110 protein-coding genes, 1 tRNA gene and 1 riboswitch (2 of these 112 only partly in view) are annotated in these 110,187 nt (G+C 67.4%); of the genes, 63 read left to right on the forward strand and 48 right to left on the reverse strand.

Annotation, left to right across the window (positions count from 1 at the left end):
- The 5 genes from H7A85_RS07825 to H7A85_RS07845 form a co-directional block, all read right to left on the reverse strand.
- Nucleotides 1–47: the beginning of a hypothetical protein gene (locus tag H7A85_RS07825; protein ID WP_182085356.1), read on the reverse strand. The gene continues 580 nt to the left of window position 1, outside the view; only the first 47 of its 627 coding nucleotides appear in the window; its start codon is at nt 45–47; the stop codon falls past the left edge of the window.
- A 76-nt stretch (nt 48–123) separates the two neighbouring features.
- On the reverse strand, nt 124–249 hold the full coding sequence (gene ykgO, locus H7A85_RS07830; protein WP_019998227.1) for a type B 50S ribosomal protein L36: 126 nt from the start codon (nt 247–249) through the stop codon (nt 124–126).
- 152 nt (nt 250–401) lie between these two features.
- Nucleotides 402–1,484 (reverse strand): 5-(carboxyamino)imidazole ribonucleotide synthase, encoded by a 1,083-nt coding sequence (locus H7A85_RS07835; RefSeq protein ID WP_182085357.1) that lies wholly within the window; start codon nt 1,482–1,484, stop codon nt 402–404.
- Nucleotides 1,485–1,495: 11 nt separating this feature from the next.
- Nucleotides 1,496–1,996 carry a 5-(carboxyamino)imidazole ribonucleotide mutase gene (gene purE / locus H7A85_RS07840; RefSeq protein ID WP_182085358.1) on the reverse strand — a complete coding sequence of 167 codons (501 nt, stop codon included), beginning with the start codon at nt 1,994–1,996 and terminating at the stop codon, nt 1,496–1,498.
- Nucleotides 1,993–2,196, reverse strand: a complete 204-nt coding sequence (locus tag H7A85_RS07845; RefSeq protein ID WP_182085359.1) for a YdcH family protein — start codon at nt 2,194–2,196, stop codon at nt 1,993–1,995. Before H7A85_RS07845 ends, purE begins: the two co-directional genes overlap by 4 nt.
- A gap of 288 nt (nt 2,197–2,484) precedes the next feature.
- On the opposite strand from H7A85_RS07845, the gene H7A85_RS07850 reads away from it, so the two are divergent.
- From H7A85_RS07850 to H7A85_RS07875, 6 genes are all read left to right on the forward strand, one after another.
- Nucleotides 2,485–2,658 carry a DUF465 domain-containing protein gene (locus H7A85_RS07850; protein ID WP_182085360.1) on the forward strand — a complete coding sequence of 58 codons (174 nt, stop codon included), beginning with the start codon at nt 2,485–2,487 and terminating at the stop codon, nt 2,656–2,658.
- A 147-nt stretch (nt 2,659–2,805) separates the two neighbouring features.
- Entirely contained in the window at nt 2,806–3,465 is a 660-nt protein-coding gene (locus tag H7A85_RS07855; protein WP_182085361.1) for a thiamine phosphate synthase, read from the forward strand.
- Nucleotides 3,462–4,502 carry a tetratricopeptide repeat protein gene (locus H7A85_RS07860; protein WP_182085362.1) on the forward strand — a complete coding sequence of 347 codons (1,041 nt, stop codon included), beginning with the start codon at nt 3,462–3,464 and terminating at the stop codon, nt 4,500–4,502. The genes H7A85_RS07855 and H7A85_RS07860 overlap by 4 nt, the downstream gene beginning before the upstream one ends.
- A gap of 167 nt (nt 4,503–4,669) precedes the next feature.
- Nucleotides 4,670–5,515 carry an inositol monophosphatase family protein gene (locus H7A85_RS07865; protein WP_182085363.1) on the forward strand — a complete coding sequence of 282 codons (846 nt, stop codon included), beginning with the start codon at nt 4,670–4,672 and terminating at the stop codon, nt 5,513–5,515.
- 118 nt (nt 5,516–5,633) lie between these two features.
- Nucleotides 5,634–6,674, forward strand: coding sequence for a flagellar motor protein MotA (locus H7A85_RS07870; RefSeq protein WP_182085364.1), 1,041 nt, complete (start codon nt 5,634–5,636; stop codon nt 6,672–6,674).
- Between the two features lie 5 nt (nt 6,675–6,679).
- The gene (locus tag H7A85_RS07875) at nt 6,680–7,714 is read left to right on the forward strand and encodes a peptidoglycan -binding protein (protein ID WP_182085365.1); all 1,035 of its coding nucleotides are present in this window, start codon (nt 6,680–6,682) and stop codon (nt 7,712–7,714) included.
- Nucleotides 7,715–7,718: 4 nt separating this feature from the next.
- On the opposite strand, the gene H7A85_RS07880 is transcribed toward H7A85_RS07875, so the two are convergent.
- Nucleotides 7,719–9,530, reverse strand: a complete 1,812-nt coding sequence (locus H7A85_RS07880; protein ID WP_244631032.1) for an ABC transporter transmembrane domain-containing protein — start codon at nt 9,528–9,530, stop codon at nt 7,719–7,721.
- A gap of 194 nt (nt 9,531–9,724) precedes the next feature.
- Here H7A85_RS07880 and rpmE point away from each other — a divergent pair, with 194 nt between their 5' ends.
- The gene (gene rpmE / locus H7A85_RS07885; protein ID WP_182085366.1) at nt 9,725–9,946 is read left to right on the forward strand and encodes a 50S ribosomal protein L31; all 222 of its coding nucleotides are present in this window, start codon (nt 9,725–9,727) and stop codon (nt 9,944–9,946) included.
- 138 nt (nt 9,947–10,084) lie between these two features.
- On the opposite strand, the gene H7A85_RS07890 is transcribed toward rpmE, so the two are convergent.
- On the reverse strand, nt 10,085–10,606 hold the full coding sequence (locus tag H7A85_RS07890) for a DUF1465 family protein (protein ID WP_182085367.1): 522 nt from the start codon (nt 10,604–10,606) through the stop codon (nt 10,085–10,087).
- 356 nt (nt 10,607–10,962) lie between these two features.
- Between H7A85_RS07890 and H7A85_RS07895 the strand changes: the two genes are divergently transcribed.
- From H7A85_RS07895 to H7A85_RS07905, 3 genes are all read left to right on the forward strand, one after another.
- The gene (locus H7A85_RS07895) at nt 10,963–11,970 is read left to right on the forward strand and encodes an NAD(P)H-quinone oxidoreductase (RefSeq protein WP_182085368.1); all 1,008 of its coding nucleotides are present in this window, start codon (nt 10,963–10,965) and stop codon (nt 11,968–11,970) included.
- Between the two features lie 157 nt (nt 11,971–12,127).
- Nucleotides 12,128–12,826 carry a cell cycle transcriptional regulator TrcR gene (locus H7A85_RS07900; RefSeq protein ID WP_182085369.1) on the forward strand — a complete coding sequence of 233 codons (699 nt, stop codon included), beginning with the start codon at nt 12,128–12,130 and terminating at the stop codon, nt 12,824–12,826.
- Nucleotides 12,827–12,935: 109 nt separating this feature from the next.
- On the forward strand, nt 12,936–13,469 hold the full coding sequence (locus H7A85_RS07905; protein WP_182085370.1) for a hypothetical protein: 534 nt from the start codon (nt 12,936–12,938) through the stop codon (nt 13,467–13,469).
- A gap of 61 nt (nt 13,470–13,530) precedes the next feature.
- Here H7A85_RS07905 and H7A85_RS07910 read toward each other — a convergent pair whose 3' ends face one another.
- Nucleotides 13,531–14,346, reverse strand: coding sequence for an SDR family oxidoreductase (locus tag H7A85_RS07910; RefSeq protein ID WP_182085371.1), 816 nt, complete (start codon nt 14,344–14,346; stop codon nt 13,531–13,533).
- Complete coding sequence (locus tag H7A85_RS07915; RefSeq protein ID WP_182085372.1) at nt 14,333–16,201, reverse strand: glycoside hydrolase family 15 protein; 1,869 nt, start codon at nt 16,199–16,201, stop codon at nt 14,333–14,335. The genes H7A85_RS07910 and H7A85_RS07915 overlap by 14 nt, the downstream gene beginning before the upstream one ends.
- A gap of 219 nt (nt 16,202–16,420) precedes the next feature.
- Between H7A85_RS07915 and H7A85_RS07920 the strand changes: the two genes are divergently transcribed.
- The 8 genes from H7A85_RS07920 to phoB all read left to right on the forward strand — a co-directional run bounded on the left by H7A85_RS07920 (nt 16,421) and on the right by phoB (nt 25,101).
- Nucleotides 16,421–17,401 (forward strand): hypothetical protein, encoded by a 981-nt coding sequence (locus tag H7A85_RS07920; protein WP_182085373.1) that lies wholly within the window; start codon nt 16,421–16,423, stop codon nt 17,399–17,401.
- A 22-nt stretch (nt 17,402–17,423) separates the two neighbouring features.
- Nucleotides 17,424–18,692 (forward strand): ATP-binding protein, encoded by a 1,269-nt coding sequence (locus H7A85_RS07925; protein WP_182085374.1) that lies wholly within the window; start codon nt 17,424–17,426, stop codon nt 18,690–18,692.
- 143 nt (nt 18,693–18,835) lie between these two features.
- Nucleotides 18,836–19,900: a substrate-binding domain-containing protein gene (locus H7A85_RS07930; protein WP_182085375.1), complete on the forward strand. Its 1,065-nt coding sequence runs from the start codon at nt 18,836–18,838 to the stop codon at nt 19,898–19,900.
- Nucleotides 19,901–20,003: 103 nt separating this feature from the next.
- Nucleotides 20,004–21,464: a phosphate ABC transporter permease subunit PstC gene (gene pstC, locus H7A85_RS07935; RefSeq protein WP_182085376.1), complete on the forward strand. Its 1,461-nt coding sequence runs from the start codon at nt 20,004–20,006 to the stop codon at nt 21,462–21,464.
- Nucleotides 21,464–22,789: a phosphate ABC transporter permease PstA gene (gene pstA / locus H7A85_RS07940; RefSeq protein WP_182085377.1), complete on the forward strand. Its 1,326-nt coding sequence runs from the start codon at nt 21,464–21,466 to the stop codon at nt 22,787–22,789. Before pstC ends, pstA begins: the two co-directional genes overlap by 1 nt.
- Nucleotides 22,790–22,797: 8 nt before the next feature.
- Nucleotides 22,798–23,619 carry a phosphate ABC transporter ATP-binding protein PstB gene (gene pstB / locus H7A85_RS07945; RefSeq protein ID WP_182085378.1) on the forward strand — a complete coding sequence of 274 codons (822 nt, stop codon included), beginning with the start codon at nt 22,798–22,800 and terminating at the stop codon, nt 23,617–23,619.
- A gap of 31 nt (nt 23,620–23,650) precedes the next feature.
- Nucleotides 23,651–24,373 (forward strand): phosphate signaling complex protein PhoU, encoded by a 723-nt coding sequence (gene phoU, locus H7A85_RS07950; RefSeq protein WP_182085379.1) that lies wholly within the window; start codon nt 23,651–23,653, stop codon nt 24,371–24,373.
- Between the two features lie 2 nt (nt 24,374–24,375).
- Complete coding sequence (phoB, locus tag H7A85_RS07955; protein WP_182085380.1) at nt 24,376–25,101, forward strand: phosphate regulon transcriptional regulator PhoB; 726 nt, start codon at nt 24,376–24,378, stop codon at nt 25,099–25,101.
- On the opposite strand, the gene H7A85_RS07960 is transcribed toward phoB, so the two are convergent.
- The 3 genes from H7A85_RS07960 to H7A85_RS07970 all read right to left on the reverse strand — a co-directional run bounded on the left by H7A85_RS07960 (nt 25,041) and on the right by H7A85_RS07970 (nt 26,501).
- Nucleotides 25,041–25,493, reverse strand: a complete 453-nt coding sequence (locus H7A85_RS07960) for an NUDIX domain-containing protein (protein ID WP_182085381.1) — start codon at nt 25,491–25,493, stop codon at nt 25,041–25,043. The genes phoB and H7A85_RS07960 overlap by 61 nt on opposite strands.
- A gap of 66 nt (nt 25,494–25,559) precedes the next feature.
- Nucleotides 25,560–25,808 (reverse strand): DUF3297 family protein, encoded by a 249-nt coding sequence (locus tag H7A85_RS07965; RefSeq protein WP_182085382.1) that lies wholly within the window; start codon nt 25,806–25,808, stop codon nt 25,560–25,562.
- 117 nt (nt 25,809–25,925) lie between these two features.
- Nucleotides 25,926–26,501 (reverse strand): GcrA family cell cycle regulator, encoded by a 576-nt coding sequence (locus tag H7A85_RS07970; protein WP_182085383.1) that lies wholly within the window; start codon nt 26,499–26,501, stop codon nt 25,926–25,928.
- A gap of 392 nt (nt 26,502–26,893) precedes the next feature.
- Here H7A85_RS07970 and H7A85_RS07975 point away from each other — a divergent pair, with 392 nt between their 5' ends.
- From H7A85_RS07975 to H7A85_RS07995, 5 genes are all read left to right on the forward strand, one after another.
- Nucleotides 26,894–28,099: an aspartate aminotransferase family protein gene (locus tag H7A85_RS07975; RefSeq protein ID WP_182085384.1), complete on the forward strand. Its 1,206-nt coding sequence runs from the start codon at nt 26,894–26,896 to the stop codon at nt 28,097–28,099.
- Nucleotides 28,096–29,043, forward strand: coding sequence for an ornithine carbamoyltransferase (gene argF, locus H7A85_RS07980; RefSeq protein ID WP_182085385.1), 948 nt, complete (start codon nt 28,096–28,098; stop codon nt 29,041–29,043). Before H7A85_RS07975 ends, argF begins: the two co-directional genes overlap by 4 nt.
- Nucleotides 29,036–30,034, forward strand: a complete 999-nt coding sequence (locus tag H7A85_RS07985; RefSeq protein WP_182085386.1) for an Hsp33 family molecular chaperone — start codon at nt 29,036–29,038, stop codon at nt 30,032–30,034. Before argF ends, H7A85_RS07985 begins: the two co-directional genes overlap by 8 nt.
- Before the next feature lie 148 nt (nt 30,035–30,182).
- Entirely contained in the window at nt 30,183–31,790 is a 1,608-nt protein-coding gene (locus tag H7A85_RS07990; RefSeq protein ID WP_182085387.1) for a GGDEF domain-containing protein, read from the forward strand.
- A gap of 8 nt (nt 31,791–31,798) precedes the next feature.
- On the forward strand, nt 31,799–32,245 hold the full coding sequence (locus H7A85_RS07995; RefSeq protein WP_182085388.1) for a BLUF domain-containing protein: 447 nt from the start codon (nt 31,799–31,801) through the stop codon (nt 32,243–32,245).
- Between the two features lie 18 nt (nt 32,246–32,263).
- Here H7A85_RS07995 and H7A85_RS08000 read toward each other — a convergent pair whose 3' ends face one another.
- Entirely contained in the window at nt 32,264–33,355 is a 1,092-nt protein-coding gene (locus H7A85_RS08000; protein WP_182085389.1) for a spore photoproduct lyase family protein, read from the reverse strand.
- A 331-nt stretch (nt 33,356–33,686) separates the two neighbouring features.
- Here H7A85_RS08000 and H7A85_RS08005 point away from each other — a divergent pair, with 331 nt between their 5' ends.
- From H7A85_RS08005 to H7A85_RS08015, 3 genes are all read left to right on the forward strand, one after another.
- Nucleotides 33,687–34,490, forward strand: coding sequence for a flagellin (locus H7A85_RS08005; RefSeq protein WP_182085390.1), 804 nt, complete (start codon nt 33,687–33,689; stop codon nt 34,488–34,490).
- Nucleotides 34,491–35,048: 558 nt separating this feature from the next.
- On the forward strand, nt 35,049–35,192 hold the full coding sequence (locus H7A85_RS08010; protein ID WP_182085391.1) for a DUF1127 domain-containing protein: 144 nt from the start codon (nt 35,049–35,051) through the stop codon (nt 35,190–35,192).
- Between the two features lie 204 nt (nt 35,193–35,396).
- Nucleotides 35,397–37,091: an EAL domain-containing protein gene (locus H7A85_RS08015; protein ID WP_182085392.1), complete on the forward strand. Its 1,695-nt coding sequence runs from the start codon at nt 35,397–35,399 to the stop codon at nt 37,089–37,091.
- 132 nt (nt 37,092–37,223) lie between these two features.
- Here the strand turns inward: H7A85_RS08015 and H7A85_RS08020 are convergent, their stop codons facing one another.
- Nucleotides 37,224–37,436 (reverse strand): hypothetical protein, encoded by a 213-nt coding sequence (locus tag H7A85_RS08020; RefSeq protein ID WP_182085393.1) that lies wholly within the window; start codon nt 37,434–37,436, stop codon nt 37,224–37,226.
- Nucleotides 37,437–37,694: 258 nt separating this feature from the next.
- Between H7A85_RS08020 and H7A85_RS08025 the strand changes: the two genes are divergently transcribed.
- Genes H7A85_RS08025 through H7A85_RS08045 form a run of 5 tightly spaced genes read left to right on the forward strand, consistent with a single transcriptional unit; the run spans nt 37,695 to nt 42,947 of the window.
- On the forward strand, nt 37,695–38,741 hold the full coding sequence (locus H7A85_RS08025) for an ABC transporter substrate-binding protein (protein ID WP_210270230.1): 1,047 nt from the start codon (nt 37,695–37,697) through the stop codon (nt 38,739–38,741).
- Nucleotides 38,738–39,724, forward strand: coding sequence for an iron ABC transporter permease (locus H7A85_RS08030; RefSeq protein ID WP_182085394.1), 987 nt, complete (start codon nt 38,738–38,740; stop codon nt 39,722–39,724). The genes H7A85_RS08025 and H7A85_RS08030 overlap by 4 nt, the downstream gene beginning before the upstream one ends.
- Nucleotides 39,721–40,698: an iron chelate uptake ABC transporter family permease subunit gene (locus tag H7A85_RS08035; RefSeq protein ID WP_182085395.1), complete on the forward strand. Its 978-nt coding sequence runs from the start codon at nt 39,721–39,723 to the stop codon at nt 40,696–40,698. The genes H7A85_RS08030 and H7A85_RS08035 overlap by 4 nt, the downstream gene beginning before the upstream one ends.
- Entirely contained in the window at nt 40,695–41,474 is a 780-nt protein-coding gene (locus H7A85_RS08040) for an ABC transporter ATP-binding protein (RefSeq protein WP_210270231.1), read from the forward strand. The genes H7A85_RS08035 and H7A85_RS08040 overlap by 4 nt, the downstream gene beginning before the upstream one ends.
- 54 nt (nt 41,475–41,528) lie before the next feature.
- Nucleotides 41,529–42,947, forward strand: a complete 1,419-nt coding sequence (locus tag H7A85_RS08045) for an FAD-binding oxidoreductase (RefSeq protein ID WP_182085396.1) — start codon at nt 41,529–41,531, stop codon at nt 42,945–42,947.
- Between the two features lie 49 nt (nt 42,948–42,996).
- On the opposite strand, the gene H7A85_RS08050 is transcribed toward H7A85_RS08045, so the two are convergent.
- The 3 genes from H7A85_RS08050 to H7A85_RS08060 all read right to left on the reverse strand — a co-directional run bounded on the left by H7A85_RS08050 (nt 42,997) and on the right by H7A85_RS08060 (nt 46,037).
- Nucleotides 42,997–44,250 carry a serine hydrolase gene (locus H7A85_RS08050; RefSeq protein ID WP_182085397.1) on the reverse strand — a complete coding sequence of 418 codons (1,254 nt, stop codon included), beginning with the start codon at nt 44,248–44,250 and terminating at the stop codon, nt 42,997–42,999.
- Nucleotides 44,251–44,345: 95 nt separating this feature from the next.
- Complete coding sequence (apaG, locus tag H7A85_RS08055) at nt 44,346–44,738, reverse strand: Co2+/Mg2+ efflux protein ApaG (protein ID WP_182085398.1); 393 nt, start codon at nt 44,736–44,738, stop codon at nt 44,346–44,348.
- Nucleotides 44,739–44,840: 102 nt separating this feature from the next.
- A complete protein-coding gene (locus tag H7A85_RS08060) occupies nt 44,841–46,037 on the reverse strand; it encodes an O-succinylhomoserine sulfhydrylase (RefSeq protein WP_182085399.1) in 1,197 nt (398 codons plus the stop codon).
- 55 nt (nt 46,038–46,092) lie between these two features.
- Nucleotides 46,093–46,169, reverse strand: a riboswitch (SAM riboswitch).
- An 88-nt stretch (nt 46,170–46,257) separates the two neighbouring features.
- On the opposite strand from H7A85_RS08060, the gene H7A85_RS08065 reads away from it, so the two are divergent.
- The 3 genes from H7A85_RS08065 to H7A85_RS08075 all read left to right on the forward strand — a co-directional run bounded on the left by H7A85_RS08065 (nt 46,258) and on the right by H7A85_RS08075 (nt 48,529).
- Nucleotides 46,258–47,340, forward strand: a complete 1,083-nt coding sequence (locus H7A85_RS08065; protein ID WP_182085400.1) for a 2'-deoxycytidine 5'-triphosphate deaminase — start codon at nt 46,258–46,260, stop codon at nt 47,338–47,340.
- 58 nt (nt 47,341–47,398) lie between these two features.
- Nucleotides 47,399–47,473, forward strand: a tRNA-Gly gene (locus H7A85_RS08070).
- 210 nt (nt 47,474–47,683) lie between these two features.
- Nucleotides 47,684–48,529, forward strand: coding sequence for a prohibitin family protein (locus H7A85_RS08075; protein ID WP_182085401.1), 846 nt, complete (start codon nt 47,684–47,686; stop codon nt 48,527–48,529).
- A gap of 48 nt (nt 48,530–48,577) precedes the next feature.
- On the opposite strand, the gene H7A85_RS08080 is transcribed toward H7A85_RS08075, so the two are convergent.
- Nucleotides 48,578–48,784 carry a hypothetical protein gene (locus tag H7A85_RS08080; protein WP_182085402.1) on the reverse strand — a complete coding sequence of 69 codons (207 nt, stop codon included), beginning with the start codon at nt 48,782–48,784 and terminating at the stop codon, nt 48,578–48,580.
- A gap of 327 nt (nt 48,785–49,111) precedes the next feature.
- On the opposite strand from H7A85_RS08080, the gene H7A85_RS08085 reads away from it, so the two are divergent.
- On the forward strand, nt 49,112–49,384 hold the full coding sequence (locus H7A85_RS08085; RefSeq protein ID WP_182085403.1) for a hypothetical protein: 273 nt from the start codon (nt 49,112–49,114) through the stop codon (nt 49,382–49,384).
- 72 nt (nt 49,385–49,456) lie between these two features.
- Nucleotides 49,457–49,939 (forward strand): hypothetical protein, encoded by a 483-nt coding sequence (locus H7A85_RS08090; RefSeq protein WP_182085404.1) that lies wholly within the window; start codon nt 49,457–49,459, stop codon nt 49,937–49,939.
- A 25-nt stretch (nt 49,940–49,964) separates the two neighbouring features.
- Here the strand turns inward: H7A85_RS08090 and H7A85_RS08095 are convergent, their stop codons facing one another.
- From H7A85_RS08095 to H7A85_RS08105, 3 genes are read right to left on the reverse strand one after another with little or no spacing between them, the layout of a single operon-like run.
- Nucleotides 49,965–51,110 carry an osmoprotectant NAGGN system M42 family peptidase gene (locus tag H7A85_RS08095; protein WP_182085405.1) on the reverse strand — a complete coding sequence of 382 codons (1,146 nt, stop codon included), beginning with the start codon at nt 51,108–51,110 and terminating at the stop codon, nt 49,965–49,967.
- A 13-nt stretch (nt 51,111–51,123) separates the two neighbouring features.
- Nucleotides 51,124–52,821, reverse strand: coding sequence for an N-acetylglutaminylglutamine synthetase (ngg, locus tag H7A85_RS08100; protein WP_182085406.1), 1,698 nt, complete (start codon nt 52,819–52,821; stop codon nt 51,124–51,126).
- Nucleotides 52,818–54,593: an N-acetylglutaminylglutamine amidotransferase gene (locus H7A85_RS08105; RefSeq protein WP_182085407.1), complete on the reverse strand. Its 1,776-nt coding sequence runs from the start codon at nt 54,591–54,593 to the stop codon at nt 52,818–52,820. Before H7A85_RS08105 ends, ngg begins: the two co-directional genes overlap by 4 nt.
- Nucleotides 54,594–54,764: 171 nt before the next feature.
- On the opposite strand from H7A85_RS08105, the gene H7A85_RS08110 reads away from it, so the two are divergent.
- Nucleotides 54,765–55,250, forward strand: a complete 486-nt coding sequence (locus H7A85_RS08110; RefSeq protein ID WP_244631049.1) for a MaoC family dehydratase — start codon at nt 54,765–54,767, stop codon at nt 55,248–55,250.
- Complete coding sequence (gene gph / locus H7A85_RS08115; protein ID WP_182085409.1) at nt 55,247–55,939, forward strand: phosphoglycolate phosphatase; 693 nt, start codon at nt 55,247–55,249, stop codon at nt 55,937–55,939. Before H7A85_RS08110 ends, gph begins: the two co-directional genes overlap by 4 nt.
- 5 nt (nt 55,940–55,944) lie before the next feature.
- Here gph and H7A85_RS08120 read toward each other — a convergent pair whose 3' ends face one another.
- Complete coding sequence (locus H7A85_RS08120; RefSeq protein WP_182085410.1) at nt 55,945–56,202, reverse strand: hypothetical protein; 258 nt, start codon at nt 56,200–56,202, stop codon at nt 55,945–55,947.
- A gap of 164 nt (nt 56,203–56,366) precedes the next feature.
- Between H7A85_RS08120 and H7A85_RS08125 the strand changes: the two genes are divergently transcribed.
- A complete protein-coding gene (locus H7A85_RS08125; RefSeq protein WP_182085411.1) occupies nt 56,367–56,618 on the forward strand; it encodes a hypothetical protein in 252 nt (83 codons plus the stop codon).
- Between the two features lie 11 nt (nt 56,619–56,629).
- On the opposite strand, the gene H7A85_RS08130 is transcribed toward H7A85_RS08125, so the two are convergent.
- Nucleotides 56,630–57,982 (reverse strand): sigma-54 dependent transcriptional regulator, encoded by a 1,353-nt coding sequence (locus H7A85_RS08130; protein WP_182085412.1) that lies wholly within the window; start codon nt 57,980–57,982, stop codon nt 56,630–56,632.
- A complete protein-coding gene (locus tag H7A85_RS08135; RefSeq protein ID WP_182085413.1) occupies nt 57,979–59,799 on the reverse strand; it encodes an ATP-binding protein in 1,821 nt (606 codons plus the stop codon). The genes H7A85_RS08130 and H7A85_RS08135 overlap by 4 nt, the downstream gene beginning before the upstream one ends.
- 217 nt (nt 59,800–60,016) lie before the next feature.
- Here H7A85_RS08135 and H7A85_RS08140 point away from each other — a divergent pair, with 217 nt between their 5' ends.
- Nucleotides 60,017–61,366 (forward strand): dicarboxylate/amino acid:cation symporter, encoded by a 1,350-nt coding sequence (locus H7A85_RS08140; RefSeq protein WP_182085414.1) that lies wholly within the window; start codon nt 60,017–60,019, stop codon nt 61,364–61,366.
- Between the two features lie 78 nt (nt 61,367–61,444).
- On the opposite strand, the gene H7A85_RS08145 is transcribed toward H7A85_RS08140, so the two are convergent.
- Nucleotides 61,445–61,777 (reverse strand): hypothetical protein, encoded by a 333-nt coding sequence (locus H7A85_RS08145; RefSeq protein ID WP_182085415.1) that lies wholly within the window; start codon nt 61,775–61,777, stop codon nt 61,445–61,447.
- A 125-nt stretch (nt 61,778–61,902) separates the two neighbouring features.
- Between H7A85_RS08145 and H7A85_RS08150 the strand changes: the two genes are divergently transcribed.
- Nucleotides 61,903–62,403 carry a hypothetical protein gene (locus H7A85_RS08150; RefSeq protein ID WP_182085416.1) on the forward strand — a complete coding sequence of 167 codons (501 nt, stop codon included), beginning with the start codon at nt 61,903–61,905 and terminating at the stop codon, nt 62,401–62,403.
- Nucleotides 62,404–62,410: 7 nt separating this feature from the next.
- On the opposite strand, the gene H7A85_RS08155 is transcribed toward H7A85_RS08150, so the two are convergent.
- Nucleotides 62,411–62,728 (reverse strand): polyhydroxyalkanoic acid system family protein, encoded by a 318-nt coding sequence (locus H7A85_RS08155; protein ID WP_182085417.1) that lies wholly within the window; start codon nt 62,726–62,728, stop codon nt 62,411–62,413.
- Between the two features lie 112 nt (nt 62,729–62,840).
- The gene (locus tag H7A85_RS08160) at nt 62,841–64,226 is read right to left on the reverse strand and encodes a DEAD/DEAH box helicase (RefSeq protein WP_182085418.1); all 1,386 of its coding nucleotides are present in this window, start codon (nt 64,224–64,226) and stop codon (nt 62,841–62,843) included.
- Nucleotides 64,227–64,549: 323 nt separating this feature from the next.
- Between H7A85_RS08160 and H7A85_RS08165 the strand changes: the two genes are divergently transcribed.
- Nucleotides 64,550–65,476, forward strand: coding sequence for a manganese catalase family protein (locus H7A85_RS08165; RefSeq protein WP_182085419.1), 927 nt, complete (start codon nt 64,550–64,552; stop codon nt 65,474–65,476).
- 76 nt (nt 65,477–65,552) lie between these two features.
- A complete protein-coding gene (locus H7A85_RS08170) occupies nt 65,553–65,999 on the forward strand; it encodes a DUF2383 domain-containing protein (protein ID WP_182085420.1) in 447 nt (148 codons plus the stop codon).
- Nucleotides 66,000–66,016: 17 nt separating this feature from the next.
- Here H7A85_RS08170 and H7A85_RS08175 read toward each other — a convergent pair whose 3' ends face one another.
- The 7 genes from H7A85_RS08175 to H7A85_RS08205 form a co-directional block, all read right to left on the reverse strand.
- Nucleotides 66,017–67,183 carry a D-alanyl-D-alanine carboxypeptidase family protein gene (locus tag H7A85_RS08175; RefSeq protein ID WP_182085421.1) on the reverse strand — a complete coding sequence of 389 codons (1,167 nt, stop codon included), beginning with the start codon at nt 67,181–67,183 and terminating at the stop codon, nt 66,017–66,019.
- A gap of 91 nt (nt 67,184–67,274) precedes the next feature.
- On the reverse strand, nt 67,275–69,092 hold the full coding sequence (locus H7A85_RS08180; RefSeq protein ID WP_182085422.1) for an ATP-binding cassette domain-containing protein: 1,818 nt from the start codon (nt 69,090–69,092) through the stop codon (nt 67,275–67,277).
- Nucleotides 69,093–69,110: 18 nt separating this feature from the next.
- The gene (locus tag H7A85_RS08185; RefSeq protein WP_182085423.1) at nt 69,111–70,016 is read right to left on the reverse strand and encodes a LysR substrate-binding domain-containing protein; all 906 of its coding nucleotides are present in this window, start codon (nt 70,014–70,016) and stop codon (nt 69,111–69,113) included.
- Between the two features lie 365 nt (nt 70,017–70,381).
- Nucleotides 70,382–73,534 (reverse strand): efflux RND transporter permease subunit, encoded by a 3,153-nt coding sequence (locus H7A85_RS08190; protein WP_182085424.1) that lies wholly within the window; start codon nt 73,532–73,534, stop codon nt 70,382–70,384.
- Complete coding sequence (locus tag H7A85_RS08195; protein WP_182085425.1) at nt 73,531–74,802, reverse strand: efflux RND transporter periplasmic adaptor subunit; 1,272 nt, start codon at nt 74,800–74,802, stop codon at nt 73,531–73,533. The genes H7A85_RS08190 and H7A85_RS08195 overlap by 4 nt, the downstream gene beginning before the upstream one ends.
- Nucleotides 74,803–75,131: 329 nt before the next feature.
- The gene (locus H7A85_RS08200) at nt 75,132–76,685 is read right to left on the reverse strand and encodes a PRC-barrel domain-containing protein (protein WP_182085426.1); all 1,554 of its coding nucleotides are present in this window, start codon (nt 76,683–76,685) and stop codon (nt 75,132–75,134) included.
- A 126-nt stretch (nt 76,686–76,811) separates the two neighbouring features.
- Nucleotides 76,812–76,976, reverse strand: coding sequence for a DUF1328 domain-containing protein (locus H7A85_RS08205; protein WP_182085427.1), 165 nt, complete (start codon nt 76,974–76,976; stop codon nt 76,812–76,814).
- Between the two features lie 155 nt (nt 76,977–77,131).
- On the opposite strand from H7A85_RS08205, the gene H7A85_RS08210 reads away from it, so the two are divergent.
- Complete coding sequence (locus tag H7A85_RS08210) at nt 77,132–78,040, forward strand: diacylglycerol kinase family protein (protein ID WP_182085428.1); 909 nt, start codon at nt 77,132–77,134, stop codon at nt 78,038–78,040.
- On the opposite strand, the gene H7A85_RS08215 is transcribed toward H7A85_RS08210, so the two are convergent.
- The 6 genes from H7A85_RS08215 to H7A85_RS08240 all read right to left on the reverse strand — a co-directional run bounded on the left by H7A85_RS08215 (nt 78,037) and on the right by H7A85_RS08240 (nt 80,480).
- The gene (locus tag H7A85_RS08215) at nt 78,037–78,363 is read right to left on the reverse strand and encodes a hypothetical protein (protein WP_182085429.1); all 327 of its coding nucleotides are present in this window, start codon (nt 78,361–78,363) and stop codon (nt 78,037–78,039) included. The two genes, H7A85_RS08210 and H7A85_RS08215, sit on opposite strands and share 4 nt — an antisense overlap.
- A 22-nt stretch (nt 78,364–78,385) precedes the next feature.
- Nucleotides 78,386–78,640, reverse strand: a complete 255-nt coding sequence (locus H7A85_RS08220) for a hypothetical protein (RefSeq protein ID WP_182085430.1) — start codon at nt 78,638–78,640, stop codon at nt 78,386–78,388.
- A gap of 173 nt (nt 78,641–78,813) precedes the next feature.
- Nucleotides 78,814–79,263, reverse strand: a complete 450-nt coding sequence (locus tag H7A85_RS08225; protein WP_182085431.1) for a hypothetical protein — start codon at nt 79,261–79,263, stop codon at nt 78,814–78,816.
- Between the two features lie 11 nt (nt 79,264–79,274).
- Entirely contained in the window at nt 79,275–79,619 is a 345-nt protein-coding gene (locus H7A85_RS08230; RefSeq protein ID WP_182085432.1) for a DUF883 family protein, read from the reverse strand.
- A gap of 102 nt (nt 79,620–79,721) precedes the next feature.
- The gene (locus H7A85_RS08235) at nt 79,722–80,273 is read right to left on the reverse strand and encodes a sigma-70 family RNA polymerase sigma factor (protein ID WP_182085433.1); all 552 of its coding nucleotides are present in this window, start codon (nt 80,271–80,273) and stop codon (nt 79,722–79,724) included.
- A 6-nt stretch (nt 80,274–80,279) separates the two neighbouring features.
- Nucleotides 80,280–80,480: a NepR family anti-sigma factor gene (locus tag H7A85_RS08240; RefSeq protein ID WP_182085434.1), complete on the reverse strand. Its 201-nt coding sequence runs from the start codon at nt 80,478–80,480 to the stop codon at nt 80,280–80,282.
- 293 nt (nt 80,481–80,773) lie between these two features.
- Between H7A85_RS08240 and H7A85_RS08245 the strand changes: the two genes are divergently transcribed.
- From H7A85_RS08245 to H7A85_RS08265, 5 genes are all read left to right on the forward strand, one after another.
- Nucleotides 80,774–81,565, forward strand: a complete 792-nt coding sequence (locus H7A85_RS08245; protein ID WP_182085435.1) for a response regulator — start codon at nt 80,774–80,776, stop codon at nt 81,563–81,565.
- A 265-nt stretch (nt 81,566–81,830) separates the two neighbouring features.
- Nucleotides 81,831–82,796 (forward strand): PAS domain-containing sensor histidine kinase, encoded by a 966-nt coding sequence (locus H7A85_RS08250; protein WP_182085436.1) that lies wholly within the window; start codon nt 81,831–81,833, stop codon nt 82,794–82,796.
- A gap of 163 nt (nt 82,797–82,959) precedes the next feature.
- The gene (locus H7A85_RS08255) at nt 82,960–83,250 is read left to right on the forward strand and encodes a hypothetical protein (protein ID WP_182085437.1); all 291 of its coding nucleotides are present in this window, start codon (nt 82,960–82,962) and stop codon (nt 83,248–83,250) included.
- An 84-nt stretch (nt 83,251–83,334) separates the two neighbouring features.
- Complete coding sequence (locus H7A85_RS08260) at nt 83,335–83,616, forward strand: glycine zipper domain-containing protein (protein WP_182085438.1); 282 nt, start codon at nt 83,335–83,337, stop codon at nt 83,614–83,616.
- An 85-nt stretch (nt 83,617–83,701) separates the two neighbouring features.
- On the forward strand, nt 83,702–83,992 hold the full coding sequence (locus H7A85_RS08265) for a hypothetical protein (RefSeq protein WP_182085439.1): 291 nt from the start codon (nt 83,702–83,704) through the stop codon (nt 83,990–83,992).
- 73 nt (nt 83,993–84,065) lie between these two features.
- On the opposite strand, the gene H7A85_RS08270 is transcribed toward H7A85_RS08265, so the two are convergent.
- Nucleotides 84,066–84,797 carry a HugZ family protein gene (locus tag H7A85_RS08270; RefSeq protein ID WP_182085440.1) on the reverse strand — a complete coding sequence of 244 codons (732 nt, stop codon included), beginning with the start codon at nt 84,795–84,797 and terminating at the stop codon, nt 84,066–84,068.
- A gap of 106 nt (nt 84,798–84,903) precedes the next feature.
- On the opposite strand from H7A85_RS08270, the gene H7A85_RS08275 reads away from it, so the two are divergent.
- From H7A85_RS08275 to H7A85_RS08300, 6 genes are all read left to right on the forward strand, one after another.
- The gene (locus H7A85_RS08275; RefSeq protein WP_182085441.1) at nt 84,904–86,073 is read left to right on the forward strand and encodes an Mrp/NBP35 family ATP-binding protein; all 1,170 of its coding nucleotides are present in this window, start codon (nt 84,904–84,906) and stop codon (nt 86,071–86,073) included.
- A gap of 103 nt (nt 86,074–86,176) precedes the next feature.
- On the forward strand, nt 86,177–87,772 hold the full coding sequence (locus H7A85_RS08280) for an ABC transporter substrate-binding protein (protein WP_182085442.1): 1,596 nt from the start codon (nt 86,177–86,179) through the stop codon (nt 87,770–87,772).
- Nucleotides 87,773–87,910: 138 nt separating this feature from the next.
- Nucleotides 87,911–88,918 (forward strand): ABC transporter permease subunit, encoded by a 1,008-nt coding sequence (locus H7A85_RS08285; RefSeq protein ID WP_182085443.1) that lies wholly within the window; start codon nt 87,911–87,913, stop codon nt 88,916–88,918.
- 97 nt (nt 88,919–89,015) lie between these two features.
- Nucleotides 89,016–89,870 carry an ABC transporter permease subunit gene (locus H7A85_RS08290; protein WP_244631050.1) on the forward strand — a complete coding sequence of 285 codons (855 nt, stop codon included), beginning with the start codon at nt 89,016–89,018 and terminating at the stop codon, nt 89,868–89,870.
- 8 nt (nt 89,871–89,878) lie between these two features.
- Nucleotides 89,879–90,718 carry an ABC transporter ATP-binding protein gene (locus H7A85_RS08295; RefSeq protein ID WP_182085445.1) on the forward strand — a complete coding sequence of 280 codons (840 nt, stop codon included), beginning with the start codon at nt 89,879–89,881 and terminating at the stop codon, nt 90,716–90,718.
- Nucleotides 90,715–91,533: a dipeptide ABC transporter ATP-binding protein gene (locus H7A85_RS08300; protein ID WP_182085446.1), complete on the forward strand. Its 819-nt coding sequence runs from the start codon at nt 90,715–90,717 to the stop codon at nt 91,531–91,533. The genes H7A85_RS08295 and H7A85_RS08300 overlap by 4 nt, the downstream gene beginning before the upstream one ends.
- Nucleotides 91,534–91,537: 4 nt before the next feature.
- Here H7A85_RS08300 and H7A85_RS08305 read toward each other — a convergent pair whose 3' ends face one another.
- Complete coding sequence (locus H7A85_RS08305; protein ID WP_182085447.1) at nt 91,538–92,560, reverse strand: ATP-binding cassette domain-containing protein; 1,023 nt, start codon at nt 92,558–92,560, stop codon at nt 91,538–91,540.
- Nucleotides 92,561–92,688: 128 nt separating this feature from the next.
- Here H7A85_RS08305 and H7A85_RS08310 point away from each other — a divergent pair, with 128 nt between their 5' ends.
- From H7A85_RS08310 to H7A85_RS08335, 6 genes are all read left to right on the forward strand, one after another.
- The gene (locus tag H7A85_RS08310; RefSeq protein ID WP_182085448.1) at nt 92,689–94,368 is read left to right on the forward strand and encodes a formate--tetrahydrofolate ligase; all 1,680 of its coding nucleotides are present in this window, start codon (nt 92,689–92,691) and stop codon (nt 94,366–94,368) included.
- Nucleotides 94,369–94,617: 249 nt separating this feature from the next.
- Nucleotides 94,618–96,807 carry an anthranilate synthase gene (locus tag H7A85_RS08315; protein WP_182085449.1) on the forward strand — a complete coding sequence of 730 codons (2,190 nt, stop codon included), beginning with the start codon at nt 94,618–94,620 and terminating at the stop codon, nt 96,805–96,807.
- Nucleotides 96,808–96,827: 20 nt separating this feature from the next.
- On the forward strand, nt 96,828–97,730 hold the full coding sequence (locus tag H7A85_RS08320; RefSeq protein WP_182085550.1) for a cation diffusion facilitator family transporter: 903 nt from the start codon (nt 96,828–96,830) through the stop codon (nt 97,728–97,730).
- Between the two features lie 208 nt (nt 97,731–97,938).
- On the forward strand, nt 97,939–98,304 hold the full coding sequence (locus H7A85_RS08325) for a hypothetical protein (protein WP_182085450.1): 366 nt from the start codon (nt 97,939–97,941) through the stop codon (nt 98,302–98,304).
- Between the two features lie 405 nt (nt 98,305–98,709).
- Nucleotides 98,710–100,401: a 2-isopropylmalate synthase gene (gene leuA / locus H7A85_RS08330; RefSeq protein WP_182085451.1), complete on the forward strand. Its 1,692-nt coding sequence runs from the start codon at nt 98,710–98,712 to the stop codon at nt 100,399–100,401.
- Nucleotides 100,402–100,512: 111 nt separating this feature from the next.
- Complete coding sequence (locus H7A85_RS08335) at nt 100,513–101,142, forward strand: hypothetical protein (RefSeq protein WP_244631036.1); 630 nt, start codon at nt 100,513–100,515, stop codon at nt 101,140–101,142.
- Nucleotides 101,143–101,151: 9 nt separating this feature from the next.
- Here the strand turns inward: H7A85_RS08335 and H7A85_RS08340 are convergent, their stop codons facing one another.
- Nucleotides 101,152–102,303 (reverse strand): benzoate/H(+) symporter BenE family transporter, encoded by a 1,152-nt coding sequence (locus tag H7A85_RS08340; protein WP_182085452.1) that lies wholly within the window; start codon nt 102,301–102,303, stop codon nt 101,152–101,154.
- 138 nt (nt 102,304–102,441) lie between these two features.
- Nucleotides 102,442–103,413, reverse strand: a complete 972-nt coding sequence (locus tag H7A85_RS08345) for a metallophosphoesterase (RefSeq protein WP_182085453.1) — start codon at nt 103,411–103,413, stop codon at nt 102,442–102,444.
- Between the two features lie 54 nt (nt 103,414–103,467).
- Between H7A85_RS08345 and H7A85_RS08350 the strand changes: the two genes are divergently transcribed.
- Complete coding sequence (locus H7A85_RS08350) at nt 103,468–103,917, forward strand: NUDIX domain-containing protein (protein ID WP_244631051.1); 450 nt, start codon at nt 103,468–103,470, stop codon at nt 103,915–103,917.
- A 4-nt stretch (nt 103,918–103,921) separates the two neighbouring features.
- On the opposite strand, the gene H7A85_RS08355 is transcribed toward H7A85_RS08350, so the two are convergent.
- Nucleotides 103,922–104,908 carry a glutathione S-transferase family protein gene (locus tag H7A85_RS08355; protein ID WP_182085454.1) on the reverse strand — a complete coding sequence of 329 codons (987 nt, stop codon included), beginning with the start codon at nt 104,906–104,908 and terminating at the stop codon, nt 103,922–103,924.
- Nucleotides 104,909–105,202: 294 nt separating this feature from the next.
- Here H7A85_RS08355 and H7A85_RS08360 point away from each other — a divergent pair, with 294 nt between their 5' ends.
- Nucleotides 105,203–105,715, forward strand: coding sequence for an N-acetyltransferase (locus H7A85_RS08360; RefSeq protein WP_182085455.1), 513 nt, complete (start codon nt 105,203–105,205; stop codon nt 105,713–105,715).
- On the opposite strand, the gene H7A85_RS08365 is transcribed toward H7A85_RS08360, so the two are convergent.
- The 3 genes in view from H7A85_RS08365 to H7A85_RS08375 are tightly spaced (at most 19 nt apart) and all read right to left on the reverse strand, a layout consistent with a single transcriptional unit that may run on beyond the window.
- Nucleotides 105,712–106,728 carry a patatin-like phospholipase family protein gene (locus H7A85_RS08365; protein ID WP_182085456.1) on the reverse strand — a complete coding sequence of 339 codons (1,017 nt, stop codon included), beginning with the start codon at nt 106,726–106,728 and terminating at the stop codon, nt 105,712–105,714. The genes H7A85_RS08360 and H7A85_RS08365 overlap by 4 nt on opposite strands.
- A gap of 19 nt (nt 106,729–106,747) precedes the next feature.
- Nucleotides 106,748–108,820 (reverse strand): hypothetical protein, encoded by a 2,073-nt coding sequence (locus H7A85_RS08370; RefSeq protein WP_182085457.1) that lies wholly within the window; start codon nt 108,818–108,820, stop codon nt 106,748–106,750.
- Between the two features lie 4 nt (nt 108,821–108,824).
- On the reverse strand, nt 108,825–110,187 hold the 3' portion of the coding sequence (locus H7A85_RS08375; protein WP_182085458.1) for a DUF4159 domain-containing protein. It continues 1,484 nt past the right edge of the window; only the last 1,363 of its 2,847 coding nucleotides appear in the window; its start codon lies beyond the right edge, outside the window; it ends in the stop codon at nt 108,825–108,827.

Consider the following 110,187-nt stretch of genomic DNA (forward strand, 5'->3'; position numbering starts at 1 on the left):
GCGATCACGGCGGCGATCGGGATAAGGAAACGAAGAAAGGCGCGCATGGGACGAAGGTTAGACCTTCCCAGCGCGCCTTCCAATCGAATTTTCGAACGGCCGGAGAACCGGCCGCTGCAAGCCTCAGCCCTGGCGCGCCTTGTAGCGCGGGGCGAGCTTGTTGATGATGTAGATGCGGCCCTTGCGGCGAACCAGGCGGTTGGCGCGGTGGCGGCCCTTGAGGGACTTCAGCGAGTTCTTGATCTTCATGGCTTCGACCGTCGAGTGGAGGCGACGATCGGGCCCAATCCCATTCCGCCGCATAATGAAAAACGCGCCGTTTCGGGCGCGTCGACCTGGGCTTGGCATTAGCCGCAGGGGCGGGGCGATGTCAACCGTATGACGCACCCCGCATATGGATTTCAGACGCCTCGCCCGCGCGAAAGGCGGGTGGCATGGCCCATCTTTCGGCCCGCGCGCGCTTCGCGCTTGCCGTAGAGCGTGAGCAGCGTGTCGGCTTCGCGCAGGAGCGCAGGAACGCGCTCGACGTCGGAGCCGATGAGATTCTCCATGACGCAGTCGGAATGGCGCTCCGCGCTGCCGAGCGGCAGGCCGGCGACCGCGCGGATGTGCTGCTCGAACTGGGAGATCGTGCAGGCGGCCTCCGTCCAGTGGCCGGAATTGTGGACGCGCGGCGCGATCTCGTTGACGAGGAGCGTGCCGTCCGTGCCGACGAAGAACTCGACGCCGATCACGCCGACATAGCCGAGGCGTTCGGTGATCGTGCGCGCGATCGCGACGGCGCGCGCCGCGACATCCTCGCCGACGGCGGCGGGCACGGTGGAGCGGCTGAGGATGCCCATCCGGTGCACGTTCTCGACGGGGTCGAAGGCGGCGAAGTCGCCGCTTTCGGTTCGCGCGGCGATGACGGAGATCTCGCGCTCGAACGGGACCTTCTTTTCCAGGATGGCGGGCACGCCCCCGAGGCTCTCGAAGACGCCCTCGTGCGTGCTGCCGGCGACGATCGTCGCCTGCCCCTTGCCGTCGTAGCCGAGGCGGCGCGTCTTCAGGATGCAGTCGCCGCGAAGGTCGAGAAGCGCGTGGTCGATCTCCTGCGGATCGTCCACGGCGCGCCAGGGTGCGGTCTGGATGCCGATGCCGTTCAGGAACGCCTTTTCCACCACCCGGTCCTGCGCCACCTCCAGCGCCTCGATCGGCGGATGGACGGAACGCCTGGCGGCCACCGCGCGAAGCGGCTCCACGGGAACATTCTCGAACTCGTAGGTGACGACGTCGCTCGCTTCCGCCAGCCGATCGAGCGCTGCCGCGTCGTCGTAGGTGCCCTGGATCAACTCGTTGGCCAGTTGCGCGGCCGGGCAGTCGGCGTCGGGATCGAGGACGAGGGTTCGAAAGCCGAGGCGCGCGGCGGCCGAAGCCAGCATGCGTCCGAGCTGGCCGCCGCCGATGATGCCGATCGTGGAGCCCGGGGGGAGGGAAGAGGTCATGGGGTCTCGCTTCAATGGGCGGGCGCGTCGTCCACCGGATGGTCCGCGACGGCGGCGGTCTGGCGCTCGCGCCAGGCGTCGAGCCGCGCGGCCAGCGCTTCGTCGTTAAGGGCAAGGACGCTGGCGGCGAGCAGCGCCGCGTTGACGGCGCCCGCCCGGCCGATGGCCAGCGTTCCGACCGGCACGCCCGCCGGCATCTGGACGATCGACAGCAAGCTGTCCTGCCCCGAAAGCGCCCGGCTTTCCACCGGCACGCCGAACACGGGCAGCGGCGTCATCGAGGCGGCCATGCCGGGCAGATGGGCGGCCCCGCCCGCGCCCGCGATCACCACCTGGAACCCGGCCGCCTTGGCGCCCTTGGCGAAGCTCACCAGCCGGTCCGGCGTCCGGTGGGCCGAGACGATCCGTGCCTCGAAGCCGATGCCGAGCGCATCCAGCGTATCGGCCGCATGCTTCATCGTGGCCCAGTCGGACTGGCTGCCCATGATGACGGCGACGGGCACCGCGCTCATGCGATGATGTCCGGGATGACCTGGTCCTCGAGGTCCTGGAGCCGATCCTTGATCACGAGCTTCTTCTTCTTCATCCGCTGGACCTGGAGCCGGTCACAGCCGACCGTTTCCATCGCCTCGATCGCCGCGTCGAAATCGGCATGCTCCTGGCGCAGCCTTGCCAGCTGCAGCCTGATTTCGGCCTGTTCCTGATCCGCCACCCCGGTCCCCTCGAACGCATCACCCCTGGCCGGCTTTCCGCTCGAAAAACCGGTCCGGCATCACAAAATTTCGATCCACGGGCCGTTCGTCGCCAAAGCGCCCGAACCGCCGGGATCCCGCGGCTTTTGCAGCAGGTTCTTCGTTACCAGCCCGGCGGGAAATTAAAAACCCGGCTCTTGAAGCTCATTCGACAGGGCAAACCTTATGTGACACTTTCACCGTGTCCACGACGCCTCGGGTCGTCCCGGGCGACGGTGGAAGGGGAAGAGATCAACAGGAGCTCAAGAATGTCCTTGGATGCCCATCTCGCGACTCTGGAACAACGCCATTCGGTGCTGAACGATGAGATCGCTTCGGCCCACACCAAGCCTGCCATGAGCGATGCGGAACTACAGGAACTCAAGCGGCGCAAGCTGCTTCTGAAGGACGAGATCGAGCGTCTGCGTACCGGAACGGACTGATCATCCAATCCCGAGCCCAAGCGGCGTGGCCTTCGGGCCGCGCCGGACACGACCCCCATCCTTTTCCTTGTAGTCTCGCCGCAATCGGTATCTAGAGCGTCTCGCCGGCCTCCAAGCGCCGGAGCTCTCCGCTGCACAGATGGCTCGATGACCGACGAAGACCGTATCCGCCCCCGCCTCGTTCTGGCGACCACGCTTCTGCCCGACGGGGAGCTCGGCGAGGCCCGGCTTCGCGAGGCCCTGTCCGCCGGCGACGTCGCCTCCGTCCTGGTCGATCCCGCCGGGCGCCAGGAAGCCGCCTTCCAGGATTTTGCCGAGCGCCTCGTGCCGATCGTCCAGGAAGCGGGCGCCGCCGCGATCGTCGCCGAGGATACGCGCTGTGCGGGCCGGGTCCGGGCCGACGGTTTCCACGAATCCAAAGGCAGCGTCGGCGCGCTTCGCGAGGCCGTCGCCCGCCTGTCGCCCAAGCTCATCGTCGGCGGATCGGGCTTCACCACGCGCCACGACGCGCTGGAAGCAGGTGAGGCGATGCCGGACTATCTGTTCTTCGGCAAGCTCGGGGCCGATACGGGCGCCGAGCCCCTGAGGCGCAATCTGGAACTCGCCGAATGGTGGGCCGCGATCGTCGAAATCCCCTGCATCGTGCAAGGGGGCGCCGACCTCGCCACGCTTGGGCTTGCGATCGACACGAGAGCCGAGTTCATCGCCCTGTCCGCGGCCGTGTTCGGCGACGAAGCCGGCATCGGTGCTCGCGTCAAGGCCGCCAATCGGATGATCGACGAGGCGATGGAGCGCGGCGCCGCATGAAGCGGCTCGCGCTCCTCGCCGTCGTGGTCGCGACCCCGAGCCTCGCGCAGCAGCAGGCCGCGCCCGCGCCGGGCGATGCCGCCCCGATCGCTTCGCCGGCCGTGTCCGCTCCCGTGCCGCCGGCCGGCGGGACGCCGGCCCTTTCGCCCAATCTCCTGCCGACGCCGGTCGCAAAACCCTCCGACGATGCCGGCGGAACGGACGCCTCGCCGACCGCCGACGCCTATGGCGCGTTTCAGCGCGGCTACTACCTTTCGGCCCTTCGGATCGCCGAGCCGCTCGCCAATCTCGGCGATCCGGCGGCGCAGACGCTGCTCGGCGAAATCTACGGCCGAGGCCTCGGCGTGCCGCGCGACGAGCTGGAATCGGCGCGTTGGTATGGCGTCGCCGCCAAGGCCGGCGTGCCCGAAGCCCAGTTCCGCTATGCCATGCTCCTGATCGAGGGGCGGGCCGTGCCGCGCGACGATGCCACCGCGCGCGACCTGATGAAGGCGGCGGCCGACGCGGGAAACCCGCTCGCCGCCTACAACTACGGCCAGATGCTGATCCGCGCCGCGCCCACCGGCGGCTTTGCGGAAGCGGCCGGCTATTTCCGCAAGGCCGCCGATTCCGGCCTCGCCGACGCACAGTATGCCCTGTCGCAGCTTTATGCCTACGGGCGCGGCTTCGACAAACCCGACGATGGGCAAGCTCGCAAGTGGCTGGACGAGGCGGCCAAGGGCGGCAGCGATACTGCCCAGATCGAGCTCGGCATATGGCTGATCAACGGCCGTGGCGGCGAGAAGGACCCGGTGGAAGGGTTCCGCTGGCTGAAGGGCGCCGCCGAACGCGGCAATCCGATCGCGGTCAACCGCATGGCCCATCTCTACAAGGACGGGGTCGGAACGGCGCGCGACCGGGAAAAGGCGGCGATGTGGGCGGTTCTGGCGCGCCGCGCCTCCAACTCAGACGCCACACTCGACAAGTGGTTCGCCGCGCTGCCCACCGACGAACAGAAGGCGGCGCTGGAAGCGGCCAACCGCTCGCCCACCGGCTGACGCTTCGGGGTTGAACCGGCCCGCAAATTGTGGTTCTCGTCCCGCCGCGGCTCATCTCGCCGCGCCTCATTCCATTTCCCTCCGCGCCCTCGGGTTTTTGCGGAACGCGGCTGCCGGATCGGCAAGACCCGCGCGTTCTTTCGACCGTTGCAAAGGAAGATGAAGCCATGGCCCGTTCGGCGCTGATGAACGTCATGACGCAGACCGCCATGAAGGCGGGCCGCTCGTTGACCCGCGACTTCGGCGAGGTGCAGAACCTTCAGGTCTCGATGAAGGGTCCGGCCGACTTCGTGTCCCAGGCCGATCGCAAGGCCGAGGAGATCGTCTACCAGGAACTCGCCCGCGCCCGGCCCGACTGGGGCTTCCTGATGGAGGAGCGGGGTGCGGTAGAGGGCAAGGATCCCCAGCATCGCTGGATCGTCGATCCGCTCGACGGCACCACCAACTTCCTTCACGGCATCCCGCAGTTCGCCATCTCGATCGCGCTGGAGCGCGACGGCCAGATCGTCGCCGGCGTCGTCTTCAATCCGGCGACGGACGAGCTCTACACGGCTGAACGGGGCGGCGGTGCCTTCCTCAACGATCGGCGCATCCGCGTCGCCGCCCGCTCCAAGCTGCCGGAATGCGTGATCGGCACCGGCATGCCCTTTCTCGGGCACGGCGATCACGCCCGCTTCCTGTTCGAGGCGCGCCAGATGATGGGCGAAACGGCGGGCCTGCGCCGCATGGGCGCGGCCTCGCTCGATCTCGCCTATGTCGCGGCCGGGCGCTTCGACGGGTTCTGGGAGCATGGGCTTCAGCCCTGGGATCTGGCGGCCGGTTCGATCCTGGTGCGCGAGGCCGGCGGCTTCGTCACCCACACCGACGGCTCGAAGTTCGAGTTCGTGCAGGGCGACATCGTCTGCGGCAACGAACTCGTCCATAAGGCGCTCGTCGCCGAGCTGAAGACGGCCAACGCGGCGTTCCGCGGCGGCGCCAAGGTCGCCTCGCCGGCGGCCGCCGCTGTGGAATAAGACCGGAAACGGCCCGAACGGCCCGAACACGGGAGAAAACCGGTTTCCAGCGCGTCCGCCCTCCTTTAGCTTCCACGTCGCCGACACGGGGGAGGCTTTCGAGCGGGTGGATGTGCCGATGCCAGTTTTGAGTTCATCCACGGACGACCGGCCGCAGCCGATCGGCGGCCCCGATCGGTTTTCCAGCCCGCTGATCTTCCTGTGGGCCATGCTGGTGTTTCTGGTGCTGGCCGGCTTCGTGGCGATGATCCTCGGGCGGCAGGTCACGCAGGCCTTTTCTACCAATCCCGGCCTCAACGGGCTGATCCTCGGCGTTCTGGCCGTCGGCATCCTGCTCGCGCTTCTCCAGATCTGGAAGCTCGCGCGCGAGGCGCGCTGGCTGAACGCGGTGCGCGACAACGACCGCGAGCGGCGCGCGCGTTCTCCCGTGCTGCTCGCGCCGATGGAGGCGATGATCGGCGCCGGGCCGATGCCGCGCGCCATGCCCGCGACCGCCGTTCGAACCATTCTCGATTCGGTCGGCGGGCGGCTCGACGAATCGCGCGACATCTCGCGCTATCTCGTCGGCCTTCTCGTCTTCCTCGGCCTTCTCGGCACGTTCTGGGGCCTTCTGACGACGATCGGCTCGATCTCGGCCACGATCCAGTCGCTGGACCCGGCGGCGGGCGATGCCGCGACGGTTCTCGATTCCGTCAAGAACGGCCTTTCCGCGCCCTTGTCGGGGATGGGTACGGCGTTTTCGTCTTCGCTCTTCGGCCTGTCCGGCTCGCTCGTCCTCGGCTTTCTCGATCTCCAGATCGGGCGGGCGCAGAACCGCTTCTACACCGAGCTGGAGGACTGGCTGTCGCTCGTCGCCGTCGAGCCGGCCGCCGCCGTTCTTCCGCCGGTCGGCGAGGTCACCTCGATCGGGGGCGGGGCGGAGGAGTTCCGTCTTCTGTCCGACCGGATCAACCGCCTCGTTCTGGAGCAGAGCACCAGCCCGCGCACCAGCGCGGCCATGGCGAACTTGGCCGAAAGCATCCAGGGGCTCGTGCAGCACATGCGAGGCGAGCAGCAGACGCTGCGCGAATTCGTCGAGGCGCAGGCCGGCGAGCAGCGCGAGATGCGCAAGGTTCTGGAGCGCCTGAACCATTCGCTCACCGAAATCGAGCGGAACTGACGGGGATGGCGCTCGGGCGCGGACGCCGGGCTCGGCGCGAGATCGACTACTGGCCGGGTTTCGTGGACGCCCTGTCCACGCTGCTTCTGGCCATCATGTTCCTCCTGTCGGTGTTCGTGATCGCGCAGTTCCTTCTCAGTCGCGACCTGTCGGGACGCGACACCGTGCTCGACCGCCTCAACTCGCAGATCGCCGAGCTCAACCAGCTTCTGGCGCTGGAGCGCTCCAACTCCACCGACTTCCAGGACCAGATCGCCGCGCTCCAGGCCTCGCTCGCGGGCGCCCAAAGCGACAGGTCGCGGCTTCAGGCGGCTCTTGATGGCGAGCGCACCAGCCGGCCCTCCGCCGGCAGCGGTGCGGATGCGGGCACGCTTCAGGCCGAGGTCGAGAACGAGCGGCAGGTGTCGGCGCAGGCGCGCACCCAGATCGACCTCCTGAACCAGCAGCTTTCGGCGCTCCGCCAGCAGATCGCCGCGCTGGAGGACGCGCTCGGCGCCTCCGAAAGCCGCGACCGCGAAAGCCAGACCCAGATCGCCGATCTCGGCCGCCGGCTCAACGTGGCATTGGCCCAGCGGGTGCAGGAGCTGGCGCGCTATCGCTCCGACTTCTTCGGCCGCCTGCGCGAGATCCTCGCCGACCGCGACAACATCCGCATCGTCGGCGATCGCTTCGTGTTCCAGTCGGAGGTTCTGTTCGCCTCGGGCGCCGACGTTCTCCAGACGGCGGGCGAGGACGAGATGCGCAAGCTCGCCGACGCCATCATCCAGCTGAACCGCGAGATCCCGTCCGACATCAACTGGATCATCCGCGTCGACGGCCACACCGACAACGTGCCGATCTCGGGTGGGCGCTTCACCGACAACTGGCAGCTGTCGACCGCCCGCGCGGCGGCCGTGGTGCGCTTCCTGGTCGGGGCGGGCGTTCCGGCCAATCGGCTGGCGGCGACGGGTTTCGGCGAGTTCCAGCCGCTGGTCGCGGGCGATACGCCCGATGCGCGCGCGCGCAACCGGCGCATCGAACTCAAGCTGACGGAGCGCTAAGGCGCTACTCCGCCGCGCCGCGAAGGGCGGCTTCGGCCGCGCCGAACTGGAGGCGGGCGAGGCGGGCGTAAGCGCCGCCGCGCTCGATCAGGCTGGCATGCGTGCCTTCTTCGACGATGCGGCCGCCGTCCATCACCAGGATGCGGTCCGCCTTCAGGATCGTCGCGAGGCGGTGGGCGATGACCAGTGTGGTGCGCCCACGCATCAGCTTGTCGAGCGCTTCCTGGACGAGGCCTTCGCTTTCGGCGTCGAGCGCCGAGGTCGCCTCGTCCAGAAGCAGGATCGGCGCGTCGCGCAGGATAGCGCGCGCGATCGCCACGCGCTGGCGCTGACCGCCAGACAAGGTGATGCCGCGCTCGCCGACGAGCGTTTCCAAACCCTTCGGCATCGGGCGCACGAAGGGCATGACGAGCGCGGCCTCGGCCGCCGCCTCGATCTCGGCATCCGTCGCCTCGGGCCGCCCGAAGGCGATGTTGGAGCGCAAGGTTCCGGCAAACATCGAAACGTCCTGCGGTACCAGAGCCAGCCGGTTACGCAGCGTGGCGACGTCGGCCGATCGGATATCGATGCCGTCGACGAGGATGCGCCCGCCGGACGGGTCGTAGAAGCGCTCCAGAAGCGCGAAGACAGTGGACTTGCCGGCGCCCGACGCGCCGACGAGGGCGACCGTCTCGCCCGGCTGCACGGTGAAGTCGAGGCCGCGAAGCGTCGGCCGGTCGGGAGCCGCCGGATAATGGAAGGCGACGTTCTCGAAGCGCACGACCCCGAGCGCGCGGACGGGCAAGGCTGCGGGCAGGGCGGGGGAGGCGATATCGGCGCGCTCCTCGAGAAGCTCCGACAGTCGCTCCGTCGCGCCGGCGGCCGCCGTCAGGTCGCCCCAGACCTCGGAAAGCTGCCCGAGGCTCGAGGCCGCGAACACGGCATAGAGCAGGAACTGGCCTAGCGTGCCGGCCGTCATCGTGCCGGCGATCACTTGCTGCGCGCCGACCCAGAGAACCGCGATGATCGAAACGGTCACGAGAAAGATAGCGAAGGCCGTGAGGCCCGCGCGCGCCGAGACCGAGCGTCGGGCGGCCTCGAAGGCGTCGTCCACCGCGCTGTCGAACCGGCCGCGAGCTTGGGCCTCGGCGGTGAAGGCTTGGACGGTGCGAACGGAGGCGATGGCTTCCCCCGCATAGGCGCTGGCAGCGGCCAGAACGTCCTGTGCGGCGCGCGAGCGCTTGCGCACCGTGCGCCCGAAGGCGACAAGCGGCAGGACGATCAGGGGAATGGCACCGAGCACGATCGCCGACAGGCCGGGGCTGGTAACCACCATCATCACCGCCGCCCCGAAGAACAGGATCGTGTTGCGAAGCGCCAAGGAGGCCGTCGCCCCGACGGCGGACTTGATCTGCGTCGTGTCGGCGGTGAGGCGCGAGACGATCTCGCCCGACAGGTTGCGGTCGTAGAAGGCGGGCGAGAGCGTCAGGACATGGGCGAACACGTCGCGCCTGAGCGCCGCGACCACGCGCTCGCCGATGGTGATGACGAAATAGTAGCGCCCGGCGCTCGCCAGCGCGAGCACGACGGCGAGGATCGCCAGCATGCCGAAATAGGTGTCGACGAACCGCGTGTCGGGCGAGTTGAAGCCATGGTCGACGACCCGGCGCACGGCCAGCGGCAGGGACAGCGTGGTGGCGGAGGCGAGCGCCAGGAAGAACAGGGCAGCCGCGACGTGACCGCGATGCTGGAGAGCGTAGGGCCAGAGGCGGGCGAGCGGCTTCAGGTTGCGACGGGAGGAACCGCCGCCGGCTTCGCTGACGGGTCGTTTGGCCAAATCACTTCGCCTTCTGCGGCCGCCCCCGGCGGCACTTGTGCGCGTTCGGGCCCTGATGTATAGGCTCGCCCTTGAATTTGAAAGCGATCGCGCTCCTCATTCCGGTCCATGGTCAAAATGTCCAGGCGGCTCACCCCGTCCGGTTCGACCTTGGGCGAGATGGGTGCGAGCGCGAAGGCTCTGGGAAAACGACGATGAAGCAGAACATCCACCCCGAATACCACACGATCACCGTGGTGATGACCGACGGCACCGAGTACCAGACCCGCTCGACCTGGGGCGCGGCCGGCGACAAGCTGAACCTCGATATCGACCCGATCAGCCACCCGGCCTGGACGGGCGGCAACCAGACGATGCTGGACCGTGGCGGCCGCGTGTCGCGCTTCAAGAAGCGCTACGAAGGCCTCGGCATCTAAGCCGGTCGCTTCCATCGCCTTCGAAGAGCCCGGCTTGCGTCCGGGCTTTTTGTTATCCGCCGCAGACTTTCCGCACATGAAAAAGGGGCGTCCGGCTTGGCCGGGGCGCCCCTTTTTCATGTGTCTGTTCGAGAGGGGTCAGACGGCGAAGGCGGTCCGCAGGAGATGGATCTGCTCGCCTACGGGATTGGTCGAGGGGTCGGGCTCCGCCGCGCCGTAGATCTCGCGGTCCAGCATGGCGATCCGCCGCTCCAGCATCATCGCGCGCTGGACGAGATCGCGGAATGCCAGGGGCAGTTCCTCGTAGAAGGGCGAATCGGCGCCGACGTTCAATCCGTCGAGCCGCACCTTCACCTTCTCCGCCTCGACCTGGGCGCGCGACATGTCGCCCTGGTTCGCCGCGCGCTGGAGAAGGAGCCAGGAGGCCACCTGCATCAGCCGCGTCGTCAGGCGCATCGATTCGGCCGCATAGAGCGTCGCCGCCCCGCGCGAAATCGTTCGAACGTCGGCGCGTCCGTCCCCGTCGAGATAGGCCGCGGTTTCGTCGACCAGCATCATCCCCTCGTCGAAGATCGGCTGAAACGACGACGAGAAGGCAAGACGCTCCGCCAGCCTGATGGTCCGGGACGCGTCGCTCTGATCGATAAGCTTCTTTGTCATGCGCGATAAACCGGCCTTGCGAGGAATCGTTGCAGCGAGCGACGGCGCCGAACGCGGCCTCGCTTGTCTCTTCGACCCTAGAATCCACCCGGCCGCGACAATTCGCAATCCCGTCCGGCCCAATGTGGTTAATGCACGGAAAGCATGCCGAAGCCTTGCGCGCCGGACAAAAAGAGAGCCGCACGGGGCGGCTCTTGAAGTTCAACAGGGAGGTTCGACAACCGGCAAGGTCGTCATCCAAACAGATCTGGACGCCCCGAGTTATGCCTTCGAATGGTGAACGAAGGGTTAAGCCCAACCTGAAAAATTCACCATGCCGCTTTAGATCTGAGCAAAACCTCTCAAGGAGCCTTGCCATGCGCCGAACCGATCCCGCCCGCCTCCCCGACGACATGTGCGTGATCGCGCTGAACGGGCATGGCGGGCCGGACGTGCTGCAGGTCGAGCGCCGTCCGCTGCCCCGGCCCGGCCCTGGCGAGGTGCTGATCGCCGTGCATGCGGCCGGGGTCAACCGGCCCGACGTCCTCCAGCGCATGGGAGCCTATCCGCCGCCGCCGGGCGCTCCGGAATGGCCGGGGCTCGAGGTCGCCGGCACGGTGGCGCTCGCGGGCGAGGGGAGCCGCTGGCAGCCGGGCACGCGCGTCATGTCGCTTCTGGCGGGGGGAGGCTACGCCGAGTACGCGCTGGCTGCGGAAGGGTCGGTGCTTCCCATCCCCGATGGGATGGGTTTCGCGGAGGCTGCGGCGATCCCCGAGACGTTCCTCACCGTCTGGCACAACGTCTTCCAGCGCGGCGCGCTGCGGGCTGGCGAGACCTGTCTGGTGCACGGCGGCACGTCCGGCATCGGAACCGTCGCGATCCAGCTCGCCCATGCGTTCGGCGCCTATGTCGCGACCACGGTCGGCAGCCCCGAAAAGGCCGAGGCCGCGCGCCGGCTCGGCGCGGACCTGGCGATCGACTACCGGAGGGAAGATTTCGTCGAGGTCCTGAAGGGATGGCGAAACGGGCGCGGGGTCGACCTGACACTCGACATGGTGGGCGGCGACTACCTCGCCCGCAACGTCGCCGTGGCCGCCGACGACGGGCGCATCGTCCAGATCGCTCATTTGCGCGGGCGCGAAGCGCCGGTCGATCTCTTCGCCATCATGCGCAAGCGGCTGGTCCTTACGGGCTCGACGCTTCGGGCCCGCGACGCCGCGTTCAAGGCGGAGCTCGCGGCCGATCTTCAGCGCCACGTCTGGCCGCTGCTCGCGGACGGACGCATCAAGCCGCTGATCGAGGAAACCTACCCGCTGACGCAAGCGGGCGAGGCGCACCGGCACATGGACCGGGACCATATCGGCAAGGTGGTCCTGACGCTCTGACGTTCGCGGATGACGGCCGTCCAAAACCATGGCGCGTGCGGTGCATCGTTTTCTTGCGAACCGGGCCCCGCATCCCTATAGTCGTCCCCGAATTCCCGGATCTGTGGCATGACCACAGCCCGCCTGACCGGGGCGGGCCAACAGGAGACCTTTATCCATGGCTCAGCAGCTTCTGATGCCCAAGGCCACGGCCGTCTGGCTCGTCGACAACACGGCGCTGTCCTTCGAACAGATCGCCGAGTTCTGCACGCTGCACCCGCTGGAGGTGAAGGCGATCGCGGACGGCGAGGCGGCGCAGGGCATCAAGGGCATGGACCCGATCATCACGGGCCAGCTGACGCGCGACGAGATCGTGCGCGCCGAAAAGGACGACAAGCTCAAGCTCAAGCTCGCCCCGCCCAAGGTTCGCGTGCCGGAAGCCAAGCGCAAGGGTCCGCGCTACACGCCGGTCTCAAAGCGCCAGGACCGGCCGAACGCCATTCTCTGGCTGGTGCGCAACCATCCCGAGCTGAAGGACCCGGCGATCTCGCGCCTCGTCGGCACCACCAAGCACACGATCGAGCAGATCCGCGAGCGTACCCACTGGAACTCGGCCAATCTCCAGCCGATGGACCCGGTGACGCTCGGCCTGTGCTCGCAGATCGACCTCGACCTCGAGGTCGAGAAGGCCTCGCGCGGCATGCCGCGTCCCGAGGAAGTGGCCGAGGAGGAACGCCTCCTGTCGGCCGCGCAGACCCAGAACTACCGCCCGCGCGGCGACGACGAGGAACTGGACGCCGCCGCCGTCTTCGCCAAGCTCACGGCCATGCGCCGCACCGAGCCGGAAGAAGAAACCGAGGACGAAGACCTGCGCTGAGCGGGGCGGCGTTTCGAAAGGCTGGATCATGAAAGGCGGCTCTCGGGCCGCCTTTTGTTTGCGTAAGGACCGGCTAGCATACCCACGCCCAGAATGGAGATTGGCAAGCATGATGGATCGCGTGGTCGGCAAGCCAATCCAGCGCTCGCGACCGGGTTCGGCACGCATCTTCTGGTATCTTGCAGCCGTCGCAGCGCCATCCGTTCTCGTCCTCACGGCATTGTCCGGCGTGGGCACGTTCCTGATGTTCCTGACGATCTACCTTGCGGTGAAGGGAGCGGTGGCAGGGGAGGCTGTTTCCGAAGGTTTCTTGTTCCTGATGCTGATGACTTCGCCCGGCCCGCTCGGTCTCTTCGCGCTTTTCCAACTGGGTTGCGTTGCCGCTATGGTTTGGGAAGAAGGATTGGCCGGGCTCGACCGCCAGCCGGGGATCGCATGGCGGGGGCTTGCCGTCGGCTCCATACCGCTGCTTCTCGTTCAAGGGTCCGCGGTTTGGTCGCTGGTATCCGGCGGGCGGGACAAGCTGAGCTTGGAACTGGTCGTAGTGTCCGGCGTGTCGATCCTACCGCTTCTCGCCTACATTCTCGCGCGGCTCATCAACGCGCGCCGGCGGGCGAACGGCGCGGAGACGACAGTCTCCTGAACCGTTGCCGATCCTGTGGGCAGGACGAGGGTATCTCGCCGCGACGAGGAACTCGTCGTCTTCAACCGTTGCCGCGAAAGCCGGGATAAAGCGCCATGCCGCCGTCCACGAACAGGGTCTGGCCGACGATGTAGTCGGACGCGTCGGAGGCGAGAAAGGCAATGACTCGGCCGACATCCTCCGGGTCGCCGACGCGCCCGTGCGGGATGAGCTGGAGCATGGCCTCGAGCCCACCGGCCTTTTCGCGCTCCAGCTTGTTGATGTCGGTGGCGATGGCACCGGGCGCGACCGCGTTGACCCGGATGCCCTCGACGGCCACCTCCTGTGCGATCGATTCCATCAGGATCTTCAACCCGCCCTTGGACGCCGCGTAGTTGACGTGGAAGGCCCAGGGAATGCGCTGGTGGACGGAGGAATCGAAGATCAGCTTGCCGAGCGCGCGGCTCGTCTCCGGGCGCCGCCCCTTCTTGCGGAACCGTCGGACCGCCTCTCGCGCCACGAGGAAACCGCCGGTCAGGTTGGTGCGGATCACCGTGTCCCAGTCATCCAGCGTCATCTCCGCGAACTTGGCGTCGCGCTGAAGACCGGCGTTGGAGACGACGATATCAAGGGGGCCAAGCGCGTTCTCGGCTTCGTCGAACATGGCGGCGACGTCGCCTTCCGAGCCGACGTCGCCCTGCACGGCGATCGCGCGCCGTCCGAGTGCGCGGATGGCGGCGGCCGCTTCCTCGGCGGCGTCCTGCGAGCCGTGGTAGTTCACCGCGACGTCCGCTCCTGCCCGCGCGAGCTCCAGGCACGCGGCGCGCCCGATGCCGGACGATCCTCCGGTCACGAGCGCGGTTTGGCCGGAAAGGGAGTGCGGGTCAGAAGACGCCATCGGGATCCTCAATCATCTGGAAGCTGGCATTGCTGGGGTCGCCGAGATCGCTGCCGAGCGCGCGGTCCAGCCAGATCGCCGCCGAGATCAGCGACAGGTGCGTCAAGCCTTGAGGAAAGTTGCCCAGGTGCTCGCCGTCGGTGGAAAGCTCTTCGGCGTAAAGGCCGAGATGGTTGGCGTAGGAATGCAGCTTCTCGAACAGAAGCCGGGCTTCGCCGACGAAGCCGGAGCGCGCGAGCGCCTCGACGTACCAGAAGGAGCAGATGGTGAAGAAACCTTCCTCGCCTTCCAGCCCGTCGTGGTTCGACGGCCCGTTGATGTAGCGGCGTACAAGGCAGTCGTGGACGAGATCGCGCTTCACCGCCTTCAGCGTGGAAAGCCACATCGGATCTCGCGGGTTGATGAAGCGCACGAGCGGCATGAGAAGCACCACGGCGTCCAGCGTATCGCCACCCTTGAACTGGGTGAAGGCGCCGATCTCCGGGTTCCAGAACTCCTCGACGATGGTGCGTTGGATCTTGTCGCGCTCGGCGCGCCAGCGCGCCATGTCGGCGGGCAGCGATTCACGGTCGGCGATGCGCATGCCGCGATCGATCGCCACCCAGCACATGAGGCGCGAGGACAGATATTCCTTATCCTCGCCCCGGCTTTCCCAGATGCCCCGATCGGGCAGATGCCAATTGCCGCAAAGCCAGTCCACGAGGCCGGAAAGCTTGGCCCAGACCGAATAGCTCGGCTTTCCCCGCGCCTTGGTCGCGATGTAGACCGCGTCCATGAACTCGCCGAAAATGTCCATCTGGCGCTGGTCGAAGGCGCCGTTGCCGACGCGCACGGGCTTCGACCCGGCATAGCCGGAAAGATGCGGCAGCTCGACCTCGGTGAGTTCGGAGCGCCCGTCCATCCCGTACATGATCTGGAGACCGGAGCGGTCTGCCTCGCTCCCGGCGATCCGCTCCATCAGGAAATGGATGAAGGCTTCCGTTTCGTCGAAATAGTGGAGCCGCGACAGCGCATAGAGCGTGAAGGCCGAATCGCGCACCCAGCAGAAGCGGTAGTCCCAGTTGCGCTCGCCACCGACGACTTCCGGCAGGCCGAACGTGGCGGCGGCGGCGATCGAGCCGTATTTCGAGGATGTCAGGAGCTTCAGCGTCAGCGCCGAGCGCACCACGAGCTCCCGCCAGTAGGTCGGGTAGCGCCCGCGTGCCACCCAGCCGTGCCAGTAGGCGCGCGTGTCGGCGAAGGCGGAGCGCACGTAGTCGCGTGTCGGCACCGGCCAGTCCGGGCGCCCCGGGCAGAACACGGCATGGGCGCTCTCGCCCTCGGCAAGATCGACCTCGCCGACGATCGCCTCGCCCTCGATGCGCAGCGGGATCGAGGTCCACAGGAACACCCGGTCACGGGTCCCGTCCGAGCCCGTCCACGAGATGCGCGCGCCGCCCTCCACCCGTTCGATCGTGGTGACGGTGCCCGCATAGTCCGGGCGCGGCTCGAACCGGAGGGCGAAGCGCATCGGCCCCATGATGGCTTTGGCCCGGCGCACGATGCGGCCCGATCCGTCGATCGGCATGAAGTCGGACACCTCACCGATCCCGTTCTCACCGAGGAAGCGGGTGATCAGGATGTTGGTGTCGGGCAGGTAGATCTGGCGCCGGCGCATGTCCTCGGCGGTGGCCCAGAGGCGGAACTCGCCGCCCTTTCCGGGATCGAGCAGAGAGGCGAAGAGCGTCGGCGAATCGATATTGGGATGACAGAAGAAGTCGATCCGCCCGTCCGGAGTGACGAGCGCCAGCGTGTTGAGATCGCCGATCACGCCATGTTGCGAGATGGGGTTGGGAAGGGGGCGGCTGGACGACATGGCGCGGACGCAGGGACCTACGGATTGGTTCGTCGGCGAAGAAGTCGGGCGGCGGGCGCGAAAGAAAAGGAGCGCGCCCCCGATTGTGGGCCCGATGTTCTTGGGACGGCGACCGGCCATGCGATTGCCCCATCCCGCTGCATTCGATATCCCAAGAGGAAAGTCGAAGGCTCGGCCGTGCCCATTCGGTGGCGCAAGGCGGGTCGGCCGGGAGATGTCATGAGCGCAATGGAAGAGAGTCTCCGCAAGGCCCTCAAGGGCGGGGACGCCACCGATCCGGCCTTTCGCGAGGGCATCTATCAGGCGTCCGAGCGCGCCCTGGAGCGCATGCTGGAAGGGCGCGGGGCCGACGCCGCCGAAGCCGCCGTGCAGCGCGCCAAGCTCGCCGAAACGATCGGCCGGGTGGAAGCGGACCACGCGCATCTTGCCCCCGCCGCCGGCTCGGGCCCCGCTTTCGACGAGGCGGCCGATGCCACCGCGCCGGGTTCCGAGCCCTACGACGACGAGGATGCGCGGGCCCCGCGTGCCTTTGCACCGCCTGAGACGGACGAGCATGAAGACGAGGGCGCGCAGAACTGGACGCCGGGCGGCGATCGGAGCGCTCCGCCGAGCGCACCGCGCGACAAACGCTCGCCGCTCGCCGTGGTTGCGGCCGCCGTGGTCTTCGCTCTGGTTCTGGCGATCCTCGCCTATTTCGTCGGCGGCATGATTCGCGGCTCGGACGGTACAACGGGTGCGGACGGGGCGCAGACCTCCTCGCTCGACTGGATCACCGTGTTCGACGGCGACGATCTGGAAAACCTCTCGGCGCCGAGCGGCGGCCGGATCGAGGCGGCCGCGCGTGCCGATGGGCGCGAGGCCGTCCGGGTTTCGGGGCCGAGCGGCGGGGAGGGCGAGGTGCTGTTGGCGGTCGGCCCCGGCGTCGTGAGCCGGATCGCGGGCTCCAACGTGCGCGTCGAGATCCGGACCGGCTCGCCGGACGGGGCGGAACGGGAGTTCTCGATCCGCTGCCTCTTCAATGGCGCGAGCCTATGCGAGCGCCAGCGCTTCTCCACCACGATGAGCGAAGACGCCTTCATCTTCGAGTTCCCGCTGCCGGCCGACGCCAAGTCGCCCGCCAGCATCGCCATCGCACCGGGCATCGACGGCACGGCCAACGATGTCGACGTCTTCTCGCTGCGGCTGCGCCGCATCAGCTGAACCCGGATCGGAAGCCGAGGGCGTGGTGGACGAAACACGGTCCGGCGGGGAGACGGCGCGCCGCTTCCTCCGCTTCCTCCCGGCGGTGGTCTGGTTGATCGGGCTCGGCGTCCTTGCCCTGCGCGTGCCCGAAGCGCGAGTGGGCGCGCTGGTCTTCACGCTCGTCGGGCTCGTGGCCCATCTCCTCCTGCGCGGTGCCAGCCGGACCCAGGCGGTCCGCTCGCCGGGCGGGCGCTCCCGCCATGCTCAGCCCTGGCCGGACGGGAGCGTCAAGAGCGTGGTGGAAGCCGTGCGCGAGCCCGCTCTCGTGATCGACCGGGCCCAGGCGCTGCGCTTCGCCAACGCGGCGGCGCACAAGGCCTTCGGCGCGATGACGCTGGGCGACCCCATCGCCATGCGCTTTCGCGCGCCCGAACTTCTCGCGGCTCTGGAGCGCGCGATGGAAAGCGGCGAGGCGGGCGCGGAGGAACTGATCGAGCGCCTGCCCGTCGATCGCTCCTGGGGGATCGACATCCTGCCGCTGCGCATGGCGGGACGCGAGGCGCCGACCTTCTTCCTTCTCCTGTTTCGCGACCACACGCAGGCGCGGCGCCTCGAGCGCATGCGCACCGACTTCGTGGCCAATGCGAGCCACGAGTTGCGCACGCCGCTCGCCTCGCTCACCGGCTTCATCGAGACGCTCAAAGGGCCGGCGCGCGAGGATGCGGCCGCCCGGGCCCGGTTCCTCGACATCATGCAGGACCAGGCCCGGCGCATGTCGCGCCTGATCGACGATCTCCTGTCCCTGTCGCGCATCGAAACGCGGCGGCGCCTTCGATCCGACGAGACGGTGGATCTCGCCGACATCCTGCGCGCCGTCGCGCAGCAACTCGGCCCCCTGGCCGCAGAGGGCGGCATCGCCGTCGAACTGGCGGGACTGGACGGGGAAGCCGTGTTCGTCAACGGCGATCGCGACGAGCTCATCCAGGTCTTCGCCAATCTCCTGGAAAACGCCTGCAAGTACGGCGGCGAGGGCGGCCGCGTCGTCGTCGGCATTCGAACCGAGGGGGATACGGCAGAGGCGTTCGTGCGCGATTTCGGCAAGGGCATCGCGCCTCAACACGTGCCGCGGCTGACGGAGCGCTTCTACCGGGTCGAGGACGGCGCACCGGCGAAGTCGGGAACAGGCCTCGGCCTGTCGATCGTGCGCAACGTCCTGATCCGACATCGCACGCGATTGAGCATCGTTTCCAAGCCCGGCGAGGGGGCGACGTTTTCCGTCGTGTTTCCCGCCCGAAACCCGGAAGCGTGAAAAGTCATAAATCGCAATGGTTTAGGGTGTCATAAAACCTATATCCATCCGTCATATAAGGATCGCCGAGGGTCGCTAGATCAATGGCCGAACCGGTGCCGCAGACCTGAAGAACACAGCCGGCGGTTCGCTTTCGAAACTCCATGACGGAGACAACCTCGGTGTTGACCCAATCGCTTGCCGGCCTCGCGCTCGGCGCCGCCTTCGCGCTTTCGAGCCCCGCCTTCGCCCAGACCGCCGAGCCGATCCAGGCGGCGGGCTCGTCGACCGTTCTGCCCTATGCGCAGATCGTCTCGGAGAACTTCGGTGAAGTGTATCCGGACTTCCCGACCCCGGTCGTCGAATCGGGTGGCACGTCGGGCGGCTTCCGCCAGTTCTGCCAGGGCGTCGGCTCGGCGACGGTGGACATCGCCAACGCCTCGCGTCCGATCTCGGCCTCCGAGAAGAAGGCCTGCATGGACGCCGGCGTGAACGAGATCCAGGAAGTGCGCTTCGGCTACGACGGCATCGTCTTCGCCTCCGCCGCCCAAGGTCCCGATTTCGCCCTGACGCCCGAGTTCGTCTTCAAGGCGATGGCGGCCAAGGTGGTGAAGGACGGCAAGGTCGTCGACAACACGGCGGCCAACTGGAACGAGATCGACGCTTCGCTTCCCTCGCAGCCGATCGCCGCCTTCATCCCTGCCGAGAACCACGGCACGCGCGAGGTCTTCGAGGAGAAGCTGCTCGCCGCCGGCTGCGAGGCCTCCGGCACGCTCGAAGCCTACAAGGCGTCGGGCATGGACGAGAAGGCCGCCAAGGAACAGTGCCATCAGGTGCGCAACGACGGCAAGGCGACCGACATTTCGGGCGACTACACCGAGACGCTGGCCCGCATCGCCGCCAACCCGCAGGGCGTCGGCGTCTTCGGTCTCGCCTTCTACGAGCAGAACCAGGACAAGCTGAAGGTCGCGACCGTGTCGGGCGTCACGCCCTCGGTCGAGACCGTGGCGTCGGGCGAGTATCCGGTGTCGCGCCCGCTGTTCTTCTATGTGAAGAAGGCGCATCTGGGCGTCGTTCCCGGCCTCTCGGAGTTCGTCGACTTCTTCCTGTCCGAGCAGATGGCCGGCCCCGACGGCCCGCTCGCCCAGTACGGCCTCGTTCCCGCGCCCGACGCGCAGCGCGAGGAAGCCCGCCAGAAGTTCACGGCCGGCACCACGATCGAGGGCTGATCCCTCCTGAAAGGAGCGCGGCTCGAAAGGGGCGCGCTCTTCGCATCCCGGCGGCCCGGCGATACGGGCCGCATCGTTCATCCCCTTCCGGAGACGGCGGACGGTGTCAATCCTCGCAATCGTTCTGATCGTCCTGGCGATCGGCGCCATCGGCTTCGTCGTGGCTGGCCGGCGCAGCGCCGCGCTGGCGGCGGCCTCCGCCGACAAGCTGCATTCTCGCTCGGTGTATCACGGCTTCTACGTGGCGCTCGCCGCGACGCTGCCGGCGCTTCTCCTTCTGGCGGCCTGGCTGATCGTGTCGCCCTTTGTCGTGTCCGGCCTGACGACGCCGCTCCCCGGCGAAAACGCCTCGGTGAGTTCCGGTCTCGTGCGCTCCATCGGGCAGGGCATCCGCCTTTTGCCCGATGAGGAGCGCGAAGGACTGTCGCAGACGACGGTCGAACAACTGCGGCCGCTTCTCGCCCGGCGCGGCATTCCCGTGCCGAGCGGGGCGACGGATGCGATGGTGGCGCAGGCGATCGAGCGCAACGCGCTGGAGGACACGAGCCGCCTCGCCATGACGGCAGCAGTGCTTGTGCTTTCGCTGGCCGGCCTCGTCGTGTCGCTGCGCCGCGTTGCGGTTCGCCTTCGCGCCCGCAACAGCGTCGAAGGTGTCGTTCGATCCTTCCTGATTGTCTGCTCCTCCATCGCCATCCTGACGACCATCGGCATCGTAGCCTCGATGCTGTTCGAATCGATCGACTTCTTCAGCCGCGTGTCGCCGGCCAGCTTCTTCTTCGGCACGGTCTGGGAGCCGCGCTTCGCCGCCGCCGGCTCCACCGCGACCGGCCAGTTCGGCCTCATCCCGCTGCTGCTCGGCACGCTCTACATCGCCTTCGTCGCCATGCTCTTCGCCGTGCCGGTGGGCTTGTTCGCCGCGATCTACATGGCGGAATATGCCAGCGACCGCCTTCGCTCGGTGGTGAAGCCGCTGCTGGAAGTGCTGGCCGGCATCCCGACCATCGTCTACGGCTTCTTTGCCCTGATCACGGTCGGCCCGTTCCTGCGTGACCTGTCGGCCGACATCAACGGCCTCCTGACCGGCGACTATTCGAGCTTCATCCAGGCCCAGTCGATCCTGACGGCCGGCCTCGTGATGGGCATCATGCTGATCCCCTTCGTCTCGTCTCTTTCGGACGACATCATCACCGCCGTGCCGCGCTCGCTTCGCGACGGCTCGCTGGGCCTTGGCGCGACGCCGTCCGAAACCGTGAAGAAGGTGGTGCTGCCGGCGGCCCTGCCGGGCATCGTCTCGGCGCTGCTGCTGACCGCCTCGCGCGCCATCGGCGAGACGATGATCGTGGTCCTGGCGGCCGGCATCGCCGCCAACATCACCGCCAATCCGTTCGAGGCGATGACCACGGTGACGATCAAGATCGTCTCGCAGCTGACGGGCGATCTCGACTTCACCTCGCCGCAAAGCCTCGTCGCCTTCGCGCTCGGCATCACGCTGTTTGCGATCACCCTCGTTCTCAACATCGTCGCGCTCGCCATCGTGCGCAAGTATCGGGAGCAGTACGACTGATGAGCGACGCGATCCTTCCCCGACCCGGCGCCGTCGTCGACGCCGCGCCGCCCGCCCGCCGCGACATCGGCCTGAAGCGCCGCTACGCCGCCGAGCGACGGTTCCGCGCCTACGGGCTGACGGCCATCGCCATCGGCCTCGTGTTCCTGGCGACCCTTTTGTGGACCGTGATCGGGCAGGGCTACACCGCCTTCTGGCAGACACAGATCCGCCTGCCGATCACCTTCAGCCAAAGCGTGATTGATCCGAAGAACACGGGCGGCAAGGACCAACAGGCCCTTCGCATCGCCAACTATCCCAAGCTCGTCCAGGACGCGCTCGTCCAGCGCCTCGGGATCGATCCGAAGAACCGTGCCGATGTGACGCTGGCAACCCAGCTCGTGTCGCAAGGGGTGCGTGCGCAGTTGGGCGGCATGGTGATGGAGGATCTGTCCATTATCGGCACCACGCAGGATGTCTGGCTCTACGCCAACTCCACGGTGGACTCGGCCGTGAAGGGGCAGTTCGACACCTCGATCCCCGAAGCGCGCCGCCCGATCAAGGACAAGCAGCTGGCCTGGATGGCGCAGCTTCATGAGGCGGGCGACCTGGAGCAGCGCTTCAACACCGGCCTCTTCACCTTCGGCGCCTCGAGCCGCGCGGAAACGGCTGGTGTCGGCGTCGCCATCATCGGCTCGCTCTACATGATGGGGATCGTGCTGGCGCTGGCGCTGCCGATCGGCGTCGCCGCCTCGATCTATCTCGAGGAGTTCGCGCCCAGGAACCGGCTGACGGACTTCATCGAGGTCAACATCAACAACCTCGCGGCGGTCCCATCCATCGTCTATGGCCTCCTCGGCCTTGCGATCTTCGTGAACTGGATGGGCCTGCCACGCTCGGCCTCGCTGGTCGGCGGCCTCGTTCTGACGCTGATGACGCTGCCGACCATCATCATCGCGACGCGTGCCGCCCTCAAGGCGGTGCCGCCTTCGATCCGCGCGGCGGCGCTTGGCCTTGGCGCCTCGCGCATGCAGATGGTGTTCCACCACGTTCTGCCGCTCGCCATGCCCGGCATCCTCACCGGCACGATCATCGGTCTGGCGCATGCGCTCGGAGAAACCGCGCCGCTTCTTCTCATCGGCATGGTCGCCTTCGTCGCCAACTATCCGGCGACGCCGATGGACCCGTCCACCGCCTTGCCCGTTCAGATCTACATGTGGGCCAACGAGGCCGAGCGCGCCTTCGTGGAGCGCACGTCGGGCGCGATCATCGTGCTTCTTCTTTTCCTGGCCGTGATGAACATCACGGCGATCCTTCTTCGCCGCCGCTTCGAGCGGCGCTGGTAGACAAGCGGATGAACCCCATGATGGAACAGCTTTCGGTCAAGGCCGGTATGCCCTTGAAGCCGGTCGCCGCCGAGACGGCGAAGATGCGGGGCAAGGGCGTTTCGGTCTTCTACGGGCAGAAGCAGGCGCTCTTCGCCGTCGATCTCGACGTTCTCGACCGGCAGGTGACGGCGCTGATCGGCCCGTCGGGCTGCGGCAAGTCCACCTTCCTGCGCACGCTCAACCGGATGAACGACACGGTCGAGGGCGCGCGTATCGAGGGTCTGGTGACGCTCGACGGCGAGGACATCTACAACAAGGAGATCGACGTCGTGGAGCTTCGCGCCCGCGTCGGCATGGTGTTCCAGAAGCCGAACCCGTTTCCCAAGTCGATCTACGACAACATCGCCTACGGCCCGAAGATCCACGGCCTCGCCCGCTCCAAGGCCGATCTCGACGAGATCGTCGTCACCTCGCTGCGCAAGGCCGGCCTTTTCGAGGAGGTCAAGGATCGCCTGCATGACGCCGGCACCGGCCTTTCGGGCGGCCAGCAGCAGCGGCTGTGCATCGCGCGCGCCATCGCCGTGTCGCCCGAAGTGATCCTGATGGACGAGCCCTGCTCGGCGCTCGATCCGATCGCCACGGCTACTGTCGAGGAGCTGATCGACGAGCTGCGCCAGAACTACACCATCGTCATCGTTACCCATTCGATGCAGCAGGCCGCCCGCGTGTCGCAGCGCACGGCCATGTTCCACCTCGGCAAGATCGTCGAGGTCGGACCGACGGCCAAGATGTTCCAGAATCCCGACGACAAGCGCACCCAGGACTACATCACCGGCCGCTTCGGCTGACCTCGATTTCCATTCACGAAGGGGCCCTGTCATGGAGCACCATATCGTCACCTCCTATGACGAGGAGCTGAAGTTCATCCTGCGCCGCATCTCGGAGATGGGCGGTCAGGCGGAGCGCATGGTGGAGCAGGCCGTTTCGGCGCTGATCCGCTCCGACTGGGGCCTAGCCCAGTCGGTGGTCGCCGACGACGTGCTGCTCGACGCCGCCCAACGCGAGATCGACGAGCACGCGATCATGACGATCGGCAAGCGCCAGCCGATGGCGCACGATCTGCGCGAGATCGTCGGCGCGATCCGCATCTCCAACGATCTCGAACGCATCGGCGACCTCGGCAAGAACATCGCCAAGCGGGTGATCGCGGTCCACGACCATGCCCAGCCGGTGAAGCTCGTGCGCGGCATCGAGCACCTGTCGGAACTGGCGCTCGGCCAGCTGAAGGAAGTGCTCGACGCCTATGCCTCGCGCGACCATCTGCGCGCCGAGGCGATCCGCCGGAGCGACCAGGAAATCGACGCGATGTACACGTCGATCTTCCGCGAGCTCCTGACCTACATGATGGAGGACCCGCGCAACATCACCGCCTGCACGCATCTCCTGTTCTCGGCCAAGAACATCGAGCGCATCGGCGACCATGCGACCAACATCGCCGAGACGATCTACTACATCAAGACCGGCAGCCAGATGGAGATCGAGCGGCCGAAGGGCGACTCGACCCCGACGCTGACGGCGCCGGCTCAGGGCGGGAGCGCCTGACGATGGCCGCCCGCGTCGCCGTTGTGGAGGACGAGGAAGCGCTCGGCATCCTCCTGCGCTACAATCTGGAAGCGGAAGGCTACGCCGTCGACGTGATCGCTCGCGGCGACGAGGCGGATCTGCGCCTCAAGGAGCAGGTGCCCGATCTCCTGCTCCTCGACTGGATGCTGCCGGGCCTGTCGGGCGTCGAGCTTTGCCGCCGGCTGCGGGGCCGCCCCGAGACCGAACGCCTGCCGATCATCATGCTGACGGCGCGCGGCGAGGAGTCGGAGCGGGTGCGGGGCCTGTCGACCGGGGCCGACGACTACGTCGTCAAGCCGTTCTCGACGCCTGAGCTGATGGCGCGCGTGCGCGCCATGCTGCGCCGGGTGAAGCCGGAGCGGATCTCGACGCAGCTCGTCGCCGGCGACATCGATCTCGACCGCGAAACGCACCGGGTTCGCCGGGCGGGGCGCGAGCTGAAGCTCGGGCCGACCGAGTTTAAGCTCCTGGAATTCCTGATGCAGTCGCCCGGCCGCGTGTTCTCGCGCGAGCAGCTTCTCGACGGCGTCTGGGGGCGGGACATCTATGTCGACGAGCGGACGGTGGACGTCCATGTCGGGCGTCTGCGCAAGGCGGTGAACCGCGGTCGCCAGCGCGACCCGATCCGAACCGTGCGGGGCGCCGGCTACGCGCTGGACGAGACGTTCACGGCGACGCGCCCCGCTTCGCGGGCGGAGACGGCCTGATCGCCCCGCGCGATCAGGGAAAGGACGACGTCGCGCGTGAGCGGAGCGAGGGGCAGGTCGAGCGCAGCCTCGCCCCGGATCCATCTCGCCTCAGCGATCTCCGAGCGAGCTTCGACCGGAGCGTCGCTCGCGAGGCGAAACAGGTCGGCCGAGACAGTGCAGCCCGCTTCGTAAGCGGCCGGCGCCGAAAAGCAGCCGAGATACTCGGCATCCTCCGGCGCGATCGAAAGCCCGACTTCCTCCAGAAGCTCGCGGCGGAGCGCGTCGATCGGCGCTTCGGCTCCGTCGATCTTGCCGCCGGGCTGCATGAAGGCCGATGTCCCGCGCTTGCGAACGAGAAGCGTCGCGCCGTCGCTGCGCATCACCAGCGCCGCCGCGATCCGGATCTCCATGCCGTGCTTCCTTCGATCACGTCCGGCGCCCGACTTTGGTCTTGTTGCCGGGTGCCGGGTGGCGCCTCAGCCTTCTTCGGTCTTGATATAGGGCTCGACGGTGCCCTTGAGCTTCAGGAGAAGCGGCTTGCCGCGCCGATCGCGCGCGGTGCCGGCCGCGACCTTGATCCAACCTTCGCTGACGCAATACTCCTCGACATTGGTCTTCTCGGCGCCGTTGAAACGGATGCCGATCCCGTTGGCGAGGAGCGCCTCGTCGTGAAACGGGCTTTCGGGGTCGATGGCGAGGCGGTCGGGGAGTGGGGTCTGGCTCATGCCCGCCCCCTTAGCGCAAGACGGGCAGGCGTTCCAGCCTTTCGCGCCCTGCGGGCTCCGCCATGAAAAAAGCCCCGGCAATGCCGGGGCTTGGGCGTCGGACGCTCGTCGGCTTTTCTAGCGGACGCGGCGGCGCTCGGACACCGGCTGGAACGCGATCCGCGCGTGATGCTGGCAATAGGGCGAAGCATCGGGCGCGTGGTTGCCGCAGAAGCGGAACTCGTCCGACAAGGGATCGCCGATCGGCCACTTGCAGGTCCGGTCGGACAGTTGCACCAGCGTCAGGTTGCGCGACATCGGCACCACCTCGGCCGAGGCGCCGGGCATGTCGACATCGCCGATCACCTCGTCCTCGACCTCCGGCTCCATCTTCAGAGCGGTGGCGCCCATCGTGGCGGGGCGCGCAGGGCGTGGCGGGGGCGGGGGCGCGCTTGCAACGGCGGGCGCGACCGAAAGGATACGCGGGCTCGGGGTCTCCGCCACCGCTTCCACCAGCACGGGGCGCGAAGGTCTCGCGACCGCCTGCTCGATCGGAACGGCCGCCTTGATGCGACTGTCCAGCTTCAGCCGGTGCACCTTGCCGATCACCGCATTGCGGGTCACGCCTCCCAGCTGCGAGGCGATCTGACTGGCGCTATGCCCGTCCCCCCACAATTGTCTCAGAAGGTCGATCCGCTCGTCGGTCCAGCTCATGAACAGACTCCTCAACTCTTGAATGCAGCGCGGCACCGATCCGTGCTTGCGTCACCAAGAGGGCATCGAACCACCAGATCTGGTAGACAGCCACGCGCTATACGCAAAATATGGTGTCTGATCAGAATTTAACCTGTCGGACCGCACTGTGGCAAGGCTCGCACAGTGTTGCGCGAATCGCTTTTCGCGTTTTCAACAGCTTGCTGCATCAGCGAGGAGCGGCTTTCGGGCCCCGAAGCCTCCGCGTTCATTTGACAATCCGCGTCCCGCGCATGGTATACGAGCCCCTGAATCGTGGGCTTTCGCAATGCGGCGTTCGGGATTCGTCCCTGCCTGATCGTCCTCGCATTTCCATCCGTTTCGAGATCGTCGTCAACCCGGAAAGACAGGCCATGTCCGACCAAGACAGTCCGCTATTTCACACCTTCGCCCGCGCGCCGCTGCGCGTCAGCCGAGGCGAGGGCGTGTGGCTCGAGACGGAAGACGGTCGGCGATACATGGATTTCGCCAGCGGCATCGCGGTGAACTCCCTCGGCCATGCGCATCCCCATCTCGTCAAGGCGCTGACGGAGCAGGCCGGCATCCTGTGGCATGCCTCGAACCTCTTCGAGATTCCGGGCCAGGAGCAGCTGGCGTCCCGCCTCGTGAGCGCTTCCTTCGCCGACAAGGTGTTCTTTGCCAACTCCGGCGCGGAAGCGCTGGAATGCGCGATCAAGACGGCGCGCCGCTACCAGTTCGTTTCCGGCCACCCCGAGCGCTTCCGCATCGTGACCTTCGAGGGTGCCTTCCACGGGCGCACCCTCGCGACCATCGCGGCGGGCGGACAGAAGAAGTATCTGGAAGGCTTCGGCCCGAAGGTGGAAGGCTTCGATCAGGTGCCCTTCGGCGATCTCGACGCTCTGCGCGCGGCGGTCGGGCCGGAGACGGCGGCGATCCTGATCGAGCCGATCCAGGGCGAGGGCGGCATCCGCGTCGTGCCCGCTGCCTTCCTGGCCGCCATCCGCGAGCTTTGCGGCGAGCACGGCCTCCTCCTGATCTACGACGAGGTGCAGACCGGGATCGGCCGCACCGGCCGCTTCTTCGCCTACGAGAGCTCGGGCGTCGCGCCCGACATCCTGGCGTCGGCCAAGGGGCTCGGCGGCGGCTTCCCGGTCGGCGCGTGCCTCGCGACGGCGGAAGCGGCCAAGGGCATGACGGCGGGAACGCACGGCACCACATTTGGCGGCAATCCGCTGGCCATGGCGGTCGGCAACGCGGTGCTCGACGTGGTGCTGAGCGAAGGGTTCCTGGAGGAGGTGCGTCGCACGGCACTTCTCTTCAAGCAGAGCCTCGCCTCGCTCAAGGACCGTTTTCCCGACGTCGTCGAGGAGATCCGCGGCGAGGGCCTGCTGATCGGCTTGAAGCCGCGCCTGCCCAACACGCAGGTGGTGGAGGCCCTTCGCGCCAGCCTTCTCCTGGCCGTTCCGGCCGGCGACAACGTGATCCGCTTCCTGCCGCCGCTGGTGGTGACGGCCGACGAGGTCCGCGAGGCGATGGAGCGGATCGAGGCGGCGGTCGCCGGCCTTTCCGACGCCGCACAGGAAAGCTCTGCCGCATGAACGTTTCGTCCTCCGCTTCGCCGAGCCGGCCGCGGCACTTTCTCGATCTGTCGGCGGTGGCCGCCCCGGAGCTGCATGCGATCCTGCGCGATGCGCGCGAGCGCAAGGCGCTGGGCCGCGCCGGGCCGCGCCCGCTCGAAGGGCGCACGCTCGCGATGGTGTTCGAGAAGCCCTCGACGCGCACCCGCGTGTCGTTCGATGTCGCCATGCGCCAGCTCGGCGGCGAGACGCTGTTCCTGTCCGGCTCCGAGATGCAGCTCGGGCGCGCCGAGACGATCGCCGACACCGCGCGCGTCATGTCGCGCTACGTCGATGCCATCATGATGCGCACCACAGACCATTCGCGCCTTCTGGAAATGGCGGACGCCGCCACCGTTCCCGTCATCAACGCCCTGACCGATGACACGCACCCCTGCCAGATCATGGCCGACCTCCTCACCTTCGAGGAGCATCGCGGCTCGGTGAAGGGGCGCACCTTCGCCTGGACGGGCGACGGCAACAACGTCCTGAACTCGTTGATCGAGGCGGCCGGCGCGTTCGACTTCTCGCTGCGCGTGGCGACGCCCGAAGGCTCCGACCCCGATCCCGCCTATGTCGACCGCGCCCTCCGGAAGGGAACGCGCCTTCACCTGACGCGCGATGCCAACGAGGCTGTCGAGGGCGCGGACTGCGTCGTGACCGACACCTGGGTGTCCATGGGGCGCGAGGAGGCGGCGCGCGGCCACAACGTGTTCATGCCCTATCAGGTGAACGCGGCCCTGATGAAGCGTGCCAAGCCCGACGCCCTGTTCATGCACTGCCTGCCGGCCCATCGCGGCGAGGAGGTGACGGACGAGGTGATCGACGGGCAGCAGTCCGTGGTGTTCGACGAGGCGGAAAACCGTCTCCACGCCCAAAAGTCGATCCTCGCCTGGACCTTCGGGAACGTTGCCGCGCATGTCTGATCATCATCCCGAACTCGGCGAGTTCGGCTTTGCCGGCGACGACGCCGTGGTCCCCTTCGCCGTGGAGGCGCTAGACGCGCGCGGGCGCGCGGTGCAGCTCGGCGCGATGGTGGACCAGATCCTCTCGCGCCACGACTACCCCGAGCCGGTGGCCCAGCTTCTGGCCGAGATGATCGTTCTCACCGTGCTTCTGGGCACGTCCTTGAAGTTCGACGGCAAGTTCATCGCGCAAACGCAGACCGACGGTCCGGTGGATCTCCTCGTCGTCGATTTCGCCATGCCCTCGAGCGTGCGCGCCTACGCGCGCTTCGACGAGGACAAGGTGACTGAAGCCGTCGCCGCGCGCCGAACCGATCCGGCCGAACTCCTGGGTCACGGCATTCTCGCGCTGACGATCGACCAGGGGGCGCATATGCAGCGCTACCAGGGCATCGTGGAGCTTTCGGGCGCTTCGCTGGAAGCGGTGGCGGAAACCTACTTCCGTCAGTCCGAGCAGATCCCGACCACCGTGCGCCTTGCCGTCGCGCGCATGGCCAAGCGCGCCGAGGGCGGCGGCTTCCAGCAAAGCTGGCGGGCGGGCGGCCTGATCGCGCAGTTCCTGCCCGAAGCGCCCGAGCGCATGCGCATGGCCGACCTGCCGGGGGGCGACGCGCCGGAGGGGGCGGACACCGCCGAGTTCGAAGAGGACGACGCCTGGACCGAAGTGCAGGCGCTGGTCGGCACGATCGAGCCTTCCGAGCTCGCCGATCCGGAAGTCGGCGTCGAGCGTCTCCTGTATCGTTTGTTCCACGAGCGCGGCGTGCGCGTCTTCGCGCCGACCCCGGTGCTCGACGACTGTTCCTGCAACCGCGACAAGATCCGCGGGGTCCTCGCCAACTTCACGGCCGAGGATCTGGCGGAAAGCACGGAAGACGGGCGGATCCACGTGACCTGCGAGTTCTGCGGGGAAGCCTACGACTTCTCGCCGGACGAGTTTGAGCCGAACGCCTGAGCCGGGACGGCCGTGCGCGCTCGGCCGGGAACGGAGCCTTAACCTCGTCCGGTGAAGAAGCGTGATTCCGGCGTGGATTTCGCGCCGTCTTCATCTCTTTGCAGGTGCCCCTGACGATCATGGAGCCAAGTGATCGTCAGGAGGGCCGATGTCCGTCGCCCGAATTCCATCGTCCGGTGCGAGCGTTCTTGCGCCGCCGGACGATATGCTGGACCGTCTGTCCCATCCCGTCGTGGTCTTCGATCGCGACGGCGAGATCGTTCATGCCAATGCTTGCGCAAACGCGATGCTCGGACGCGCCGTCGTCGGACTGGCCTTTGCCGACCTGTTTCCCGAGCATCGCGAACCGTTCGAGCGACTGACCGATTCCGCAAAGCCGCTGGTTCTCGCGACGCGCGGCGGGGTGCGCTACCGCGCCTGGCTCGGCCCATCCGTTCAGGCTGAGCGCGCGCTGAGCCTTTTCCCTGACGATGCGGACGACGTGACGAGCGCGGTCGACGAGGACGAGCTGACGGGGCTTTTGAAGCGCAACGGGTTGAACGATCGCCTGACCCAGGCGCTGGCCCTCGTTGCCGAGGGCGGCGCCGAGGTCGCCGTCCATTGCATCGACCTCGATCGCTTCAAGATCGTCAACGACACGCTCGGCCACGGCGTCGGCGACCTTCTTCTGCGGAAGGTGGCCGACCGCATCCGCGCCGCCTGCCGCAAGGAGGATTGCGTCGCGCGCATTGGCGGCGACGAGTTCGTCGTCGTCCAGACCGGCATCGCGGATGTCGCCGACGCCAAACGGCTGGCGACGCGTTTGGTCGACCTGATCGGGCGAACCTATGTGCTCGGCGGGCACACGGTGAACATCGCCGCCAGTGTCGGCGTCGCCGTCAGCGCGCCCGGCGAAGGCGCGCGCGACGTGCTCCGAAACGGCGATCTGGCGCTCTATGAAGCCAAGCGCGCGGGGCGCGCCCGCTTTCGGGTGTTCGAGGCGGGCATGGACGCGGCGCTGCGCAGCCGGCGCGAGCTCGAGATCGATCTGCGCCGCGCGCTCGCGCTGAAACAGTTCTCGGTCCACTACCAGCCCTTCGTCGATCTCCGGACCGACGAGGTCATCGGGTTCGAGGCGTTGATCCGCTGGGACCACCCCACACGCGGACGCGTCTCGCCAGCGGACTTCATTCCGCTCGCCGAGGAAACAGGCCTGATCACCAAGATCGGCGAATGGGTGCTGCGCACCGCCTGCCAGACGGCGATGAGTTGGCCGAACGCGATGACGGTGGCGGTCAACATCTCGCCCGTCCAGTTCCGAGCCGACACGCTGGTCGAGACTGTGCTCTCCGCGCTGGCGCAAGCCGGACTGCCGGCCGGGCGGCTGGAGATCGAGATCACGGAAGGCGCGCTTCTGGAAAACACCGGCGACGTCCTGAAAACGCTGCATGCCTTACGCGATCTCGGCTTGAAGATCTCGATGGACGATTTCGGCACGGGGTATTCGTCGCTGAGCTATCTCCAGAAGTTTCCCTTCAACAAGATCAAGATCGACCGTTCCTTCGTGCAAGGGGCGGACGAGGGCGGGGAAAGCGAGGCGATCCTGAAGGCGATCGCCGGGCTCGGCCTCAGCCTCGGCATGGCGATCACGGCCGAGGGCGTGGAAACGGCCGAACAGCTCGCGCGCATTCGCGGCGAGCAGTGCACCCACGTGCAGGGCTACTTCACCGGGCGCCCGATGCCCGCCGACGGCATTTCCTCCTTCCTCTCGACCTGAGGCCGATCATGTCCGACGCGCCGCTCTACCAGCTCGTCTACTACAGCCGGAACGAAGTCTCCGGCGACGAGGCGGCCTTCGCCGCTGCGATCCATTCCATTCTGGAAGCCAGCCGGCGCAACAACGAGGCGGCAGGCATCACCGGCACGCTCCTGTTCAATGCCGGCGTCTTCGCGCAGGTTCTGGAAGGCCCGCTCCCCGCCGTCGAGGACACGTTCGAGCGCATCCAGCAGGACGAGCGCCATGGCGACGTCTCGCTCCTCGTTCTGGAGCCGATCGTCGAGCGCTCCTTCGCGGGCTGGGCCATGGGCTTCGTCGGGAACTCCAGCGGCAACGCCGAGCGCTTCGCCGATGTCGGCCTTCTCAGCGGCTTCGATCCGAAGGCGCTCGGCGGGCAGAAGGTGCACGCGATCCTGCGCGAGCTGACGATCGAGGAAGAAACCGGCCGCCCCTGACGCGAGGCCGGTGGCTCGTCAGGTCCAGTAGAGGATGCGGGCCGCGCCCAGACGCGACGCCAGCCGTTCCTCGAAGAAGCGACGCAAGGTGCCCATCGTCTCCGCGTCGTAGACATGCTTCACCGACCCGAACTTCGTGCGCTTCTCGCGCCGGTTCCGGTCGCTCATGTCGAGGCTTGAGCCGGGATACCAGCTTTGAAGCACCTCGCGCGAGCCGGGGGTGAACCGGTGGGTGATCAGTTCCACCGTCAGGTCCGCACGCTCCGCGACATCCCCTAGCATCTCTGCCAAGTCATCGATCAGCTCGCCATAGGCCTCCCGCCACCCCTCGGCGGCGATGATGGGCGCGATCGTCAGGCCGATGGGATAGCCCGCGTCCGCCATGCGCCGGAGTGCGCGGATCCGTTCCGCGACCGGACTGGTGCCGCTCTCGAAACGGGCGAAGGCCGAAGGATTCACGGACGCGCGCATGCGCGTGCGCCCGCCGTGATCGAGGCCGAGAAGCGGTTCGACATGGGCGAACTTCGTCGTGAAACGAAGTTGCACGTCGGCGTTCCAGCGACCGAAATGGGCGATCAACAGGGATAGCGAGCCGGTCAGGTGCTCGATGCCGAGCGGATCGGTGTAGCACGAGGCTTCGAACGTCGTGCCCTCGTGCGCGCGGGCGGTTTGGCGCGAGGTGATGGTGCCGGTGCCGAGGTGCCGGGGCAGCGCTTCGAAGATGTCCTCGAGATTGCCGTAGACGCGCGTGATCGGCGGTCCCTTCAGCGAGCCCGCGAGATAGCAGTAGCTGCAATGGGCGGGGCAGCCTTCCGCCAGATCCACCCGCCAGTCCGCGCTTGGCGCGATCGGCTGGAAGCGCAGCTTGGAGGGCGGGGCCACCACGACGGCGAGCGTCGATTTCGCCGCCCCATATCCGGCGCGCGCATCCGCGCTCCGATCGAGCGGCAGGCGATCGGAGCTCAGACGCTCCACGTCGATCCCCAGCGCCTGCGCGCGTGCTGCGATCTCGCGGCCGTGCTCGTGGAGAAGAGCCGAGGCGGTGACGAGAACGCGCTTCGGTGTCCAAAGGCGGGTCGGTCGGAGAAGGGGGCGAGGGTCCTGCAACATGCGCTCCCAACGCGGAACGCGCCGCCGCGTTCACCGGCTGCGACGAAGCTTCGCGCGACCGGATCTCCGGCCGCCGCCATCAACGCTCCCGAATGTCCAACGCGAAGGCCGCAGCGCCAGGGATTTCCTGATTGGTAACTTGAATGGACGGTTGATCGAGATGGATAACGGCATTTAACTACGTAGAACAATGTAAACTATAGAAATCGCGACAAATCGCAAAATACGAGATCGATAAAATTCGAGATTTATTCGCAGCCAGTTGTTCCGAGCTGATCCCTATAACTGTCCTTGCAAGCGACGAACGCTTCAAACAACGGGGAAAAGAACAATGGTTTCGCTCATCTCGACCAACAACGGTTTCGCTCTCGCCGCCCTTCGCCGCGTCAACAACGAAATCAACGAAACTCAGAACCGTATCGCCAGCGGGTACAAGGTATCGTCCGCCAAGGATAACGCCGGGGTCTGGGCGACGGCCACGAAGCTGCGCGGTGACATCACCACCAACGAGACGATCAAGGGCGGTATTGCTACGGCCAAGGCCCAGGCTGACTCGGGTATCGCAGCACTCGACGAAATCTCGTCGCTGGTCGACGAAGTTGCCAAGATCGTCACGGCTGCAAAGGCTGCCGGCGCTGCCAGCGCGTCGCAGATCGCAGCGATCGCAGGTTACGATGCCCAGATCGCCAATCTGGCCGGTTCGGCGAAGTACGCCGGCAAGAATGTGCTGGAAACGGCCAACAACTTGAGCGCTGCACTTCCTTATTCCGATGGTGCTTCGGCCGGCACGATCACCTACACCAGCGCGGACTTCGTCACCGCAGGTGAGTTTGCCAACCTGACCGCTGCGACCGACTCCACCAAGGTCCTCGCGCTCGATGTCGGCAAGCTCTACGAGGATATCGCTGGCACATCGGCGAAGCTCGGAGCATTCTCCAAGGCAGCCGAGGGTACGCTGAACTTCGTGGACAAGCTAGCCGATATCCAGAGCAGCGTCCTCGGCTCCCTCGTCGATGCCGATCTGGAACGTGAATCGGCAAAGATCCAGGCGCTTCAGGTTCGCCAGCAGCTCGCCTACCAGGCAATGGCGATGACCAACAACTCGGCCCAGAACATCCTCATGCTCTTCCGGTAAGCCCAGGGCGACGCATCGCGTCTTCCCCGTCGCGCCACTCGCTCGTGGCTTACAAGAAGCCCTCCGGTGCTCCCCGTGCCGGAGGGCGTTTCGTTGCGCAAAGCTGAACGCCGGCCACCCAGCGCCACCGATCGTTCACGATGCCAAGCGACTGTTTTCGTTCATCATGTCTAGCATCGGATCGTTCACCCGCATCCCGCATTCTCATCCTCACAAGGCCGAAACAATCGGTCGATCGAGCGGGCAGAACCGTTCAGCAGGGTGCGTATCGTCGGCGGCAAGGTCGCTCTTTCCAGCGGGATCTCGAAAACCATGAACGACAATCGGACCATCTCCCTTCCCGCCCTCCCGCGCCCGAGCGAAGCGGCGCAGAAGGTTCTTTCCCTCTTCCGTTGACAAGCGCGTGATGCGCTCCAGGACCCTCCCGCCATGCGCAGGGCTCCCATGCGGTCTTTGCGCTAGTGAGGGATGGGGCGTCCGGGTACATCTCTCCTCGTCGAAACGAAACAAACAGCGCAGCTTCCATCGACGAGAAGCGCGACCCGAAAGGACAAGACCATGGGCATCGCACGTTCCTTCCAGACCTGGCGCCAGTATCGCAACACGGTCAGCGAGCTGAACCGCCTGTCGCATCGCGAGCTCGCCGATCTCGGCATCTCGCGTTCGGAAATCCCGGCTCTCGCCCGTCAGGCGATCCGCTAACGCATCATCGGTTTCGCGACGGCCATTCTCCTCCCAAAGGCCGAAGCGGATTTAGCCTGCGATCCTCCTCCCACGCAGGCTAGTCTCGACGCCCCACCGGTCCTCCCCCGGTGGGGCGTTTTCGTATGTCGGACTTATTTTCATGATCGAACCAACGATTCGATAAGAATCGCGCGATAAGCTTCCGCCATCGCGGAGGTTCCTGTGACCAAGAAGACCATTGCCCCCGATCTCATGTATCGCCTCCTGGTTCAGGGGGTGAAGGACTATGCCATCTATCTTCTCGGCGCCGATGGCACGGTGCTGAACTGGAACGCCGGGGCCGAACGGGCCAAGGGATACAAGGCCGACGAGATCGTCGGGCTGAATTACGAATGCTTCTACTCGCCCGACGACCGGGCCAAGGGCATCCCCAGGCGCAACCTCGACCTCGCCTTGCGCAACGGGCATCTGACCACGGAAGGCTGGCGCCTTCGCAAGGACGGCACGGCCTTCTGGGCGCGCGTCGCGCTCGACGCGATCTACGACGAGGACGGGACGTTCGTCGGCTTCGCGAAGGTCACTCGCGACCTGACCGAGCAGCGCGCCAGCGAGCAGCGCTTCCAGCATCAGGCGCGGCACGACGCGCTGACGGGACTGCCGAACCGCGACGGCCTGATCGAGTGTCTGGAACTCGAACTTCCGCAGATCGCCTACGGCTCCCCCATCGCCGTGCATCACGTCGATCTCGATCGGTTCAAGCCGATCAACGACATCTATGGCCATCAGGTGGGCGACCAGGTGCTCCAGGAAGTGGCGAAGCGCCTCTTCGCCGTGGCGGGTGCGTCCTGCGTGGTGGGCCGGCTGGGCGGCGACGAGTTCGCCGTGCTTCAGTTCGGCGCGCCCGGTTCGGGCAGCATGGCGGCGATGGCCAAATCGATCGTCGAAGCGCTTTCCGTTCCGATTGCGGTCGGTCCTCGGCTGCTGGAGATCGGGGCCAGCGTCGGCGTCGCCTGCGCGCCCGGCGACGCCACGGATCTGAACGAACTCCTGCGCTGTGCCGATCTGGCGCTGCACACCGCGAAGGAAAACGGGCGCAACGGTTTCCGCTTCTACGAGGCGGCGATGGGCGAAACCAAGCTCGCCCGCCGCCTGATGGAACTCAAGCTTCGGCACGCCGTCGCGGCGAAGGACTTCGTTCTCGCCTACCAGCCGATCGTCAACGGGCAGAGCAACAGGACGGTGGGGTTCGAGGCGCTGCTGCGTTGGACCGACCAGACGGGCCAGCCGATCTCGCCCGCCCTCTTCGTGCCGATCGCCGAGGAGATGGGGCTGATGCCGGAACTGGGCGAATGGGTCCTGCGCACGGCCTGCGCGCAGGCGACGGCTTGGCCGGACGACGTCACCGTGGCGGTGAACCTGTCGCCGACGCAACTCAACGACCCCCTTCTCTTCGACCTCGTCGCCCAAGTGCTTCGCGAAACCGGGCTGCCGGCCCGCCGACTGGAACTCGAGATCACCGAAACCGCGATCCTGGCCAATCTCGGGGCGGCGCGCGAAACGTTGAAGCGCCTTCGCGGCCTTGGCATCAGCATCGCGCTGGACGATTTCGGCACGGGCTTCTCATCGCTCTCGCTCGTGCGCGAGCTTCCCCTGACCCGCATCAAGATCGACCGCAGCTTCGTGTCCGACATCGACGGCGGCTCGCGGACCACGGCGGTGATCGAATCAGTGGTCGCGCTGTGTCGCGGCTATGGCCTGAAGACCACCGCCGAGGGCATCGAAACAGACGGACAGCGGCTCGGCGTCATGATGAGCGGTTGCAGCGACCTCCAGGGCTATCTCCTCGGGCGACCCCAGCCCGCCTCCCAGATCGAGTGGCCGGGAACGACATCTGTCGCCGCTTCCATCGAGGCCTGAGTTCTCGCTAGAAGCGATTTCCGAGCCATTCAGCCCCCTAGGCATTGAGGGGAGATCGCATCGCGACCGACGAGAAATGCCGCCGAAAAGGCGATGGCGGGGCTCAACCCGGCCGCAAACCGCTCCGGTGGCTCAGGACAGAACCACCTCCAGCCGGATGATGCCTTCGATCCCGTCTTGCGCCGGACTGTGGATGACGGCGCGAACCGTGCCGGTGCGCGACTGGGCGTTTCCGGGATCGACGACGATCGTCTCGCCCACCCTCGGCAGGGAGCGGAACCGCAGGAGCGTGGACGGCGAGGCGGCATCTCCGTCGCAGATCTCGACAACGCAACTCACCGTCATGGACTCTCATCCCAATTGATCGTGCCCAATATGATCGAGTGGGCATCTGGTTCCCGGCGTCCACCCTTCAACACGCGTCCATCCACAGATTCGCATCCACCAGCAGGTCGACGATGGGGTTGGGATGTAAGGCGGAAAGATTGTTGATCGCAATATTCAGCTTTGCGATCGCACGCCCCCTTCCATATAGGCTTTCGACCGGTACGGCGCCGCCGACGGCGGCCGAGGCGATGCACGGACGCGATACGAAAGGCGGACATGATGCCAGCAGGGCAGGGCAGGAACGGCCGACGGACGGCGGCAAGGGCGCGGCTCGAACTGTCGCGCCGCACGTTTCTGGGCGCGCTCCTGTCCTCCTGCGCCGTGCCGCAAGCCCTCGCGCAAGCACCGGGCGATCTCCGCTTCGCCCACGCCTTCGGCGAGTTCGTGCTGCCGAAGCCCGCCACGCGCGTGGTTTCGCTCGGCTACACGTCGCATGACGCGCTTCTCGCCCTTCAAACGCAGCCGATCGCGGTGCGCTACTGGTTCGGCGACCAGCCCCATGCCGTCTGGCCTTGGGCCGCACCCTACCTGAACGGCGCGGCGCCGCAGGTTCTCACCGGAGAAGTCTCGGCCGAGGTCGTCGCCGCGCTCCAGCCCGACCTCATCGTCGGCATCGGCTCGGGAATTTCGGAAGCCGAATATGCGCTTCTTTCGCAGATCGCACCGGTTCTCATGCACGACGCCGGGTCTCCCGCCTACGGGACGCCGTGGAACGAGATGACGCTGACGCTCGGCCGCGCGCTCGGCAAGGATGGGCTGGCGGGCGAACTCGTGGCGGGCGTCGAGAAGCGCTTTGCCGACGCGCGGGCGCGCCATCCGGATTGGGCCGGGCGAAGCGCCGTGCCCGCCTATCATTTCGGCGGCGAGACCGGCGTCTTCACCGCCGTCGACACGCGCGGGCGATTTTTGCGCGAGCTTGGCTTCGTCGTGCCCGACGAACTCCAGCGCCTGGCCGGCGAGAACTTCTATGCCGGCCTGTCGCCGGAAGATCTCTCCGTGCTCGACGCCGATCTCCTGATGTGGATCTCCTCCTTCGAGGAAGCACCCGACCTCGTGAACCTGCCGATGCGCAAGATGCTGCGCGCCCATTCGGCAGGCCGTGAGGTGTTTGCGGGCGGCGTCGTGGCGGCCGCCATGTCCTTCGGCAGCGTCCTGTCGCTTCCCTTCGTTCTCGACCGGACCGAAGCCGACATCGCCGCCGCGCTGGACGGCGATCCCGCGACCGAGGTGGCGTCTGCGGTCAAGGCGGGTCTTGCCCCTTGAAGGCAGCCGTCGCGGTTCTGGCGGTTCTCGTCGCGGCCTGCCTCCTGACGCTGTGCGTCGGTGTGCGCCCGGTAGCCCCCAGCGAAATCTGGCAGGCCTTCACCGCTTTCGACCCGGCCGACCCGGCCCATGTCACGATCCTCTCCATTCGCTTGCCGCGCCTTCTCGCCGGTCTGATCGCCGGTGCGTCGCTGGGCGTTGCGGGTTCGGTGATGCAGGCGTTGACGCGCAACCCGCTCGCCGACCCCGGTATTCTCGGTGTCAGCGGTGGGGCGGCCCTGTCGGTGGTGCTCGGCTCGCTCTTCATCGGCGCTGCCGATGCGGGTCTGACGGCAGCGCTTGCTTTTCCCGGGGCGGCGGCCGCGTCGCTTGCCGTCGTGGCGCTCGGCGGCGGCTTGAAGGGGGACGCCGGTCCCGTGCGGCTGACGCTGGCGGGCATGGCGCTCAACGCGCTTCTCCTGTCGGCCGTGTCCGCCGTGGTGCTGGTGCGCTCGGATTCGCTCGACGTCTTCCGCTTCTGGGTCAACGGCTCGCTGGCGCAGGCCGCGGACCGGCCGCTTCTCGCCATGGGCCTCGTTGCGGGGGGCGCGGGGCTCGGAGCGCTTCTCCTGGCGCCCCGACTCGAAGTGCTGCTTCTCGGCGCCGCCCTGTCGCGCGGGCTCGGCCTCGCCCTCGTGCGCACGCAGGTCGCCGCGCTTCTGGCGATCACGCTCCTGACCGGCGCTTCCGTCGCCGTTGCCGGGCCGATCGCGTTTCTGGGGCTGATGGTGCCGCCGATGGCCCGGCGCCTTGCCGGGCATCGCATGCGCTTCGAACTCTTCGCCTCCGCTGCTCTCGGGGCGAGCGTCCTGCTGCTGGCCGATACGATCGGGCGGCTGATCATCGCGCCGGCCGAGGTTCGTGCGGGCGTCATGACGGCGCTCGCCGGCGGGCCGGCTTTCGTATGGATCGCCCGTCGCCTCGCTTCGGGAGCGCGGGTATGAAGGGCGCCGCCGTTCTCCTCGGCGCGTTGCTTCTCGTTCTCGCCCTGTCGCTGATGCTCGGCGAGGTGATGCTGTCGCCCGTCGACCTTGCGCGGGGACTGGTGACGGGGGAGGGGCCGGCAGCGCTGACGATCCGAGTCATTCGCGGACCCCGCGCGCTCGCGGCGTTGGGGGCGGGGGCGGCTCTCGGCTTGTCGGGCGCGATCTTCCAGACGCTTCTGCGCAACCCGCTCGCCTCGCCCGACATCATGGGCTTCACCTCCGGGGCGGGGCTTGCGGTGGTCGTCGCCGTCGCGTTCGGCCTCGTTCTGCCCTTGCCGCTGGTCGCTGCCGGCGGAGGCCTTGCGACGGCGGCGCTCGTCGTCGCCCTGTCCCACCGGCGCGGGCAGGCCCTGGCTCCGCTGACGCTCATCCTCGTCGGGCTCGGCGTCGGCTTCACGGCGAGCGCCTTCGCCTCGTTCCTGGTTCTGCGCCTGCCCGTCGCCGAGGCATCGGAAGCGCAGCGCTGGGTTTCGGGATCGCTGGCCGCTCGGCGCTGGAGCGATGTGGCGCAGGTCTGGGGCATTGGCGCCGGCCTCGCGCTCCTCCTGGCCGCGCAGTTGCAGGGCATGAAGCTCCTGGAGCTCGGTCGCGATCTGGCGACGGGGCTCGGCCTTCGCGCGGAACGGGCGCTTTGGGGCCTGGTCGCGACGGGCGTGCTGCTGGCGGCCGCCGGGGTCGCCGTCGCTGGGCCCATTCCCTTCGTCGCGCTGATGGCGCCGCCCATCGGTGCGATGCTGACGGGCGCGAGAACGCCGGGCGCCCGGTTCGCTGCCGCCGCGGGCACGGGCGCGGCCATCGTGACCCTTGCCGATCTCCTGGCCCGAATCGCAATTCCCGGCATCCAGCTTCCCGTCGGCGTTGCCACGGGGCTCCTCGGCGCGCCCTATCTCCTGTGGCGGCTGTCTCGCGAAATGGAAGGCGGCCGATTGTGACCGACGCGACGCTGGCGGCCGAGCGCCTGACCCTCGGATACCGCGACACCCGCGTGATCGAGGACTTGTCCCTGACCATGCCGACGGGGCGCGTCACAGCGATCCTCGGCCCCAACGGCTGCGGCAAGTCCACGCTTCTCAAGGCCTTCGCGCGCCTCATCGCTCCGGTCTCGGGGCAGGTGACGCTCGGCGGCGAGGACGTGAACGCGACCAACACCAAGCAACTGGCGCGGCGCCTCGCCATCCTGCCGCAGGCGCCGATCGCACCCGACGGGATCACAGTGGAAGAGCTCGTCCGGCGCGGGCGCGCACCCTGGCGCGGCGTCTTGGCGCCATGGAGCGCGGCGGATGCGGCGGCCTGCGAGGATGCGCTGAAAGCGGTGGGCATGGAGGCCTTGCGCGCCCGCCCGATCGGCCAGCTGTCCGGCGGCCAGCGCCAGCGCGCCTGGATCGCCCTCGCGCTCGTGCAAGCGACGCCCGTCCTGCTTCTGGACGAGCCGACGACATTCCTCGATCTGCCCCATCAGCTCGAGGTCCTGTCGCTGCTTCGCCGCCGCAACCGGGACACCGGCATCACGGTCGTCAGCGTTCTTCACGACCTCAACCTCGCCGCGCGCTTTTCCGAACATCTGATCCTTCTCGGACCGCACGGTCTCGTGGCGGCCGGCACGCCGGAAGAGGTGCTGACGGAAGCCCATCTCCAGACCGCCTTCGGCCTTCGCGCGCGCGTTCTGCCCGACCCCGTCGCCGGCACGCCGATGGTGGTGCCGTTGTAACGGTCGGCGATCTCGCCTTTATCGGCGAATGATTTACGCGTGGGAGCAGTCGACATGAACCAGGATCTGGCCGAGAAACTGGCGCGAGCGTTGGGGCCGAAGGGCTGGATCCTCGGCGACGAGGCGGCATCCTATCGTCGCGACTGGTTGGATCGCTACGGCGAAATGCCGCTCGGCGTCGCTCGGCCGGCGTCTACGCAGGACGTCTCGACGGTCTTGGCGCTCGCCTTCGAGGCGGGTGTGCCGGTCGTGCCGCAGGGCGGCAACACCGGCCTTTGCGGCGGGTCGGTGCTGGGGGCGCCGGGCGGCATCATCCTGTCGCTCGCCCGTATGGCCGCGATCGGCGAGCCCGACCGCGCCAGCGGTTCGATCGAGGTGGAAGCCGGCGCGGTGCTGGCGCGCCTGCATGCGGGCCTGGAGGGCACGGGGCTGATGTTTCCGCTCCATCTCGGTGCCGAGGGAAGCGCGCAGATCGGCGGGTTGATCGGCACCAACGCGGGCGGCAGCCACGCCTTCCGCTTCGGCATGATGCAAGACTTTGTTCTCGGCCTCGAAGTGGTGCTCGCCGACGGCACGGTGTGGAACGGTCTTCGCGCGGTCCAAAAGGACAATGCCGGCTATCAGTTGCGCCGCCTGTTCGCCGGCGCGGAAGGCACGCTCGGCGTGATCACGCGCGCCGTCCTGAAGCTCTACCCCGAGCCCTGCCAGCGCGCGACGGCGCTGCTGGCACTGCCGGGCGAAGCGGCGGCCGTCGCCTTCGGAACGCGCCTGCGCGCCGAGGCCGGCGAGGTGCTGACTGGGCTCGAGTTCTTCTGCGATCTCGGCCTCGACCTGGCGCTTCGCCATGTTCCAGGCCTCAGCTATCCGCTGGAGGCAAGGGGTGGCACCTATCTTCTGGTCGAGGTCGCCAGTGCCTCGCCGAAGATGCCGCTGGACGACATCCTGTCCGCCACGCTCGAATGGGGCATGGCGGAAGGCCTCGTCCTCGACGGGGCGCTGGCGGCCTCGCAGGCCCAGCGCGCCGCCTTCTGGCGCTTGCGCGAGGAGCAGCCGGAGGGCCAGCGGCTGGAGGGCGCGCAGCTCAAGCACGACATCGCCGTGCCGCCTGGTCGTATCGCCGAGTTCGTCGGAGAGGCTGGGGCGCTGTGCGAAGCCATCCTGTCGGGTGTGCGCATCAACCCGTTCGGGCATCTGGCCGACGGCAACATTCACTACAATCTGTCGCCGCCGGAAGGCTCCGCCGACTTCTCGGAGCGGGGCGAGGAGCTCGCGCTCGCCATCGCCGGGCTGGCGACGCGGATGGGCGGGAGCTTTGCCGCCGAACACGGCCTCGGCCAAGCGAAGGTGAAGCTCGCCGACGCGCTGCGTTCGCAGACCGAGCGGCAGCTGATGCGATCCATCCGCCGCGCGCTCGACCCGAGTGGTCAGCTCAACCCTTGGGCCTTGGCGCCGCTGAACGACGAGACGGGGTGAACCCCGGATCAGGAATCTGGGGCACCTTCCATAGAGGCCGCCGAGCGCGTTAGTTCAGCGCTTCGGCCACGGCGTCGAAGAAGGCCATCGGATCGACCGGCTCCTTGCCGGTGGGCTTGGGCTGGGCGCCGAAGGTCACGATCACGACGTTCTCAGTCGGGTTGATGTAGATGTTCTGCCCCTGGATGCCGACGGCCGCGAACGCCTTGTCGCGGATCGAGGCTTCCGTCCAGCCGGTCCACCACATGTAGCCGTAGTCGAGCTTGGTGCCGTCCTTGAGTTTCGTCGGCTGCGAGGCTTCGGCCACCCAGCCGTCCGGCAGGATCGAGGTGCCGTCGATGCGCCCTTGGTCGAGGAAGAACAGGCCGAAGCGTCCGTAGTCGCGCAAGGTGGCGCTGATCCCGCTGCCCCCGATCTCGGACCCGTCCGGCGAATCCAGCCACCATTCGGCGTCGGCCTCCATTCCGTAGGGAATCCAGATCTTCTCCGACAGGTAGTCGGCCAGCGGCTTGCCGACGGCGCCGCGCACGATCTCGCCGAGCACCTGCGTTTCGCCGGTCGAGTAGTTGTTGACCGTACCGGGCTCGGCCGCGCGCGGCAGGCTCGCCATCAGCTTCATCGCCGATCCCGCTTCCTGGCTTACTTGAGCGCGCAGCAGCGCCCGCCGATCCGATTGGGGGTCGGTATAGGTCTCGTTCCAGCGAACGCCCGAACTCATCATCAGGACGTCGCGCAAGGTGACGCCCTCGTAGGCGCTGTTCTTCAGGGCGGGCACGGACGCGGTCACCGGGGCGTCGAGACCGGGAAGCTTGCCTTCCTTGATGGCGATCGCGGCAAGCGTCGAGGTGATGGATTTCGCCACCGACATCGACATCCAGCGCGTGTCCGGCCCGTTGCCGCGCTGGTAGGCCTCGAAGGCGATCTTGCCGTCCTTCAGAACCAGGAGCGCGGTGAAACTGTCCAGCGCCATGACGTCGTAGAGGTCGTAGGTTTCCTCGCCGAGCGTGAACCGGACGTCGCCGAGCGGACGTTCGGCCTGCGGCAATTCGTGGACCTTGCCCCCGGCCTTGATCTCGCGCGTGGGAAACAGCCGGTCGATGTTGCGATAGGTCGAAACCGCCGCATCCGGCAGGAGCTTGCCGTCGTACATCTCCTCCACCGTGCCGATCGGCTCGCCGGCGTGGCGGTAGGGCGCCTGTGCCAGGGCGGGGGAGGCGAGAAGGCCGGCGAGGACGGTCGCCAGAAGGGGAACGGATGCCCTTGCGCGGCGCTTTCCACGTGTCGTCGCTTGGCTGGTCGTCATGTCCCGCTCCCTCTTGCCGCCGCGAATCCCCGCGGCTCGCCCCGGAGGGTGGCCGCATCGCACGACGAGGGCAAGACGCAGGACTGCGGGAAGCGCTAGTTCAGGACCCGCCGTTCGGCCGGCGCATCCAGCGAGAAGGCGGGAATGGCGATCTCGAAGATCGTGCCGTCGATCAGCTGCATGCGGTAGTGCCCGCGCATGATGCCGGACGGCGTCGGCAACGGGCAGCCGGACGTGTAGGTGAAGCTGTCGCCGGGGCCGAGGATCGGCTCCTCGCCGACGACGCCGGGGCCTTCCACCGTCTCGACATGGCCGCGAGCGTCGGTGATCTGCCAGAAGCGCGAGCGCAGCTGCACCGTGTCGCGCGAGCCGTTGTCGATCTCGACGCGGTAGGCGAAGACCCAGCGGCCCGCATCCGGGTCCGACTGGTCCTTGAGGAAGCTCGGCGTCACCCGCACGGTGATATGGCGCGTCGTCGCCTGATACATGATCGCTTTCTCGGGAATGGCCCGAAGCACGAGGCTTCCGAACGTCCGTGTTCTAGCCGCACCCGCCCGAGGAATGCGGCCAAAACGAGATGATGCCCGACGTCAGACCGCCGCCAGCGCCCGTTCAACGTCGTCCACGAGGTCGGCTGCGTCCTCGATCCCGGCCGACAGGCGCAGGAGCCCGGGGCCGATGCCGAGCTCGGCGCGCGCATCCTCCGCGAGGTTCTTGTGCGTGGTCGTGGCGGGATGGGTGATCAGGCTCTTCGCGTCGCCGAGATTGTTGGAGATCTTGACGATCTCCAGCGCGTTGGAGAAGCGGAACGCCGCTTCCTTGCCGCCGGTCAGCTCGAAGGCGAGGAGTGTCGAGCCGCCCTTCATCTGCCGCTGGATGATCTCGGCATCGGGGTGATCCGTTCGGCCCGGATAGATCACGCGCCCGACCTTGGGCGAGGCGGCGAGCGCATCGGCCAGCCGCGCGGCGTTGGCGGTCTGCTGCGCGACGCGAAGCGGCAGGGTTTCGAGGCCCTTCAGAAGCGTCCAGGCGTTGAACGGCGAGAGCGAAGGGCCGGTGTGGCGGAAGAAATCCTGCAGCTCCTCCGCGATCCAGGCCTCCGTGGACAGGATGACACCGCCCAGGCACCGGCCCTGGCCGTCGATATGCTTGGTCGCCGAATACACGACGACGTCCGCCCCGAGCTCGAGCGGCTTCTGCTGCATGGGCGTGGCGAAGACATTGTCGACGATGAGCTTGGCGCCGGCCTCGTGGGCGATCTCGGCGACCGCCGCGATGTCGATCACCTCCAGCGTCGGGTTGGTCGGGCTTTCCAGGAAGAACAGCTTGGTTTCCGCCCGCACCGCCGCCTTCCACTGCGCGAGGTCGCGCCCGTCGACCAGCGTGCAGGCGACGCCGGCGCGCCCGAGCACGGTCTCGATGATGTAGCGGCAGGAGCCGAACAGCGCGCGCGCGGCAACCACGTGGTCGCCGGCCTTGACCGAACATTGGAGCGCCGCCGAAACGGCGGCCATGCCCGACGCCGTCGCGCGCGCGTCCTCCGCCCCTTCCAGCGCCATCATCCGCTCTTCGAACATGCGGGTCGTCGGGTTGGCGTAGCGCGAGTAGACGAAGCCCGGCTCGTCGCCCTTGAAGCGCGCTTCGGCGGCCTCGGCGCTGGGGTAGACGAAGCCCTGCGTCAGGAACAGCGCCTCGGAGGTTTCGCCGAAGCTTGAGCGAACCGTCCCGCCATGCACCATCTCCGTGGCGGGTCGCAGGCGTTTCGCGGTGTCGTTCTTCTTCAGCATGGCGCGTCTCCGGGGCCGCTTGGCGTGATCGACGAAACCAAGGAAAGCCGCTCGGATGATCAGCGAAACGGCCTTTAGCAACTTGGTTTAACGTGGCTGCAAGCCGGCCGGCAAATCACCACGATCGATCGAAGCCTTAGTCCCGCGCGCGCGGGAAATCAATCGGCTTCTCCCTCGTGCTAAACGCTCCCTTAAGCACCTTCGCCCTAAGGACTGGAGCATGACCGGCGGCATCCTTCCCGATCGCGACATCGCGCGTCTCCATGCGAGCGGACACATCCTGTCCGAGCGGGCGTTCGACGCCGATCAGATCCAGCCCGCCAGCCTCGATCTTCGGCTCGGTGCCAAGGCTTTTCGCGTTCGCGCCAGCTTCCTGCCCGGGCGGGGACGGTCGGTGGCCTCCAAGCTCGACTACCTGTCGATGCACGAGATCGACCTCGGCGGCGGCGCCGTTCTGGAAACCGGCTGCGTCTACGTGGTGCCGCTGCTCGAAGCCCTGGCACTGCCGGAAGGCACCCGTGCCGCTACGAACCCGAAAAGCTCCACCGGGCGCCTCGACATCTTCACCCGCGTTCTCACCGACGGGGCGCAGGAGTTCGACAAGGTGCCGGCGGGCTACCGGGGGCCGCTGTTTCTCGAGATCAGCCCGCGCACCTTCCCGATCGTGGTGCGGCCCGGCTCGCGCCTGACGCAGATCCGCTTCCGCACGGGCGACGCGGCCCTCAGCGAGGGCGAGCTTTCCGCGCTCCACGGCGAAGAAAAGCTGACGAGCGCCGCCGACGCCAACATTTCCGGCAACGGCATCGCCCTGTCGATCGATCTCGCGGGCGACGAGACCGGACTCGTCGGCTATCGCGGCAAGCGCCACACCGGCGTCGTCGACGTCGACGCGCGCGGGGCGCAAGAGGTGTTGGACTTCTGGGAGCCGATCCGGCGAGGGGCGAGGGGCGACCTCGTTCTCGACCCGGACGAATTCTACATCCTCGTGTCCAAGGAGGCGGTCCACGTTCCGCCCGCCTATGCGGCGGAGATGACGCCGTTCGACCCGCTGGTCGGCGAGTTCCGGGTGCATTACGCCGGTTTCTTCGACCCCGGCTTCGGGCATTCAGGCGCCGGCGGCACGGGGTCGCGCGCGGTTCTGGAAGTGCGCAGCCACGACGTCCCCTTCATCTTGGAGGACGGCCAGATCGTCGGGCGTCTCGTCTACGAGCGCATGTCGGCGCTGCCCGACCGGCTCTACGGGCGCGAACTCCAATCGAACTACCAGGCGCAGGGCCTGAAACTCTCCAAGCATTTCCGCTGAAATCCGCCCCGCGCCGGCTTGACGGGGCGAGGCCTTGCGGGCAGTGTCCCGTCCGAGCGCGGGCGTAGTTCAGCGGTAGAACGCCAGCTTCCCAAGCTGGATGTCGTGGGTTCGATCCCCATCGCCCGCTCCAATCCCATTCTCGATCACCTTGCCATCCGCCTCGCCGAACGCTTGCGTGTTTGAGGTTCGTCTTGCGCGTGTGTTAACTCGGTGAGACCGGCCGGACGAACGGGCGAATCGGAGGGTGGCATGGGTCTGCGCATCGTCGGAGCCATCGTGGTGGCGGTCGTGATCGTCATCGGCGTTCAGACCATCTACAAATGGGTGAGGGAGAAGAACCTTGATCGGTAGGATCGCCTTCGGCGTCGGCGCCGCGTTTCTGGTGCTGGCCCTCTTCGGCTCGTTCTATACGGTGGATGAGGGCGAGCGCGCGGTGGTGCTCTACAACGGGCGCGTCAGCGAGGTCGCCGAGCCTGGGCTCCACTTCAAGAAGCCGCTTCTGGAAGAAACCGTCCCCATCTCGATCCGGCAGGAGAACTACCGCTTCGAGAACGTCTCGGCCTACAGCCAGGACCAGCAGATCGGAACGCTGGTGCTTTCGGTCAACGTCCAGCCGATCGCGGGCGAGGTGGCGCGCATCTACAGCGAGTTCGGCTCCGTCGAGGCCATGGTCAACCGGGTCCTGGCGCCGCGCGTCAACGAGGAGGTGAAGACGATCTTCGGCGGCTTCACGGCCGCCTCGGCCATTCGCGATCGCGGCAAGCTGAACGCCGACATCGAGGCGGCGATCCGCGCCAACATCGAGGGCGCGCCGTTCCAGCTCGTGTCGTTCCAGTTGGAGAACATCGACTGGTCCGACAGCTACGAACAGGCGGTGGAAGCGCGCGCGACGGCCGAAGCGGGCGTTGCGACCCAGCGCCAGACGCTGGAGCGCGAGAAGGTCCAGGCCGAGATCGCGGTGACGCAGGCCAAGGCGCGGGCGGACTCGTCGGTGGCCGAAGCCAAGGCGCGGGCCGAGGCGACACGGCTGGCCGGCGAAGCGGAAGCGGCCGCCATCCGCGCCCGCGCCGCGGCGCTCGCCGACAATCCCAACCTCATCGAACTGACCAAGGCGGAGCGCTGGAACGGCGTTCTGCCGACGACGATGGTGCCGGGAACGGCTGCGCCCTTCCTCAACCTGCGTTGACGCTCACGAGATTCGTCTCGTGCGGCGGTCCGATGCGCGGCCGGCCGTTCATTCCTGTGCGGGCGCTGCAGGAACCGGGGTCGGCGTCACCTCCCGAATGCGCTCCTGCGCGCCCTGGATCCGCTCGACCTCGCGCGCGCTTCGCCCGTCTCGCGCATCGTTGACGAAGAGAATAGCAAGCACCACCGCGACCCCGATGCACAGGCCCAGCAGCACGTAGCGGGTCGTCTTCTTGGCAGCTGTCTTGGCTCTCATCGTCCCTTGTCCGTGCCGTCTCCGATGCAAAGGCGAAGGCGGAGCCCGGCAATCGGTTCCATGACCGATGGTTGTCCAGCCGGTGCTCATAGTCGGACGCTGCCGCAGGGGCCGACGTAGCGAATGATGATGAACAGATCGACGGTGGGGGTGCTGACCTCAAGGGTGCATTGGATGCCTTAGCCTTTCCCATCGGACCGAGAAGTCCAGGACCGAGGAGGGCAACGCAACCACACCGCCTGGGCGGCGCGATCGAAAGTCTATCGCGCCGATATCCCCGTCCGTTCGGGCATGACGATCATGGGAGCCTTCGAGAAGGAGATGCCCATGCCCGCCCGCGATACCTACCTTTCCACCGCCACATCCATGGCCGGCCCCGCCAACAGGCTGTTCGCGGTCACGCCGGACGACGGCGCGGATCTCCCGTTCGTCACCACCGGACTCTATGTCGGAGGTGGCGGCGACCTCGCGGTGAAGGATCGCGAGAGCGATGCCACCGTGGTGTTTCGCAACCTGGGGAGCGGGGCGGGCTTGCCGATCCGCGTGGCGCGCGTTCTGGCGACCGGCACCACGGCCACCGACATCGTCGGGCTCGCCTGAGCGCCCCGCGCCGCAGGGGAATCGACGTTTCGCGAAAGGCGCCTATTTCCCCTTCCGTTGCGGGAGGTTGCGATGAAGCGCTTCATGATCTTGGCCGCCACGCTGCTCGGCTTGTCGGGCTGCGTGTCGGATTATCCGGGCTACGATCCCTATTATGGGCCGGACGTCTACGCGCCGCGTCCCGTCGTGGTCTACGAGGACCGGTATCGGCCGCGGCCGATCTACCGGGACTACTACCGCGATCGGCCCTACTACCGGGACCGCGCCTATCGCGACCGTCCGTATCGCCCCGGCCCGGACCGGCGCTTGCGCGACTACGACCGTCCGCGCGATCGGCCTTATGACGGGCCGCGCCCGGTGCGTGGGCCGGATCGCTACGACCGTCCGGCGCCGCCGCCGCCGGTGGTTCGGGCCGATCGCGGCATCAGAACCGGGCAGCAGCCCGGCATCGACGCAGGCCGCGCCTTCGGCGGACGGGCGGTGGCGGCTCCCCCGCAACGCGGTCCCCGGCCCTATATCCCGCCGCGCCCGGCAGGGGCGGCGGACGGGACCTGACCGCGCACGCGAGCGTAGCCGGGCGCTAATCGGCGTCCGGCTCGAAACCCAGCCCGGCATCCGCGGGCGGCTGCTCGGTGAAGCCTTCGAGCCCGCCGTGCTGCTGCATGTCGCGCTCGATCTCGAGCGGGGAAACGGCATAGGCGGTCAGAAGCTCGGCCAGCGAGCGCAGGGCGTGGACATGGATGCGCTCCCAGCCGTGCGAGGCATCGACCCCGAAGGTCACGAGCGCGGTTCGCACGTCGTGCCCGGCTTCGACGGCGGAAGCGGAGTCGGAGCGGTAGTAGCGGAAGACGTCCTTCTGGAAGCGGATGTCCTCATCGCGGCAGAGGCGCACGAGCTTCTTGGTCAGATGGTAGTCGAACGGGCCGGTCTGGTCGGCCATGGCGACGGTGACGCCGAACTCGGACGAGTTCTGGCCCGGCGCCGAGGTTCCGTTGTCCACCGCCACCATGGAGGCGACGTCGGCGGTCAGGATGGAGGCGGCACCGACGCCGACTTCTTCCGCGATGGTAAAAAGCCAGTGCGTGTCCACCGGGGTCGCCGACTTCTCCCGCTCCAGCGCCTCGATCGAAGCCAGCATCACCGCGACGCCCGCCTTGTTGTCGAGATGGCGCGAGACGATGAAGCCGCTGTCGGTGAATTCCGGCTGCGGGTCGATCGCCACCGTATCGCCGACGTCGATACCGAGCTTCAGCGTTTCGTCCTTGGAGCGCGTGTGGGCGTCGATGCGTAGCTCCACATAGGGCCAGCCGACGGGTAGCGTGTCGACTTCCTCGTTGAACGTGTGGCCGGAGGCTTTCAGCGGCAGGATCGTGCCCCGAAAGGACGCGTCTTCGGAGAGAATGGTCGCCCGCGCGCCTTCCGCAAAGCGCGCCGACCAGGTGCCGATCGGCACGAGTTCGAGGCGCCCGTTCTCCTTCACCGACTTCACCTGCGCGCCGAGCGTATCGACATGGCTGACGATGGCGCGCGCGGCGGCGCGTCGGCTGCCCTGGCGCAGTGCGCGGATCGCGCCGCGCCGCGTCAGCTCCACGGTCAGGCCTAAGCGCTGCAACTCCTCGCTGACATGGCGGACCACCGAATCCGTGTAGCCTGTCGGGCTCGGGATGTGGAGGAGCGCCTGAAGCTGGGCGACGAGATAGTCGGTGTCGATGGAATGGCGGGCCATGAATGTGTGGTCGTCAGCCGGAAATGCGGCGCTTGGCGCGAAGGGTGCGCACGGACGCAGGGATGGACAGCGGGAACAGGAGATCGACGAAGCGCTCGGCGGTCGGCTGCGGCTCGTGGTTGGCTAGCCCCGGCCGCTCGTTGGCTTCGATGAACACGTAGTCCGCTTCGCGTGCGTCGCGCACCATGAAGTCGATGCCGCAGACGGGAATGTCGATCGCGCGCGCCGCCGCCACAGCCGCTTCCACGAGGCGGGGATGTACGATGTCGGTGACGTCGTGGATCGTGCCGCCGGTGTGGAGGTTGGCGGTGCGGCGCACCGTGACGCTTTCTCCCTCCGGCACGACATCGTCCCACCCGAAGCCGGCTGCGCGGAGCGTGCGCTCGGTCTCGCCGTCCAGCGGCACCTGAGACTCGCCGCCCGTGGCCGCCGCGCGGCGCCGCGACAGGCGCTCGATCAGTTCGCGCGCGGTGGAGCGCCCGTCGCCGGTGACGCAGGGCGGGCGGCGGATCGCGGCGGCGACCAGCCGGAAGTCGATGACGACGAGGCGCAGATCCTCGCCGGTGAAGCAGGATTCGATCAGCACGCGCTCGCATTCGCGCCGTGCCGTCTCGATCGCGGTGCGCGCGGCTTCCATCGTGTCGATGCCGACCGCGATGCCGCGCCCCTGCTCGCCGCGCGCCGGCTTCACCACGACGGAGCCGTGGCGCGCGATGAAGGCCTCGATCTCGGCCTCGCTTCGATCGGCCCCGATCTGCTCGGGAACGGCGACACCGGCTTCCTCGACCAGGCGGCGCGTCACGCTCTTGTCGTCGCAGATCGACAGGGCCACGGCGGAGGTGAGTTCCGACAGGCTTTCGCGGCAACGCAGCGATCGACCGCCATAGGTCAGGCGGAAGAAACCACCCTTCGCATCGAGGATCTCGGCGTGGATGCCGCGCCGGCGCGCTTCGTCGATGATGATGCGCGCATAGGGGTTGAGCGCTTCCTCGGCGGAGGCGCTGCCGGTGAACAGGCGCTCGTTGATCGGGTTGCGCCGCTTCACCGCGAAGAAGGGCACGCGCTCGAAGCCTAGCCGCTCGTAGAGCGAGATGGCCGGGTCGTTGTCGTGCATCACCGACAGGTCCATCGTCAGTCGGCCGGCGTCGCGGTACCGCTCGGCCAAGCCGCGCACCAGCGCCTCGCCGATCCCCGGCGGCGCGGCCTGCGGGTCGATCGCGAGGCACCAGAGCGAGGAGCCGCCATCCGCATCGGCGAAGGCCGCGACGTGGTCGATGCCGGTGACGGTGCCGAGAATCGCGCCGCTCGCCTCGTCCTCGGCCACGAGATAGGTCAGCACCTCGTCGCCCCGGTGGCGAAAGAAGAAGTCCGGGTTCACCGGCACCATGTTGCGCGAACGGTAGATGCGGTTGACGGCGGACGCATCCTCGGCCGTTTCGAGCGCGCGAATGCGAAAGCCGTAGGGCGCCCGCTCGGCCGGCGGTAGCGAGGCGAGATCGAGCCGGTAGGTGTGCGAGGGGTCGAGAAAGAGATCCTGCGGCGCCTGCGCCAGGAGGACATGCGGGTCGCAGACGTGGAAGGCGATGTCGCGCCGGTCCGGGCCCTCCTCTTCCAGCGAGCGGGCGAGCGTTCCGGCATCGGCGAAGGTTTCGGCGAACACGAGGCGGCCCCAGCCGCAGTCGACGATCGCGTCGGAGGTGGTCGGGGTCATAGGCCCTGCTCCTGAAGCCAGAGTTCCAGAAGCGCCGCCTGCCAAAGCTCGGAGCCTTGGAGCGGCGTGATGTGCGAGGCGGGATCGGCGAACAGCGTGTCGAGATAGGCCGGCTCGAACAGGCCGCGCTCGCGCGCCCGCGCCGAACCCATCGTGTCCCTCACCATGTCCAGCGTCGGGCCCGACAGGTATTTCAGCTGCGGAACCGGGAAATAGCCCTTCTTTCGGTCGATCACCTCGTGGGGGATGACGAGGCGCGCGACGTCCTTGAGGACGCCCTTGCCGCCGCCCTTGAGCTTCTCGGACGAGGGGATGCGCGCGGCGAGCTCGGCCAGTTCGTGGTCTAGGAAGGGAACGCGCGCCTCAAGGCCCCAGGCCATGGTCATGTTGTCGACGCGCTTGACGGGGTCGTCCACCAGCATGACCTGGCTGTCGATGCGCAGCGCCTTGGCGACGGGATCCTCTGCACCCGGCAGGGCGAAATGGTCGCGCACGAAGGCGCCGCTGACGTCCGTCCCCGCGTGCCAGCGCGGCTGGAGTTGGCGGGAAAGCGTTTCGTGCGTGCGGTCGAAGAAGGCGCGGCGATAGGTCTCGACGGGGTCGGCGGCGTCCGCCATCGGCGGATACCAATGGTAGCCGGCGAAGACCTCGTCCGCGCCTTGGCCGGACTGCACGACTTTGATGTGCTTGGAGACCTCGCGCGACAGGAGGTAGAAGCCGATATTGTCGTAGGAAACCATGGGCTCCGACATGGCGCGGATGGCGCCCGGCAGGTTGTCCAGAAGCTCCAAGCCCGGCACGAAGATCTTGTGATGCTTCGTGTCGTAGTGCTTCGCGACGAGATCGGAATATTCGAACTCGTTGCCGACCTCGCCGTTGGCGTCCTCGAAGCCGATCGAGAAGGTCGAGAGCCCGGTCTGGCCTGCCTCGGCTAGAAGGCCGACGATCAGCGAGGAATCGACGCCGCCCGACAGAAGCACGCCGACCGGAACGTCGGCCACCATGCGCCGCGCCACCGCCTTGCGCAGCGCTTCGAGCACCATGTCGCGCCATTCCTCCGGCGAGCGGCGCTCGTCGCCAGCCTGGAGGCCGAAGGGCGGTGCCCAGAACGTCTCGTCGTCGAACGAGCCGTCCGGCTGGATCATCCGGGTGGTCGCGGGCGGCAGCTTCCGCACGCCCTTCAGGATGGTCAGGGGCGCGGGCACCACGGCGTGAAAGCTCATGTAGTGGTGGAGCGCGACCGGGTCGATCGCGGTATCCACCTCGCCGGATGCGACGATCGCGGGGAGCGAGGAAGCTAAGAGGAGGCGGTCCTTCGTCTGCGACAGGTAGAGCGGCTTGATGCCGAAGCGGTCGCGCGCCAGCATGACGCGGCCGGACTCGCGCTCATGGATGGCGAAGGCGAACATGCCGTGGAAGCGCTTGACGCAGTCTCGGCCCCAGGCGTGGTAGGCCTTGAGGATGACCTCCGTGTCGCCGTGCGAGAAGAAGCGGTAGCCGAGGCCCTGCAACTCCTTGCGTAGTTCGGGGTAGTTGTAGATGCAGCCGTTGAAGGCGAGCGTCAGCCCGAGTTCGGGGTCCGCCATCGGCTGGGCGGAGTTTTCCGAAAGATCTATGATCTTGAGGCGGCGATGGCCGAAGCCGACGCGCCCACGCACGACCATGCCGGCGCCGTCCGGTCCGCGCGGGGCGAGGCACCCACCCATGGCGGCGATGCGATCGGGCGAGGCGAAACCGCCGTCGAAGCGGATTTCACCGCAGATGCCGCACATGGGCTCTCCTTGTCGTCAACTCTTAACGCGTTCGGTCCGTGTCCGCTTGCACATAGGTCATGATGCGCTGCGACAACCCTTTGCGTCGGCCTGAGGGCCGGTTAAGACGCGTGGACGAGCAAAGGGGGCGCGGGCGTGGCAAGCGACGACGAGGATGCATTGCGGCAGCGCCTGGTGCCGATTGAGACCTATCGGACCTACCGGGACGGCGAGGCCTTCGTGTCCGGCTGGCTCACCGTCGACCAGTCGATGATCGACCGCTTCGCGGATGCCACCAACGACCACCAGTTCATCCATGTGGACCCCGAACGCGCGCTGACTGAGACCCCGTTCGGGGGCACGATCGCGCACGGGTTCCTGTCCCTGTCGCTCCTGTCGACGCTCGCCTACGACGCGATGCCGGGGGTGCGAGGCACCAGGATGGGCGTGAACTACGGGTTCGACGAGGTGCGCTTCCTGACGCCGGTGAAGAGCGGCGCGCGGGTGCGCGGGCGCTTCCAGCTCGTCGCCATCAAGGAGCGGGCGGTGAGCCTGCAGTCCACCTGGAACGCCAGCGTCGAGATCGAGGGGGCGCCCAAACCCGCCTTCGTCGCGCGCTGGATCACGCTGGCCATTCTGGAGCCGCCGGCCGAGACGCAAGAAGGATCAGAGCGATGAGCGACACGAAGACTTGGCCCCGCGCCGTCCTGTTCGATCTCGACGGGACTCTGGTGGATTCGCTGCCCGACATTCATGCCGCACTGAACCAGACGCTGGAAAGCCTCGGCGAGCCGCCGTTCACGCTGGAAGCGGTCGGGCGCATGGTGGGGCAGGGGGTGCAGGTGCTGATCGGCCGGGCCTACCAGGCGCTGGACAAGGAAATCGATCCGCATACGAGGGACTCCATCGCCGAGCGGTATCTGGCGATCTATTCGGCGCGCGCCACCGAACTCACCACCCTGAATGCCGGGGCGACGGACGCGGTGCGCATCCTCGCCGAACGCGGCATCACGCTCGGCATCGTCACCAACAAGCCGGGGGCGGAAACCGCCGACATCCTCCGGCACTTCGGGCTGGCGGAGCAGATGGCGGTGGTGGTGGGCGGCGACGCGGGACCGCGCAAGAAGCCGGCGCCCGACCTCCTGATCCACGCCTGCCGCGAGATCGGCATTGAGCCGGCAGAAGCGCTCTTCGTCGGCGATTCGGAAAACGACGTCGAGGCGGCGCAGGCCGCCGGGATGCCGGTCGTCGCCATGCGCGGCGGCTATACCGCGACGGGCGTCGAAGGGCTCGGGGCCGACCTCGTGCTCAATCGGCTGGACGAGATCCCGGATCGTCTGGCCGAACTCGGGCCCCGTTCGCCCTGACCCTTTCAGAAGTCGATCTTGCGCGGCACGTAGCCGCCGCGCTGGACGATGGAGGCGATGGCGAGCTGCTCGCGCAGGGGCTTGGCGAGAATTGGCAGGACGCGACGCTCGAACGTGTCGCGTTCCATCGGATCGAGCGAGCCGAGACCGTGCGCGGCCACCTGTTCGGCGACGCGTTGCTCCTGCGAACCCGCTTTCAGAAGCTTGGCTTCCACCACTTCCCGGATCAAGGCACTCAGCTCCGGGTCCACGTTACTCGTCATCGTCCACGCCCTGCACTTCTCGACCGGGAGGTAGGCGCAGACTGCGGCGATGTCGAGATGGAAAGAACGCGCGCGCATGCGTGCGAAAGTTCGCCGCAAGGCCGGAGCCTACCTGCGCGATCGGGGGTTGAGCGGGGGACCCAACCCACGATCGGAGCGATCCCATGAGCCAGACCCCCCTTTCCGACCACGGCCTGTCCATCCTCGTCTTTGCCGCCTACCACTCGCTCGTCAGCGGCAAGACCGTGACGCGCGTCGTTCTCGACGACGGCAAGGGCCACAAGGCCGATGGCGAGGGCGTCGAGGAACTGGAGGCAGCGGGCCTTCTGGATCCCGAAGGCGAGCGCGGCGCGCTGACGGAAGCCGGCCGAGCGAAGCTTTCCGCCCTGATCGACACCCTGCGCCAAGCTGCCTGAGCCAAGCGAGGTCAGCTGCCGGGAACGAAGTCCCGGCGGCTGATGCGGTGGCGCTGGAGCTTGTCGTAGAAGGTCTTGCGCGGAATGCTCAAGACCTCCAGCGTGCGCCGTACGTCGCCGCCGTTCTCCCCCAGCACCTCGCGGATCGTCTCGGCCTCGAACCGCTCCACGCGCTCGCGCAGCGAGCGAGGCACGTCGTCGTCCCCTCCCACCGCCACTATTTCCTCCGCTTCGAGGCCGAGCGCCATCCGTTCGGCGAAATGGGCGAGTTCCCTGACGTTTCCCGGCCAGTCGTGAGTCTGGAGATGGTGGAGGAGCGGGGCGGTCAGTTCCGGCGGCTCGCGCCGGAAGCGCTCGGCCGCCCGGCCGAGGAAGTAGGAAAACAGAAGCGCGATGTCCGGACCGCGCTCGCGCAGAGGGGGAATGCGCACGGTGACGACGTTCAGCCGGTAGAACAGGTCTTCGCGGAAGTAAGCGCGCGCCTCGGCCGAGCCGAGGTCCACCTTGGCGGCGGCGACGACGCGAAGGTCCACCGGGCGGCGCTCGTTGGTGCCGAGCGGCTCGACCTCGCGCGTTTCGAGAACGCGCAGGAGCTTCACCTGCAGCGCCGGCGGCATGGATTCGATCTCGTCCAGGAAGAGCGTGCCGCCGCCCGAATGCTCGATGCGCCCGACCCGTCGCTTGGCGGCGCCCGTGAAGGCGCCGGCCTCGTGGCCGAAGAGTTCGCTCTCGATCACCGCCTCCGGCAGGGCACCGCAGTTCAGCGCCACGAACGGGCGCGCTCCTCGGCGGCTCCACTGATGCAGCGCGCTTGCCACGACCTCCTTGCCGGAGCCCGTTTCGCCCTCCACCAGAACATCGACGTCCGCATCCGCGATCTGGCGCAGGGTGCGGCGCAGGCGCGACATCGCGGGACTGTCGCCGATGAGCGGAAGATCGCTCTCGCCCACCGACGCCAAGGCGCGCAGCCGTCGGTTTTCGAGGACGAGGCGCCGCTTTTCGCCCGCCCGGGCGATGCTCTGGAGGAGCCGATCCACCGGATAGGGCTTGGCGATGAAGTCGTAGGCGCCCTCGCGCAGGGCTTCCACCGCCATGGCGATGTCGCCGTGACCGGTCACGAGGATGACGGGCAGGTCCGCGTCGATGCGCTGCACGGCGCGGAAAAGGTCGAACCCGTCCATGCCCGGCATACGGATGTCGGTGACGACGACGCCCTCGAAGCCCGCATCAACCGCATCGAGGGCGGAACGCGCGTCGGCGAAGGGGCGGGGATCGAGCCCGGCCAGGAGCAGCGACTGCGCGTTGGCTTCGCGCAAATCCGCATCGTCGTCGACGAAGACGACGGGGAAACCGGCGGCCGTCATGCGCCGGCCCTCAGGCGAAGGGTAAACACAGCGCCTCCTTCCGGATCGTTGCGGGCGGCAAGCGAGCCGCCCCATTCGGTGATGATGTCCTTGGCGATGACGAGGCCGAGCCCCAGCCCGCGCGCCTTGGAGGTGGAAAACGGCGTGAACAGCGTTGCCAAGCGATCGGGCGCGATGCCGGGACCGCCGTCGCGCACGTCCAGGCGGACCATGCCGTCCTCCTTCGCGGCCTCGATGCGGATGCGCCCGTCCATTCGGCCCTCCTGCGCTTCCAGCCCGTTCTGGACGAGGATCACGAGAACCTGTTCGAGGCGCAGCCGTTCGGCCGATACGAAGAGATCGGAAAGGTCGGTGCCGCGATCGATCGCGATGCCGGCAGCCTGCAACCGTCCCTGAAGCACCATAGCCGCTCCGTCCACGGCGTCGGACAGGCGAACCGGGGCGAGTTCTCCGGTGCCGCGCCGTGCATGGCCCTTCAACGTATCGGTGATGCGGCCGATGCGCTCCGTCAGGCCGACCACGAGTTGGAGGTTGCGCCGGGTGCTCGTTTCGTCCGCCCGGTCGAGGAAGCGCTCGGCGTTTTCGGCATAGGTGCGGATGGCGGCGACGGGCTGGTTGATCTCGTGGGCGACGCCCGCGGTGATCTGGCCGAGCGAAGCCAGCCGGTTGGCCTGCTCCAGCTCGCGGCGCAGCGTGTCGGCGCGTTCCTCGGCGGCCCGGCGTGTCCGGTTCTCGTCCTGGAGGCGCAGGTTGGCGTCGCGCAGCTCCCGCGTGCGGGCAAGGACGCGGCGTTCGAGTTCGGCGGAAGCGGCCTCAAGGCTCAGCCGCCGCGCCCGGATGCGGCGGGTGCGGCGGGCGGCCAGGAACCCGAGGGTGGCGAGCACCGACGCCAGGGATAGCGCCTGCAGCCGCGCGCCGAGCATCGCGCCCTCGATCGCGGCGTCGGCCGGGATCCAGAGATGGACCGTCCATCGCAGCACCGGATCGTCGAACACGCGCTCGGCGGCGACGAAGCTTTGCGCGTCACCCGTGTCGGCGGCGCTCGTCAGGCCGCCGTCGTTCCGAAGGCCGATCGGCGTCAGGGGGGCGGCGCCGAACTGAAGGCTGTCGCGGATGCTGGCGATGCGGTCCGGCCGAACGGGGCCAAGCGTGCGATAGCGCCAATCCGGCCGGCTGGTCGCCAGGATGATGCCTTCCTCGTCGCTGACGAAGACGGTGTTGCCACTGGTCACCCAGTCCCCTTCCACCCCGCCGAGTTCGACCTTGAGAACCACGACGCCGAGCGGTCGACCACCGGCATCCACCCGCCGCGTCAGGTAGAGGCCCGGCCGCTGGCTGACCGTGCCCAGCGCGTATTGTGCGCCTTCTCCGCGCTCCATCGCTTCGCGGAAATAGGGTCGGAAGCCGTAGTCGCTTCCAACGAAACTCGTCGGCTCGTCGTAGTTGCTGGCGGCGATGGTGAGCCCGGTCGTGTCCAGGAGATAGAGAACGGTCGCGCCTGTCGTGGCGCGCAACTGTTCCAGCCGGGCGTTGACGTGATCGACGCGGGGTGGAGTCGGGTCGGCGAGGACGCTGCGGATGTCGGGGTCTTCGGCCAGCACCGCCGGCACCGATCGCTGCTTGTCCACTTCGCTGCGCAGGACCGAGACTGCCAGGGGAAGTGCGGTTCGGGCACGTTCGTCGAGCGCTGCCAGCCCTGAGCGAAGGCCCCATTCCCCCGAGAGATGCCAGGCCGCAAGGCATACGAACGCCAGCGCGAGCACTGCGGCGGGGCGCCACGAGCGCGATACGACGGTGGGACGGATGTCGTGGTGCATGGTGTGCGGAATATCGCACTTCGACCATACGATGCGAGCGGAATTTCGCTCAGTTCGAGCCCGATACCGTCCCAGGCTCTTTTTCATGAGCCCTGCGCCACGGGAATGGCAGCCCTGCCGCAGACTGGCACGCCGTTTGCTTGAACTCATGTGAAAGCCTCCACGATGCCGCTTCGAAGCATCGACCGGGAGGCCTCAAGCGCATGGGAGGCGCATCATGGCATCCATTCCGGTGACCCGGCCGACGCCGGCCAAGACCAAACCGCTCTATGCCCAACTCTACGTTCAGGTTCTGGTGGCGATCACCGCCGGCATCCTGATCGGGCACTTCTATCCGAGCTTCGGCGAAAGCCTGAAGCCGCTGGGCGACGCTTTCATCAAGCTGGTGAAGATGATCATCGCCCCGGTGATCTTCCTCACGGTCGCCACCGGCATCGCCGGCATGAGCGACATGAAGAAGGTCGGGCGCGTCGCCGGCAAGGCCATGCTCTACTTCCTGTGCTTCTCGACGCTCGCACTCGTCGTCGGTCTCATCGTCGGCAACCTCGTGCAACCGGGCGCAGGGCTCAACATCGATCCCGCTTCGCTGGATGCGTCGGCGGTGGCGAACTACGCCGAAAAGGCCCACGAACAGACGATCACGGGCTTCCTGCAGAACATCATCCCGACGACGATCGTCGGCGCCTTCTCGTCGGGCGACATTCTCCAGGTCCTGTTCTTCTCCGTCCTGTTCGGCATCGCGCTCGGCATGGTCGGCGAGAAGGGCGCGCCGGTCCTCAACTTCCTGCAGGCCGTTTCGGCCCCGATGTTCACGCTGGTCGGTATCTTGATGAAGGCGGCTCCGATCGGCGCCTTCGGCGCCATGGCCTTCACCATCGGCAAGTACGGCATCGGCTCGGTTGCCAATCTCGCCATGCTGGTCGGCACCTTCTACCTGACCTCGATCATCTTCGTGGTGGTCGTGCTCGGCGCCGTGTGCCGCTACAACGGCTTCTCGATCTTTGCCCTCATCCGCTACATCAAGGAGGAGCTTCTCCTCGTGCTGGGCACCTCGTCCTCCGAGGCGGCGCTGCCGAGCCTGATGGAGAAGATGGAGGCGGCCGGCGCCAAGAAGTCGGTCGTCGGCCTCGTGATCCCGACCGGCTACTCGTTCAATCTCGACGGCACCAACATCTACATGACGCTCGCCGCGCTCTTCATCGCGCAGGCGACCGGCATCGACCTGTCGCTGACGGATCAGGTGCTGCTTCTGCTGGTCGCCATGCTCTCGTCCAAGGGCGCGGCCGGCATCACGGGCGCGGGCTTCATCACGCTGGCGGCGACGCTGTCGGTGGTGCCCTCCGTTCCGGTGGCCGGCATGGCGCTGATCCTCGGCATCGACCGCTTCATGTCGGAATGCCGGGCGCTGACCAACCTCGTCGGCAATGCCGTCGCAACGCTGGTCGTGGCGCGCTGGGAGAACGAGCTCGACACCGAGCGACTCCATGCGGCGCTGGCCGGGGAGATCAAGCCGGTCGGCCCCGCGACCGAGCTGACGGGAACGGTGAACCCGGTTCCGGCCGAGTGATCCAACCTTGTCGATGAATGGAAGAAGGCCCGCTTCCCGAGCGATCGGAGCGGGCCTTTTTCGTATGAGACTGGGCGCTCAGGCGCCCACGGCGTAGAAGCGCCCGGCGATGCGATGCCGCTCGGCCTGGCCGGGACGCTCGGGCGCGGCGTCGACGCACAGGCCGAGTTCGGCCCCGCGCGCCCACACGATGCGGGCCGGCCAGCGCAGTGCCTCCACCTCGTCGTAGAGGAACAGGTGCTCGGGCAGGAGCCGCTCGACCGGCGCGAAGGCGCGCACGCGCGCCCCCTCGCGCGAGCGCTCGACGAGGGCGCAGTCGCACAGGAAGCGGCCGGCTTCCCCCATCAGCTTGGCGGGGCGAAGCCGCGTCGCCCTCCGTTGCGCTCTGCGCCGCTCCGATCCCATCGCCATCGCCCTTCCGCCCGTGTTTACCGCTCCCTAACCCTACCGCGCGGAAGGCGTGTTGCGAGGTTCGACTTCCAATCTTCGTTAACGGGCGCGGCGCATCGTTCGGGCTTCATGCAAGGAGCCCTGCGATGACCAGCCTCGCGTCTCACCCGATCGCGTCCCCGACGCTCGGCCCCCGCCCGTCGCGTTTCGGCCGGGCGAGCGAGTGGAGCCTGGCGGACTGGCTGGTCGGTACGACCTCGGTGATGCTGGCGATCGGCTCGGCGGGCTTCTTCGTCGTGTCCTACGTGATCTCGATCCAGTCGCCGGACTATTTCCAGAACGCGGCGCTTTCGCGCATTCCACCCAAGCTCGACCAGATCCAGACCGGCTCGGTGGGAGATCCGCCGGACGCCATGCCGGCGCCCGTGGTGGTGCGCGTGCCCGAGCCGACCGCGTCGGACTATCAGATCGTGATGATCTTCCAGGACGAGGCGCTGCTTGCGACGCGCGACGAGCTCGTGCGGGTCAAGGTCGGATCGGTGGTGCCGGGGCTCGGCGCCATCCAGTCGATCGACGGGTCCTCGCTCGGCGGCACCGTGGCGGCCGACAAGGCGACGCTGCGCAGCGCCACCGCGCCCGGCAGCTGAGGCGGCTTCAGGCGGACTTCTTGTCCAGGAGAAGCTGACCCTCCTTCTGGATCTTGCCGGTGAGCTTGCCCGCGAGCGAGGCGAGGAAGCCGGGCAGGTCCAGCTCGACATGAACGTGGTCGTCCAGGATGTCGAGCCGACCGACGATCGACTGGCCCATCATGCGGGCGCGAAAGTCGAGGCGGTCGCCGGACCATTCGTCGTCGAACTTCAGCATGCCCCCGACCGCTTCGCTGCGGATGCGCCCGAACCCGTCGGCGATCCGCTGGCGGGCGGCTTCGCGCGTCAGCTTGTGGGGAATGTCGACCTTGACGGTCTCGGCCATGCGCCTCGTCTCCTCTGCGGTATCGCCTTCGCATATGGCGAGGCGGGGGACGGAGGGCAACGCCGAACGCAAAAAGGGCGCCCGGAGGCGCCCTTTTCGAAACGTTGATGGATCAGGCCGAGGCGGCCTGCGACCCACCGCCGCCGCGACGGCGGCGACGCTGCCCGTTCGGGCGCGGGGCGCGGTCTTCGCCGCGCGGGGCGCCGGGGGTAGCCCCGGTCTTGGGCGCGCCGCGACGCTCGCCGGGCTTGGCGCCGCGCGGCTGGTGCCGCTGGCCGCCCTCGGGACGCTGGGCATGGCCCGGACGCCCGCCGCGCGGCTGGCGGGGCCCACGGCTCTCGCGCGGCTCGTCGGCGAACGAGGCGGCGTCGGAGAACTCGCTCGTCTGGATGTCGAAGCGCAGGCCCGTCAGCTTCTCGACCTGGCGCAGCTTCGGCTTCTCCGACGGATCGCAGAGCGTGACCGCGATGCCAGACTTGCCGGCGCGCGCGGTGCGACCGATGCGGTGCACGTAGCTTTCGGCCTCTTCCGGCAGGTCGAAGTTCACCACGTGGGTGATGTCGTCGACATGGATGCCGCGCGCCACGATGTCGGTCGCGACCAGCACACGAAGTTCGCCCGCATGGAACTGCGACAGCGCCTTCTGGCGGGCGCCCTGGCTCTTGTTGCCGTGGATCGCGAGCGCCTCGATGCCGGCCTTGGTCAGGTCTTCCGACAGGCGGTTGGCACCGTGCTTGGTGCGGGTGAAGATCACCGTCTTGTCGAAGCCCGGCAGGTGCTTGATCAGCCAGTGCTTCTTGGCCTTCTGCGGCACCAGGAAGACGCTCTGGTCGATCTTTTCGACGGTCACGACTTCCGGCGTCACCTCGACGCGCACGGGATCCTTCAGGATCTTTGCGGCGAGCGAGGCGATGTTCTGGGGCATTGTGGCCGAGAACAGGAGCGACTGGCGCTTCTCGGGAACGAGCTTCATGATCCGGTTGATGTCGCGGATGAAACCCATGTCGAGCATGCGGTCGGCCTCGTCGAGAACGAGATGCTCGATCGCCGAAAGGGAGATCGCCTTCTGCTCGATGAGGTCGAGAAGGCGGCCGGGCGTCGCCACCACCATGTCGACGCCGCGCTTGGCGGTCTCGATCTGCGGGCGGATCGACACACCGCCGAAGACGGTCATGTAGCGGATGGGCGTGCCGGCCGAGAAGCCCTTGACGTTCTCGGCGATCTGGAGCGCCAATTCGCGCGTCGGCGCGAGCACGAGAACGCGCGGCGCACCGGGCTTCGGGCGGTCGCCCTTCTTCAGGAGCGCGTCGAGGATGGGAAGCGAGAAGGCGGCGGTCTTGCCGGTGCCGGTCTGGGCGATGCCCAGGACGTCGCGACCCTTGAGCACGGCGGGGATCGCCTGCGCCTGGATCGGGGTCGGGGTGGTGATGTCCATCTCGACAAGAGCGGACTGGAGCGCGTCGGCAAGGCCGAGCGCCTGGAAATTCGTCTGGGTCAAGGAAAGCCTTTGACGTGTGAAGCCGGGCGAAGCGCCCGGAGATCGGCCGAATGTCCCTTGCGCGGGAACGAAACAGCACGGACCGCGGCCGGACCCATGGGATGGGCCGGCGATGGCGCTCGTCTAAAGATCCGGTTCGGGATGAAAGCGGGCGCAGCGCAGACGCGGCAGAACGACGCCTATATCGCGATTTCCCGCGTCCGCGTCAAGCCATGCGGCGCGCGGGGCTGAAACGTGTGGTCGCACAAGCATTCCATGACGGAACCGCGTGGTTTGCCCGCTGTTGCGCTTGAACATTCAACGGACCGGAAGGGACCGCTCCCATGTTCATGCGCGTCGACAAGCTGCAGGCCAACCTGCCGCCGCCCAAGAAAGCCGATCCGAACGCCGCCGCCGCGCTTCAGGAGCTTCTGGGCGGCAAGTACGGCGAGATGTCCACGCTCGGGAACTACATGTTCCAGAGCTTCAACTTCCGCTCCAAGGACAAGCTGCGTCCGTTCTACAGCCTCGTCGCCTCGATCACCGCCGAGGAACTCGGTCACGTCGAGCTCGTGACCAACGGCGTCGCCATGGTTGCCAACGGTCCGGACAAGGCGAACGGCGACAAGGGCGACGGGGGCGACATTTCCGGCGCGCCCTTCGGCGACATGAAGGACATGCGCTCGGCGGCTGCCTTCCTGTCCCATGCCGGCGGCGGCGTGCCGGTGGATTCCAACGGCATTTCGTGGAACCAGGGCTTCGTCACCACCACGGGTAACGTCGTGGTCGATCTCCTCCATAACTTCCACCTCGAATGCGGCGCGCGCCTCCATAAGCTGCGCGTCTACGAGACGGTGAGCGACGCGACGAGCCGCGAGGTCTGCGGCTATCTCCTGGTGCGCGGCTCGGTTCACGCCCATGCCTATGCGCTGGCGCTGAAGAAGATCACCGGCGTCGATCTCGACAAGTTCCTGCCGACGCCGAACATTCCCTTGTCCAAGATCCCCGAATGCCAGAAGTATTTGGACGAAGGCTCGCACCGGCGCCTCTACACGTTCTCGCCGAACGACTACCGCGAGATGGCGGGCATTTGGGGCAATGGCGAGGTGGCGCTTCCCGACGATCCCCCGGGCGAGCTGGAGGTCGTGGACGGCATGCCGGAAGGCGGCAAGATCCACCAGCTGACCGGCGTTCCCTCCGCGTTTACGCCGGACTACGCGCCGGAGGAAATGTTCGAGATTGCGGAGAAGCTCTACAAGGCTTCACGCTAAACGCCTCTGCGGGTCCCTCGGAACGTGGGACCCGCTCTTTTTTCCAAACCGTAGAACCTTCAAGGGGAGGGGACCCATGGTCACCACCGTCGGCACCGAATCCACGTTCGACAAGCTCGTCCAGAATCTTCTGATCCTGGAGCACGACGCCATTGCCGCCTATCAGGCGACGATCGATCGGCTGGAAGACGCGACGTTCAAAACGAAGATCGCGGAGTTCAAGGGCGACCACGAGCGGCATGTCGCCGAATTGACGAAGCTCGCCGGGCAGATCGGGGTCAAGGCGCCGAAAGAAGGCGATCTCAAGGAATATCTGACGACGGGCAAGGTCAAGCTGGCCGCGCTCGTCGGCGACAAGACGGTACTGAAGGCCATGTCGACCAACGAGATCGAGACCAAGATGGCCTACGATCACGCCGCCAAGAACACGGTCGCGAGCCCGGAAGCCCGCACCTTCTTCCAAAGCGCGTTTGCCGACGAGGATCGGCACAAGAGCTGGATGGACGCGGCCGCCGCCGGCTGAGCGGGGTTCGTCTCAGGTTACCGGAAGTAGCCGGTGATCTGGTCCTGCATGCGCTGGAAGAACCCGGCCTGCTCCACGGCCTGCGCGGCATAGAGCGGCTCCTCGCGAACCACCTGGCCGTCGCGCGTGATTTTCATCTGCGCGACGCGGCGGCCCTCCGGCACCGGCGCCTCGATCGTGCCCACCGGCACGATCTCGGTCTGATAGGGTGAGCCGGTTCCGCGCGGCTCGATGAAGCGGATCTCGCCCGCCGCGCGCACGGGAACGCTGGCCGCGACGCCGCCCGATACGGCAACCTCGCCCGCCGTCTCGTCGCCCTTGAGGATCACGACGTTCTCGAAGCCGCGAAGCCCGAGCGTCATCAGGGCACGCGCTTCCGAAGCCCGCTCGTTGACGCTCTTCATACCCGTCATCGAGAACACGATGCGCCGGCCGTTCTCGTCCTTGGCCGAGGCGACGAGCCCGTATCCGGCTTCCGCCGTGTGCCCCGTCTTCAAGCCGTCGGCGCCGAGGCTCAGGAGCGGATTGCGCGAGCGCTGCTTGATGCCGTTGAAGGTGAACTCCTCTTCGGAGAACAGCGGATACTGTTCGGGATAGGTGCGGATGATGTGGGCGGCGAGCGTCACGAGATCGCGCGCCGAAACGCGCTGGCCGGGGTCGGGCAGCCCGTGCGGATTGGCGAAGTGCGAATGCGTCAGCCCGAGTTCCTGCGCCTTGCGGTTCATCATCTCGGCGAAAGCCGGCACGCTGCCGGCGATCCCTTCGGCGATGACGATCGTCGCGTCGTTGCCGGACTGGATCGCGATGCCCTTGATGAGGTCGGCGACGCTCACCTGCGAGTTCAGCGGCAAGAACATGGTGGAGCCGCCGGACGCCGCGCCCCCGGTGCGCCACGCGTATTCCGACACGGGGAACGTCTCGTCCATGCGGATCGCGCCGCGCTTCAGCTCGTCGAAGACGATCAGGAGCGTCATCAGCTTGGACAGACTCGCCGGCGGCACTTCCTCGTCGGCGTTCTTCTCGAAAAGGGTCGTGTTCGTATCGAAGTCGAGGAGCACGGCGGCGCGCGCCGCCGTCTCGAATGCGTGGCTGGGGAGGGCGGTGGTGCCGAGGAGTCCGAGCCCGAGCGCAAGGGAAAGAAGCCAGCGCCGAGGAAGCCGTGAGTGTCGCGCCGCGTTGGTCATGTTTCTGCTCCTCGTCTTGGCCGCCCATCGTCGCCGATAAGGTTAATTCCACCACACCAGACTGGAGTGAACGAGGAGTGAACGCGGGGCGTCAACCCTCGAGTTCGGCTTTCAGCATTTCCAGCTCCAGCCATTCGTCCTCCGCCTTGGCGAGCGCGCCCCGGTTCGCCTCGATCATCTCAGCGAGCTTGGCGAAGCGATCCGGGTTCTTGGAGAAGAGAGCCGGATCGGCCATCTCCGCCTCGGCCTTGCCTATCGCAGTCTCCAGCTTGGCGATCTCCTTCGGCAGGTTTTCCAGCGCGAACTTCTGCTTGAAGGAAAGCTTGGTGCTGGCAGCCGATGCGGAAGGCTTTGCGCCGGGGGAGGGGGCGGCGCGACTCTTGTCCGCCTTGGCTTCCCGCTTCGCCTCGGCCTGCGCGCCTCGTTTCTGCGCGGCCATGTCGGAATAGCCGCCGGCATATTCCAGCCAGTGCCCATCCTGTTCCGGTGAGATGACGCTGGTCACCGTGCGATCGAGGAAGTCGCGGTCGTGGCTGACGAGGAGGACCGTGCCGGGATAGTTGGCGATCAGCTCCTGGAGAAGGTCCAGCGTTTCCATGTCGAGGTCGTTGGTCGGCTCGTCCAGCACGAGGACATTGGCGGGTGTCGCGAGGGTCTTGGCCAGAAGCAGGCGCGCCCGCTCCCCGCCCGACAGGTTGCCGACCGGCGTGCGGATCTGCTCGGGCTGAAACAGGAAGTCCTTGAGGTAGCCCGCGACATGGCGCGGCTCGCCGTTGACCATGACCTGATCGCCGCGCCCGTCGGTGAGCGCTTCGGACACTGGCAGGTCGTCGCGAAGGCTCGCGCGCTTCTGGTCGAGAAAGGCGAGGTCGAGATTGGTGCCGAGCCGCACCGAGCCGGAATCCGGCTCGGTCTCGCCGATCAGCATCTTGAGGAGCGTCGTCTTGCCGGCCCCGTTCGGACCGACGAAGCCGACGCGGTCGCCGCGCTGGATGCGGGTCGAGAACCCATTGACGAGAACGCGCTCGTCGTAAGCCTTGGCGAGGTTCTTCGCCTCGATCACCAGTTTGCCGCTTTCGCGGGTGTCGCCGACCTGCATCTCCACCGTGCCGACAGCGCGGCGCGCGTTCTTCCGGTCGGCGCGCAACTGGTGAAGGCCGGCGAGGCGCCGCTCGTTGCGCGTGCGCCGCGCGGTGACGCCGTAGCGTAGCCAGTGCTCTTCGCGCACGATCTTGCGGTCGAGCTTCTGGAGATCGCGCTCCTCTTCCTCCAAGACCTTGTCGCGCCAGCCTTCGAACGCGCCGAAGCCCTCCTCGATGCGGCGCACCCGGCCGCGGTCGAGCCAGACGGTGGCGCGGGTCGTGCGTTCCAGGAAGCGCCGGTCGTGGCTGATGATCACGACGGCGGAGCGGATCGACGCAATCTCCTCCTCCAGCCATTCGATGGTCGGCAGGTCGAGGTGGTTGGTCGGCTCGTCGAGAAGGACGACGTCCGGCTCGGGCGCGAGCACGCGGGCGAGCGCCGCGCGCCGCGCTTCGCCGCCCGACAGATCGTTCGGCCGCGCGTCGGCGCGAAGGCCGAGGCCGTCGATCAGGCGCGTGACGCGATAGGGATCGTCGGCGGGCCCGAGGCCGGCGGAAACATAGGCCTCGACGCTCGGCGCGTCGCCGAAGTCCGGCTCCTGCGCGAGATAGCGAATGGTGGCGCCCGGCTGGCGGAACACCTCGCCGCCGTCCGCCTCCACCGTTCCAGCAGCGATCTTCAGAACGGTCGATTTGCCCGAGCCGTTGCGCCCGACAAGCGCGATGCGGTCGCCCGGCAGAACGCCGAGCTCGATATCGGCCAGAAGCGGCGTGCCGCCGAAGGTCAGGCGAACGCCGTCGAGGCGCAGAAGCGGAGGAGGAGCCATGGGGGCGCTTCTAGCCTATCACGCTCGGGCAAGGGAAGGCTGCGGGAAGTGGGGAAGCAGCCATTCGCGGAAGGCGCGAATCTTCGGCACATTGCGCCGCGCCTCGGGATAAACGAGATAGTATCCGCGATCGATCGGGTAGAGAGCTTCGAAGGGCTGGACGAGACGGCCCGCCGCCACTTCGTCGGCGTAGAAAAGCGGCGTCAGCAGGGATGCGCTTTGGCCCGCGAGCGCAGCCATGGCTTCGAGGTCCTGGCTGCCGAAATCCGAGCCGCGCTCTTTCGGCGCTTCGGACGAGGCGACGCCGACCATGTCGAACCACAGTTTCCACCAGGGATGAGCGGCGTTGGTCAGGGGAAAGCGCAGGAGATCGCACGGCTTTTGCGGAATGCCGCCGAAGCGTTGGGCGAGCGCCGGGCTGAGCATCGGCGTGAAGTCGACGGGTACGAGGAGATGGGCCGTCAGTCCCCGCCAATTCCCGTCGCCGGCGCGGATGGCGAGATCGACGGGTTCGCGTTCGAAATCCACGATCGCCCGTGTGCTCGTCAGCTGCACCGCCGTTTCGGGATGGAGGATCTGGAACGAACCGAGATGGCGGGCCAGCCAATAGCTCGCAAAGGTCGGCACGGAACTGATCGATAGGATACCGGCGGACGAGTCCTGAAGATCCGCGAAGGCGGCCGCCAATCGATCCAACGCCTTGGTGCATTCGCCGGCGAAGCGCGAGCCGTCCGGCGTCAAGGCCACGCCGCGTTTGGCCCTTTGAAAAAGCGGGTTCCCCACGCGCTCTTCCAGCACCTTGATCTGATAGCTGACCGCCGCCTGCGTCATGCCGAGTTCTTCGCCCGCCCGAGTGAAACTCAAGTGACGCGCGGCGGCCTCGAAGGCGCGCAGAGCCGATAGCGGGGGAAGCGAACGGGCCATGATGCATAAGATCTCCTTATCTATCATGGCGGAGTTTCGATTGGATCGGCAAGCCCTCCGCACCGCACACTCACAGGGCTTACAGACCCGAATCGAGACCTTCCGATGCGACACGTCGCCCCTCACGAGTTCGACAAATGCTTGCCCCTGAGGTCCCCAATCGGGCGTGCGACCTGGCGGGATCGCCTGGCGACGTGGTGGAGGCGTCTCGGATGGAATGGGGCCGCCCTGCCGGAGGTGCTTCGGGCCGATGTGGAGCCCGGTCGCCACCGCGCCCGCCCCGTTCGCGGCCGCGCGGAATGGGAGCGTCGGCTCTAGCCCACCGCCCGAATGGAGGATCGGGTGGCGCTTCGCCTCGTCGATCGCTACTCGGCCGGCGCGACCGATCCGTGCCCCTTGCCCATCGCTTCGGCCGCAACCAGATCGCGCCGGAGCGCGGCTTCGCGCTCCGTGCTGGGCTTGGTGAAGCGGGCGAGCGCCAGATAGGCGACGGGCGTCAGGAAGAGCGTGGCGACCGTGGCAAGGCCAAGGCCACCGACGATGACGTAGCCGAGCGAGACGCGCGCTTCCGAGCCCGCCCCTTCGGAGAAGATCAGCGGCACACCGCCGACAATGGTGGCGATCATCGTCATCATCACCGGGCGAAGGCGGATGTTGGCCGCGCCCTCGATCGCCTCGCGCACGCCGAGACCTTCTTCGCGAAGCTGGTTGGCGAACTCGACGATCAGAATGCCGTTCTTGGCCATGATTCCGACGAGGAGCACCAGCCCGATCTGGCTGTAGAGGTTCAGCGTCTCGCCGAAGAAGTCCATCGCGTAGATCGCGCAGGCGACGCCGAAGGGGACTGTCGCGATGATGATGAGGGCCGAAACGAAGCTTTCGAACTGAGCTGCCAGAACCAGGAACACCACGACGATCGCAAAGCCGAAGACGAGGACGAGACCGCTCGAAGTTTCCTCCAGCGTCGCGGCCTCGGCGAGCGGCACCGTGCGGATGCCGTCCGGCAGTCGCTCGGCGGCGAAAGCGCGCGCCGCATCCCAAGCTTCCTGAATGGCGAAGCCCTGCGGCAGGTCGGCCGACATGGCGACGGAGCGCGATTGATCCTCGCGCGACAGGGTCGGGGCGATCGCCTGTTCCCGGATGGTCGCGATCGAGGACAAGGGGACGAAGCGGCCGTCGCCGGTTTTCAGGAAGATGTTGGCGAGATCGCCGGGATCGTTGATCGGCTGCGAGGTGGAGATGATCTGGATGTCCACGGCGCGGTCGTCGACATAGGTCGTGCCGATCTCACGCCCGTCGAGAAGCGACTGCATGGCCGACGCCAGCCCGTTGATGTCGATCCCGAGATCGGAGGCTCTTGCACGGTCGATCTCGACGGTGAGCTGGGGCTGCGTCGTGTCGAAGGCGAGCTGGACGCGGCCCCAGCGCCCGTCGGCGTTCATCGCCTCCTCCAGCGAGGTCGCGGCGTCCGACAGCGCCTGATAGGTCGGGCCGACCAGCGCGAACTGGAGGCCGCGCCCGCCGCCGCGAATGCCGAGCGAGTTGGGCTGGACGACGCGCGCCTGGACGCCGGGAATGTCGGCGAAGGCGCGGTTGAGCTCGGCCGCGATCTCCTGCTGGGGGCGCTCGCGCCGGCCCCAGTCGGCGAGCGTCAGGACCATGAAGGCGGAGTTGCCGGTGCCGGTGCCGATCCGCGCGAAGACGCCGGTCGCCTCGCCGCTCTCGATATAGGGCAGGACGATTTCCTCGACGCGGCGCATCTGCGCGTCCGTATAGTCGAGGCTGGCGCTTTGCGGCGCGGAGATGCTCATGAGGACGCTGCCTCGATCCTCGCTCGGCGTCAGCTGCTGGGGCAGGTTGCCGAAGGAGATCACAGCCCCGGCGGCGAAGACGGCCGAGGCGACGACGACGGCGAGCGGATAGTTCAGCGCGCCCCGCAGGAGAAAGGCATAGACGCCGCCAAGCCAGGCACCGAAGCGCGTGACGGCGCGGCGCAAGGGGCCGGGTTTGGCTTCCGCCCGCTCTTCCCCCAACATGGTGGCCGCCAGCATCGGGCAGAGGGTGAGTGCGATGAAGGCCGACAGCGTGACGGAGATCGCGAGCACGAAGCCGAACTCGCGGAACAGGCCGCCCGCGATGCCGGGCAGGAAGGAGATCGGAATGAACACGGCCGCCAGCGTCGCCGTGGTCGAGATCACCGCGAAGAACACCTCGCGCGTGCCGAGGACGGCGGCTGCCTGCACCGACATGCCCATGCCGCGCCGTCGGATGATGTTTTCGAGGACGATGATCGCGTCGTCCACCACCATGCCCGTCGCCAGCACCAGGGCGAGGAGCGTGATGATGTTGACGGAGAAGCCGACGAGATAGATGCCGGCGACCACCCCGATGAGGGCGATCGGAATGGTCAGCGTCGGGATCAGCGTCGCGCGCCAGTTCATCAGGAAGGCGTAGATGACGGCGATCACGATCGCGATCGCCAGCACCAGCGTCAGCTCGACCTCGTGAATCGAGCCGTTGATGAAGGTCGCCTCGTCCGAGGTGACGATGACGCGCGTGCCCTCGGGCAGGGACGTGTTGAGCTCGGCCACCGCCGCGCGCACCCCTTCCGAGATCGCCAGCGTCGAGGAGCCCGCCTGCCGGATCACGCCGAGCCCGATCCCCGTCTGGCCGTTGACGCGGGTGATGGAGGCCGCCTCGTCCGGTCCGAAGCGGATGGAGGCGACGTCGCGAAGGCGGGTTCGATCGTTGAGAAGGACGGCGCCGAAGGCGTCCGGCGTCGACAGGCCGGCATCGGCGCGCACGACGAGGTTCTGGCTCGGGGACTGGAGCGAGCCGGCGGGTTGGTCGAAGGCGGCATTGGAGAGGGCGGTGGAGACGTCGCCGAGCGTCAGCCCGCGCGTCGCCAGCTCGTCCGGCCGGACGTCGACATAGACGAGCCGCTGGCGCTCGCCCGACAGATCGACGTCGGCGACGCCTTCCACCGCCGCGATGCGATCGGCGATCCGGTCGTCCACCAGCGTGGTGAGGTCCTCGATGCGCAGCGTGCTCGACAGGACGGCGAGCCGCATGATCGCGTCGGCGTCGGCGTCCGCCTTGACGATGCGCGATTCGTCGGCGTCGTCGGGAAGCTGGTTGGCGATGCCCGCCACCGCGTCGCGGATGTCGCTCGCCGCGACGTTGAGGTCGGTCGCCTCGGTGAACTCCACGGTCACCTGGCTGCGGCCGAAGCGCGAGGAGGACGAGATCGACGCGATGCCCGGCACGCGCGCGACGGCGCTCTCGATATCGCTCGTCAGCTGCCGGTCGACGACCTCGGCCGATGCGCCCTCGAACGTCGTCGAGACCGTGATCACCGGGCGATCGACATTGGGAAGCTCGCGGATCTCGACCGCGTTGAAGGCGGCGAGCCCCGCCACGATGATCAGGAGGTTGATGACGATCGTGAAGACGGGCCGGCGAATGAACAGCGAGGTGAGCGCCGTCAGCCCATCCGGCTTGGAGGGCGACCCGCTCAACGCGCCACCCCTTCGCCGGCGCTACGGGCGGCGGCCCCCGCTTCGGCCCGACGGCCGTTGTCCGGGTTGCTGGATGCGGTCGGTGGCCCCTCCGGCTCGGCCGGCGCACCGTCGCTCGCGCCCTCCCGCATGCGCACCGTGCCGCCTTCGCGCAGGAGCTGGACGCCCTCGGTCACCACCGTATCGCCCCGGCGAAGCGTATCGGAGGCGACGAGAACGCTGTCGACGTTGCGCTCGATGATGGAGATGGGCGCCTTGGCGGTGGTGGTTCCTTCCACCACCCAGACGAACGGACCACTGCGCTGCCATTGGACGGCCAGCGGATTGACGGCCAGAAAAGGCTGGCCCTCGAAGCCGATATCCAGCGAAAAGGACATGCCGGGGCGCAGGCGATCACCGACGTTTTCGATCGTCGCCTCGACGCGAAGCGTGCGGCTGGCCTGATCGAGACGGCTGTCGAGCGCCGTCACCGTGCCGGGATAGGTCTCGCCGGAGCGGGTGGAGGGCGTTGCCGTCAACGGATGGCCGATCGCAAGCTGGGAGGCGAAGGCTTCGGGTGCGTCGAACAGGATGCGCAGCTTGGAGCGATCGTCCACCGTCGCGATCAGGGTGGAGCTGTCGATCAGGGCGCCGATGTCGAGATCGTTGATCCCGACATGCCCGGAGATCGGCGCGGTGATGCGGCGCTTGTCGAGAGCCACTTCTGCCGATCGGAGGTCGAGGCGCGCGGCGTCGCGAACGCGCCGCACATCTTCCAACTGGACGGAGGTGATGGAGGAGCCCGCGGAGACGAGGGTCTCGTAGCGCTTCAGCTGCTCCTCGGCGGCGGCAAGCGAGATGCGGGCGCGATCCACCGCGATCTGCTCGGCATCGTTGCGAAGGGTCGCAAGGGTCGCGCCGGCCTCCACCGCGTCGCCGGAACGAAAGTCGAGCGAGGTGAGAATGCCGCTGGCGTCGGGGCGCAGCGCCACCGTTCGGAACGCCTCGCCCGAGCCGATGGCGCGCAGCCGGTCTCGCGTGACCTGCTCTTCCACCTGCTGGACCGCGACGAGCGGCGCTTCGCGCCCGCCACGCCCGCCGGTCCGCGTCGCGCCGACCTTGGGCTCGTCGTCGGCTGGGGACAGCCACGAGACGGCGGGCCGCAGCGAAGCGGGCAGGCGTTCATCGGCCAAGAGGTATCGGCCGGGCATGTGAGACAGGTGGATCCACAATGCCCCGGCCGCGAGAAGGACCAGGACGGTGACGCCGATCTGTCGGAGAACTGCCATGAAGGCCCTTGCCGCTCTGCCGACGGAATGATCCGCCGGATGCCGTTCCGATAGGACCGGGACATTTCGTCGGGGTTGTGGCCGCCTCGCTCCCCGTCTTGCGATCGGATGACGTGACGGCTGCCGCAGAAACGACCGATCGATAAAAACTCCCCGTCCGGCCGGGGGCGGACGTCATGGGAAGCCTAACCGACAGGGAAACATTCTACGCCATAATTTTTGGTAAGGAACTCTGACCTTCTCTGCCCCAAACGCAAGAAAGCCCGCCATTGCGGCGGGCTTTCGCTGGGCACTCGCCGCAACGAGCGGCGATCACATCGATGAGAGGATCACTGCGCGGCGGGCGCCGCCGGGATATCGCCGGGGTTGGCGACGCGCATCTGGTCGCGGTTCTGAGCGTAGCTGTCGCGGTTGTACTCAGGTGCGTTGCGAAGCTGGTCCTGTGTGAACTGGGTGGTCAGCGTCAGCGTACCGCCGGAGTCGCGCATGAACTGGAGGTTGTCCATGGCCACTGCCACCGGCTTGGCGCCGATGCCCAGGAACCCGCCGACATCCACGATCACCGCGTCCACCTGACCCTGCGGGGTCAGAGCGATGTCGCCGATCGAGCCGATCGTCTGGTTTTCCGGCCCGTAGACCGAGGTGCCGATCAGATTGTCGGCCGTCAGGTCCGCGCCGGTGACAGGCGAGCCGACGTCCGTCGCAGGAGCGGTGCCGCCGGTGGACGCGGTGGATTCGCCGGTGGCGACGCCCGTTCCGGTGGCGGCCGTATCATTGGCTGCCATGCCGGTTCCCGCCGCCATCCCGGCCGTGCCGGCGGCCATGCCGGTCGTGGCGGCGCCCGTCTCGCCCGTCGTCGTCGCGGTGGTGTTGGCGGCGACTTCGTTGCGGTCGCCCTCATCGAAGGTCGGCGCGTTGGTCAGCTGTTCCTTCGTGGCGGCCAACGTCGCGCGCGGCTCGCCGTTGGCGTCCGCCGCCATCGCGATGTTGTCGAACGGAACGCCGACATCCTTCTCGCCGATGCCGAGGAACCCTCCGACACCCACCAGAACCCCATCGATCTGACCGTTGGCGGACAGGACGAGATCGTTGATCTTGCCGATATTGTCGGCGTCCGCAGCCGGGCCGGAATAGACGTTGTCGCCGATCAGGTCGCCGGACAGGAACTGATCGGTTCCCAGCGTCGCGATATACTCGCCCGAACCTGCCGTCGTGCCCGCGGCGCTAGTGGCCGGCGTCGTCGTCGCAGCCGCCATGTCGCTCGACGGCGCGGCGGCCATTCCGCCCGAGGCGGCCGGGGCCATCGCGTTCGTTTCGCCGGCCGGCGCCATCGTGCCGGTGGTCGCGGCCGTGCCGCCTGCGGGGGCCATGCCGCCCGCCGGTGCCGTGGCCGTCTCGTTGACCGCGAAGGCGGGCGCCGCCGTCAACTGCTCGCGGGTCGCCGTCAGCACCGCGCGGAGCGCGTTGTTTTCGCCGGTGGTCCATTCGATCTGATTGTAGGGAACGGCGACCGTCTTCGACTGGTCTCCGAGGAACGAGCCGGTGTCGATCACGGCGGCGACCACCGTGCCGTCCGCGCCGACCACGAAGTTCTCGATCTCGCCGGCAGTCTCGGCGTCGGCCGCGCTGGACGCATAGACCGTGGACCCGTCGAGATCGGTGGCCAGATGCTGATCAGCCCCCAGCGAAGGAAGATAGGCGATATCGGCCGTCGCCGCGCCCGCGTCGGTGGACTGCATGCTGCCGGTCTGCGTGCCGGCGGCAGGCGCCATGGCACCCGTCGCGGGCTGCTCTGTGGTGGCCGGAGCCGTGGTCGTCTGCGCGAAGGCACCGGTGGCCAGAACGCCGGCGATCGCCGTCGTGGCGAGAAGTCTGCGGACCATGTGATGATCTCCCAACGAGATTGAAGATACCGCCCGACCCCTCGTGAAGGCAGCCGGCCATTGGTGAGGGAACATGAACTTGCCGCTTCGGTTCCCCCGGAATTCTTTGAAAACGCCGATGTGAACTCAGGCGAATGCGAGAACGCCGAAGAACAGAAGGAGCAGGATGCCGACGAGAACGACGAGGATCAGGACCTTCGCGATTCCGGCTGAAACACCGGCCACGCCGCGAAATCCCAGAAGACTGGCGATGGCGGCGACGATCAGGAGAATGACGATCCATTCGATCATGGGCGAGGTCCTCACGGCACGAAACGGGAAACACTGGCCGCGCAACGGAGACGAGCTCCTTCCGGTTCCAGCAGATCCTTTGTCCCGGTGCCCATTTCCCCGGCCGCGGGAACGCGCCATATGCACGGGGATCAACCCGGAGCATTCGTCACGCGATGAGAGTTCACGCCATCCTGAACCGCGACGGCGGCACGCTCCGAACCGCCGACCTCAACCTCCTCGAGACGGTGATCCGCGACGAGTTTCGCCTGCATGGCCACGAGATCGAGGTGGCGCTGTGCGGGGGCGACGAGATGGGGGATCAGATCGCGGCGCAGGCGAAGCGCGGGGATCTCGACGTCTTGATGGTCGGAGGAGGGGACGGGACCGTGTCCTCGGCGGCTGCCGCCGTGGCGGGAACGCATATCGCGCTGGGCGTTCTGCCGGCGGGCACGATGAACCTCTTCGCCCGCTCGATCCGGATACCGCTCGGGCTGGGCGAAGCGGTGAAGGCGCTCGCCAACGGCCGCGTGACCGAGGTCGACATCGCCAGCGTCAACGGAAAGTATTTCGTCCACCAGTTCGCCGTCGGCATGCATGCGCGCATGGTCCGCACGCGTGAGAAGCTCGAATACGGCTCGCGTTTCGGAAAGATGTGGGCGAGCGTTCGCGCCGTGGTGACGGCGGCCAAGTCGCTGCCCTTCGTCAACCTGACGATGGAAATCGATGGACGGATGAGGACGATCCGCACGCCGGCGGTCGCGATCTCCAACAACATCTACGGGGACGGGCATCTGCCCTATGCCGACGACCCGCGCGGCGGCCGGCTCGGCATCTACATCATGCGGTCCAACACCCGTGCCGCGGCTCTGAAGGTGACGGTGGACATGATGCGAGGCGCCTGGAAGGACAGCCAAAAGTTGACCGTTCTCACCGCCGCGGAACTGAACATCGATCATCACGGCGCAAAGGCCGAGAATCGCTCGGTGATGGATGGCGAACTCACCGAACTCGCGCCGCGGTCAAGGGTTCGCATCCACCCTCGCGGCCTGCGCGTGCTCGTGCCGGACGACGTCGATATCTAAAAGCGCGAACCGCGAACGGGCTCGGAACTCTCGCCTTGTCCCGCCTCGTCGTCCTCCGAATGGTCGGCGTAGTCGTGGCCGCCGTCCGCCAGAAGCGAGAGCGCGTCGAAGAAGCGCGACTCCAACGGTTCGTAGGGGCTGGCCCTGTCCTCACCGTTGGCGGCCGCGATGTCGTCGAGCGCGCTTTGCACGTATTCGCGCTTCTGCTCGATCGTCAGATGGGGATCAGCCATGATCTCGTTCAGCCGGTCGAGATCGGTCCCGTCTGTTTCAATAGGGGTGGAAACGGGGGCCGCGGCGGACGAAGGCTTGGTGTCGGACATCGCTTGGGCCCCCTTGTCGAGTTCAGTTCGAGTTCGCGGTGCCGGGAGCGGGCGTGCTCGGCGCGACCGTTCCGGTCTGCGAGTTGGCCGGTGTGGCGGGTGCGGTGCTGGCGCCCGAGTTCGCGGCGCCGCCGATGTTCTGGTCCGGCTCGGTGCTCGAAAATACGCCGAGGCCCAGCGCGACCACCACGCAAAGCGCCAGCGCTGCGATCAGGACGTAGAGGACGGGGCGACCCGTGCGGCCTTGGCGGGCTCGGTCGGTACGCAGTTCGGCCATGAAACACACTCCGGTTGTCGCGCCGCGGTGCGGCCTCTGGACAGGTAAAGTCGTCGCCACGCGAAACGATCCCGTTCGGAAGGGCAACGAGGCAAAACTTTTGGTGAAACGATAAGGGGCGCATCCTCGCGGACGCGCCCCTCTCTCGTCGGATCGCTGGGGTCTTCGAGGTGTCAGCCCCGCCAGCCTCGATCCTGGTAGCCTTGAAAGACCCGGAACAGCCCCCAGAACGAAAACGCCGCCACCGGGAGGAGGAGGAGCGACTTGCGCCGGCGGATGCTCGTGAACAGGAGCGGCATGTTCGACACGGCCGCGATCGAGGCGATGGAGGCCACGTCGCGTTGCATCCGGTCCGCGGCGCGCTGCTTGGGCGGACGGCGGGCGATGACGAGGAAGATATAGACCGCGATTAACGCCACGAGGCAGCCCACCGCGAACCCGATCGCCGTCGCCAGGACGCCGTAGCTCTGGGCCAGCCATACGAAGAGCGCGAGAAGCAGGAACCCCAGCATGGCCAGGGCGAAGATCGCCATGATCGCGTAGATCGCGACGATCGTGCGCAGGCGGGCGAGAAAGATCGATGCCTCGCCCGTGAAAAGCTTCGTGATGAGCTGGGTGATCATGGATCGGCGGATCAGTTCTTGAAGAGGCGGGCGTAGACGTAGCCGACCGCCGCCGCGATCAGGATGCTCTTGATCGGCTCGGCGCGCACGCGCTCGCTGATCTCCTCTTCGAACTCGCCTACCGTCTCCTGCGCCTGGCGAAGGTAGCGTTCGCCGCGGTCGCGAACGTCGTCGCGGAGCGCGAAGGCTTGCTGACGCGCGCTTTCGGCGCGGCTGCCGGCGATCGACTTCAGTGAGTCGGTCACGCCCGCCACGTCCTCGCGCAGCTTGGCGATCTGCGCCTCGAGATCGGCGCGCGTGGCGGCGGCATCATCCTGGGAAGCCTCGGAGAACTCGCCGGAACCGGTGTTGGACATCGATCGATCCTTTCTGACTTTGGGTTTGCCGGACGAAGCCGGCGATGCGGGGATGTTGGAGCCGCCGGCCGACGCGGGTCGGCGGCTCGCAATGGACTTGCCTCAGGCCGCCGGGGCGACGCCGATGATCTGCGAGGAGATGGAGTCGGGGCCGAACTCGCCGTCCCCCTCGATCCCGAGAAGGTCGGACATCCGGGTCCGGGCGCGCGACACGCGGCTCTTGATCGTACCCACCGCGCATTTGCAGATGTCGGCCGCTTCCTCGTAGGAGAAGCCGGAGGCGCCGATCAGGATCAGCGCCTCGCGCTGGTCGTCCGGCAGCTGGTCCAGCGCCTTGCGGAAGTCCTGCAGGTCGAGATGGCCCTGCTGCTCGGGATGGCCGGCGAGCTGCATCGCGTGGATCCCGTCCACGTCCTGAACCTCGCGGCCCTTCTTGCGCATCTGCGTGTAGAACTCGTTGCGCAGGATGGTGAAGAGCCAGGCCTTGAGATTGGTGCCGGGCTGAAACGTGTGCTGCTTGTCCCACGCCTTCACCAGCGTTTCCTGGACGAGGTCGTCGGCGCGGTCGAACGAGCCGGCCAGCGAAGCGGCGAAGGCACGCAGGTTGGGAATGATGGCGATCAGTTCCCGGCGGAAGTCGGTATCCTGTGCCATGACGGGTCAGTTCCCTCCATCGCGCTTGGCCTCGGCGGCGTCGAGCGCGTCGAGCAGCGACAGGAACCGATCGGGAACCGGCTCGCTCGCCACGTCGTCGTAGTACGCCTTCAGCCGGCGCCCGATCGCCGAGGATGTTCCCAGTTCGGGCTGGCCGATCTCGGGCTGGGATGGGGAAGGGCTGGTATCGGGGCTCGTGCCGGACATGACGGGATCTTTGTTTCTCGGGTCTTCCATTCCACCTCTCGCCCTCCAGCGGCGGGCGCCGGACCCCGGCGCCTTCTCGCTAGATGTAGGCAGCGCGCGTCTTCGCAAGAGCATCCTGTCGCATCCGGAAATGTTGTGCGCGAAGGGTCTAGCGTTTCCTGCCTCATGCCTTACTTAGGGCTGCGTATGCGATTTCCACCCGGCCCCAGCGGATTCACGCTGGACGTCCGGCGGCTCGCACGGACAAGATGATGGCCGAGTCGTGAGGCTCGGAAAGCTACGAGGGAATGTTCATGTCGATGTCCTCGCGCATTGCGCCGCATATCCCGTATCTCCGGCGGTATGCACGTGCTTTGAGCGGTTCGCAGTCCTCCGGCGATGCGTATGTCGCAGCTGTTCTCGAGGCGCTGATCGCCGAGCCGAGCCTGTTCGACACGCAGGAAAGCCCTCGAATCTCGCTCTACAAGCTCTTCTCCTCCCTTTGGCAGTCTGTGGAAGTGAACGTGCGCGAGGACGCGCCGGTTTCCGCGTGGGAGGAAAAAGCCTCGCGCAATCTGCGCGGCATCTCCCCCCTGCCGAGGCAGGCCTTCCTGCTCGTGGCGGTGGAAGGCTTCACCACCGACGAAGCGGCGCATATCCTCGGCGTCGGCGAGAGCGATTTCTCCGATCTGATCAGCCAGGCCAGCACCGATATCGGCCGTCAGGTCTCGACCAACATCATGATCATCGAGGACGAGCCTCTGATCGCGATGGACATCGAGCAGATGGTGGAAAGCCTCGGCCATGGAGTGACGGGCATCGCGCGCACCCACAAGGAGGCGATCACCCTCTTCGAGCAGCAGAAGCCGGGCATGGTTCTGGCCGACATCCAGCTCGCCGACGGCTCGTCGGGGATCGACGCGGTCAACGACATTCTCGCCAAGGTTTCGGTGCCGGTGATCTTCATCACCGCCTTCCCGGAGCGGCTCCTGACGGGCGAGCGCCCGGAGCCGACCTTCCTCGTCACCAAGCCGTTCAATCCGGACATGGTGAAGGCGCTGATCAGTCAGGCGCTGTTCTTCGAGACGGAGCGCGAAGCAGCCTGATCCCGCTCGGCGACGTGACGGGGTGCCCTCTCGCATCCCGTCGCAAAGCCGGGAACAAACCCTTGGGCAGCCCGTTGCCGCTGAGGCCGCAAGGGCGGGCGCCATGCAGGCGCTCAAGGGTACGGAAAGGTTTGCGCATCATGAGCGGAAGACGAAGCGGAGCCGAGCCGGGTGCCCGTTTTGGCGACGTCTTTCGATCGGCGTTCCCTCCCATCGCAGCGTCAGGGGGAGGGGTTCGGCCTTTCGGCTATCCGAGTGCGGTGTCATGGTAGCATACAAGGCGCTGAAAGCGCTCGCGAACACCGAGATGACGCTGTTCGCGCAGGATCTCGAACTTCGATATCTTTGGCTTTTCAACGCGGAAGGCTCTTGGTTGGCGGATGCCAAGACGGGCGACTCCGACCATGATTTCCTTCCCGTGCCGGCTGCCGAGAAGGCCAAGGCGATCAAGTCCGAGATCTTGAAGTCGGGCGCGCCGGTCCGGTTCGAGCTTCCCATCCTCAGTGGCGACAATGGACGTTGGTTCGACGTTCGCGTCGACGTGGACCGCAACGACGAAGGCGAGATCATCGGACTGATCGGCACGTCCGTCGAGATCACCGACCAGAAGCGGCGCGAGGACACGCTGAAGACACTCCTTCGCGAGGTCGCGCATCGTTCGAAGAACCTGCTCGCCATCATCCAGAGTCTTGCCAGCCAGACTGCGCGCCATTCGGTGACGGTGCCGGAATTCCTGGTGCGTTTCCGCGGCCGGATCCAGTCGTTGGCCTCCTCGCAGGATATTGTGACCGATACGGACTGGCGCGGCGCCGATCTCTTCAGCCTCGTCACCATGCAGGTCGAGCGCTATGCGCCCGACGGGATGGACCAGATCCGCTTCGAGGGCGTTGACGTCTACCTTTCGCCAACGGCCGCGCTTCATGTCGGGCTGGCTCTCCATGAACTCGCCGTGAATGCGGCCTCGTATGGTTCGCTTTCGGTGCCGGGCGGTCGCATCGCCATCGCTTCCACGTTGGAAACCAAGGAAGGCCAGACGTCGCTCATCCTGCGCTGGCAGGAATCCAACGGGCCGCGGGTTCGCGTCGACTACGATCCACGCTTCGGAACTTCGACGCTGGAGCGCATCGTGCCCAATTCCGTCGGCGGTGAGGCGCGGCTGGAATACCGGCCGGACGGCATCCAGTATTGGCTCCGCGTCCCGCGCAACCAGTTCGAGCTCGTCGACGACTGATCGGTCTCGCGGCTCGACGAAACCCTCCCGCAAGTCGCGGCCTTCATCCCGAAATCGGCGCGACATCACGCCGAAAATCCTGCCCGCCATTCTTGCCCCATTCGATCCGCCGGAACCCTGAGGGAGGCTGGCGGGTTTGTGGAGGACGGAAAGGATCGGTCCCATGGAACACGTCGCGGCTCTGATGCTCTTGGTAGGATGCTCGTCGGATGCATCCGTCTGCACGCAAATTGCCGTGCCGCAGCCGATCTATCGCAGCGTGGCGGAATGCGAGAGCGCCATGCCGCTGGCCCAGCGTTTTTCGGCGACCTACGACCGCAAGGTCGTGGGAACCTGCACAGGACTGAGCGCGGCCGAACTTGAAAGCTCGCCCTCGGTGGAATGGGCGGTCAGCCGCTCCGGCCGGTTGAGCGTGATGCTGACCGATCCTCCGGCGCTTCTCGCCTCGCGCTGATAGGGCGAGCCTCGTCCGATCTGGACGCGAAGGGTGCCCGTGCTATCTAGCGTCGCGGGACACGCTTCTGAGGAATTGCATTTCATGAGATCGATGATCATGGCCGCCGTGGCGGCAAGCACGTTGGCACTGACCGGTTGCCAGTCGGTGGATCGCAACGTCGCGGTGCCGGCCGGCATCGGTGCGCTCGGCGGCGCGGCGATCGGCGCGGGCATTTCGGGCAACGCGCGCGGCGCTCTGATCGGTGCGGCGGTCGGCGGCGCCGGTGGTGCGCTGCTGGGCGCGGCGACCAACCGCCCGGGCCAGTGCGTGTATCGCGACGGCCGTGGCCAGCGCTATTACGCCGAATGCCCGGCCGGCTACTGACCCACCGGACAATGCATGGGAAGGCGGCGGCTTCTGCCGGCGCCTTCCCCTCCTCCCTAGCGCCGGCTGGCGGGCAAGCTTTCGAATGATGGTCGATCCTCGCACATCTCCCGCACGAAACACGCGTCGGCTCGCCTGGGCCTGCGTCTTGTCCGTGCTGGCCCTGTCCGGTTGTCAGTCCGATCTGGCGCCTGCGGTGTTCGGCTTCGGATCGGGCGGTGTTTCCACCTACGCTCCCGGCACGCTTCCGGTCGTCGAAGCGCATCCCGGCGATCGCCTGATCGGGCGCTCGGGAACGGAGCGCGGGCGTTGCATCTTTGAAAACGCCGCGGGCAACCGGTTTCGCGCCGATTGCCCGGATGGGTTCTCGTTGTAACGGGGGCATCTTCCTTTCCGAGCGAACTGGAGCGCCGTCTGAGAGCTGTCGCTTCGACCGCATGGTCTAACCATTAAGCCTGAGACCGAGCTTTTATCTCCCGGATCGCCACTTCGAACTGCGCCCTCGTCGAGACAGGCGTGGAGAAGTCCACACGCTCGATTGCTCCGTCCCGTTCGAGGTTCAGCCCTTCCGCATCGATCGAAACCACGCGGATCGGGGCGGCGTCGGACGCAGCGCCGGTTAGTGCCGTTTCGGCGAAGCACCGCAGCGCCTCCTCTTCTTGCAAGATTTCGACGGGCATATCGCGGCGGAGGTCCTCGGGACCCATCCGGTAAGCCCGAGCGAAGCCGGCGTTCAGGAGGCCGGCAGCGATTTCCACTCGCAAGAACGCGAAGTCCGCGAAACCGACATAGAGCGATGCGGACGGGTGCCGCGTGAGGAAACGGCGCGATATCCGTTCATACGCTTCGTCCTTCGTGTCGATCGTCCATGCTCGCCCTTGGAGAGCGAGGCGGGGCTGACGCAACGGGTCGCCGTCGCCCGGTTCGCCTACCAGAAGCGAAAGGCGGTTGTCGGTGGCGATCGCTCGCGTATGGGCGGAAAGCTGCGAAAGAAGAAGGATCGGCGCACCGTCGAGATCGGTGCCGAGAAGAACGCGGGCCGCGAGCGGGAAACCATCGTCGGGGTCGAGGCAGCCGAGCACCGCGTGTCCGACGCCGCGCACGAGGCGGCGGGCCAGCGCGCGTGCCTGATCGTCGGGCGGCAGATGGGGGGATGTCGGCGGTGAACCGGTGTCCGCCATATGGTGATCTCTCCCCTTCGCGAGGAAAATTCCCTATCTGCAGGAGCCAAGGCAAACAAGCATGGCGCGCCGGCTTGGGTCAAAGCGCAGGAAACGGAGCCCGACGATGGACGATGCCAAGCGGCGTATTCTCGACATCCTGGAAGACATGCCCGCGCCGGGGGGCGGAAACGTCGTGTCGCGCGGCATGGTCTCGGACATCTTCATCGCCGATGGAAAAGCCTTCTTCTCCTTGAGCGTGCCGGCCAGCGAGGCCGACCGCTTCGAAGGCTTGCGGCAAGAGGCGGAACGCCGCGTGGCGAGCGTTCCGGGCGTCCAGAGCGCGATGGTGGCCCTGACCGCCGAGCGGCGCGGCGCGGGCATCGAGACCCGGGCGCCGGCCGCGCGTCCCCCCGCAGCGCCGCCGCGGCGTGATCCGCCCCCGCCGCCCAGCGCCCCTCCCGCCGCTCCGCAGGCGCGCAGCGCGCGCCAGGACGTGTCGGGTGTCGCGCGCATCGTGGCCGTTGCGAGCGGCAAGGGCGGCGTCGGCAAGTCCACCACCGCCGTCAACCTGGCGCTCGCCTTCCGAGCCCTCGGCCTGCGCGTCGGTTTGTTGGACGCTGACGTCTACGGCCCCTCCGTGCCGCGCCTTCTCAACCTTCGCGGCAGGCCGGAAACGGTGAACGGGCGAACGATCCGGCCGATGGAAGCCTATGGCCTCAAGGCCATGTCGATGGGCTTCCTGGTCGACGAGGACACGCCGATGATCTGGCGCGGGCCGATGGTGATGTCGGCTCTCAACCAGATGCTGCGCGAGGTGGAATGGGGCGAACTCGATATCCTGGTGGTCGACATGCCGCCGGGCACAGGCGACGCGCAGCTGACCATGGCCCAGCAGGTGCCGCTGGCCGGCGCGGTGATCGTGTCCACGCCGCAGGACCTCGCCTTGATCGACGCGCGCAAGGGGCTGGCCATGTTCCGCAAGGTCGAGGTGTCGGTTCTGGGCATCGTCGAGAACATGAGCTACTTTATCGCGCCCGATACGGGAACGCGCTACGATATCTTCGGGCATGGCGGCGCGAGGGCCGAGGCCGAACGTCTGGGCGTTCCGTTTCTGGGCGAAGTGCCGCTGGAGATGACGATTCGCGAAAGCTCGGACGCTGGTGCGCCCGTCACCGCGACCGACCCGCAGGGACCGCACGCGAAAATCTATCGCGACGTGGCGGAGCGGACGCTCGCGTCAATCGAGGCAGCCAACGCAGCGTCTCGCAAGGCACCTAAAATCGTTTTCGAGTGAAGAATCAAAATAGTCTCTTGCATCATGGCGAGGTTATGGTCGAAAAACGCGCTTCCGACGGCGATGCAGCCGTCTTAGGCACGTTCATGGGAGAACGCGTTTCATGGGTCTGACCAAGAAGCTCCTGGCGGCGACGGCGATCGTCCTCGCGCTCGGGTCCGCCGCTTCGGCGAAAACCTTCGTCTTCTGCTCGGAAGGCTCGCCCGAGGGCTTCGATCCCGGCCTCTACACGGCTGGAACGACGTTCGACGCCTCGGCGCATCCGGTGTTCAACCGGCTGGCCGAGTTCAAGAAGGGCACCACGGAAACCGAGCCGGGCCTTGCGGAAAGCTGGGAAGTTTCGGACGACGGGCTCCAGTACACGTTCAAGCTGCGCCCGGGCGTCAAGTTCCACTCCAACGCCTCGTTCACGCCGACGCGCGACATGAACGCCGACGACGTCGTGTTCTCGTTCGACCGTCAGGCCAATGCCGAGAACCCCTGGCACCAGTACGTGTCGGGTGCGTCGTGGGAGTATTACTCCTCGATGTCGATGCCCGACATCGTGAAGACGATCGAGAAGATGGACGACATGACCGTCCGCTTCACCCTGAACGAGCCCTATGCGCCGTTCATCGCCAATGTCGCGATGCCCTTCGCCTCCATCGTCTCGAAGGAATACGCCGACAAGCTGGCTGAAGCCGGCAATCAGGCGCAGTTCAACCAGCAGCCGATCGGCACCGGACCCTTCCAGTTCGTCGCCTACCAGCCCGACGCGGTGATCCGCTACCAGGCCTTCGCCGACTACTGGAACGGCAAGCAGCCGATCGACGACCTCGTCTTCGCCATCACCAAGGACGCCTCCGTGCGCCAGCAGCGCTTGGCGGCCGGCGAGTGCCATCTGATGGCCTATCCGAACCCGGCCGACGTGCCGGCGCTCCAGCAGAACGCCGACCTCAAGGTCGACGAGCAGGAAGGCCTGAACGTCGGCTACTTCGCCTACAACACGAAGCAGGCGCCGTTCGACAAGCCGGAAGTGCGCCGCGCGCTCAACATGGCGATTGACAAGGACGCCATCGTCCAGGCCGTCTACCAGGGCGCCGGGCAGAAGGCCAAGGCGCCGATCCCGCCGACCATGTGGAGCTATAACGACCAGCTCGTGGACGACAAGTACGACCCGGAAGCGGCCAAGAAGATGCTGGACGAAGCCGGCGTCAAGGACCTTTCGATGAAGGTGTGGGCGATGCCCGTGTCGCGCCCCTACAACCCGAACGCCGCGCGCATGGCCGAGCTGATCCAGGCGGACTTCGCCAAGGTCGGCGTCAAGGTCGAGATCGTCACCTACGAGTGGGGCGAGTATCTCGAGCGCTCCAAGGCGGAAGACCGCGACGGCGCCGTGCTGCTCGGCTGGACGGGCGACAACGGCGACCCGGACAACTTCCTGGCGGTTCTTCTCGGCTGCGACGCGGTGGGCAACGCCAACCGGGCGCAGTGGTGCAACGAGGACTTCAACAAGCTGATCCTCGAAGCCAAGACCAAGCCGACGCAGGACGAGCGCGCCAAGCTCTACGAACAGGCGCAGGTCATCTTCAAGGAGCAGGCGCCCTGGGCGACGATTGCCCATTCGGTGGTCTACGTCCCGATGCGCAAGAACGTCACCGGCTTCGTGCAGAGCCCGCTCGGCGACTACACGTTCGACGGCGTCGACATCACCGAGTAATCGGCTCGAATCTCATCCGGGAAAGGGGAGCGGCACCACGCCGTTCCCCTTTTCGTTTGGACGGAATCGCGGTTTCCGGTACGGTTCCGTCATCAGTCGCCCATGTGCGGCATCAGGACCCTCAGAGGCCCATACTTCATGTTTCGCTTCATCGTTGCGCGCTTCGGCGTCCTCGTTCCGACCTTTGTCGGCGTGGCGATCGTCGCCTTTTCCTTCATCCGCCTCCTGCCGGGCGATCCGGTCACGCTGATGGCGGGCGAGCGCGGCATCTCGGCCGAGCGCCATGCGCAGCTGACCGCCGCGCTCGGCTACGACCAGCCGCTGCCGATCCAGTTCTGGCACTATCTCGTCGGTCTGTTCGGGGGCGACTTCGGCACCTCGATCGTCACAAGGCGACCGGTTCTCACCGAGTTCATGACCCTGTTTCCGGCGACCGTCGAGCTGTCGCTCTTCGCCATCCTGATCGCGGTCGCGCTCGGCGTGCCGGCCGGTGTCTTCGCGGCCGTGAAACGCGGCTCCTGGGCGGACCAGACAATCATGGGAACGGCGCTCGTCGGCTACTCCATGCCGATCTTCTGGTGGGGCCTCCTCCTCATCATCCTGTTTTCGGGAACGCTCGGCTGGACCCCGGTTTCGGGCCGCATCTCGCTTCTCTACTTCTTCCCGCCGGTCACCGGCTTCATGCTGATCGACAGCCTCCTTTCCGGACAGGCCGGTGCCTTCAAGTCGGCGATCAGCCATCTCATCCTGCCGGGTGTGGTTCTGGCCACCATTCCGCTCGCCGTGATCGCGCGCCAGACGCGCTCGGCCATGCTGGAGGTGCTGAGCGAGGACTACGTGCGCACGGCGCGCGCCAAGGGACTGCGAGCCAATCGCGTCATCGGCATCCACGCCTTGCGCAACGCCCTCATCCCCGTGGTGACGACGATCGGCCTGCAGATCGGCGTGATGATGGCGGGCGCGATCCTGACCGAGACGATCTTCTCCTGGCCGGGCATCGGCAAGTGGATGGTGGATTCGGTGTTTCGCCGGGACTACCCGGTGGTGCAGGGCGGCCTGCTCCTGATCGCCATCGTGGTGATGGTGGTCAATCTCGTGGTCGATCTTCTCTACGGCCTGATCAATCCTCGCGTTCGAGCCCGGTAGGAGAGACCGCATGTCCCATATCGAAGCTCAGGAAGCGGAAGCCGGCGTCGGCGCGCTGATCCCCGATCGCATTCCGGCTGGCGGTGAGCGCCGCCGGATGCTCAAGGAGTTCTGGTACTACTTCTCCGTCAACCGGGGGGCCGTCGCCGGCCTCGTCGTGTTCGCGATCGTTGTTCTCGTCGCCTTCCTGGCACCCGTGATCGCCCCTCACGATCCGACCGCGCAGAACCGCGCGGCGCTGCTCATGCCGCCGGTCTTCATGGAAGGCGGGCAATGGTCCTACATCCTCGGAACCGACGCGGTCGGGCGCGATATCCTGTCCCGCCTGATCTATGGCGCGCAGTATTCGCTGTTCATCGGCACGTTCGTCGTGATCCTCGCCGTGTCCACCGGCATCGTTATCGGTCTGGTCGCCGGCTACTTCCGGGGCTGGGTCGATACCGTGATCATGCGGGTGATGGATGTCATCCTGGCGTTTCCCTCGCTGCTTCTGGCGCTCGTTCTCGTCGCGATCCTCGGGCCCGGCCTCGTCAACGCGATGATCGCGATCGCATTGGTGCTGCAGCCCCATTTCGTGCGCCTGACACGCGCGTCGGTGATGGCCGAGAAGGAGCGCGAATACGTCACCGCCGCGCGCGTCGTCGGCGCGGGTCCCCTGCGGCTGATGTTCAAGACCATCCTGCCGAACTGCCTGGGGCCGCTGATCGTCCAGGCGACTCTCTCCTTCTCCAACGCCATTCTCGATGCCGCGGCGCTGGGCTTCCTCGGCCTCGGCGCCCAGCCGCCGACGCCCGAATGGGGCACGATGCTGGCCGAAGCGCGCGAATTCGTGTTGCGCGCCTGGTGGGTGGTGACCTTTCCGGGTCTCGCCATCCTCGTCACGGTGCTCGCCATCAACCTGATCGGCGACGGCCTGCGCGATGCGCTGGACCCGAAGATGCGCCGGAGCTGAGACCGTCGATGTCCCTTCTCGAAATCCGCAACCTCACCGTTTCCTTCGACACGTCCTCCGGCCCGTTCAAGGCCGTGGACGGGATCGATCTCCATGTCGACCGTCAGGAAGTGCTGGCCATTGTCGGCGAGTCCGGCTCCGGCAAGTCGGTCGGCATGCTGGCGACCATGGGCCTCCTGCCCAAGACCGCGACGGTCACCGCCGATCGTCTCGCCTATGACGGGCGCGACCTCCTGACCCTGACCAAGCGCCAGCGGCGCGAGATCATCGGGCGCGACATCGCCATGATCTTCCAGGAGCCGATGGCCAGCCTCAACCCCTGCTTCACGGTCGGCTTCCAGCTGACCGAGACGCTGCGCTTCCATCTCGGTCTCGGCCGGGCGGCGCGACGCGCGCGGGCGATCGAGCTTCTCCAGGCGGTCGGCATTCCCGATCCGGAAAGCCGTATGTCGAGCTTCCCGCACCAGATGTCGGGCGGCCAGTGCCAGCGCGTGATGATCGCCATGGCCATCGCCTGCAACCCGAAGCTCCTGATCGCCGACGAGCCGACGACGGCGCTCGACGTGACGATCCAGAAGCAGATCCTCGATCTTCTGGTGAACCTCCAGCGCGAGCACGGAATGGGGCTCATCATGATCACCCACGACATGGGCGTCGTGGCGGAAACGGCGCACCGCGTCGTCGTCCAGTACAAGGGACGCAAGATGGAGGAGGCGGGCGTGCTCGAACTCTTCGAATCGCCGAAGAACCCCTACACCCGCGCGCTGCTCTCGGCGCTGCCGGAAAACGCCACGGGCGACCGCCTGCCGACGGTGGCCGATGCCATGGCTTTGGAGACTGCCCGATGACCGCGGTTCTGGAAGCCCGGGGCCTCAAGCGCGACTATCTCGTGCCGCGCGGCCCCTTCTCGAGCCCCAAGGTGGTGCAGGCCGTGAAGGGCGTGAGCTTTTCGGTCGAGAAGGGCAAGACGCTGGCGATCGTCGGCGAATCGGGCTGCGGCAAGTCGACGCTCGCGCGCATCCTGACCCTGATCGACGAGCCGACGGCGGGCGAGCTCTTCATCGACGGCGAGCCGATGCGCGTCGCCCGGGGCGTGACGGCCGAGATGCGCCGCAAGGTGCAGATCGTGTTCCAAAACCCCTATGGCTCGCTCAACCCGCGCCAGCGAATCGGCGACGTCCTGACCGAGCCGCTTCTTCTCAACACCGACATGGGTGCGGCGGAGCGGCGCGAGCGCGCCCTAGCCATGCTGGTGAAGGTCGGGCTGGGACCGGAGCACTTCAACCGGTATCCGCATATGTTCTCGGGCGGCCAGCGCCAGCGCATCGCCATCGCGCGCGCCTTGATGTTATCGCCCAGCCTCCTCGTGTTGGACGAGCCCGTGTCGGCGCTCGATCTGTCGGTCCAGGCGCAGATCCTCAACCTTCTCGCCGACCTTCAGGACGAGTTCGGCCTGACCTACGTCTTCATCAGCCACGATCTGTCGGTGGTGCGCTACATCGCCGACAAGGTGATGGTAATGTACTACGGCGAGGTGGTGGAATACGGCACGCGCGACGAGGTCTTCGCCGCGCCGAGCCACGACTACACCAAGAAGCTCTTCGCCTCGACGCCGCGGGCCGATGTCGACAGCATCCGCGCGCGCATGGCCGCGCGGGCCTGAGGTTTCAGGCGAAGAGGGCCCAGAGCTTGCGGGCGTCGATCTTGCCGAGAAGGCGCCCGCGCTCGGCGACCACCACGTCGCCGCGCCGCAGCGTCGGCAGGACCTGGGCGAGCGGCGTTCCCGTCTGGACGAGGCCGGCAAAGCCGCTCGCCTCGTCCTCCGGCGCGATCGGCGTCATCACGTCCTGGGCTTCGAGGAAGCCGACCGGGTTGAGCTCCGACAGGAGAGCGGCCACGTGATCGCTCGCCGGCTGGAGAACGAGATCGCTTGGGCGGCCGACCTGCACCAGCCGTCCGTTGTCGAGAACCGCGACGCGGTCGCCGACGCGCAGCGCCTCGGCCGGGTCGCAGCTCGACAGGATCACCGTCTTGTCCGTGCGCTCGCGCAGGCGGCGCAGCGCGTTGACGAGCGCGGGATCGCGCCAAGCGTCCGGCGTGTCGATGGCGGTGTCGAGAAACAGGATCGGCTCGGATCCGAGCGCTGCGAGGAGCAGTTGCACCTGCGGGCGGATGCCGGGCGGCAGATCCTCGATGCGCATGTCGGCGGCGTCGCGAAGGCCGGCACTGGCGAGTTCCAGAACGGCGCGTGGCGCCCGGTCGCGGCGCGAAACGCCGTGGCGCGCGAGATGCGCCGTGACGACGGAGGCGACGGTCCGGCGCGCGGGCAGCGGAACGGGTGCGCGCGCGAACGCCACCGTTCGGGCCCCGTGCCGCTTGCGGTCCGCCTTGGTGGCGGTGGACAGCTCGACCGGGCCGTGCGCCGTGACGAACGAGGCCGAACCGCGCGCGATCTCGGCCGAGCCGTCGAGGGCGGCCAGCAGGCTCGTCTTGCCCGAGCCCGAACCACCGACAAGCACCAGGATCTCGCCGGGATAAACGTCGAGATCCACGTCGATCACGGCCACCGCGCCTTCGCCCCCCAGGCGGATCGCATGGGGGCTCTCGCCCGCATCGGCGCGCCGAAGGGCGGCGCCGGGTTGGCGGCCATGGACGACGGCAAGGTGGCGGATGCTGATCTGCGGGGTCATGGGGCGGGCTTATGCGCCAGCGGCATCCCCCGCGCAAGCGCGGCGGGACGCTGGGTTGGTAACGGTTTTGCGCCAGTTCGATCGCAAGTTTCGCGCCCCGCGCGCGGGAGATGACAAGGAGACGTCGTTTGTCCGAACCCCAGTCCGATATAGCCATCGCCCGCCGGGCCGAGCTCCAGCCGATCGGCGCGGTCGCGGAGCGGCTCGGCATTCCGCCGGAGGCAGTCATTCCCTACGGGCGCGACAAGGCCAAGCTCGACGGCGCGTTTCTTCGCTCGCTCGAAGGGCGGCAGGAGGGCAAGCTGATTCTGGTGACGGCGATCAACCCGACGCCGGCCGGCGAGGGCAAGACCACGACCACAGTCGGCCTCGGGGACGGGCTGAACGCCATCGGCCGGCGTGCGGCCATCTGCCTGCGCGAGCCCTCTCTCGGCCCCTGCTTCGGGCAGAAGGGCGGGGCGGCGGGCGGCGGCCACGCCCAGGTCGTGCCGATGGAGGACATCAACCTCCACTTCACCGGCGACTTCCACGCCATCACGACGGCGCACAACCTTCTGGCGGCGATGGTGGACAACCACCTCCATTGGGGCAACGCGCTCGATCTCGACCCACGCCGCATCGTCTGGCGGCGCGTTCTCGACATGAACGACCGGGCGCTGCGCGACATCGTCCAGTCGCTCGGCGGCCCCGCCAACGGCTTGCCGCGCGAATCCGGGTTCGACATCACGGTCGCCTCCGAAATCATGGCGATCGTCTGCCTCGCCACCGGCCCAGAGGATCTGCGCGAGCGGCTGGGGCGGATCGTCGTCGGCTACCGACGCGACCGCTCCCGCGTCTATGCGCGCGATCTCGAGGCCGACGGCGCGATGGCGGTCCTCCTGAAGGACGCGATGCTGCCGAACCTCGTGCAGACGCTGGAGAACAACCCGGCCCTCGTCCATGGCGGCCCTTTCGCCAACATCGCGCACGGCTGCAACTCCGTGGTGGCCACTAAGGCGGCGCTGCGCATGGCCGACTACGTGGTGACGGAAGCGGGCTTCGGCGCCGATCTCGGCGCCGAGAAGTTCTTCGACATCAAGTGCCGGCAGGCCGGCTTGAAGCCGGACGTCACGGTGATCGTGGCGACCGTGCGAGCGCTCAAGATGAACGGCGGCGTCCCCAAGGATGCGCTGGGCGCCGAAAACCTCGACGCCGTGCGGCGGGGCGCCGCCAACCTCAAGCGGCACGTGGCCAACTGCATCGGCTTCGGCGTGCCGGTGATCGTCGCGGTCAACCATTTCGGCACCGACACACCAGACGAGATCGAGGCCGTAAAGGTCGCGGCGGCCGAAGCCGGTGCCGAGGCCGTCCTGTGTCGCCATTGGGCGGAGGGCTCGAAGGGCATCCTGGAACTGGCCGAGAAGGTGGCGGCGCTCGCCGATTCGGGGCGGGCCCGCTTCCGGCCCGCCTATGCCGACGAAACCAGTCTTCTCGGCAAGATCGAGACGGTGGTGAAGGACATCTACCACGGCGCGGCGGTGACGGCGGAGCCGGGCGTCCTCAAGCTTCTCGGCGAGTTCGAGGCGGACGGCTACGGCCACCTGCCGGTGTGCATGGCCAAGACGCAGTATTCCTTCTCCACCGACCCGAGCCTGCTCGGCGCCCCGAGCGGCCATGTCGTGCATGTGCGCGACGTGCGCCTGGCAGCCGGCGCTGGCTTCGTGGTGGCGATCTGCGGCGACATCCTGACCATGCCGGGGCTGCCCCGCCATCCCGCCGCCGAGCGCATCTTTCTGGACGAGGAGGGCCGCGTGGAGGGGCTGTTCTAAAGTGCGAGCGCACCTGCAAAGCACTGGCAAATAGGGGTTGCCGGCGGATTTTCGTTGCGGGGCGGAAACGCTTCGGCTACCCATCTCGCCATGGAACACGCACGCAACCGCACGAACTGGTGGCAGATCCGCTTCTAGCGGCTTTGCGAACCCGTGCGCGTTCGACCAGCAAAGGCCGCTCCGGACCCCCGGCGGCCTTTTCGTTTTGAGAGGCCTCCGATCCGGCGCTCGAACGATGGAGTGGATGGCATGACTTCCCCGATCCCGACCGACGGCGCATTCCGATACCGGACGGAGGGCGGCGTTCTCGTCACGCGGCGCCGCCGCGAGGTGCCCTACGAGGGCGCGATCGAGCCTTATGTCGATCGGCTCGACACGCGCCGAGGCGCCGTGTTCTCGTCGAACTACGAGTATCCCGGCCGATACACGCGCTGGGACACGGCGATCGTCGATCCGCCGCTCGGCGTCACATCGTCCGGCCGGCATGTCGTCGTGGAGGCCCTGAACCCGCGGGGCCGAGTGCTTCTCGGCTTCGTCGCCGAGGCCCTTGAGGGGCACGAGGACATCGCGCGCGCGACCGGCCAGGAGGGACGTCTGGAACTCGAGATCGCGCTGCCGTCGCGCGCCTTCACGGAGGAAGAGCGCTCGCGCATGCCGACCGTCTTCTCGGTGCTGCGCGCGATCGTCGCCCTCTTCAAGTCGGACGAGGATTCCGACCTCGGGCTCTACGGCGCCTTCGGCTACGACCTCGCCTTCCAGTTCGACCGGGTGGACGAGACCCAGACGCGCGATCCCGAGCGGCGCGATCTCGTGCTCTACCTGCCGGACGAGATCCTGATGGTGGATCACTATTCCGCCAAGGCCTATGTCGAGGAGTACCAGTTCGAGCGGGGCGGGCAGACGACGGAAGGGCTCGAAGGGGGCGGGGCGGACGCGAGCTTCCAGCCGGCCAACCGCATTCCGCCGCGCGGCGACCACAAGCCGGGCGAATACGCGGCCCTCGTGCGCCGCGCCAAGGAGAAGTTCATGCGCGGCGACCTGTTCGAGGTCGTGCCGGGCCAGACCTTCTACGAGCGCGTCGAGCATCGCCCGTCCGAGGTGTCGCGGCGTCTCAAGGGCATCAACCCGTCGCCCTATTCCTTCTTCATCAATCTGGGGGCCAACGAGTTCCTGATCGGCGCGAGCCCCGAAATGTTCGTGCGCGTGTCGGGCCGCCGGGTCGAGACCTGCCCGATCTCGGGCACCATCCGGCGCGGCGAGGACGCGATCTCGGATTCGGAGCAGATCCTCAAGCTCCTGAACTCCAAGAAAGACGAGTCCGAACTCACCATGTGCTCGGACGTCGATCGCAACGACAAGAGCCGCGTCTGCGAGCCGGGCTCGGTGCGCGTCATCGGCCGGCGCCAGATCGAGATGTATTCGCGCCTGATCCATACGGTGGACCATATCGAGGGCCGGCTTCGCGAGGGCATGGACGCGATGGACGCGTTCCTTTCCCACGCCTGGGCGGTGACGGTGACGGGCGCGCCGAAGCTCTGGGCCATGCGGTTCATCGAACAGAACGAGAAGAGCCCGCGCGCCTGGTACGGCGGGGCGGTCGGCATGATGCACTTCAACGGCGACATGAACACTGGCCTGACGCTGCGCACCATCCGGCTCAAGGATGGCATCGCCGAGGTGCGCGCGGGCGCGACGCTTCTCTACGATTCCAACCCGGAGGAGGAGGAAGCGGAGACGGAACTCAAGGCGTCCGCGATGATCGCCGCGATCCGCGAAGCGGGCAAGCCGGCGGCCGATCAGGCGGCGGCCGAGCGCGCCAAGGTGGGCGAGGGGGTGAAGATCCTTCTCGTCGATCACGAGGATTCCTTCGTCCATACGCTCGCCAACTACTTCCGCCAGACCGGGGCGGAGGTGACCACGGTTCGCACGCCCGTGCCGGAGGAGATCTTCGACCGCGTGTCGCCCGATCTCGTGGTTCTTTCGCCCGGTCCCGGCAATCCGGACGACTTCGACTGCCGGGGCACGATCGCTGAGGCGCGCAAGCGTGAGATGCCGATCTTCGGCGTCTGCCTCGGCCTTCAGGCGCTCGCCGAGGCCTATGGCGGCACGCTGCGCACGCTGCACGTGCCCGTCCACGGCAAGCCCTCGCGGGTGCGCGTGTCGAGCCCCGGCGTGATCTTCTCCGGCCTCGGGCCGGAAGTGACCGTCGGGCGCTACCATTCGATCTTTGCCGATCCCGTGCGCCTGCCGCGCGAGTTCGAGGTGACGGCCGAGACGGAGGACGGGATCGTGATGGCGTTCGAGCACCGGCACGAGCCGGTGGCGGCCGTCCAGTTTCACCCCGAAAGCATCATGAGTCTTGGGAGCGACGCGGGCATGCGGATGATCGAAAACGTCGTGGCGCGCCTGCCGCGCCGCGCCGGCGTCAAGGCGGCCTGATGACCGCTTCCGCGATGGCGATGGCCGACGAGTCGGGGCGTCTCGTCAAGCGCACGGCGATGATGACCATCGCCGTCGCCTGCCTCGTGCTCGGCATCAAATACGCCGCCTATGCCGTGACCGGATCGGTGGCGCTGTTTTCCGACGCGCTGGAGTCCATCGTCAACGTGGTGGCGGGGGTGATCGCCCTTTGGGCGGTCAGCGTCAGCTACAAGCCGGCCGACGTCGATCATCCCTACGGACACACCAAGGCGGAGTATTTCTCCGCCGTGGTGGAAGGCGTGCTGATCGTCGTGGCGGCGCTCGTCATCCTGCGCGAGGCCTACGGGGCGTTCTTCGTGCCGCGTGCGCTCGACGCGCCGTTTCTCGGCATGGCGATCAGCGGCGGCGCGACGCTGATCAACCTGTTCTGGGCGCTCTACCTCCTGCGCAAGGGAAGCGAGCACCGCTCTCCTGCGCTGGATGCCGACGGCCGCCACATCATGGCCGACGTCGTCACCTCGGTCGGCGTCCTCGCGGGGCTGGGCATCGCCAGCGTGACCGGATGGGGCTTCCTCGATCCGGCACTCGCCGCGCTCGTCGCCCTCAACATCCTGCGCGAGGGATGGAAGGTCGTGGCCGCGTCCTTGTCCGGTCTGATGGATCAGGCACTCGATCCTTCCGACGATACGCGGGTTCGCGAGATCATTTCCGCCTCGGCACAAGGTGCGATCGAAGTTCACGACGTTCGCTCCCGCACTGCGGGACGCGCCGTTTTCATCGAATTCCACCTCGTCGTACCCAGCGATATGCGGGTCGCGGATGCTCACACGATCTGCGATCGGATCGAAGACAGGCTCCAGGAAGCCTTTGCGGGAGCGCGTGTTCTGATCCACGTGGAGCCCGAAGGTGAGGCCAAGCAGGTCGGCGTTCCTGTCCTTTAGTCCACTGATATTATGGACATTAATTCCTTCGACGGGAAAAAGGCAGGTAACCTTCTTTTCGCAACGCACTGTTCATCATCTGGCTATCGAACCGGCGGGTTCGATCGCTTATATCGCGATCATCGAACGCCGCAGTAGAACGCTCCGCCTCCCAAGTCGATGGAGGGATCAAGCGCCGCGGGGTTGCGTCAATTTAAGGAATAAGAAAATGAAGATCGTTGCTTTCGCTTCTGCCGCCCTCGTTTCCCTTGCGGCACTCACCGGTGCGGCTTCCGCCGCCGGCGTCGTCCCGGGCTCCGACTACTACACGGAGGCGCATGCCGACCGTGAAGCCAACAGCGTTATTCGCGGCGAGACGGCTGCCGCTCCTGCCAATACTGTGACGGAAACCCGTTCCTTTGGCTACCCGGCTTCGACCGGCGCCACGGTGAACCTCATCCCCGGTTCACGCTACCAAAGCCGCGCCACGCAGACCAACTCGATCAACGCGGTCGCCCGCGGCGAGTATCACAATGGCTACGTCGCCGGCGCGCCGGTGTCCGGCCGCTTCGTCCCGGGCTCGGACTCGTTCTGATCCCTGGCATTCGATCGGACGGTCCTCCCTCCGTCCGGTTGCAAAGGCCCGATCCGCAAGGATCGGGCCTTTTTTCGTTCGATACGGCAAAAGGACTTGCGCCCGCGCGGAGCCGCGTTCATGTTCGCCGCCATGTCGCAGACCCGAGCCCCTTTCGAATCCACCACGACCGTCGCCACTCGGCGCGGTGTGGGTTGCGCTCGTCTGCCGGCTGGCCTTCTTCTCGTCCTTAGCGGCGATCGTCGGGCCCGTTGATCGAAGGGGCGCCCGGCGGTCGAGCCGGCGCGCGAAACCCTCGCATCGCCTCCAGTCTCTTCGGCTTTACAGAACTCCACAAATCCTCGAAGGACGAACCGGTCGGCTGAGAGCCGCCGCCGTCTTTGCCGAACGAGCAAGGTTTCCGCTATGTCCGTATCCGCCCCGGTGATGCGCAACGCCACCGACAAGTATCAAGCCTATCCCGCCGTCGATCTGCCCGATCGCCAATGGCCCTCGCGCCGCATCGAGACGGCCCCGATCTGGTGCTCGGTGGACCTGCGCGACGGCAACCAGGCGCTGGTCGATCCGATGGGGCAGGAGCGCAAGTCGCGCATGTTCGCCCTTCTGAAGGCGATGCGCTTTCGCGAGGTCGAGATCGGCTTTCCTTCCGCGTCCCAGACCGACTTCGACTTCGTGCGCTGGTGCATCGAGGACGGCGGCGTGCCGGACGAGATGTCGCTCCAGGTCCTTGTCCAGTGCCGCCCGGAGCTGATCACCCGGACATTCGAGAGCCTGGAAGGGGCAAAGAATCCGATCGTCCATTTCTACAACTCGACCAGCGAGCTGCAGCGCCGCGTCGTGTTCGGCAAGGATCGCGCGGGCATCAAGGCGATCGCGGTGGACGCGGCCAAGATGATCACCGACATGGCGGCGAAGGCCGGCGGCGGGTTCCGCTTCGAATATTCGCCTGAAAGCTTCACCGGTACCGAACTCGAGTTCTCGCTCGAGATCTGCAACGCGGTCGCCGAGGTGGTCGGCCCGACGCCCGAGAACCGCCTGATCCTCAACCTGCCCGCCACCGTCGAGATGTCGACGCCCAACATCCATGCCGACCAGATCGAATGGATGAGCCGCAACCTCGACAATCGCGACGCGATCATCCTCTCGCTGCACCCGCACAACGATCGCGGCACCGCGATCGCCGCGACCGAACTCGGCCTCATGGCAGGCGCCGACCGCGTCGAGGGCACGCTCTTCGGCAACGGCGAGCGCACGGGCAACGTCGATCTCGTGACGCTCGCGCTCAACATGTACACGCAAGGAATCGACCCCGAGCTCGACGTGTCCGACATCAACCGGATCAAGGACGTCTACGAGCACTGCAACCAGCTCACGATTCCCGAGCGCCACCCCTATGTCGGCGAACTCGTCTACACCGCGTTCTCCGGTTCGCATCAGGATGCGATCAACAAGGGAATGAAGGCGGCGAAGACCGCCAACTCCCCGCTCTGGGCCGTGCCCTACCTGCCGATAGACCCGCAGGACGTCGGCCGCTCCTACGAGGCGATCATCCGCATCAACTCGCAAAGCGGCAAGGGCGGCATCGCCTATGTGCTCCAGGCCGACCACGGCCTGAACCTGCCGCGCAAGCTTCAGGTCGATTTCCGCGAGGACATTCAGCGCATCACCGACGAGGAAGGCAAGGAGCTTCCGGTCAAGCGGATCTACGACCGCTTCATCGAGCGCTACGTCGAGCAGCCGGGTGCGCGCTTCGGCTATGTCGACCACCTGACGCGGCCCGAGCAGGGGCCGGCGCGCCGCACGGTGACGGCCCAGGTTCGCGACGGCGAGAAGACGGTCGATATCGAGGGGCGGGGCACGGGCGCGATCGACGGGTTCATCGACGCGCTCGCGCGCCATACCGGCATCGAACTTTCGGTCGCCGACTATTCCGAGCACTCGTTGCAGCGCGGCTCCAACGCCTCGGCCATCGCCTATATGGAGATCGAGCATCCCGGCGGGCGCGTGTTCGGCGCGGGCATCGACCAGAACGCCACCACCGCCTCGCTCAAGGCCATCGTTGCAGCCGTCAACATGATCGCCAATAATCAGGGTTAACGGATCCTTTCGCGAGGCCGGTCCGTTCCGGCCTCGCGAAAGCCTGCGGCGATAGTCCTGAAAGTCGGCGGCGGGCCATGACGGTTCGCCGGCGATGCAGTCGAGGTTGGCATGATGATGGAGCCCAAGGGCAGCGCGTTGACGGTTTCCTCGGGGACCAAGCGTCTGGCCGACGCCGTGCGCGCGGCCAAGATCGCCTCCGCGCAGCGCACCGACATCGTGGTCGATATCCGCGAGGCGGACCGGGCGCGGCTCGAGATCTTCGCCGAGGAACTGCAGCCCATCATCGACGCCGTTCCGCCGGGCGACGACCTGTTCGACTTCACGCTGTCGGGCGGCCCGCAGCCGCGCTTCTGGGTGGACGGAACGGCGCAGGTGATGATGGCGCGCGACCGGCGCACCTATCGCTTCGTGCGCGACACGCGGCTCGGCCGTCTTACCCTCGCCGAATCCACCGAAAGCCGCCTGATCGTCGACAAGGTGACCGAATACGTCGCCGAGCGGATGGTCGAGCGCGACCGGGCGTTGGCGAGCGACGACGGCATCGGCCTGCGCGCCGCGCCCGAGCGGACGGCTCCCTCGCCGACCCAGCCGCTCGCTTCGCACGAGCCCATCCGAATGGCGCCGCGTCCGCGCTCCACCGACTTCGTGATCGCCCTGTCCTGGCTGATGATCGGCATCGTGGTCGGCGCCGGGGTTCTGATGCTGCTGGCGGCGCTGCGTGGGGCGCCGATCCTCTGATCGCCCCTCCTAGCGCCGGCGCTGCAGGAGAAGCATCGCGCCGCCGGCAAGAAGGCCCCAGAACGGCGCGCTGATCGCGAAGAACACCGTTCCCGAACTCGTCACCAGAAAGCACAAGGTCGCGGCCTCGCGCTCGCCCGGTTTCGCCATGGCCGCGTTCAGCGATGCGGACAACGCGCCGATCAACGCGAGCCCGGCGATCGCCTGAACCAGAAGCGGGTTCTGAGCCGCGAACGCGGTGATGGTGCCGGCCGACAGCCCGAACACGATGTAGGCCATCCCCGAAACGACGCCTGCCCACCAGCGCCGGTCGCGATCCGGTCCTGCCTCGTCGCCGGCGCAGATCGCCGCCGTCATCGCGGCGAGGTTCACCGCGTGTCCGCCGAACGGGGCGGACAGGATCGTGGCGAGTCCCGTGCCGGAGAAGATCGAGCCGGGGTCGGGATCGTAGCCGTTCACTCGCATGACGGCGATGCCGGGAATGGTCTGCGACGCCATGTTGACGAGAAACAAGGGAACGCCGAGGCCGAGGATGGCAGCCGCCGTGAACTCGGGCACCACGAACACCGGCTGCGGAATACCGAGCGCGGCGCCGTTCGCCACACCCGGTCCCGTCGATGCGATGATGCCGAAAGCGACGAGGGCCGCGGCCGGCACGGCGAACATGCGCTTCCACAGGCCGACGAGAAGCCATGTGCCGGCGATGGCGAGCGCGGCCCACGGTTCGCTCGCCAGGGCCCGCACGGGCGCCAGACACAAGGGCAGGAGGATGCCGGCCAGCATGGCGCTGGCCAGCGATAGGGGAATACGGGTGACGAGGCGGCCGAGCGGGCGCACGAGCCCCGCCAGAAGCATAAGAGCGCCGGCCACCAGGAATGCGCCGACCGCCACGGCAAATCCCCCGCTCGGGCTCCCGGCGCTTGCCAGAAGCGCGGCGCCGGGCGTCGACCAGGCGATCGACAACGGAAGGCGCGATCGCCAGCACATCACGATGCCGGTGATGCCCATGATGACGGACAGCGCCATCAGTCCGGCGGCCGCTTCCGCCTCGCTGGCGCCCGCACCCCGGAGGCCCTGGAGGATCACCGAGAACGAACTCGCATAGGCGACGAAGGAAGCAAGAAGACCCGCCGCCAAGGCAGAGGAGGGAGGGCGGGTCATGGAAGCTCCACAAGGGACAGGCTGAACCTTAAGCCCTCCTTATGGTGGGGAAAGACCCTGCTGCAAGCGCCGAACGGCGGATTGCGCAAACTTCAGGCCTGACGATCCGCTCGATCGCGGCTTCGCGGCGGGATGGTGTCAGCCGCCGGAGGCCTCTTCAGCAACGGGGGCAGGGGCTGCGCGTTCGCTGAGGTTCTCTGCCGTGCCGTCTCGCAGGAGGCGCCGTTCGCGGATCCAGTCGATGCCGCTCCCGTCCGCCTTGAGGCCGCGTTCGCGCTGGGTGAGGGACCAGCGGCCGGGCTCGCCCTCGATCTCGAACAGGTTGTAGCGTGAGGCCGGTTTGGAGCCGCCGGCGTTCTGGCTGGCCGAGGGAACACCGGCCACCGGCACCTTGGCCCCGTCCGGGCCGTTCAGCCAGTAGAGCGTGTCGAGATGCGTGTGCCCGTGGAGAACGAGTTCCGCCCCCGCATCGTGGATCACCTTGGAAAAGAACTGCTTGCCGATCAGCCGCTTCGACCAGGCTGCAGCCCCCGCGATCGGCGGATGGTGGATCATCACGACGCGAAACAGCCCGCGCGCCTTGGCCTCTTCCAGAAGGCGGGCGGTGGCGAGTGCCTGTCCGCGCTTGAACGTGCCGGTGGCGAAGAAGGGGGCGGTGGCCTCGGCGCTGGAGGTGCCGATGATGGCGACGGGGCCGCGAATGCGCAGGTAGGGATAGTGCCGGTGCGATCCGGCCCGCCCGTCGTCGCCGACGAGATAGGGGTGCCACTCGTCGTAGACGCGCTTGAGCGCGCCGGGCACGTAGGCGTCGTGGTTGCCCGGCACGACCGAGACCCATTTCGGATCGCCGAGATCTTCTAGCCAGATCCGGGCGCCCGTGATCTCGCCCTTGGTCGCGAGATTGACGAGATCGCCCGTCACCGCGACATGGTCGGCGCTTTGCGCCTTCATGTCGGCGACGAGGCGCAGGAGCGTGTCGCCGAACATCGCCCGCTTCCGGTTGCGCTGCCAGTTGATGTAGCCGGTGATGCGCTTGGTCGCGAGCTCGCGGTAGGAAAGCTCCGGCAGCGGGCCGAGATGAATGTCGGACAGATGGGCGAGACGAAACATGGCGGATCAACTAGCCGGAACGCGGGCGATGAAAAGGGGCGCTCGTTGCGCGGCGTGAGCCGGATGGTCCGCTCGCTCGGCGGCGTCTACGCAAGGGCGGTGCGTCCGATGACCCTCGGCGTTCGCCTTCTCGGGCACGACGAGCGGGGCCACGTGTTCCTGGTGCGCCATGTCCATCGCGCCGGGTGGTTCCTGCCGGGCGGCGGCGTGGAGCGGGGCGAAACGGCGGCCGAGGCCGCGATCCGCGAAGCGCGGGAGGAGGGCAACCTCCGGCTGGACGGACCGCTCGCGCTGGTCGGCATTTTTCGGAACCCCTTGCAGCGCGGCGATCACGTCGTCCTCTTTCATGCGTCCGTCCGCGCCCTCGGCGAAAAGCGGGCGGACCGGGAGATCGCCGAGGGGCGCTTCTTCGACGTCGGCGAGCTTCCGGAGGACATCTCTCCCGCCACCTCGCGCCGCATCCGCGAATGGCGGGGCGATCTCGCCCTGCCCGCGGACTGGTAGCGCGTCAGAGCGGGACCTGCTTGTCCCGCCCGTGTGGCCGGTCGAGATCGAGTTCGGGGCCGAGCGGCACGATCCGCGTCGGGTTCACGGTGTCGTGGCTCTCGTAGTAGTGATGCTTGATATGGGTAAGGTTCACCGTCTCGGCGACGCCCGGCCATTGGTAGAGTTCCAGCATATAGGCTTCGAGGTTCGGATAGTCCGCGATCCGCCGGAGGTTGCACTTGAAGTGCCCGTGATACACCGCGTCGAAGCGGATCAGGGTGGTGAACAGGCGCCAGTCGGCCTCCGTGACGCGGGAGCCCGTCAGGTAGCGCTGGCGCGACAGGCGGTCCTCCAACTGGTCGAGCGTCTCGAACAGGGCGTGGAAGGGTTTCTCGTAGGCGCCTTGCGTCGTCGCGAAGCCGCATTTGTAGACGCCGTTGTTGACGTTGTCGTAGACGAGCGCGTTCACCGCATCGATCTCGGACCTCAGCTCGGCCGGGCAGAAATCCACCGACGCGTCGCCGAACGCATCGAAGGACGAGTTGAACATGCGCAGGATCTCGGCGGACTCGTTGTTGACGATCGTGTTCTCGCGCTTGTCCCAGAGCACCGGCACGGTGACGCGGCCCGTGAAGCTCGGATCGGCCTTCTGGTAGACCTCGAAGAGGCGCGTCGCGCCGTTGACCTCGTCCGGAATGACGCCGGGATGGGGCGCGAAGGTCCAGCCCTCCTTGCCCATGAACCAGTCCACCACCGACAGGGACACGACGTCCTCCAGCTTCTTCAGCCGGCGCAGGATCAGCGTCCGGTGCGCCCAGGGGCAGGCGAGGGAGACGTAGAGATGGTAGCGGCCGGCTTCCGCCTTCACGGCATCCTGACCGTCCGGCCCGGGGCTCCCGTCGGCCGTGACCCAGCGACGAAAGGCGGTCTTGGTGCGTTCGAAGGCGCCGCCCGTCTTCTTCGTGTCGTACCACTGGTCCTGCCACTTGCCGTCCACCAGAAGGCCCATACCGCGTCGTCTCCTTCGATTTGCCGGTTTGGAAGGGGAAAGCTTGTGTGAGGGTCGGCCGTTCCCAGCCCGAAGCGACGACGCTGCGTTTCCTATCGACGCACGCTCATCGATTTGATAGGAAGCCCGCGGACAAAAACGGGGCGTCGATGCCCCTCGGGCTACATTCCCATGCAGCGACGACGACGCGAAGGGGCGGCACCAGCCGCCGGTATGAACGCCGCCCAAGGCTGATTCCGCGCGTTCGGAGGGTCTCGGGCGGATTGGCAAGCCTTCCCGTTTCAGGACTCGTCCATGTTGTCCACCCTTCAGGATCTCGACCTGCGCTTCGTCGCGGAAACCGCTGATCACGCCGACGCCATCGAGGATATCGCGGCGCAAGCCTTCGGCCCCGGGCGCTTCACGCGTGCGGCCGAGCGGGTGCGCGAGCGCTCGCCCCACGACCCCGCTCTGTCGCTGGTGGCGATCCTGCGCGGCGAGGTGGTCGGCTCCGTCCGGCTCACAAGGGTGGCGATCGGTGGCTCACCGGTCCTGATGCTGGGTCCCTTGGCCGTGCGCCCGAGCTTCAAGAAGCGTGGGATCGGCCGCACGCTACTCGCCATGGCGGCCGATGTGGCGCGCGAGGTGGGAGAGCGGGCGATCTTCCTGGTCGGCGACCGCGCCTATTACATGCCGCTCGGCTACAAGCCGCTCCCCTCCGGCTCCGTGATCATGCCCGGTCCGGTGGACGAGGCACGCATCCTTGGCCTCGAACTCGCGCCGGACGCCTGGAGCGGCGTGCGGGGCCGCGTCGAGCCGCGCCGCTAGACGATCGCCTCGACTTCGAAGGCCAGCGAGGAGCGGTGGCCGATGTCGCGCCTGTGCCGATCCAGCCAGCGGTCCGTCGCCGTGCGGCCGAGGTCGCGCAAGGTTTCGAGTTCGGACCAGCGCGTGTCGAGCTTGCCGACCGCGCCGCGTCGCGTCAGCTCTTCGCCCGCCGAGATCATGTGGAGGCGCAGGTCCGCGATCCGACGCATCACCGGATTGTCGAGGTCCTCGCCGCGCACCAGCCGCTTCACCTCGGTCAGCATGCGAAGGTCGCGCATCAGCGAGGTGTTGAAGGTGATCTCGTTGACCCGCGCCATGATCTCCTCCGCCGTGTCCGGCACACCGGGGCGGGCAAACGGCGTCACCTGCACGATCAGGAGATCGGCCGTGCCGCGATCCTCGTTGAAGAGCGGCGTCAGGACCGGATTGCCGAGATAGCCGCCGTCCCAGTAGTGCCGCCCGTCGATCTCCACCGCGCGGAAGAGGTCCGGCAGGCAGGCGGAGGCGAGAAGCGCGTCGGCCGTCAGCTCGCGTCCGGAAAAGACACGCACGCTCCCCGCCTCGACATCGGTCGCCGAAACGAAGCAGGGCACGAGCGTCTGCGCCTGGAGGCGGGGCAGGTCGATCGCCTCCTCCACCACGCGGCGCAGCGCGTTGGCGCTCGGCAGCGCCGGGCTGTAGGGCGACAGGAACTGGTTGAAGTTTTGCGCCTGCTCGATCGCACGATGCACCACGGCGCGCGGGAAGGGGAAGAAGGGCAGGCTGTTCTCGATCGCGCCGAGTGGCGAGCGGGCGGCGACCGTTTCCCAAAGGCGGTGCAACCCCGCCTTGGCACCCTCGCGCCCGTTCGTATCGAGCCCCGCTGCCAGTGCCGCCGCATTCAGTCCGCCCGCGCTCGTTCCGCTGACAGCGGCAATCTCGATCGAGGGATCGTCCAGAAGACGGTCCAGAACGCCCCAGGTGAAGGCGCCGTGGGCGCCGCCGCCTTGCAGGGCTAGCGTGATCCGATCCATGGCCACAAGGCGACCTTTCTCAGCGCCCTTCGCGATACCAGGTGGCGGAGACCGCCAGAAGTAGGACCGCAAGGCCGAGGAAACCGGCAAAGAGCGGCGTGCGGTCGACCCCGCGCAGGACGCTTTCCTGCGTGGTCCGCATCCCGATCCAGTCGCGCCCGTCGGCATCCGCGCGGCCCGACACCGGCACGATGCGCGGCACGGTGATCCCGCCCTCGGCTTCCGCCAAACGCCGCGTGCTGCCGCGCGAGGCGTCGGCGATCGGCTGGAGCTTGTCCGTCGTGGAGATCGCTTCGCGGTATTCGCGCGGATTGACCGGGCCGATATTGGCGAGGGCGCGAAGATCGCCGTTGGCGACCTGATAAAGGCCGAGCTCGGTGGCGGGCAGTCGCCCCTGCCATTCGCCGTCCTCGACCTCGGCCAGCGTCACCTGGGAAGCCGCGCCCGTCGGCGTGACGACGGTGGCCGGACCCGGGTCGTCGCCGATCGTGTGGCGGGTGATGACGAGTTCCTGTCCCCGCCCTTCGGCGTCGAGCGCTTCTTCTTCGAGTTCCGGCTCCTTCATCAGCCAGTGTGCGAGGCGGCGGAACAGCGGCACATGCGGGCCGCCGCCCTCGAAGCCGCGCGACCACAGCCAGCCCTGGTCGGACAGGAGCAGCGCGACGCGGCCTTCGCCGGCCCGGTCGAGCACGAGAAGCGGCTTGCCGTCCGGCCCGGTCATCACCGTTTCGCCCTTCGTCTCGCCGACGTCGATCGAGCGGAACCAGGGGCTCCAGCCCGGCGGGGTGGCGCCCGCGCCGGGCAAGTCGCGCGTCACCGGATGCTTGCGCCCGATGGGCGACAGGATCGGGCGGAATGCGCGCTCGTCCACCTGACCGGTCGGAAGCGCCGGCAGGATCGAGCTCAAGGGCGAGTTGGCCACCGAATCAGGCCCCGCATATTCCGGCCCCGAGGCGATCAGCATGGCGCCGCCGTTCTGCACGTACTGGGCGATGTAGTCGTAGTAAAGCGTCGGCAGGACGCCGCGCCGCTGGTATCGGTCGAAGATGATGAGGTCGAAATCCTCGATCTTCTCGACGAAAAGCTCGCGCGTCGGGAAGGCGATCAGCGACAGTTCGTTGATCGGCGTCCCGTCCTGCTTCTCGGGCGGGCGCAGGATGGTGAAGTGGACGAGATCCACCGCCGCATCCGACTTCAGGAGGTTGCGCCACGTGCGCTCGCCGGCGTGCGGCTCACCGGACACGAGGAGCACGCGCAGGTTCTCGCGAATGCCGTCGATGACCGCGATCGAGCGGTTGTTGACCGGCGTGATCTCATCTGGGGTCCGCGCCGCCGACATCTCGACGATGTTCTTTCCGGCGCGCGGCAGGGTGATCTGGACTTGGGCCTCCGCGCCCGGCACCGCGTTCTGGCGCGCCACGAGATCGCCGTTCAGGAAGATCTGCACCTCGACCGGGTTGCGCGAGGCGCCTTCGCCCTCCTCGACGACGCGATAGGTCAGCGTCTGCGGCTGGTCGACGAGCCCGAAGCGCGGCGAGGTCAGGATTTCCAGGCGTCGGTCGAATTCGTTCGGACGGCCCGTGACGAGCGCATGCACCGGCGCGTCGAAGCCGAGATGCTGGAGATCGGAGGGAATGTCGTGGACCTGCCCGTCGGTCACCATGATCGCGCCGCCGACGCGGGCGGGCGACACGTCGCGCAAGCCGTCGCGCAGCGCCCCGAAGAGCGCCGTCGTCGCATCGCCCTCGCCCGAACGCGCGTCGATCGTGCGCACCTCGAACTGCGGGAATGCTGCAAGGCTCCGGCGTAGCGCGTCCGCCGCCTCGTCGGTCTGCGCGGTGCGCTCGCCGATCGTCTGGCTCTGGCTTCGGTCCACCACGAGGGCGACGACGCTCTTCAAGGGATCGCGCTCTTCGCGCAGCACCACGGGGTTGAGGAGGGCAAGGAGAAGGGCGGCCAGCGCGAGCGTGCGGATCACGGCGCCGCGCATACGGGCCGCCAGAAGCGCCACGGCGAGGATCAACGCCGGCACGGCGAGGATCGCGATCACCGTCCAGGAGAAGAAGGGCGAAAAGTCGATCGACCAGTTCATCGGCTCATTGCCCCAGCCGTTCCAGGAGGGCGGGCACGTGCACCTGATCGGCCTTGTAGTTGCCGGTGAGCACGTACATCACGATGTTGACGCCCGCCCGGTAGGCGTACTCGCGCTGCGACGGGTCGGCGTTGTCGGTCGGAAACACGAAGAGCCCGCTGTCGTCGATCGCCCAGGCGCTGGCGAGATCGTTGGACGTGATCATGATCGAGGACACGCCGTCGCCCGCGCTCGCCGGCCGAGCCTCGGCATCCCCTGAGCGCTGGAGCGACTCGACCCAGAGGTCCGAGCCGGTGTGGCGGCCGGGGAAGTCGCGCATGATGTAGAACGCCTTGGTCAGGACGTGGTCGGCCGGGACGGGTTCGAGCGGGGGAATGTCGAGATCGGCGAGGATGTCGCGCAGGCGGCGCTGCCCGGCAGAGACCGCCGTGCCCGACAGGTCGCCCATCGCGTCGCCCTCGACGTCGAAAAGGACGGTGCCGCCTTGCTTCATGTAGGCGTCCACCCGGCTGATCGCGGCCTCGCTCGGCATCGGGGCGCTAGCGTGCACCGGCCAGTAGAGGATCGGGAAGAAGGACAATTCGTCCGTCGCGATATCCACCGCCATCGGCTCGCCCGGCTCCAGAGCGGTCTTGGACGCGATGTATTGCGACAAGCCGCCCAGCCCCTGGCGCGAGATCTCGTCGGTCGCCGCGTCCCCGGTTTGGACATAGGCGAGATGGGTTGTCTCGGTGGCGGCGATGGCGCGCTCGGCGTCGAACCCTTCCAGCCCCTGCGTCGCAAGTTCGCCGGGCGTCGGCGTCTGGGCCCTCGCGTCCCCGCCGTGCGCGAGAGCGAGGCCGGCGACGAGCGCGAGCGCCGCCGGTGCCGCCTTGCGTGCAAGGCCGTGGCGCAGGCGATGCAACCCGCCGTGCAGCCAGAGAAGCGCCAGCGCGTCGAGCGCGAACAGGGCGACGGCGCCGGCGAACAGCCACGGCGTCAGGTTGGTCGAGCCCTGGAGACCATAGGCGCGCGCGGTGACGGGCGTGCCGAAGTCCAGCGCGGGGAGGGGGCGGAGCGCGGCGTCGGGGCCGAGAAGGTTCAAGGCGCGATATCCTTCCGCCGTGCCGTAGAGACCCGGAGGGTTCTGGACGCTGGGGGCGGGCGATTGGCCCCCTCGGATGACGAGCGGCTGGATCTCGGGGCCCGGCTGCAGGAGCCGCGCGTTTCCGTCCATGGTGCGATAGGGTGCAAGGCTCGCCTCGCCCGCCATGCCTCCGGTGTCCACCGCGCCGCGCGACAGGGTGACGATGCGGCGCAGCATGTCGACGAAGGCGCCGGAGATCGGCAGATTCGACCACGTGGCCTCGGCCGTGGTGTGGAAGAGG

This window comes from Aureimonas sp. ME7 (assembly GCF_903970965.1).
In the GTDB taxonomy this organism is placed as follows: Bacteria; Pseudomonadota; Alphaproteobacteria; order Rhizobiales; family Rhizobiaceae; genus Aureimonas.

Bases quoted from the DNA above. Each gene is read 5' to 3' on its own strand.
- pstA (WP_182085377.1), top strand. From the start codon at position 21,464: ATGAGCGACGCGATCCTTCCCCGACCCGGCGCCGTCGTCGACGCCGCG.
- H7A85_RS08205 (WP_182085427.1), bottom strand. From the start codon at position 76,976: ATGATCGAATGGATCGTCATTCTCCTGATCGTCGCCGCCATCGCCAGT.
- H7A85_RS08080 (WP_182085402.1), bottom strand. From the start codon at position 48,784: ATGAGAGCCAAGACAGCTGCCAAGAAGACGACCCGCTACGTGCTGCTG.
- H7A85_RS07930 (WP_182085375.1), top strand. From the start codon at position 18,836: ATGACGGAGACAACCTCGGTGTTGACCCAATCGCTTGCCGGCCTCGCG.
- H7A85_RS08140 (WP_182085414.1), top strand. From the start codon at position 60,017: ATGGCATCCATTCCGGTGACCCGGCCGACGCCGGCCAAGACCAAACCG.
- H7A85_RS08370 (WP_182085457.1), bottom strand. From the start codon at position 108,820: ATGAACTGGTCGATCGACTTTTCGCCCTTCTTCTCCTGGACGGTGATC.
- purE (WP_182085358.1), bottom strand. From the start codon at position 1,996: ATGAGCGCGGTGCCCGTCGCCGTCATCATGGGCAGCCAGTCCGACTGG.
- H7A85_RS07855 (WP_182085361.1), top strand. From the start codon at position 2,806: ATGACCGACGAAGACCGTATCCGCCCCCGCCTCGTTCTGGCGACCACG.
- H7A85_RS07995 (WP_182085388.1), top strand. From the start codon at position 31,799: ATGTCCGACGCGCCGCTCTACCAGCTCGTCTACTACAGCCGGAACGAA.
- H7A85_RS07915 (WP_182085372.1), bottom strand. From the start codon at position 16,201: ATGTCGTCCAGCCGCCCCCTTCCCAACCCCATCTCGCAACATGGCGTG.
- H7A85_RS07870 (WP_182085364.1), top strand. From the start codon at position 5,634: ATGCCAGTTTTGAGTTCATCCACGGACGACCGGCCGCAGCCGATCGGC.
- H7A85_RS07890 (WP_182085367.1), bottom strand. From the start codon at position 10,606: ATGACAAAGAAGCTTATCGATCAGAGCGACGCGTCCCGGACCATCAGG.
- H7A85_RS07985 (WP_182085386.1), top strand. From the start codon at position 29,036: ATGTCTGATCATCATCCCGAACTCGGCGAGTTCGGCTTTGCCGGCGAC.
- H7A85_RS07965 (WP_182085382.1), bottom strand. From the start codon at position 25,808: ATGAGCCAGACCCCACTCCCCGACCGCCTCGCCATCGACCCCGAAAGC.
- pstB (WP_182085378.1), top strand. From the start codon at position 22,798: ATGAACCCCATGATGGAACAGCTTTCGGTCAAGGCCGGTATGCCCTTG.
- H7A85_RS08085 (WP_182085403.1), top strand. From the start codon at position 49,112: ATGCCCGCCCGCGATACCTACCTTTCCACCGCCACATCCATGGCCGGC.
- H7A85_RS08050 (WP_182085397.1), bottom strand. From the start codon at position 44,250: ATGACGACCAGCCAAGCGACGACACGTGGAAAGCGCCGCGCAAGGGCA.
- H7A85_RS08225 (WP_182085431.1), bottom strand. From the start codon at position 79,263: ATGATCACCCAGCTCATCACGAAGCTTTTCACGGGCGAGGCATCGATC.
- H7A85_RS08175 (WP_182085421.1), bottom strand. From the start codon at position 67,183: ATGACCAACGCGGCGCGACACTCACGGCTTCCTCGGCGCTGGCTTCTT.
- H7A85_RS08035 (WP_182085395.1), top strand. From the start codon at position 39,721: ATGAAGGGCGCCGCCGTTCTCCTCGGCGCGTTGCTTCTCGTTCTCGCC.
- H7A85_RS07970 (WP_182085383.1), bottom strand. From the start codon at position 26,501: ATGAGCTGGACCGACGAGCGGATCGACCTTCTGAGACAATTGTGGGGG.
- H7A85_RS07895 (WP_182085368.1), top strand. From the start codon at position 10,963: ATGCGCCGAACCGATCCCGCCCGCCTCCCCGACGACATGTGCGTGATC.
- H7A85_RS08125 (WP_182085411.1), top strand. From the start codon at position 56,367: ATGAGCCAGACCCCCCTTTCCGACCACGGCCTGTCCATCCTCGTCTTT.
- H7A85_RS08155 (WP_182085417.1), bottom strand. From the start codon at position 62,728: ATGGCCGAGACCGTCAAGGTCGACATTCCCCACAAGCTGACGCGCGAA.
- H7A85_RS08135 (WP_182085413.1), bottom strand. From the start codon at position 59,799: ATGCACCACGACATCCGTCCCACCGTCGTATCGCGCTCGTGGCGCCCC.
- gph (WP_182085409.1), top strand. From the start codon at position 55,247: ATGAGCGACACGAAGACTTGGCCCCGCGCCGTCCTGTTCGATCTCGAC.
- H7A85_RS07865 (WP_182085363.1), top strand. From the start codon at position 4,670: ATGGCCCGTTCGGCGCTGATGAACGTCATGACGCAGACCGCCATGAAG.
- H7A85_RS07990 (WP_182085387.1), top strand. From the start codon at position 30,183: ATGTCCGTCGCCCGAATTCCATCGTCCGGTGCGAGCGTTCTTGCGCCG.
- H7A85_RS07920 (WP_182085373.1), top strand. From the start codon at position 16,421: ATGAGCGCAATGGAAGAGAGTCTCCGCAAGGCCCTCAAGGGCGGGGAC.
- H7A85_RS08360 (WP_182085455.1), top strand. From the start codon at position 105,203: ATGTTGTCCACCCTTCAGGATCTCGACCTGCGCTTCGTCGCGGAAACC.
- H7A85_RS08270 (WP_182085440.1), bottom strand. From the start codon at position 84,797: ATGGCGGACACCGGTTCACCGCCGACATCCCCCCATCTGCCGCCCGAC.
- H7A85_RS08170 (WP_182085420.1), top strand. From the start codon at position 65,553: ATGGTCACCACCGTCGGCACCGAATCCACGTTCGACAAGCTCGTCCAG.
- rpmE (WP_182085366.1), top strand. From the start codon at position 9,725: ATGAAGCAGAACATCCACCCCGAATACCACACGATCACCGTGGTGATG.
- H7A85_RS08355 (WP_182085454.1), bottom strand. From the start codon at position 104,908: ATGGGCCTTCTGGTGGACGGCAAGTGGCAGGACCAGTGGTACGACACG.
- H7A85_RS08010 (WP_182085391.1), top strand. From the start codon at position 35,049: ATGGGCATCGCACGTTCCTTCCAGACCTGGCGCCAGTATCGCAACACG.
- H7A85_RS08325 (WP_182085450.1), top strand. From the start codon at position 97,939: ATGAAGATCGTTGCTTTCGCTTCTGCCGCCCTCGTTTCCCTTGCGGCA.
- phoU (WP_182085379.1), top strand. From the start codon at position 23,651: ATGGAGCACCATATCGTCACCTCCTATGACGAGGAGCTGAAGTTCATC.
- H7A85_RS08130 (WP_182085412.1), bottom strand. From the start codon at position 57,982: ATGACGGCCGCCGGTTTCCCCGTCGTCTTCGTCGACGACGATGCGGAT.
- H7A85_RS08150 (WP_182085416.1), top strand. From the start codon at position 61,903: ATGACCAGCCTCGCGTCTCACCCGATCGCGTCCCCGACGCTCGGCCCC.
- H7A85_RS08200 (WP_182085426.1), bottom strand. From the start codon at position 76,685: ATGGTCCGCAGACTTCTCGCCACGACGGCGATCGCCGGCGTTCTGGCC.
- H7A85_RS07875 (WP_182085365.1), top strand. From the start codon at position 6,680: ATGGCGCTCGGGCGCGGACGCCGGGCTCGGCGCGAGATCGACTACTGG.
- H7A85_RS08165 (WP_182085419.1), top strand. From the start codon at position 64,550: ATGTTCATGCGCGTCGACAAGCTGCAGGCCAACCTGCCGCCGCCCAAG.
- H7A85_RS08120 (WP_182085410.1), bottom strand. From the start codon at position 56,202: ATGACGAGTAACGTGGACCCGGAGCTGAGTGCCTTGATCCGGGAAGTG.
- H7A85_RS08275 (WP_182085441.1), top strand. From the start codon at position 84,904: ATGGACGATGCCAAGCGGCGTATTCTCGACATCCTGGAAGACATGCCC.
- H7A85_RS08295 (WP_182085445.1), top strand. From the start codon at position 89,879: ATGTCCCTTCTCGAAATCCGCAACCTCACCGTTTCCTTCGACACGTCC.
- H7A85_RS08280 (WP_182085442.1), top strand. From the start codon at position 86,177: ATGGGTCTGACCAAGAAGCTCCTGGCGGCGACGGCGATCGTCCTCGCG.
- apaG (WP_182085398.1), bottom strand. From the start codon at position 44,738: ATGTATCAGGCGACGACGCGCCATATCACCGTGCGGGTGACGCCGAGC.
- H7A85_RS08250 (WP_182085436.1), top strand. From the start codon at position 81,831: ATGGTAGCATACAAGGCGCTGAAAGCGCTCGCGAACACCGAGATGACG.
- H7A85_RS08045 (WP_182085396.1), top strand. From the start codon at position 41,529: ATGAACCAGGATCTGGCCGAGAAACTGGCGCGAGCGTTGGGGCCGAAG.
- H7A85_RS07860 (WP_182085362.1), top strand. From the start codon at position 3,462: ATGAAGCGGCTCGCGCTCCTCGCCGTCGTGGTCGCGACCCCGAGCCTC.
- H7A85_RS08265 (WP_182085439.1), top strand. From the start codon at position 83,702: ATGATGGTCGATCCTCGCACATCTCCCGCACGAAACACGCGTCGGCTC.
- H7A85_RS07975 (WP_182085384.1), top strand. From the start codon at position 26,894: ATGTCCGACCAAGACAGTCCGCTATTTCACACCTTCGCCCGCGCGCCG.
- H7A85_RS08220 (WP_182085430.1), bottom strand. From the start codon at position 78,640: ATGGCCGAACTGCGTACCGACCGAGCCCGCCAAGGCCGCACGGGTCGC.
- phoB (WP_182085380.1), top strand. From the start codon at position 24,376: ATGGCCGCCCGCGTCGCCGTTGTGGAGGACGAGGAAGCGCTCGGCATC.
- H7A85_RS08065 (WP_182085400.1), top strand. From the start codon at position 46,258: ATGACCGGCGGCATCCTTCCCGATCGCGACATCGCGCGTCTCCATGCG.
- ngg (WP_182085406.1), bottom strand. From the start codon at position 52,821: ATGACCCCGACCACCTCCGACGCGATCGTCGACTGCGGCTGGGGCCGC.
- H7A85_RS08340 (WP_182085452.1), bottom strand. From the start codon at position 102,303: ATGACCCGCCCTCCCTCCTCTGCCTTGGCGGCGGGTCTTCTTGCTTCC.
- H7A85_RS08215 (WP_182085429.1), bottom strand. From the start codon at position 78,363: ATGTCCGACACCAAGCCTTCGTCCGCCGCGGCCCCCGTTTCCACCCCT.
- H7A85_RS08260 (WP_182085438.1), top strand. From the start codon at position 83,335: ATGAGATCGATGATCATGGCCGCCGTGGCGGCAAGCACGTTGGCACTG.
- H7A85_RS08335 (WP_244631036.1), top strand. From the start codon at position 100,513: ATGATGATGGAGCCCAAGGGCAGCGCGTTGACGGTTTCCTCGGGGACC.
- H7A85_RS08255 (WP_182085437.1), top strand. From the start codon at position 82,960: ATGGAACACGTCGCGGCTCTGATGCTCTTGGTAGGATGCTCGTCGGAT.
- H7A85_RS07850 (WP_182085360.1), top strand. From the start codon at position 2,485: ATGTCCTTGGATGCCCATCTCGCGACTCTGGAACAACGCCATTCGGTG.
- H7A85_RS08090 (WP_182085404.1), top strand. From the start codon at position 49,457: ATGAAGCGCTTCATGATCTTGGCCGCCACGCTGCTCGGCTTGTCGGGC.
- H7A85_RS08345 (WP_182085453.1), bottom strand. From the start codon at position 103,413: ATGTTTCGTCTCGCCCATCTGTCCGACATTCATCTCGGCCCGCTGCCG.
- H7A85_RS07900 (WP_182085369.1), top strand. From the start codon at position 12,128: ATGGCTCAGCAGCTTCTGATGCCCAAGGCCACGGCCGTCTGGCTCGTC.
- H7A85_RS08320 (WP_182085550.1), top strand. From the start codon at position 96,828: ATGGCCGACGAGTCGGGGCGTCTCGTCAAGCGCACGGCGATGATGACC.
- H7A85_RS07905 (WP_182085370.1), top strand. From the start codon at position 12,936: ATGATGGATCGCGTGGTCGGCAAGCCAATCCAGCGCTCGCGACCGGGT.
- H7A85_RS08195 (WP_182085425.1), bottom strand. From the start codon at position 74,802: ATGGCAGTTCTCCGACAGATCGGCGTCACCGTCCTGGTCCTTCTCGCG.
- H7A85_RS08145 (WP_182085415.1), bottom strand. From the start codon at position 61,777: ATGGCGATGGGATCGGAGCGGCGCAGAGCGCAACGGAGGGCGACGCGG.
- H7A85_RS08000 (WP_182085389.1), bottom strand. From the start codon at position 33,355: ATGTTGCAGGACCCTCGCCCCCTTCTCCGACCGACCCGCCTTTGGACA.
- H7A85_RS08180 (WP_182085422.1), bottom strand. From the start codon at position 69,092: ATGGCTCCTCCTCCGCTTCTGCGCCTCGACGGCGTTCGCCTGACCTTC.
- H7A85_RS08365 (WP_182085456.1), bottom strand. From the start codon at position 106,728: ATGGATCGGATCACGCTAGCCCTGCAAGGCGGCGGCGCCCACGGCGCC.
- H7A85_RS08020 (WP_182085393.1), bottom strand. From the start codon at position 37,436: ATGACGGTGAGTTGCGTTGTCGAGATCTGCGACGGAGATGCCGCCTCG.
- H7A85_RS08300 (WP_182085446.1), top strand. From the start codon at position 90,715: ATGACCGCGGTTCTGGAAGCCCGGGGCCTCAAGCGCGACTATCTCGTG.
- H7A85_RS08240 (WP_182085434.1), bottom strand. From the start codon at position 80,480: ATGTCCGGCACGAGCCCCGATACCAGCCCTTCCCCATCCCAGCCCGAG.
- H7A85_RS08095 (WP_182085405.1), bottom strand. From the start codon at position 51,110: ATGGCCCGCCATTCCATCGACACCGACTATCTCGTCGCCCAGCTTCAG.
- argF (WP_182085385.1), top strand. From the start codon at position 28,096: ATGAACGTTTCGTCCTCCGCTTCGCCGAGCCGGCCGCGGCACTTTCTC.
- H7A85_RS08245 (WP_182085435.1), top strand. From the start codon at position 80,774: ATGTCGATGTCCTCGCGCATTGCGCCGCATATCCCGTATCTCCGGCGG.
- H7A85_RS08185 (WP_182085423.1), bottom strand. From the start codon at position 70,016: ATGGCCCGTTCGCTTCCCCCGCTATCGGCTCTGCGCGCCTTCGAGGCC.
- H7A85_RS08105 (WP_182085407.1), bottom strand. From the start codon at position 54,593: ATGTGCGGCATCTGCGGTGAAATCCGCTTCGACGGCGGTTTCGCCTCG.
- H7A85_RS08210 (WP_182085428.1), top strand. From the start codon at position 77,132: ATGAGAGTTCACGCCATCCTGAACCGCGACGGCGGCACGCTCCGAACC.
- H7A85_RS08025 (WP_210270230.1), top strand. From the start codon at position 37,695: ATGATGCCAGCAGGGCAGGGCAGGAACGGCCGACGGACGGCGGCAAGG.
- H7A85_RS08230 (WP_182085432.1), bottom strand. From the start codon at position 79,619: ATGTCCAACACCGGTTCCGGCGAGTTCTCCGAGGCTTCCCAGGATGAT.
- H7A85_RS07910 (WP_182085371.1), bottom strand. From the start codon at position 14,346: ATGGCGTCTTCTGACCCGCACTCCCTTTCCGGCCAAACCGCGCTCGTG.
- H7A85_RS07835 (WP_182085357.1), bottom strand. From the start codon at position 1,484: ATGACCTCTTCCCTCCCCCCGGGCTCCACGATCGGCATCATCGGCGGC.
- H7A85_RS08290 (WP_244631050.1), top strand. From the start codon at position 89,016: ATGCTCAAGGAGTTCTGGTACTACTTCTCCGTCAACCGGGGGGCCGTC.
- leuA (WP_182085451.1), top strand. From the start codon at position 98,710: ATGTCCGTATCCGCCCCGGTGATGCGCAACGCCACCGACAAGTATCAA.
- H7A85_RS08005 (WP_182085390.1), top strand. From the start codon at position 33,687: ATGGTTTCGCTCATCTCGACCAACAACGGTTTCGCTCTCGCCGCCCTT.
- H7A85_RS08315 (WP_182085449.1), top strand. From the start codon at position 94,618: ATGACTTCCCCGATCCCGACCGACGGCGCATTCCGATACCGGACGGAG.
- H7A85_RS08305 (WP_182085447.1), bottom strand. From the start codon at position 92,560: ATGACCCCGCAGATCAGCATCCGCCACCTTGCCGTCGTCCATGGCCGC.
- H7A85_RS08235 (WP_182085433.1), bottom strand. From the start codon at position 80,273: ATGGCACAGGATACCGACTTCCGCCGGGAACTGATCGCCATCATTCCC.
- H7A85_RS07960 (WP_182085381.1), bottom strand. From the start codon at position 25,493: ATGGAGATCCGGATCGCGGCGGCGCTGGTGATGCGCAGCGACGGCGCG.
- ykgO (WP_019998227.1), bottom strand. From the start codon at position 249: ATGAAGATCAAGAACTCGCTGAAGTCCCTCAAGGGCCGCCACCGCGCC.
- H7A85_RS08060 (WP_182085399.1), bottom strand. From the start codon at position 46,037: ATGCTGAAGAAGAACGACACCGCGAAACGCCTGCGACCCGCCACGGAG.
- H7A85_RS08285 (WP_182085443.1), top strand. From the start codon at position 87,911: ATGTTTCGCTTCATCGTTGCGCGCTTCGGCGTCCTCGTTCCGACCTTT.